Raw genomic sequence first — 91,115 nt, 5'->3', positions numbered from 1 at the left:
AGCAGATCCGATGTCGTTGATGGCGACCTGCTTGGTGGCCGGGGCGGTCGTTGCGGTAGTCATGTAGTGGGTTGTCCTTGTGAATGGAGACTCGGGCTGAGGGCTCCGGCCGCGCACGGCCGATCACGAGCTCTACAGCGATTGATGGGGTTTCGTCGCCCGGGCATGCATAGGCACGCCACGAGTGACAGTCAAGGTTATCAGATCCGGAACCGAAATGACGGACTCGATATCGCGCGCTGCGTCGCGCTGACAGACTGTGTCCCATGCCCCGCGCCGACAAGCTGCTCCTGCTCGACACCGCCAGCCTCTACTTCCGCGCCTTCTATGGCGTCCCGGACAAGGTCACGGCTCCCGACGGCTCCCCGATCAACGCGGCGAGGGGTCTGCTCGACATCATCGCCAAGCTCGTCACGCTGTACGCGCCGACGCACGTGATCGCGTGCTGGGATGACGACTGGCGCCCGCAGTGGCGCGTCGATCTGATCCCGAGCTACAAGGCGCACCGGGTCGTGGAAGTCGTTCCCGCTGGCCCGGACGTCGAGGAGGTCCCCGACCCGCTGGAGGCGCAGATCCCGCTCATCCGGCAGACACTCGCCGCCCTCGGCATCCCGATCATCGGCGTCGCCGAGCACGAGGCCGACGATGTCATCGGGACGCTCGCCACGCACGCGACCATGCCGGTCGACATCGTCACCGGCGATCGCGACCTGTTCCAGCTCGTGGACGACGAGCGCGACGTCCGCGTCATCTACACGGCCAAGGGCATGAGCAACCTGGAGATCGTGACGGATGCCGTCGTGGTCGCCAAGTACGGAGTGCTCCCCGGCCAGTACGCCGACTTCGCGACCATGCGAGGCGATGCGTCCGACGGCCTCCCCGGCGTCGCGGGCGTCGGCGAGAAGACGGCGGCGACCCTGCTGCAGGCGCACGGCGACCTCGTGGGCATCCGCGCGGCGGCCGAAGCGGGCGAGGGTATGAGTGCAGGCGTCCGCGCCAAGGTGCTCGCCGCGGCCCCCTACCTCGAGGTCGCCCCGACCGTCGTCGCGGTGGCGACCGATCTCGACATCGTCGCGCCGAGCGCCGCCCTCCGCCCGCTCGACCCGGCCGAGGTGGATGCTGCCACCGCACTGGCGGAGAAGTGGAATCTCGGAGGATCGATGACGAGGGCGATCACCGCGATCACCACGATCGACGCCTGAATCAGCTCGCCCAGGCGCGCAGGCGCTCGAGGCCCCAGGTGGTGATGATCCGCGCAGCGGGCACTCCCGCCCGTTCGGCACGCTCGGCGCCGTGGTCCAGGAGCGACAGCTGGCCCGGCGCATGCGCGTCGGAGTCGATGGAGAAGAGGCATCCGGCCTCGAGCGCGATGGCGATCAGCTCGTCCGGCGGATCCTGACGCTCCGGACGCGAGTTGATCTCGACGGCCACTCCGTTCTCGGCGCAGGCGGCGAACACCCGTGCGGCGTCGAACTGCGACTCCGGCCTCGTGCCGCGGTCGCCCTGCACCAGACGCCCGGTGCAGTGCCCGAGGACGTTGACCCGCGGGTTCGACACCGCGGCGAGCATCCGCGCGGTCATCGGCCGCGAGTCCATGCGCAGTTTGGAATGGACGGATGCCACGACGATGTCCAGCTCGCCCAGCAGCGCGTCCTCCTGGTCGAGCGAGCCGTCGTCGAGGATGTCGACCTCGATGCCGGCCAGGAGCGTGAAGCCGTCCCCCGACTCGGCGCGGACGAGCGGCATCTGCTCGCGCAGCCGCTCCGCCGACAGCCCGCGAGCCACACGGAGGCGCGGCGAGTGGTCGGTGATCGCCTGGTACTCATGCCCGAGGGCACGGGCGGCCTGGGCCATCACCGCGATCGGGGTGGTGCCGTCCGACCAGTCCGTATGGGCATGCAGATCGCCGCGGAGCTTGGCGCGGAGCTCCGACACCCGCTCCGGCTCCACGTCGCCGCGGAGCTCGATCAGGTACTCGGGCACCTCTCCCGACTGCGCCTGCCGGATCACCGCGAAGGTCGACTCGCCGATGCCCTTCGCTGCACGCAGCCGCGTGGGGTCGCTCCGGACCTCGTCCGGAAGCTGCTGCAGCGTCGCCGCCGCCTGGCGGAACGCCTTCGCCCGATACCGCGAGGCGCGCTCGCGCTCGAGGAGGGAGGCGATCTCGAGCAGCGCGGCGATCGGGTCCATCACATCTCCTATGCAGAGGCGAGCTCTCGGCTCACGCCGATCCACTCGTCGAGCTTGGCGGCGGCGCGACCGTCGTCGACGGCGGCGGCTGCGCGGTCGTATCCGGCGCGCAGCCGCTCCAGGATGGGACGCTGCACCTGGGTCGCATCCTGCGAGAGCTCGAAGGCGACGATGCCGGCCGCGGCATTGAGCAGCACGATGTCGCGCACCGCCCCCGTCTCGCCCGCGAGCGTGCGTCGAAGAACGCCCGCGTTGTGCTCGGGAGTACCGCCGAGGAGGTCGGCGAGGTCGGCGATCGGGATGTCGAGATCGCGCGGATCGAGGTCGTGCTCGTGGATGTCACCGCGGGTGACCTCCCAGATCCGGCTGTGACCGGTGGTGGTCAGCTCGTCGAGCCCGTCGTCGCCGCGGAAGACGAGAGCCGTCGCACCGCGGGTACGGAACACCCCGGTGATCAGAGGCACGCGTTCGAGCTGGGCGACGCCGACGGCGTTGGCCTCGGCGCGTGCCGGGTTGCAGAGCGGCCCCAGCATGTTGAAGACGGTCGGCACCCCGAGCTGGGAGCGTACAGCCCCTGCGTGCTTGAAGCCGGGGTGGAAGGCCCCTGCCCAGGCGAAGGTGATGCCGGTGCGGTCGAGGATGGTCGACACCGCCGCCGGGTCGAGGGTCAGCTCGAGTCCCAGCGCGCTCAACACGTCCGAGGAGCCGGATGCCGAGCTCGCCGCCCGGTTGCCGTGCTTCACGACGGGGACACCGGTCGCCCCGATGATGACCGCGGCGGTCGTCGAGACGTTCACCGTGCCGACCCGATCGCCGCCCGTGCCCACGATGTCGAGGACGTTCGGGGAGACCGGCAGCGGGACCGCCGCCTCGAGGATCGCGTCGCGGAAGCCGACGATCTCGTCGATCGTCTCGCCCTTGGCCCGCAGCGCGACGAGGAACCCGGCCAGCTGCGCTTCCGAGACGTCGCCCCGCATGATCTGACGCATCGCCCAGGTCGACTCCCAGACGCTGAGGTCGCGACGCTCCAGAAGAGTGGTGAGCAGGTCGGACCAGGTCAGGGAATCAGCCATGTGTGCGATCCTATCGGCGCAGGGAAAACGTGCAGACTCCTCAGCACCTTCGCCCCGCAGGACGGCACCCCCTGTTTCCCGCGGATTCACCGACGATTCGCAGCGTTTTCTTAGGGTCGCCTAAGTCGACTGAGAGCCATCTGAGGGCCTCGGGTGCGAGAATCACGCCCCAGGATCGGCCATAATGGAAGAGTGACGACCTCAGCGACGTATGCCCCGGCGGCAAGAACGATCAAGCGCCCCAATCCGGTAGCTGTCGGCACCATTGTGTGGCTCGGCAGTGAGGTGATGTTCTTCGCGGGACTCTTCGCGATCTACTTCACTCTCCGCAGCACCTCGCCCGACCTCTGGGCGGACCGCACCGAGCTGCTGAACGTCCCGTTCGCGTTCGTGAACACCGCGATCCTGGTCCTCTCCTCGTTCACCTGCCAGATGGGCGTGTTCGCGGCGGAGGACCTGCAGCCGTACCGCATCGCCAAGGGGCAGAAGAACGGCGCCGGTCGCCGTCGCCTGTTCGGCTGGGGCATGGTCGAGTGGTTCTTCCTCACCTTCGCCCTCGGCGCGATCTTCGTGTCCGGCCAGGTCTGGGAGTACGCCCAGCTCGTCGCAGAGGGCATGCCCATCAGCGCCGACTCGTACGCATCAGCGTTCTACCTGACGACCGGGTTCCACGCCCTGCACGTCACCGGCGGTCTCATCGCGTTCCTGCTCGTCATCGGCCGCGCATACGCCGTCAAGAACTTCCGGCACAAGGAGGCGACCTCCTCGATCGTGGTGTCCTACTACTGGCACTTCGTCGACGTCGTCTGGATCGTGCTGTTCGTCGTTATCTACTTCCTGAAATAAGAGCGGAGCTGATCCCCGAGATGGCACGAGAGAAGAAGCGCCGTTCGAACGGGCGTCGCAGTCCCCTGGCTGCGGCAGCCCTCATCGGAGCAGGCCTCATGATCACCGGCGCCGTGTACGCCGGGACGTCCGCAGCCTTCGCTGCGAGCGACACCCGGGCCGCGGCGGCCAGCACCCTCACGGTGGAGGACGGCGAGAAGCTGTTCACGGCCAACTGCGCCACCTGCCACGGCTTGAACCTGCAGGGCACCCCCAACGGCCCCAGCCTGTACGGCGTGGGCGAGCTCGCGGTGGAGTTCCAGGTCTCGACGGGCCGGATGCCGCTGCAGATGCAGGGCCCGCAGGCTCCGCAGAAGGACCCGCAGTTCACCGAGGAGCAGATCCTCGCGATGGCCGCCTACGTGCAGTCCGAGGCCCCCGGCCCGACCTTCCCCGATGAGAAGCTTCTGGACGGCGGCGGTGACGTCGCCAACGGTGCCGAGCTCTTCCGAGTCAACTGCGCGATGTGCCACAACGTTGCCGCCGCCGGCGGCGCCTTGACCGAGGGTAAGTACGCCCCAGCGCTGACCGAGACCAGCGCGTTGCACATGTATGCGGCCATGGTCACCGGCCCCCAGAACATGCCCGTCTTCGGCGACATGAACCTGTCGGACGAGGACAAGCGCGACATCATCTCGGCGCTGCTGTTCCAGCAGCAGTCCGTGCAGGTCGGCGGATTCTCGCTCGGTTCGCTCGGTCCGGTCTCCGAGGGCCTGTTCGCCTGGATCTTCGGAATCGGCGCGCTCGTCGCGATCACCGTGTGGATCACGGCGAAGTCCAACTGACGCTTAATCATCGAAGAGGAACGTACGAGGAGCACCATGGCACACGACGACGACTCGCAGGCTCTTGACAGGGCCTACCAGCCCTCTCCAGGGCTGGGTGTCGCAGTCAGCGATCCCGTGCAGAACCCGGGGCTGCCGCCGCACCGCGCGCGGATGACCGACAAGGACCCGCGCGCCGAGAAGGCCGCGGAGCGCACGGTCTACACCCTGTTCTACCTCTCGCTGGCGGGAAGCATCTGGGCGGTCGCCGCCTACATGCTGTTCCCCATCGAGAGCGGCGCGCTCATCGACATCCGTCAGAACAACCTCTTCATCGGTCTGGGCATCTCGCTCGCGCTGCTCGCCATCGGCATCGGTGCGATCCACTGGTCCAAGGCTCTGATGAGCGACAAGGAGCACATCGAGCACCGACACCCCACGCGGGGCAAGGACTCGACCCGCGAGGCGGTCATCGAGTCGTTCGCCACCGCGAACGAGGAGTCCGGCTTCGGACGGCGCACGATGATCCGCAACTCGCTGTTCGCGGCGATCGTGGCCTCGATCATCCCCGGCGTCACGCTGTTCCGCGGACTCGCACCGCACAGCACGCCGGATGACCCCTCTGCGGGTGATCCCGTCGCACTCCTCAAGCACACGATGTGGAAGAAGGGCGCTCGCCTCGTGCGCGACCCCGACGGCACGCCGATCCGCGCCGCGGATGTCACGCTCGGCTCCGCGTTCCACGTCATCCCCGAGGACCTCGCAGAACTCAGTCACCCCGATGGGTACCTCGAGGAGAAGGCCAAGGCCATCGTCCTGATGATGCGCCTGCGTCCCGAGCAGCTCGTCGAGGCTGAGGACCGCAAGGACTGGTCGTACGACGGCATCGTCGCGTACTCGAAGGTCTGCACCCACGTCGGCTGCCCCGTGGCGCTGTACGAGCAGCAGACGCACCACCTCCTCTGCCCCTGCCACCAGTCGCAGTTCGATGTGACGGATCACGCCAAGGTCATCTTCGGCCCGGCCGCGCGACCGCTGCCTCAGCTGCCCATCACCGTCGACGACGAGGGCTACCTCATCGCACGCAGTGACTTCACCGAGCCCGTCGGCCCGAGCTTCTGGGAGCGCCATTGAGCACCGCAACGCTGTCCAAAGAGGACAAGGACAACAAGGCGCCTCTCGGCGGCCGCTTCGTCGGCGCCGCATCGAACTACATCGATGAGCGCACCAGCATCTCCGGCTTCATCAAGGAGCTCGGTCGCAAGATCTTCCCCGACCACTGGTCGTTCATGCTGGGTGAGATCGCGCTGTGGAGCTTCGTGGTCGTGTTCCTCTCCGGAACCTTCCTGACGTTCTTCTTCGAGGCCTCCATGGTCGAGACCCACTACACCGGCGCGTATGCTCCGATGCGCGGTATCGAGATGTCGGCCGCCCTCGAGTCGTCGCTGAACATCTCGTTCGACCTCCGTGGCGGGCTCCTGGTGCGCCAGATCCACCACTGGGCCGCGCTGGTCTTCATCGCCGGCATCGGCGTGCACATGCTGCGCGTCTTCTTCACCGGCGCCTTCCGCAAGCCGCGTGAGCTGAACTGGGTGATCGGCTTCGTGCTGTTCATCCTCGCGATGGCCGAGGGCTTCACCGGCTACTCGCTTCCCGACGACCTCCTGTCGGGCAACGGCCTGCGCATCATCGACGGCATGATCAAGGGAATCCCCCTGATCGGAACGTGGACCTCCTTCCTGCTGTTCGGCGGCGAGTTCCCCGGCACGGCGATCGTCGGTCGCCTCTACACGCTGCACATCCTGCTGCTTCCGCTGCTGGTCATCGGTCTGATCGTCGTGCACCTGATGCTCATGATCGTCAACAAGCACACGCAGTTCGCCGGCCCCGGCCGCACGAACGACAACGTCGTGGGCTACCCGATGATGCCCGTGTACATGTCGAAGATGGGCGGCTACCTGTTCATCGTGTTCGGCGTGATCGTGCTGATCGCGACGTTCTTCCAGATCAACCCCATCTGGAACTACGGTCCCTACGACCCGTCACCCGTCTCCGCCGGTACCCAGCCCGACTGGTACATCGGATTCGCCGACGGTGCGCTGCGACTGGCCCCGTCGAACCTCGACATCGTGTTCCTCGACCGCACCTGGTCGTTCGGCATCCTGCTTCCGCTGGTCGTGCTCGGACTGTTCATCGTGCTCGTGGCGATCTACCCCTTCATCGAGGCGTGGATCACGGGCGACAAGCGCGAGCACCACATCGCGCAGCGTCCCCGCAACGCAGCGACCCGCACGGCCATCGGCGTCGCCGGAGTCATCTTCTACGCGGTGCTGTGGGCCGCAGCCTCGTCCGACCTCATCGCGACGCACTTCATGCTCACGATGGAGGGTGTGATCCACACTCTTCAGGCGCTGCTCATCATCGGCCCCGTGCTCGGCTACTTCGTGGCCAAGCGCATCGCCATCGCGCTGCAGAAGAAGGATCGCGAGATCGTGCTGCACGGTTTCGAGTCCGGTCGTATCGTCCGCCTCCCCGGCGGCGAGTTCATCGAAGTGCACCAGCCGGTCGACAAGTACGACCGCTGGAAGCTCATCGACGTCGACGAGTACGAGCCCCTCGTGGTGCGCCCGAACGCGAAGGGCCGCATCTCGTGGACCGAGAACCTGCGCTCCTCCATCTCGCGGTGGTTCTACGAGGACCGGCTCGCTCCGCTCACGCAGACGGAGATCGAGGCGGCGGATGCGCACCAGCACCACGTCACGGCTCAGAACGACGAGACCGAGGCGGCAGAGATCCAGGGCGCCCACGAGCGCGCCGGCTTCCCTGACGCTCCGCTCACGGTCAGCGAGACCCACGTCGACGAGACGCCGAACACCCCCAGCACGGTCATCGCGACCGAGCCGGTGAAGAAGCCTCGCAAGAAGAAGTCGGACGACGGCGAGTAAGCGCGCCGCTCCCCCGCAGAAGGCCCTGTCCGTTCGGACAGGGCCTTCTGCGTGTCCGGTTGGCTCTCAAGCGGACGTGGAAGGATCGAGGCATGAGCTCAGCAGTCTCCCTCATGAACGTGAACCGTCGCTGCCCCTCTCCCGTCCTCCGGCGTGCCGCCGCGGAGGAAGCCCGATGACCGCCTCGATCCGCCCCGCCACCATCGAGGACGCCGAGATCATCGGAGCCATCGAAGCGGAAGCGGATGCCCTCCTGATCGCAGGTCTCGGCGCTCCAGACTGGCCGCCCACAGAAGACGGACTGAACCGCCTCGGCGAGCCCGGTTTCGTGCTTCTGCTCGAGGACGACACCGCCGATCCCTCCCCCGTCGGTTTCGTCCACGTCCTCGATGCGGACGGCCACGCGCACCTCGAGCAGCTGTCTGTGGTGCCGTCAGCCGGTCGCCAGGGGTACGGCCGCCAGCTGGTCACTGCGGCCCTCGACGAGGCACGCCAACGCGGCTACTCTCGTGTCACACTCCGCACGTACGCGGAGATCCCCTGGAATGCCCCGTTCTACGCCTCCTGCGGGTTCCTGGAGAGCATCCCCGAGACGCCGTTCCAACGCAGCCTGGTCGAGACCGAGGCATCCCTGGGCCTCGACCGCTACGGCCGCCGCGTGCAGATGACCGCGCTCCTCTGACGAGCTGCCGAGAGTGGCGGATTCCCGTGCCTCATCGTCCGGATCGCGACAGCGGCGCATCGGGCGCGCTTCTATGCTGAGAGCATGATCGACCGCGCCGACTACTACGCCGCCAAACTCGCCTACGAGACCGATGCGAGCGACGTTCATGCCGCCCTGAAGGCCGGCGAGGACGTCGTCGTCATCGATGTGCGCTCGGACGAGGCATGGGCACAGGGCCGCGTCGCCGGCGCGGTGCACATGCACTACAGCGAGATCGCTCGTCGCGCCCCTGTCGAGATCCCTTCGACGGCCGCAGTCGTCGTGTACTGCTGGAGTCCCGGGTGCAACGCCGGCGCGAAGGGCGCCCTGGAGTTCGCCCAGCTCGGATATGACGTGCGCGAGATGATCGGCGGCTTCGAGTACTGGGTGCGCGAAGGCTACCCGGTGGAGGACGCCGACGGCGTGCACCGACGCCCCGTGGACCCGCTCACCGGCATCGCCCGCGTACGCACCCACGCGTAGCCACAGACATGCAGAAAGCCCCTGGGATGGAGATCCCAGGGGCTTTCGATGTGCAGGTCAGCGGGCGAAATTGCCGCGGTAGTACTCGTACACCCAGCCGATGATCGCGACGACGAAGATCGACAGGCCGATCGGGAGCAGGAATTGGCCGACGGCCAGACCCACCACGAAGATTCCGGCGGAGCCGGCGAGGACGATCGGCCACCACGACCACGGGCTGAACTCGCCGAGCTCGGGGTCGCCGTCGTCGATGTCGCTCGTGAGGATGTCCTCAGGCAGCTCGCCGTTCTGCGCCTTGTGCGTGCGATCGAGGTAGAACGCGATCATCGCACCCATGAAGGCCGCGAAGAACAGGGCGACCGTGCCGACCCATTCGATCCGCTCTGCGAAGTTGTCGGACGGGGTGGCCAGGATGTGCCATCCCGTATAGACGACGCCGACGAGGGCGAAGAACGCGGTCAGGACCCACCAGAGAATGACGTTGTCGCGCATGGCTCAGTGGCCCTCTCGCTCGCCGGGAGCAGCGGGTGTGAACTCGGCTGCCTCGGGGTGGTTCAGATCGAACGCGGGACGCTCGCTGCGGATCCGCGGGATCGAGGTGAAGTTGTGGCGAGGCGGCGGGCACGACGTCGCCCACTCGAGCGATGCCCCGTAGCCCCACGGGTCGTTGACCGTGACCTTGGGCGCCTTGCGTGCCGTGATCCACACGTTGAGGAAGAACGGCAGCATGGACGCTCCGAGGATGACGGCACCGATCGTCGACACCTGGTTGCCCCAGGTCCAGCCGTCGGCGGCGGAGTAGTCCGCGTAACGGCGGACCATTCCGTCGACACCCAGCCAGTGCTGGATGAGGAACGTCATGTGGAAGCCGATGAACAGCATCCAGAAGTGCACGTAGCCCAAGCGCTCGTTGAGCATCCGACCCGTCCACTTCGGCCACCAGAAGTAGAAGCCCGCGAACATCGCGAACACCACCGTACCGAACACGACGTAGTGGAAGTGCGCCACGACGAAGTAGGAGTCCGACAGTGCGAAGTCCAGCGGCGGGGCCGCGAGGATGACACCGGTCAGACCGCCGAAGACGAAGGACACGAGGAAGCCGAGTGCGAACACCATGGGCGTCTCGAACGTCACAGATCCCCGCCAGAGCGTGCCGATCCAGTTGAAGATCTTCACACCCGTCGGCACAGCGATGAGCATGGTCATCAGTGCGAAGAAGGGCAGCAGCACGGAGCCTGTGACGTACATGTGGTGCGCCCACACCGCCACAGACAGCGCCGCGATCGCGATCGTCGCGTAGACGAGGGTCTTGTAGCCGAAGATCGGCTTGCGACTGAAGACGGGGAAGATCTCCGACACGATGCCGAAGAACGGCAGCGCGATGATATACACCTCAGGGTGCCCGAAGAACCAGAACAGGTGCTGCCAGAGCAGGACACCGCCGTTCTGCGGATCGAAGATGTGAGCGCCGAGAACACGGTCCGCGGCGGCTGCGAAGATCGCGGCGGCGAGAACGGGGAAGGCCATCAGGATCAGAAGGCTCGTGATCAACGTGTTCCACGAGAAGATCGGCATCCGCCACATCGTCATGCCCGGAGCGCGCATCGTGATCACAGTGGTGATGAAGTTCACCGCACCGAGGATCGTGCCGAACCCCGAGATGCCCAGTCCGAGCATCCAGAGGTTCCCACCCGCACCCGGGGTGAACGAGGCGCTCGCCAGTGGCTGATATGCGAACCAGCCGAAGGAGGCCGCACCCTGGGGGGTGAGGAAGCCGGCGACGGCGATCGTCGAACCGAACAGGAAGAGCCAGAACGCGAAGGCGTTGAGTCGCGGGAACGCCACGTCAGGCGCACCCAGCTGCAGCGGCAGGATCGCGTTGGCGAATCCGGCGAACAGCGGCGTCGCGAACATCAGCAGCATGATCGTGCCGTGCATCGTGAACAGCTGGTTGTACTGCTCCTTCGTCGGGACGATCTGCATCCCGGGGGCGAACAGCTCCGCGCGGATGACGAGAGCCATCACACCGCCGAGCAGGAAGAACAGCACCGACGCGATGAGGTACATGTACCCGATCGTCTTGTGGTCGGTGGACGTGATCCACTTGACGACCACGTTGCCCTTCTGCTCGACACGAGACGAACTCATCAGAGCGGCCTGACGAGCGGGCAGGGTGGTGGGACGGGAGCGGCGGGCCTCGTCGGTGCGGGGTGCTTCAGTGGTCGACATGGCTTACTCCTCTCCTTCCTCGGAGTCTTTCGGGGCGGTGGTGCCCGGGTAGTTGGACAGACGGTCGTAGGCGTCCGTGATGTCTCCCGTGTTGCCTTCCTCCTCGAGCGACTGGAGGTAGGCATCGTACTCGTCCTGCTCGACGACCTTGACATTGAACAGCATCATCGAGTGGTACTCGCCGCACAGCTCGGCGCACTTGCCGGCGTACTCGCCGACACGGGTCGGGATGAAGGACCAGGAGTTGTCCTTCCCGATGTACATGTCCTTCTTGTAGAGGAAGTCGATGATCCAGAAGGAGTGGATGACGTCGCGCGACTGCAGGTTGATCGTCACCTTCTTGTCGACCGGCAGCACCAGCGTCGGCAGCTCGGCCTGGTCGATGTTGCCGGCGGCGTCGGGCTGGGCCTGGATGCCCATCGTCCACACCGCGTCGGAGTTGTCCTCCTCCTCGCCGTCGTACTGGAAGTCCCACGCCCACTGCTTGGCGATCGCCGTGATCTCGACGTCGGGGTCATCCCACTTCGCCTCGATCTCGCTCTGATCGCGAGCGGTGAAGAAGAACATGCCCAGGACGAGGATCAGCGGCACGACCGTGTAGAAGATCTCGATCGGCATGTTGTAGCGCATCTGCACGGGCAGGCCGGTCTGGCCCTTGCGACGGCGGTACGCGATCGCAGCCCAGGCCATCAGACCCCAGGTGATCACGCCGACGGCGAGCAGGACGATCCAGGAGTTGACCCAGAGGGAGGAGACCCGCTCGGTCTGGTTGGTGGCCGCAGGCTCACCCTCCACGAAGCCCGGGAGGTAACCGTTCAGCTCAGTGGCAGTACATCCCGCCAGGGCCACGGCTGCCGCTACTCCCAGGGGGAGAGCGGCCCAACGAAGGCGGCGTTTCGAGGGCACGATGCACCTTTCAGATTGCGGACAGGGCACACCCAAGTCTAGGGCAACCTCACACCTGATTCATGCCAACCATGCAGGTTGGCAGCGGGGTCCTGGTCAGTGGAAGCTGTCTCCGCAGGCGCAGCTGCCGGCGGCGTTCGGGTTGTCGATCGTGAAGCCCTGCTCCGAGATCGTGTCCTTGAAATCGATCGACGCGCCGTCGAGGTACGGCACGCTCATGTTGTCGACGATGACCTCGACGCCGTCGAAGTCGACGGTCTCGTCGCCCTCGAGGAAACGCTCGTCGAAGTACAGCTGGTAGATCAGGCCGGAGCATCCGCCGGGCTGGACGGCGACGCGAAGACGAAGGTCGTCGCGGCCCTCCTGCTCGAGGAGGTTCTTCACCTTGGTGGCCGCGGCGTCGGTCAGCTTCACGCCGTGCGCCTGAGTGGTGTCTGCTGCAGTCAGAGTGGTGTCGCTCATGTCGCTCCTTGGGACGGGCCGTGCTCGCACACGGCTGGTGCTTCGATTTTACCCTCGACCCGGTCGATCGGGGTCAGATGCGGATGTCGTTCATGCGCGAGAGCAGCAGGGCCTCGGTCGCCACGGCGTGGCGGAACGCGTCCAGGTGCAGGGATTCGTTCGGGCTGTGCGCTCGCGAGTGCGGGTCCTCGACGCCGGTGACCAGGATCTGCGCCTCCGGGAACTCGCGTACGAGGTCGGCGATGAACGGGATCGATCCGCCGACGCCGAGGTCGACGGGCGGGACGCCGTAGCCGTCGCGCATCGCGTCACGGGTCAGCGCGACCGCCCAGCCGCTCGTGTCGACGAGGAAGCCGTTGCCGAGGTCGACGTCGGAGAACGTCAGCTCGGCACCGAACGGCGCGTGCGCCCGCAGGTGCGCCTCGAGCGCCGCGTACGCCTCCTCCCCCGTCTGTCCCGGGGCCACTCGGGCGCTGATGACGACGGTGACCTCCGGAAGGAGCGTGTTCGAGGCCGCTTCGACGCTCGTCGCGTCGATGCCGATGACCGTCACCGAGGGCTTGTTCCAGATCCGTCCGAGGATCGTGCCGTCGCCGATCGGCGTGGTGCCGGGCAGGAGGCCCGCTTCGTCGCGGAGCGTCTCCTCGGAGTACTCGGGAGTCTCGGCTTCGCGGGCGGTCATGCCCTCGACCGCCACGGACCCGTCGTCGCCCCAGAGGGTCGAGAGCATCTTCACCGTCGCCATCATGGCGTCGGGGACCGCTCCCCCGAACATGCCCGAATGCGAGGCGTGATCGAGCGTGCGCACCCGCACCGTGAAACGGGCGTTGCCGCGCAGCGAGACCGTGAGCCCGGGCGTGACGGAGTCCCAGTTGCCCGAGTCCGCGACGACGATGGCGTCGGCCCGCAGCGCCTCCTTGTTGTCGGAGAGGAACTGCGCGAACGAGCGCGAGCCGTACTCCTCCTCACCCTCGATGAACATCGCGATGCCGAGGTCGAGGTCGTCTCCGAGCACTTCCGCCACCGCGCGGATCGATGCGATGTGCGCCATGATGCCGGCCTTGTCGTCGGCGGCGCCGCGCCCGTACAGACGTCCGTCCCTGACCGTCGGCTCGAACGGCGGCGTCTCCCACAGCGCGTCGTCGCCCGGAGGCTGCACGTCGTGGTGGGCGTAGAGCAGGATCGTCGGCCTGCCGTTGCGTGCGGCGCGGGTCGCGAGGACCGCGGGCTGGCCGTGCTCGTCGGTGCCAGGGATCGCCGCACGGAGGATCCGCACGTCGTCGAACACCCCCGTGTCGGTGGCCAATGCCGCCACGGCCTCCGAGCTGCGCTCCAGCTGCGTCTGGTCGAACGCGGGCCAGGCCATGCCCGGGATGCGGACGAGGCGCCCGAGGTCGCTCAGCGCGGCGGGGAACCCCGTCGACGCCGCCTCGAGGACTGCGGGCTCGCGCTCACTGGACGGTTTCTGGTCGCCGGGCTGGGCAGGAGATGTCATGCGAGTAATCTTAAGGTGATCCGCCTTCACCGAACCGAGGAACCTCGTGGCCACTACCCCGCTCTCCCCTCCGACGAACGACGATGCCCCCGAGACGCCCGCGTCCGGCAAGGGACGTGCGACGCCGACCAGGGCGGAGCAGGAGGCCGCTCGCCGGCGCCCCCTCGTCGCGAACACCAAAGAGGCCAAGGCCGCCGCTCGTGCCGAGCTGAACGAACGCCGCAACCGCGCGCAGGCCGGTCTCGCGGCCGGCGAGGAGAAGTACCTCCCCGCCCGCGACAAGGGTCCCCAGCGTCGCTGGGTCCGCGACTACGTCGACTCCGGCTGGCACCCCGCCGAGTTCGTGATGGGCGTGATGGTGCTCGTCATCCTCGTGTCGCTGCTGCCGGCGAACCTCGCGATCGGAGGGTTCGCCGTCGCCGGCTGGGCCTACCTCGTGATGATGGCGTACCTCGTGCTCGCGATCGGCGGCATGGTGCTGCTCGGCATCCGGGTCAAGGCCAAGGTCGCCGAGAAGTTCGGCAAGGACCGCATGGAGCGCGGTCTCGGATGGTACGCGGCGATGCGGTCGCTGCAGATGCGCTTCATGCGCCTGCCCAAGCCTCAGGTCAAGCGCGGCGAACGTCCGGCCTGACCCCCGCACACGAAGCGAGGCGTCTCCTGCACACGCGGGAGACGCCTCAGCTGTATCCGGCGGACGGCGTCAGCCTGCGACGAGGCCGCGGTTGATCTCCCGCCCCCAGAACGGTCCGCGATACAGGAACGCGGTGTAGCCCTGGACCAGGGTCGCTCCCGCAGCGAGACGCTCCTGGACGTCGGCCGGTGTCTCCATTCCCCCGACCGCGATCACGCAGAAGTCGGCGGGAACGGCCGCGCGCACGAGTCGCAGGACCTGCAGGGATCGCGCCTTCAGCGGCGCACCGGAGAGGCCTCCGGCACCGGCTGCCTCGACCGTGGCGGCATCCGTCGTGAGCCCGTCGCGACTGATCGTCGTGTTGTGCGCGATGATCCCCGCGAGGCCCTCCTGGACGGCGAGCTCGGCGATCGCGGTGATCTCCTCGTCGGGGAGGTCGGGGGCGATCTTGACGAGCAGCGGCGTGGCGCCGGCCGCCGCGCGTACGGCCCTGAGCAGCGGCGCGAGGGTCTCGACGGCCTGCAGTCCGCGGAGTCCCGGGGTGTTGGGCGACGAGACGTTGACGGCGAGATAGTCGGCCAGCGGCGCGAGACGGGTGGCCGAGGCGACGTAGTCCGCAGTGGCCTGCTCCACCTCGACGACGCGGCTCTTGCCGATGTTCACACCGATCACCGTGTCGGGGGCGCCGCGGCGGAGTCTCGCGAGGCGACGGGCGACAGCATCCGCCCCCTCGTTGTTGAAGCCCATCCGGTTGATGACCGCGCGGTCGGCGACGAGCCGGAAGAGCCGAGGTCGCGGGTTGCCGTCCTGCGGCACGGCCGTGACGGTGCCCACCTCGACGTGGCCGAAGCCGAGAGCGGCGAGACCGCGCACGCCGACGGCGTTCTTGTCGAACCCGGCGGCGACGCCGAAGGGAGACGGGAAACTGAGACCCAGCGCCTCGACCCGAAGCGACGGGTCGGGAGCCGTCAGCCGGCGGGTGGCCCAGGAGAACGGCGGCGCGCCGAGGACGCGGATCACCGCCATGCCGGCGTGATGGGCGAACTCGGGATCGAAGCGCGACAGGACAGCGCGGAAGAGCAGCGGATACATCCCTGCCAGATTACCGGTCGGCGGACGCGGCCTTCGCGTGGTCGGCCCGGAGGTCGGTGATCGCGCTCTCGAAGTCCTCGAGGGACTCGAACGCCTGGTAGACACTGGCGAACCGGAGGAAGGCGACCTCGTCGAGGTCGCGCAGCGGTCCGAGGATCGCGAGCCCGATCTCGTTCGTGTCGAGCTGCGAGACACCGGTCTGGCGCACCGCCTCCTCCACCCGCTGAGCGAGGATGGCGAGATCCGCTTCGGTCACCGGCCTGCCCTGGCAGGCCTTGCGCACACCGGAGATGACCTTCTCGCGACTGAACGGCTCCATGACCCCGGAGCGCTTGATGACGTTGAGGCTCGCCGTCTCGGTCGTGGTGAAGCGGCCGCCGCACTCCGGGCACTGTCGGCGCCTGCGGATCGAGAGTCCGTCGTCGCTGGTGCGGGAATCGATGACCCGGGAGTCCGAGTGACGGCAGAAGGGGCAGTGCATCTGACCGATCCTACGCGGTGAAACGCGCCTCGATCGCCTCGCCGTGCGCCGGAAGCACTTCGGTGTTCGCGAGAGCGACGACGCCGGAGCGCACCTCGGCGAGGGCGGCCCGGTCGTAGGAGATCACCTGCTGCGGTCGCAGGAAGGTGTACGCGCCGAGTCCCGGCGCATACCGCGCCTGGCCGCCGGTCGGCAGCACGTGGTTGCTGCCGGCCATGTAGTCGCCGAGGCTCACCGGGGTGTGATCGCCGACGAAGACGGCGCCCGCACTCGTGAAGGCCGCCGCCGCCTCCTCGGCATCCTGCAGGTGCAGCTCCAGGTGCTCGGGGGCATAGGCGTTGCTGAACGCCGTGGCCATCGCACGATCGTCGACCAGCACGATCGCCGACTGCGGCCCGTCGAGGGCAGCGGCGACGCGTTCGGAGTGTCGGGTCGTGGTGGCGAGGCGGGCGATGTCGACGGCCACTCGCTCGGCCAGTTCGAGCGAATCCGTGACGAGGACCGCCGAGGCCTGCTCGTCGTGCTCGGCCTGGCTGATGAGGTCGGCCGCGACGAGTCGCGGGTCTGCCGAGGAGTCGGCCACGATGAGGATCTCCGTAGCGCCCGCTTCGGAGTCGGTGCCGACGACGCCGGCCACGGCACGCTTCGCCGACGCGACGTAGTTGTTTCCGGGGCCGGACAGCACGTCGACCGGGTCGAGTCCGATCTCCGCGACCCCGTGGGCGAACGCGCCGATGGCGCCGGCGCCGCCCACGGCGTACACCTCGGTGACGCCCAGGAGGGCTGCCGCGGCGAGGATCGTCGGGTGGACGCGCCCCCCTTGGTCGTGCTGCGGCGGCGAGGCGAGGGCGATCTGCTCGACCCCCGCGATCTGAGCGGGCACGACGTTCATGATCACGCTCGAGGGATACACGGCCTTGCCGCCGGGAATGTACACCCCCACACGGTGCACGGGCTGCCAGCGCTGCGTGATCGTCGCTCCCTCGCCGATCCTGGTGACCTGCGTCGCAGGCACCTGGGCTGCCGAAGCCATGCGCACGCGCCGGATCGCCTCGTCGAGAGCCGCGCGAACCTCGGGCTCGAGCGCGGCCAGCGCGTCCTCGATGTGGTCGGCAGGCACCCGGATGTCGTGGTCGACCACGTGATCGAAGCGTTCCGCCTGCTCGCGCAGCGCCGCCTCTCCGCGCTCCCTGACGTCCTCGACGATCCGCGTCGCGGTGTCGAGGGCCTCGGCCCGTGCCTGGGCAGCCCGGGGGACGGCGGCCAGCATGTCAGCCGGCGAGAGCGAGCGCCCCCGCAGATCGATCGTGCGCACGATCAGCCCTTCGTGATGTCTGCGATGTCGTGCAGGTAGCCGATCCGGCCGTCGTCGTGTCGGACGACGTACGCGCCGCCGCGATCCTCGATGACGAGCGCCCAGGCGTTCGGCCCGATCCGGAAGATCGCCTCGCCGCGTTCGTCGTGGACATCGCGCTCGGTGGGCGCGAGGATCCAGAACGGCTGCGGGGCCGGCGCCTGCTCCCGGGGATTCGTGGCGTCGAGGTCATCGTCGATCGCGGGGAATGCCGTCGTCTCCGGCGAGGCGACATCCTGAGCGCGCGCGCCCATCAGCGATTCGATGCTGCCCGTGTCCGACACGATCTCGGGCTCCTGCCCCCATGACCGGCGCGAATAGGTCGGGGTGTACTCCTCGTCCGAGGTGACCTCGTCCGTTCCTGTGCCGCCACCCGAGGCGTGCGAGGACAGCGGCACCTGCTCGGCCAGGTCGAGTCGAGCGACCTCATCAGTCGCATGCTCTCCCGACAGCTCGACGTCGAGTCCGGCCGCGGGGGCGGTGTACACGCCGACGGGTGCACCGTACGCGGTGGTGTCACCCTCGCCGGCCGTCGCCGTGGGCAGCTCGTAAGACGAATCGGGGCGCTCGACGGCCGTGTCGGGCTCGCCGGTGGCAGCCGCAGGCGCCGGTGCTGCAGGTGCGGCCGGCTCCGGGCGCGGGCGCGCGATCACCGGGCGGACCGGGTTGGCGTTGCGGTGCGCGAGCGTGACCAGTCGACCGTGGAAGTCCTCTTTCAGGCCGGGCACGAGCGGGGCGAAGACGGTGAGGACCACGAGTGCGAGCATCGCGATCAGCTGCACCACGCCGTTCCAGTACAACCCGAACGTGCCGAACCCGATCGCGAAGGCGACCGCATCCCACAGCGCCGCAAGCCAGAAGACGGCAGCGACGGAGAAGGCGACGGAGGCGAACTGATCGATGCCGAGCGAGCCGACCCGGCGGATCCCGTCGGGCGAGAATCGCCGCAGGACCAGCAGGAACACGGCGACGGTCGGGACCCCGATCGGGAGGATCCAGTGCAGGCCGGTGCCCCAGACGGGCGTTCCCCCGGCATACGGGAAGAAGGATGCGATGAAGGCGATCGCCCACACGCCCACGATGAGGAGCTCTCGCAGCGTGAACCCGAGGATGCCGAACTCCGGCGTCACCTCGTCGTCGTACAGGACGCCGTCTTCATCGGAGAAGTCCTCGTCGACGGTCGGATCGGATGCCGCGGCAGCATCGTCTGCATCGGGGCCGTCAGCGCTCGGGAAGGGGGATTCCGTGCTCATGGGATGGTCCTTTCGTCACGGTGCGAAGGCTCGGACGCCCTGCACCCAACGCGTCCTGATCCTACCCGGTGCGCCCGGGAGGACGTCATCGGAGGTCACGGGTGGGCGAGGCGGTCAGCCGAGACAGGTCGGTCCGAGGAGCGACTTGAGGTCGCCGAACAGGTCGGCCGACACCTTGACCGGCATCGGCACGTCGAACACCTTCGCCGTGCGGCCGCGGTGCACCCGGAGGATCACCTCGGTGTCGCCGCTGTGCCGACGCAGCACGTCGGCGAGCTCGTTCATGACCCGCTCGGTGGCCCGCTGCTCGGCGAGCACGAGGGCCAGCGGCCCCGCCGCGTCGAACGATCCGACGTCGGGCGCGAACGCCGACTGCGCATGCAGGTTCATGCCGTCATCGCGTTTGGACACCCGGCCCCGCACGGCCAGGATCGAGTCCTGCTGCAGGATGTGCTGGAACTCGGTGTAGGTCTTGCCCATGAACATGACCGTCACCTCGCCGTTGAAGTCCTCGACGGTGATCATGCCGTAGGGGTTGCCGCTGGCCTTCGCGACCCGGTGCTGGACGCTGGTGACGAGGCCGGCGACGGTGACCTGGTCTCCGTCCTGCATGTCGTCGGAGTTGATGAGGTCATGGATCGAGATCGACGCGTGCTTCGCGAGCGGCACCTCGAGGCCGGCGAGCGGGTGGTCGGAGACGTAGAGTCCGAGCATCTCCCGCTCGAAGGCGAGCTTGTCCTTCTTGATCCACTCAGGACGCGGCGGGACCTTCGCCGGGGCGACCTCCTCCATCCCGTCGTACAGGCTGTCGAAGTCGAACCCGATGGCTCCCTGGGCCTCGTTGCGCTTGCGATCGACGGCCGCCTCGACGGCATCCTCGTGGACCTCCAGCAGCGCGCGACGCGAGTCGCCCATCGAGTCGAACGCGCCCGCCTTGATCAGCGACTCGACGGTGCGCTTGTTCGCGACGTGCAGCGGCACCTTGTCGAGGAAGTGGTGGAACGAGGTGAACCGCTCGTCCTTGCGCGCCTGCACGATGCCCTCGACCACGTTGCTGCCGACGTTGCGGACGGCGCCGAGACCGAAGCGGATGTCGTCGCCGACGGCGGCGAAGTAGTTGATCGACTCCGACACGTCCGGCGGGAGCACTTTGATGCCCATCCGCCGGCACTCGTTGAGGTACAGCGCCATCTTGTCCTTCGAGTCGCCGACGCTGGTGAGCAGCGCGGCCATGTACTCGGCGGGATAGTGCGCCTTGAGATAGGCGGTCCAGTAGGAGACCACGCCGTAGGCGGCGGAGTGCGCTTTGTTGAAGGCGTAGTCCGAGAACGGGAGGAGGATCTCCCAGATCGCGTTGACGGCACCGTCGGAGTACCCGTTCGCATGCATGCCGGCCTGGAAGCCCTCGAACTGCTTGTCGAGCTCGGACTTCTTCTTCTTGCCCATCGCTCGGCGGAGGATGTCGGCCTGGCCGAGCGAGAACCCGGCCACGCGCTGCGCGATGGCCATGACCTGCTCCTGGTAGATGATCAGGCCGTAGGACTCGTCGAGGATGTCGGCGAGCGACTCCGTGAACTCCGGGTGGATCGGTGTGATCGGCTGCTGGCCGTTCTTGCGCAGCGCGTAGTTGGTGTGCGAGTTCGCCCCCATGGGCCCCGGGCGGTACAGCGCGATCAGAGCCGAGATGTCGCCGAAGTTGTCGGGCCGCATGAGGCGCATGAGAGCACGCATCGGCCCGCCGTCGAGCTGGAAGACGCCGAGCGACTCTCCGCGACCGAGCAGCTCGTAGGCACCGCGGTCGTCCAGCGCGAGGTGTTCGAGGTCGAGCTCCTCACCGCGGTTGGTGCGGATGTTGTCGAGCGCGTCGGAGATGATCGTCAGGTTGCGGAGCCCGAGGAAGTCCATCTTGATCAGGCCGAGCGACTCGCACGACGGGTAGTCGAACTGCGTGACGATCTGGCCGTCCTGCTCGCGACGCATGATCGGGATGATGTCGAGCAGCGGCTCGGACGACATGATCACACCGGCGGCGTGCACGCCCCACTGGCGCTTCAGGCCCTCGAGTCCGAGGGCGCGATCGAAGACCGTCTTCGCCTCCGGGTCGGTCTCGATGAGCGCGCGGAACTCGCTCGCCTCCTTGTACCGGGGATGCGCCGAGTCGAACATGCCGTCCAGAGGCATGTCCTTGCCCATCACGGGCGGCGGCATCGCCTTGGTCAGGCGCTCCCCCATGCTGAACGGGAAGCCCAGCACGCGGCCGGCATCCTTCAGCGCCTGCTTCGACTTGATCGTGCCGTAGGTGACGATCTGCGCGACGCGCTCGGAGCCGTACTTCCTGGTCACGTAGTCGATGACCTCGCCACGACGACGGTCATCGAAGTCGACGTCGAAGTCGGGCATCGAGACACGGTCGGGGTTGAGGAAGCGCTCGAAGATCAGGCCGTGCTCGAGGGGGTCGAGGTCGGTGATCCGCATGGCGTAGGCGACCATCGAGCCGGCACCGGAGCCTCGACCGGGTCCCACCCGGATGCCGTTGTCCTTCGCCCAGTTGATGAAGTCGGCGACGACGAGGAAGTAGCCGGGGAAGCCCATCTGCAGGATGATGCCGGTCTCGTACTCGGCCTGCTTGCGCACCTTGTCGGGGATGCCGCTCGGGTAGCGGTAGTGCAGGCCCGCCTCGACCTCCTTGATGAGCCAGCTGTCTTCGGTCTCGCCGTCCGGCACGGGGAAGCGCGGCATGTAGTTCGCTGCGGTGTTGAACTCGACCTCGCACCGCTCGGCGATCAGCAGCGTGTTGTCGCAGGCCTCGGGGTGATCGCGGAACAACTGCCGCATCTCGGCGGCGGTCTTGATGTAGTAGCCGTCGCCGTCGAACTTGAAGCGGTTCGGGTCGTCGAGCGTCGAGCCCGACTGCACGCACAGCAGCGCCTCGTGCGCGTCGGCCTCGTGCTGGTGCGTATAGTGCGAGTCGTTCGTGCCGACCAGCGGGATCTTCAGATCCTTGGCCAGCCGGATGAGGTCGGTCATGACGCGCCGCTCGATCGAGAGGCCGTGGTCCATGATCTCGGCGAAGTAGTTCTCCTTGCCGAACAGGTCCTGGAACTCCGCCGCCGCCGCACGCGCGGCGTCGTACTGGCCGAGGCGCAGTCGGGTCTGGATCTCACCGGAGGGGCATCCGGTCGTCGCGATCAGCCCCTTGCCGTAGGTCTGCAGGAGCTCGCGGTCCATGCGCGGCTTGAAGTAGTAGCCCTCCATGCTCGACAGCGAGCTGAGGCGGAACAGGTTGTGCATCCCCTGGGTGCTCTCGCTCCACATCGTCATGTGGGTGTACGCCCCGGAGCCGGAGACGTCGTCGCTCTTCTGATCGGGCGAGCCCCACTGCACACGCGACTTGTCGCTGCGGTGGGTGCCGGGCGTGACATATGCCTCGAGGCCGATGATCGGCTTGACGCCAGCGGCGTTCGCCGCCTTGTAGAACTCGAACGCGGCGAAGGTGTTGCCGTGATCGGTGACGGCGATGGCCGGCATGTCGTAGTCAGCGGCCGCCTGAGTCATCGCCGCGATCTTCGCCGCCCCGTCGAGCATCGAGTACTCGCTGTGCACGTGCAGGTGGACGAAGGAGTCGGATGCCATGCCTTCGAGTCTACTTTCGGCATCCGACATCGGGACGCCGAAGGAAGGCCGCGCTCACTCCAGGGCGAGCCGCATCAAAACCCGTGGGAAGCCGTCGAGCGTGGATCCGGTATCCGCGGCCTTGACGAAGCCGGCCGTCTCGAAGAGGCGTCGCGTGCCCACGTACGCCATCGTCTGATTGACCTTCTCACCGCGGTTGTCGACCGGGTACCCCTCGATCGCCGGGGCGCCCCTCGACGTCGCAGAGGCGATCGCACCGTCGACGAGGGCGTGCGAGATTCCCTGCCCCCGATGCCCCGGACGCACGCGGATGCACCACAGCGACCACACATCGAGGTCGTCGACGTGCGGGATCAGGCGGTTGCGAGCGAAGCTCGTGTCGCGTCGAGGATGCAGCGCCGCCCACCCCACCGGCTCGTCGTCGAGATACGCGATCACGCCCGGTGGAGGGTCGTGACGGCAGAGCTCGCGCACGCGATCAGCGCGCTCCTGCCCCCGCAGGGCCACGTTCTCTTTGCTGCCGATCCGATAGCTCAGGCAGAAGCACACGTTCGACGTCGGCTTCTTCGGCCCGACGAGCGTGGCCACGTCGTCGAACTCGGTCGCCGGTCGCACCTCGATGCTCATGCGCACAGTCTCGCGCACCCCGCCGACATCACGCGGCGCCCGAGACTATTCGTCCCTCAGCACCTCGAGGGCGTGCTCGAAGTCCGCCGGATACCCGGACTCGAACTGCACCCACTCCCCCGTGGTCGGATGCGAGAACGCGAGCTTGTGCGCGTGCAGCCACTGACGCGTCAGGCCGAGCCTGGCCGAGAGGGTGGGATCCGCACCGTAGAGCGGGTCACCGACGCACGGATGCCGGAGGGCGGCCATGTGGACGCGGATCTGATGGGTACGACCGGTCTCGAGATGGATCTCCAGCAGCGAGGCGCCGGGAAACGCCTCGAGCGTCTCGTAGTGGGTCACCGAGGGCTTACCGTCGGCGACGACCGCGAACTTCCAGGAGTGGTTCGGATGCCGACCGATCGGCGCGTCGATGGTGCCGGTCAAGGGGTCGGGATGCCCCTGCACGACGGCGTGGTAGATCTTCTCGACCGTGCGCTCCTTGAAGGCGCGCTTGAGCGCGGTGTACGCGGTCTCGCTCTTCGCGACGACCATCAGCCCGCTGGTGCCGACGTCGAGACGGTGCACGACCCCCGCACGCTCGGGAGCACCGCTCGTCGAGACGCGGAAGCCGGCGGCTGCGAGAGCGCCCACCACCGTGGGCCCTTCCCATCCGACGGACGGGTGGGCCGCCACCCCGGTGGGCTTGTCGACCACGACGATGTCGTCATCGTCGTAGACGATCCCGAGCTCGGGTACTGCGATGGGAACGATGCGGGGTGCTTCCTTCGGCTGCCACTCCACTTCGAGCCAGCCGCCGCCGCGCAGGCGATCGGACTTGTCGAGCGTCACTCCGTCGAGGCGAACTCCGCCGGCCGCGGCGACATCCGCCGCGAACGTCCGCGAGAACCCGAGCATCTTGGCCAGAGCGGCGTCGACGCGCGTGCCTTCGAGCCCGTCGGGGACGGGAAGGGAGCGGAACTCCACGCTCAGCGTCCGTCCGAGGCGCCGGCCGGTGCCTCCGGTGCGGTCCGATCCTCGGCGGCCTGGGCTTCTGCCTCGGCCCGTGCCTCGGCGACAGCGGCGGCCTCGGCCTCCTCGTCGGTCTCGACGGGAGCGTGATCGCGCTCGCGCGTGCCGTCGAATCTCAGCCCGAAGACGACCAGCAGTGCCACCGAGATCATGCCGGTGACGATGAAGATGTCCGCGACGTTGAAGATCGCGGGCATCATCCACGGCATGGAAATCATGTCGACGACGTGACCCATCGGGAAGCCGGGGTCGCGGAAGAGACGATCCGTGAGGTTTCCGAGGACCCCACCGAGCAGACATCCGAGCACCACGGCCCACAGGCGCGAGCGCAGGCCGAGAGCCTTCCAGATGATCACTGCGGCGACGACCGCCAGGGCGATCGTGAAGATCCACGTGACATCGGACCCGAGCGAGAAGGCCGCGCCGGGGTTGCGCACGTAGTACAGCTGAAGGAACTCACCGAGCACCGGGACCGGCTCCTGAAGGGGCAGGTTCTCGACGGTGAGGTACTTCACAAACTGATCGGCGGCCAGCACGAGCGCTGCGAGGATCGCAACGATCGTGCCGGCCGCCGACCGACGAAGGGGCGGGCGTCCTGGCAAAGGGACGACCTACAGTCCGATCGCGGAGACCGGAGTCGAGTCCGTCGACGCCGACTTCTCGTCGAGGTCGCGGAGCTGACCCTCGATGTAGCCGCGAAGCTGCGAGCGGTAGTCGCGCTCGAAGTTGCGGAGCTCGGTGATGCGGGCCTCGAGCGTGTTGCGCTCGCGCTCGAGACGAGCCGACTCCTCACGCTGCTTGGCCTCGGCCTCGGTGCGGATGCGGTTCACCTCGCCCTCGGCGTCGGCGATGAGCTGGGCGCGCTTGGCCTCACCCTCGGCGACGTGCTCATCGTGCAGGCGCTGAGCCAGCTCGATGATGCCCGCGGTGGCGGTGGCGGAACCCGACGGGGCCGGCTCGGCCGGTGCCGGAGCCTCTGCCGCGACCGGGGCCGGAGCCTCGGCGACAGGAGCTGCCGCTGCCGGCGCGTCGCCGGACTCGTAGGCGGCCAGCTTGGCCTTGAGCTCGACGTTCTCCTCGAGGGCCTTGCGCCACTCGATGACGATCTCGTCGAGGAAGTCGTCGACCTCGTCCGGGTCGAAGCCGTCCTTGAAGCGGACGTGCTGGAACTGCTTGGTGACGACGTCATCCGGGGTAAGTGCCATGGTGGCTCCTTCGATGAGTTCGGTTGCCAGTTTCGAGAATGGCGTGGTCGAGATGTGGCGCGAACCCGGGGCGCGCACCTGGGAGCCAAGCATAGTCCCCGAGCCTGTCAGCCGCGACGCCGCGACACTCCACGACGCGGAAGTCGGACGGTGCTCAGATGAAGTTGCGGACGATGCTCATCAGGATCAGGACGATGAGGATCGTGATGGAGAACCCGAAATCGAGCGAGATCGTCCCGATCCGCAGGGGCGGGATGATCCGTCGAAAGAACCGGACCGGCGGATCGGTGATCGTGTAGACGAGTTCTGCCGCGACGAGACCGGCGCCCTTGGGACGCCACTCTCGGTTGAACAGCGGGATGTAGCTGAGGATCAGGCGCGCGAAGAGCACGATCAGATACAGCAGCAGCGCCAGATGGATGATGCTGGCGACGATGGAGACGACGATCCCCACGGTCTACGACTGGTCGAAGCCCGCGGACTCGGCGTCCGCGTGCGCGATTCCCCCGTGGCCCGACACCGCGATGTTCTCCGGCGAGAGCAGGAACACCTTAGAGGTGACCCGCTCGATGCGACCGTAGAGGCCGAGGGAGAGCCCGGAGGCGAAGTCGATCAGACGGCGTGCGTCCGCGTCGCTCATCTGGGAGAGGTTGATGATGACCGGCACACCCTCGCGGAAGCTCTCGGCGATGAGCTGGGCATCGCGGTACTGCTTCGGGTGCACGGTGAGGATCTCGTTCACTGCCCCTCCTGCGGGCTGACGCACGGCGACGGGTCGACGCAGCGGGGTGACGGGCGCGGGAGCGGGCTCTTCGCGCTCGCGGTCGCGCTCGCGATGAGCGCGGGCCGGAGCCGGCGACTGCTCCTCGTAGACCTCTTCCTCGTCGGCGAGGCCGAGATACACCATGGTCTTCTTCAGCGGGTTACCCATCGTGTCCTCCGGTTCGAACGTGTCGGGTTGGTCTGTCTAGAGGTTAACCCCGGTCGGGGCGCGGTCCTGTGATTGCGGATCCGATCCGCAGGTGTGTCGCACCGGCGGCGATCGCCTCGACGAAGTCGCCGGTCATACCCGCGGAGATCCATCGCGCCGACGGCTCGACGCCACGGACGTCATCGGACACCGTGCGCAGCCGCGCGAAAGCCGCTGCGGGCTCCTCGTCGAGGGGGGCGACCGCCATCACGCCCTGCAGGCGCAGGGACGGCAGCGCCATGATGTGCTCGGCGAGAGCACGGGCGTCGCCGGGCGCGACGCCGCCCCGCGCGGGATCGTCGGTCAGATTGACCTGCACGAGCACGTCGAGGAGGCTGTCGTCGTCAGCCGCCCTGTGCAGGGCGTCGGCGAGCCGGTCTCGATCGACCGAGTGCACCGCATCGGCGCTGCGTCGGATGGCGGAGGCCTTGTTGGTCTGCGCCTGGCCGATGAAGTGCCAGCGGATGTCCAGATCGCCGAGCTCCCCGGCCTTGGCCGTGAGCTCCTGCTGGCGATTCTCGCCCACCTCGCGCACGCCGAGGGCGTGCAGGTCGCGGACGAGGGATGCCGGGTGGAACTTCGTCACGACGATCCGGGTGATCTCCCCCGGGTCGCGACCCGCCAGGCGCGCGGCGTCGGCGATCGATTCATCGATCGTCGACAGCCGCGCAGCCAGCCCGGGTGAGCGGTCCTGCTCCGAGGTCACTTCAGGAATTCGGGGATGTCGATGTCGTCATCGGCGAACGCGGGCTCGATGCTCGTCGCGGTGACGCGCTGCGGGGTCTTCTCCGCCTCGACGGTCTCGGCCGCGGGCTTGCTCTCCTCGTCGTTCGAGAGAGCGACCTCGGGGAGCGTGGTCGTCGCCGGCCGCGAGACGACCATCGGGTCGAGTCGCAGCGAGGGCTCGCCGCCGTCGAAGCCCGCCGCGATGACCGTGACGCGCACCTCGTCGCCGAGGGTGTCGTCGATGACGGTACCGAAGATGATGTTCGCCTCGGGGTGCGCGGCCTCCTTGACGAGGTCTGCGGCGTCGTGGATCTCGAAGATGCCGAGGTTCGACCCACCCTGGATCGACAGCAGCACGCCGTGGGCGCCCTCGATGCTCGCCTCGAGCAGCGGCGACTCGACGGCGAGCTCCGCCGCCTTGATCGCGCGGTCGGCACCGCGGGCGGAGCCGATGCCCATGAGAGCGGATCCCGCACCCTGCATCACGGACTTCACGTCCGCGAAGTCGAGGTTGATGAGACCGGGGGTCGTGATGAGGTCGGTGATGCCCTGCACACCGGCGAGGAGGACCTGGTCGGCCGTGGCGAACGCCTCGATCATCGAGATGCCGCGGTCGCTGATCTCGAGGAGACGGTCGTTGGGCACCACGATGAGGGTGTCGACCTCTTCCTTCAGCTTCGCCACGCCGGCTTCGGCCTGGCTCTGACGGCGGCGACCCTCGAACGAGAAGGGCTTCGTGACGACACCGATCGTGAGGGCGCCGATCGACTTCGCGATCCGCGCGACGACGGGGGCTCCACCGGTACCGGTTCCGCCACCCTCACCTGCCGTGACGAACACCATGTCGGCACCCGTGAGGGCCTGCTCGATCTCCTCCGCGTGGTCCTCTGCGGCACGGCGACCCACCTCGGGGTCGGCGCCGGCGCCGAGGCCGCGGGTGAGTTCGCGACCCACGTCGAGCTTGACGTCGGCGTCGCTCATCAGCAGCGCCTGGGCGTCGGTGTTCACGGCGATGAACTCGACTCCGCGGAGACCGAGATCGATCATGCGGTTGACGGCGTTGACGCCGCCACCGCCGACGCCGACGACCTTGATCACGGCGAGGTAGTTCTGGTTCTGGCTCATGGCCGGCCTCCGAGTAGTCGAGCCTGTCTAAGGGTGAGAATCCGAAGGATGAACCTTAAACCTCAACTAGAGGTGTAAAGTATTTCCCGGTATTGGTTTCTCTTGTTCGAAGGTAAGCGTCACGCCCCCGCGCACTCGCAGCGACACGGGCGTGTCGCCCGTTTGGCGTCGAAACCTCAGCCCACGACGACGGCACGGGGAGATGTGACGTCGATCGTCGCCGCATCCGGCCTCTTGATCAGCGTCTTGGAGAGCACCTCGCCCTTGAGCGGCGAGTCCTCGGCGCTTCCCCACACGACGGTGAGACCGCTGCTCAGGGTGAGGGTCACATCGTCCGCGGTGGTCGCCCGCACGCCGGTCAGCGTCGCGCGCAGGTCGGCCGGCACGGAGCGCACCACGAGCCCGGCGCTCTCGAAGGCCGCCGAGTCGACGCCCCCCTCGATGTCGAGCAGCGGCTGCCCGGCAGGCTGATCCGTCGTCGTCGCCAGAGCGACGCCGGCCGCATCCACGAGCGTGTACCCGGCGTCGGAGCGGATGACGCCCACCGGCGTGCGCTCGACGATCCGAACCGTGAGGTCGTGGGGCGGACGCGCCTCGAGCGCGTAGGTCTCGATCAGGGGGAAAGCGAGCAGCGCGGCCTTGACCTCGCTCGAGTCGACCAGTGCCAGCGGCGTGCCGACCTGATCGGCCAGCGCGGCTTCGACCGTGGCCGCATCGAGCGTGCTCGCGCCCACGACGGTGATCTTCTCGACGGCGAACAGCGGGCTGTACGCCGCGGCCGCCGTGCCCCCGATCAGCAGGACGACAGCCCCGAGGGCACCGAGCCATACGATGCGCCGGCGCCGGGAACGCTGCGTGAAGCGCCTGATCTCGCTGCGGAGGGCCTTGCGTCGCGCTCTGGCCGCCCGCCACACGTCGCGGGTCGAGGTCGGGCGCGCCTCGGCATCCGGCTCTGCGGCATCCGCCGTACCGGGCCACGCGGTGTCGCGCAACGGGGCGACATCGTTCACGCCGACCGACCGCGGCGAAGGATCGCCGTGGCGTGCGTCGAAGTCATCCGCGCCCGGACGTCCGCGCACGCCGGTCCGCCGGGCGGACGCGGGCGTCTCCTCCGCGCGACCCGCTGGCGGCGTGGGGAGCGGAGGCGGACGTCTCATCGACTAGCCCTCGCTGGTGCGCAGCGACTCGAGCACCTGCGGGATGATCTGGTACACGTTGCCGCATCCGAGAGTCACCACGAAGTCCCCGTCGCGAGCGACCGAGGCCGTGTAATCGGCGGCCTGCTGCCAGTCGGCGACATAGTGCACGTGCGCGGGGTCCTGGAACGCGCCGCTGACCAGTTCGCCCGTGACGCCCGGAACCGGGTCTTCGCGAGCGCCGTAGACGTCGAGCATGACGGTGTGGTCCGCGTACGTCTCGAGCACGTCCGCGAACTCGCGGAACATGTGCTGGGTGCGGGAGTAGGTGTGCGGCTGCTGGATGGCGATGATGCGGCCGGAGCCGGCGATCGAGCGCATGGCCTCGAGAGCGGCTCGCACCTCCGTCGGGTGGTGGGAGTAGTCGTCGTACACCGTGACCCCCCGCTCGACCCCGTGCTGCTCGAGACGACGGACGGTGCCGGCGAAGCCCTCGACCGCGCGAGCGGATTCGTCCAGGCCGAAGCCGACCGAGAGGAGGACGGCGATGGCGCCTGCCGCGTTGATCGCATTGTGCACGCCCGGAACGGCGAGCTGCAGTCGAACGCTCTCCTCGCCGTGCGTGACCGTGGCCGAGACCGGACCTGCCGCGACGATGTCCGTCAGACGGACGTCCGCATCCTCGGCCTCGCCGAAGGTGATGACGTGGGGATGCGAGAGCCCCGCGCTCACACGAAGCGCCCCCGGGTCGTCGCTGGAGATGACCACGGCCTCGGTCGCGGCGTCGGCGAAGCGGACGAACGCGTCGTGGAACGCCTCCTCCGACCCGTAGTGGTCGAGGTGGTCGGGGTCGACGTTCGTGATGAGCGCCACCGAGGTGTCGTAGAGCAGGAACGTGCCGTCGGACTCGTCGGCCTCGATCACGAACAGCTCACCGGTGCCGGTGGCACTGGAGACGCCGAGCTGCTCGATCACGCCGCCGTTGACGAAGTGCGGGTCTGCGCCCAGCTCCTGCAGGGCGGTGACGATCATGCCCGTCGAGGTGGTCTTGCCGTGGGCGCCGGCCACCGAGACGAGGCGGCGGGATCCGATCAGCCAGTGCAGCGCCTGCGAGCGGTGGATGACGTGCAGTCCGCGCTCCTTGGCCGTGACGAACTCGGGGTTCTCGGGCCAGATCGCTCCGGTGTGCACCACGGTGTCGGCATCGCCGAGGTGTGCGGCGTCGTGCCCGACGTGCACCGTGGCCCCTGCGGCTGCGAGAGCCCGCAGGTTGTCGCTGTCGGCGCGGTCGCTGCCGGAGACGCGGATCCCCGCGTCGAGGAACATCTTCGCGAGGCCGCTCATGCCGGATCCGCCGATGCCGATGAAGTGCGCGGAGGAGATCGACTCGGGGATCGGGAGGGAGAGGTCAGGTCTGATCATGTCGGATTCAGTCTACTTTTCGGTGAGGACGTTTCGGCGGTGCCGCGGTGTCGACGGCGCGTTCAGGAGGCTGCGAGAGCGCGGTCGACGAGAGCGATGACGTTCTCGGTGCCGCTGCGCGTGCCGACCTTCTCCGCGGCGGCCGCCATCTCGGCGAGGCGCTGAGGATCTTTCAGGAGCGGGACCACGATCCGTCGCACGGCGTCGCCGTCGAAGGTGGCGTCGTCGAGGAGTCTGGCCGCCCCGGCGGCGACAGCAGACGCCGCGTTGAGACGCTGCTCGCCGTTGCCGACGGAGTAGGGCACGTAGAGCGCGGGGATGCCGAGAGCACTGATCTCGCTCACGGTGGCCGCTCCCGAGCGGGAGACGATGAGGTCGGCCAGCGCGAAGGCGAGGTCCATGCGGTCGACGTAGCGGCGCAGCGCGTATCCGGGGACCTCGGGGTCCGCCAGGTCGCTGCGCTCGCCCGTCACATGCAGCAGCTGCCATCCCGCGGCGAGCACGTCGCCCCAGGAGTCAGCGAGAGCCTCGTTGAGGCGCTGAGCGCCCAGCGACCCGCCGAAGACGAGCAGCACAGGGCGCGCGGCGTCGAGCCCGAAGTGCGCAGCCGCCTCGTCGCGCGCCGCAGCGCGGTCGAGGTCGATGACCTCGCGGCGGAGCGGCATGCCCACGACCTCTCCCCCACGCAGACGCGTGCCGCCGAAGGCGACGCCGGTGGCTGCGGCACGTCGCGCTCCGAGGACGTTCGCGAGCCCGGGCTTGGCATTCGCCTCGTGCACGACGAAGGGCACGCCCTCACGGCGAGCCGCCACATAGGCCGGCGCGGACGCGTAGCCGCCGAAGCCCACCACGACGTCGATGCCGTGCGTGCGGATGTGGTCGCGCACCTGGGCGATCGCGCGACGGAACCTCGTCGGGAAAGCGGCGGCCTGACGGTTGGGGCGACGGGGGAAGGGCACCTTGTCGACGATCAGGAGCTCGTAGCCCCTGGCGGGCACGAGTCGGGATTCGAGGCCCTCCGCGGTGCCGAGCACCAGGACGGTCGCCTCGGCGTCGCGGGCGCGCAGCCCGTCGGCGACGGCGAGCAGCGGATTGACATGGCCGGCGGTGCCACCGCCGGCGAGAAGGTACGAGGTCACCGTGTGACCCTACCCCGCCCTGCTGGAGCCGTCCGCTCAGCCGCACGCGTCTCCGCCGCCGGGATGGTCCGGGCGAACGACAAGAGCACACCGCAGGCGATGAGCACCGCGAGCAGCGCCGTCCCGCCCTGCGACATGAACGGCAGCGGCACACCCATGACCGGGAACAGGCCGATGACGACGCCGATGTTGAACACGGCCTGGCCGGTGATCCAGACGGTGATGCCACCGGCGGCGACGCGGATGAACGGATCCGGCGTCTTGCGGATGATGTGGAAGGCGCCGACCGTGAACAGCGTGAAGAGCGCGAGCACGACGATGCAGCCGATCAGCCCGAGTTCCTCGCCCACGATCGCGAAGATGAAGTCGTTGCCGGCGGCGGGCAACCAGCCGTACTTCTCCTGCGAGTTGCCGAGCCCGACCCCGAAGATGCCGCCGGACGCCATGCCCCAGATCCCATGGATCGACTGGTAGCAGTCACCCGTATAGGAGGAGAGATCGGAGCACGTGGCCATGATGCGGCGCATGCGGTCGGGACTCGTCACAGCGAGCGCGATCACCGCGGCGATCCCCAGCAGGACGGGGAGGATGAACAACCGCAACTTCACGCCGGAGAAGAAGAGGCAGCCGAGCAGGACGATCACGAGGACCATCGCGGTGCCGAGGTCCTTGCCGGCGAGCACGGTGCCGATCACGAGCGCACCGACCGGCACCACCGGGATGAAGACCTGATGCCAGGTGCCCAGCATCGTCTGCTTGCGCATCAGCACGTAGCCGATCCAGATGGCCAGCGCGAGCTTCAGGAACTCCGACGGCTGCAGGGTGAACCCCGCGACCATGATCCAGTTCCTGTTGCCGCCGTCGGCGACGCCGAGCGGTGTGAACACGAGCAGCTGCAGAGCGATGGCGCCGAACAGCGCGGGCCAGGCCAGGCGCTTGAGGAAGGGGATCGGCAACCGGGAGATGAGGAACATCAGCGGCACGCCGAGGACGGCGAAGATCCCCTGGCGCAGTGCGCCGTCCATCGGGTTCTTGCCCGAGGAGACGGCCGTGGCGCTGGTCGCCGAGAGCACCATGACGAGTCCGAAGATCGTCAGCATCAGCGCCGCCGACGCGATCATCAGGAACTCGGTGGAGACCGGCGTGAAACGTCGTCCGAGGGAGACCCTCGCGGCGAGACCGCCCGAAGAGCTCCCGCCGGATTCAGACCGAGGGGGGCGTGCGACCTGCGTCATCGGCGCTCCCCCGGTCTATCCAGTCCCGCACCGCCTCGGCGAAGCGGTGTCCGCGATCCGCATAGCTGGAGAACTGGTCGAAGGATGCCGCGGCGGGAGCCAGCAGTACCGTGCCCTCGCCGTCGACGATCCCCGCGGCGATCTCCACCACGCGATTCATGACGTGATCAGTCTCGCCAGCATCCACCTCGAACACCGGGACCGCCGGCGCGTGTCGCTGGAATGCCGCCACGACCGACGCTCGTTCGACGCCGATGATCACGGCCGCGCGGGCCGTGACGCCGGCCGTCGAGACCAGCTCCGCGATGTCGACGCCCTTGAGGTCGCCGCCGACGACCCACACCGCCCCCGGGTACGCGCGCAGCGAGGACGCCGCGGCATGCGGGTTGGTGGCCTTGGAGTCGTCGACCCAGGTGATCCCGTCATGCCGGGCGACGACCTGGATGCGGTGCTCATCGAGACGGAACGACTGCAGCGCCGTGTGGATGGCCGAAGCCTCGACGCCGAGCGACCGGGCGAGGGCACTGGCGGCGAGGATGTTCTGAACAATGTGAGGAGCCGCGAGGCCCACGCGCTCCAGATCGGCGACGGTCGTCAGCTCGAGCGCGCTGCGCGCCCTGTCGTCGAGGAATGCGCGATCGACGATCAGTCCCTCGACGAGACCGAGGTCGCTGGGCCCCGGCATCCCGAGGTCGAATCCGATCGCGCGAGCGCCCTCCACGACCTCGGCCTCCTCGACCATGATCCTGGTGGCCTCGTCGGCCTTGTTGTAGACGCAGGCGACGCGCGTGTTCCGGTAGACGATCGCCTTCGCATCGCGGTAGGCGGCGGCGCTCCCGTGCCACACCAGGTGATCGTCCGCGAGGTTGAGGCAGACGGAGGCGTACGGGAAGAGCTCGCCCTCGGCGCGGGACTGCCCGAGGTACCAGAGCTGGTGGCTGGAGAGCTCCACGACGAGCACGTCGAAGCCCGCCGGGTCTCGCACGGCATCGAGCACGGGAACGCCGATGTTGCCGCACGGCGCCGCGCGCAGGCCGCCCTCGACGAGGAGGGATGCCGTGAGACGAGTGGTCGTCGTCTTGCCGTTGGTGCCGGTGATGAGGATCCAGTCCGCGGGCGTGCCGTCGTCACGGACGACCTTGTCACGCACCCGCCAGGCGAGCTCGACGTCTCCCCAGATCGCGATGCCGCTCTCGTGCGCCCAGCGGATGACCGGATGCGACGGCGAGAAGCCGGGCGAGGCGATGACCACCTCGGGGGCGAAGTCGACCAGCGCCTGCGGGACCTCGGACAGCGATCCGAGCTCGAGGCGAGCGCCGATCACGGGCAGGAGCTTCGCGTATTCCTCGTCGGCCGACTCGCTGAGGACGAGGACATCGGACCCCAGCTCGGTCAGCGTGTCCGCGACGGAGAAGCCGGTCATCGACAGGCCCAGCACCGCGACGCGGAGTCCCGACCAGTCCGCGTGCCAGCTGGTCAGCGACGCGAGCCTCGACTCAGCTGACACGTGTCAGCCATTCGACGTAGAACAGTCCGACGGCGGACACCGCGAGGAGACCGGCGATGATCCACATGCGCACGACGATCGTCACCTCTGACCAACCGCGCATCTCGAGGTGGTGGTGGAAAGGGCTCATGAGGAAGAGCCGCTTGCCGCGGGTCACCTTGAAGTAGGCGCGCTGCAGGATCACGGAACCGGAGGCGAGGACGAACACGCCGGCGATCACGAAGAGCAGCAGCTCGGTGCGGGTCAGGATCGCCATGGCCGTGATCACGCCGCCGATGGCCATGGAGCCCACGTCGCCCATGAAGACCTTGGCCTTCGGCGCGTTCCACCACAGGAACCCGATCAGGCTCGCGGCGAAGGATGCGGCGATGATCGCCAGGCTGAACGGATCCCGCACCTCGTAGCATCCGCCGATCGCCGCGGAATCGACACCCTCGCCGACGCACGACTGCTTGTTCTGGAAGAACGCGATGAGGCTGTAGGCGCCGACCACGATCACGCCCGCACCCGCGGCGAGACCGTCGAGTCCGTCCGTGAGGTTCACGCTGTTGGACGTCGCGACGCCGATCACCGAGATCCACAGCAGGTACAGCGCCCAGCCGACCACGGCCGCGAAGGCGAACAGGTTGAGCCAGGGGATGTCACGGAACAGCGAGATCGACCCTGACGCGGCGGTCTGGTCATAGGAGTTCGGGAAGTTCAGCGCCACGATGCCGAACGGGATGATCACCAGGAGCTGGCCGATGATCTTGCGCCACCCGGAGAGACCGAGACTGCGCTGGCTGCGCACCTTCATGTAGTCGTCGATGAATCCGACGGCTCCGAAGCCGATCATCAGCCAGATGACGAGCAACGCGGACTGCGAAGGGACGCCGCCGCCGACGAAGGTGGCGGTGAAGTAGCCCACCATGGTGCCGACGATGAAGATCACCCCGCCCATGGTCGGGGTGCCGCGCTTGGCCTCGTGGTTCGGATTCTCGATCGCCTCGGGGGTGCGGATGACCTGACCCCATCCCCACTTGCGGAAGAGCCGGAGGAAGACGGGAGTCAGGAAGAGAGTGAAGGCGAGCGATATCGCAGCCGCCATGATGAGTGACCTCACGAGAACAATTCTCCCAGACGATCGCCGAGATGCCGCAGGCCCACGGAATTGGATGACTTCACGAGCACACGGTCGCCGTCGCGCAGCTCGGTGCGCAGGTACTCGAATGCGGCGTCCTGGTCGGCGAAGAAGACGGCCTCGCTGTCCCAGGAGCCCTCGCCGATGGCGGAGATGAACAGACGGCGGGCCTCAGGACCCACGACGACGATGCGCTGGATGTTCAGACGCACCGCGAGCAGGCCGATCCGGTCGTGCTCCTCCCCTGCGGTCTCGCCGAGCTCGCTCATCGCGCCGAGCACCGCGACCGTGCGCTCGCCCGGTCCGGTGATCTGCGCGAGGGTGCGAAGGGCTGCTGCCATCGAGTCCGGGCTGGCGTTGTAGGCGTCGTTGATGATGCGCACGCGGTCGTTGCCGAGCGGCTGCATGCGCCAGCGTTCGGCGATCTCCACCGTCTCGAGGCGCGAGATCGCGTCGGCCGTCGAGACGCCGAGCACGCGGGCGGCGGCGATGGCCGCGAGGGCGTTGCCCACGTGGTGCGCGCCGAGCACCTGCAGACGGAGCGGGAGGCGCTCTCCTGCAGCCTCGATCACGCACGTCGTGCCGGCGGCGGAGACCTCGAGGTCGTGCGCCCGCACGTCGGCCGCGTCGCTCTGTCCGAAGCCGACCACCTGCATCCCTCGGGATTCGGCGAGTTCGCGCATCGCAGCGACGCGAGAGTCGTCGACGTTGAGCACGGCGGTGCCGGAGGCGACCGCTGCGCTGACGAGCTCGGACTTCGCCTTCGCCGTCGCCTCGATGCCGCCGAATCCTCCTGCATGGGCCATGCCGACCATCAGCACGACGGCGATGTCGGGTTCCACGAGCCCTGCGAGACGGGCGATGCTGCCCGGGGCGTCCGCACCGAACTCGCTCACCAGGAAGCGCGTGCCGTGCGTGATGCGCAGCATCGTCACGGGGGCGCCGACCTCGTTGTTGTACGAGTTGATCGGCGCGATCGTCTCCCCTTCGTCCGTAAGGATGCGCGCGAGGAAGTTCTTCGTCGTCGTCTTGCCGTTCGAGCCCGTGATCCCCACGATCCTCAGGTCGCCACCGGCACGCACGCGCGCCACGACCTCCCGTGCGAGGTCCGCGAGGGCGGCGATCGCGTCGGGCACGACGATCTGCGTGATCTCGTCGTCGACGGGGTGCTCGACGATCGCCAGGACGGCGCCGGCGGCCAGGGCGGCCCCGACGAACCGGTGCCCGTCGGTCTCCGCACCGGGCTTGGCGACGAAGATCGACCCCGCCGACATGTTGCGGGAGTCGGTGTCGACCACCCCGTCGACGACGGTGTCGGCCGTCGCGGTACCGGCGAGGCGCAGATCACCTCCGAGGACGGCGGCGATCTCAGCAAGCGACAGGGCGATCATGACGTCTCCAGGCGCGGCAGGGCGCCGACTATTCGAACTTGGGAAGCAGTGCGTCCATCGGTGTGGAGGACGGCATCACGCGGTAGGTCTTCATGGTCTGGGTCATCGCCTTCTGGAAGGCCGAGGCGGTAGCAGCAGACGATGTAACTCTAGTCGGCTCGTCGAGAGTGACCACGACGACGTACTGCGGATCGTCCACCGGCGCGAAGCCGACCATGCTCGTGTAGTACACGCCGGACTTGTATCCGCCCTTGCCGTCAGGGATCTGCGCGGTACCCGTCTTGCTCGTCACCCGGTAGCCCGGGACCTGGATGCGGTCGGCGTTCCCGCCCTGGACGGCGACGTTCTCGAGCATCCGCGTCAGGTCCGCCGCGGTCTGCGGCTTGATGATCTGCTCCTTCTCGGGAGCATCCGGAGTGATCACGGTGCCGTCTGGCGCGGTGCACGACTCGACCAGCGACAGTCCGATCTTCTCGCCGCCGTTCGCGATCGCCTGATAGGCACCGGCGAGCTGCGGGGCGGTCACGGTGAAGTACTGACCGAACGTCGTCGTGTAGAGCGACTGGTTGTCCCAGTCCTTCGTCGGGTGCAGCAGACCGCTGGCCTCATCGGGGAACCGGATCGTCGACTCTCCGACGCCGAAGCGCTCGAGGTAGTCGTAGCGCACGTCCGGGCTCACCATCGTGCCGAACTTCGACAGCGCGACGTTCGAGGAGTCGATCAGGGCGCCCGCGAGGGTGTAGGTGAAGGTCGGGTGCACGAAGGCATCGTTGATCACCGCGCCGTTGGGGAACTTCTCGTGAGAGGAGGCCTGAACCGTGGGGCTCGTCATGGTCACGCCGGCGTTCTCCATGATGGCGGCGGCGGTCACCGGCTTGAACGTCGACCCCGGCTCGAACGGGTACGTGAAGAGCTTGCTCCCCCACGTGTCGGACGACGAGGCGTCGAGATCGTTGGGGTCCATGGTCGGCCACTCGGCGGCGGCGCGGATCTTGCCCGTGCCGACCTCCACGACCGTGACGGTGCCGCCCTTGGCCCCCTGCAGCTGCGCCTCCTCGGCGATCATCTGCTGCATGTACCACTGCAGGTCGCTGTTGATGGTCAGCTGCACGGCGCCGCCGTCGACGGCATCCACCTTCTTCTCGCTCCCCGGGATGATGACGCCGTTCTTCCCGGTGCGGTACGACTCCTCGCCGTCCGTGGGGGCCAGGCACTGGGCGTCCATCTTCTCGACACCCGCCTGCGCCTCGCCGGACCCGTTGAGGTAGCCGAGGAGGTTTCCCGCCACGGCGCCGTTCGGGTAGACGCGCGTCTCGCGCGGTTCGAAGTGCAGGTACAGCAGTCCCGAGCTCTTCAGCTCCTTGAGCTCGATGTACTGCGCGGTGGTCAGCCCCTTCTTCAGCTCGTACCAGCGGGCATCGGGGTCGGCGGCGTTCAGCTGCTCGACGTCGGTGCGGAGCTTCTCGGCATCCACGCCCGCGATCTCGGCGATGCGCTGCGACGCTTCGCTCCACGGCATCTTCGGCGGGTTGTCCTCGTCCGTCTCCAGCAGGTTCATCACCTGCGGGTCGATGCTCGCGTCGTAGACCATGACGCTCTCCGCCAGCACTGCGCCGTCGGCGTCGACGATCGAGCCGCGCTGGCCGGGAATCGCGGTCCCGTGCGCGATGAACTCCATCGACTGGGCCACGTGCTCGTCGGCTTTGACGACCTGGATGTCGATGAGGCGCACCACGAAGGCGGCCAGGATCGCCAGGATCACGGCCAGCGCGACGACCGTGCGTCGCCGGGGTGTCCGGGTGGCTCGTGTCGTCATGGACTCTCTCCGTCGGATCGTGGTGTCGGGGATCGGCTAGCGGGTGCTCGGGCTGGGCAGCCCGTCGGTGATGGCGGGCGGCAGCTCCTGCGTCGGATGCTCCGGCGCCGCCTCGTCCTCGCTGGAGGCGTTGACCGGGACGTCGTTGAGCAGCGCGTTGCTCACAGCGCCCGCCCCGTTCGGGTCGACGGTCGAGGCGCCGCTGGCTCCGGAGCCCGCGCCGAAGATCGCCCCGTCGCTCAGCCGGATGTAGGAGGGTGAACCGGCCACGACCATGCCGAGGTCCGCCGCGCCGCTGGCGAGCGACTGCGGCGAGCTGAGGCCGGTGAGGTCCTCCTGCAGCGCGTCCGTGCGCAGGTCCAGCTCGTGCTGCTGCGACGAGAGCCCGGCCAGTACGAACGAGTCCTGGGTGATCGCGAGCGAGAGGCCGATCTGTGCCGCACCGATCGCCATGGCCCCCGCCACGGCCATCAGCGCGTAGGCCAGCTTCGGCTTGCGTCGCGCAGGGGTGCCGGTGACGGGCTCCAGACGCCTGCGGGGCTCCCGTGCGGGAGCCTCGGGCAGCACCCGAGGTTCACGTGCGACGGCGTTGACGCTCATGCGCTCTCCCGTACCTTCTCAGCGGCGCGCAGACGCACCGGGATCGCCCGGGGGTTGCGTGCGCGCTCGTCGTCGTCGGCGAGCTCGGCTCCCCGGGTGATGATGCGGAATCGCGGAGCATGCTCCGGCAGCTCGACGGGAAGACCGCGAGGGGCTGTGGATGCCGCGCCTGCGGCGAAGGCCTGCTTCACGAGGCGGTCCTCGAGGGACTGGTATGACATCACGACGATCCGCCCGCCGACGGCGAGGGCGTCCATCGCCGAGGGGATGGCGTCGGCGAGGACGTTCAGCTCGGTGTTGACCTCGATGCGCAGCGCCTGGAACACCCGCTTGGCGGGGTGGCCGGCCCGCTGCGCGGCAGCAGGCGTGGCCGCGATGAGGATCTCCACGAGCTCCCCTGACCGGGTGATCGGCTTCTTCTCGCGAGCGGCGATGATGAATCGCGCATAACGTCCCGCGAGCTTCTCCTCGCCGTATCGCTCGAAGATCCGACGGAGGTTGCCCTCGCTGTAGGTCGCGATCACCTCGGCGGCGGTGACGCCCTTCGTCTGATCCATCCGCATGTCCAGCGGAGCATCCTTCGAATAGGCGAACCCGCGCTCGGCCTCGTCGAGCTGCAGCGACGAGACGCCCAGGTCGAAGAGGATGCCGGCCGCGCCCTGTGCGTGCAGCCCGATCTCGTCGTACACCGTATGCACCAGCGTGACGCGGTCCGTGAAGCGAGCGAGCCGCTCCCCTGCGATGCGCAGCGCATCGGTGTCGCGGTCCAGTCCCACCAGGCGGATGTTCGGGAACCGCTCGAGCAGCGCCTCGGAGTGCCCGCCCATGCCGAGGGTGGCGTCCACGAGCACCGCCCCGTCTGCCGTGAGGGCGGGGGCGAGGAGCTCGATGCAGCGCTCGAGCAGGACGGGGGTGTGGATGTCGCGGAGGTTCATGATCTTTCTCGGGTGATCTCTGTGTGTCGGAGACCAGGGCCCTGATCCCCCTCCGCTTCGCGACCCGGCACCGGGGAAGTGTGTCGGGGCGGGAGCGGCGGGGCATCACAGCCGTGGTCAGAAGAGTCCCGGAATCACCTCCTGCTCGAGATCGGCGTAGGTCTCCTCGCCGGCTGCGAGGTAGCTGTTCCAGCTCTCGGCATCCCAGATCTCGGCGTGGGCGCCGACACCGGTGACGATGAGTTCCTTCTGCAGCCCCGCGTACTGGCGAAGGTGCACGGGGATGGTGATGCGGTTCTGACTGTCGGGCATCTCCGCACTCGCACCGGAGAGGAACAGGCGCATGAAGTCACGCGCCTGCTTGTTCGCGAGCGGCGCCTGACGGATCCGCTCGTGCATCGTCTCGAACTCGGCCGTGCTGAAGACGTAGAGGCAGCGTTCCTGACCTCGGGTGACGACGATGCCGCCACCGAGGTCTTCGCGGAACTTCGCGGGAAGGATGACCCGTCCCTTGTCGTCCAACTTCGGAGAATGCGTTCCCAGCAACATCAGCCATCACCCCCTCTCCGTCCGGCCAACTCGAGGTGCGCCCCACTTTACTCCACTTTCCTCCACAAACCTACGGTCAATCCGCCCCATACCCCCTGACGAGTTCCCGGGCACGCCGAAAAACCGCGGAATCACGCGGTGGAGGAAGGTGGAGCGTCAGTGGAGGATCCGGCCGGGCGCGCGAATCGCGCACCTCGCCGGACTCCCCCTCACCGAAGAAGACCCCGGTTAACGACGAAGACCCGGATGCTCGAGGCATCCGGGTCTGAGAAGAAGTGTCTGGTCAGTGACCGTCTTGGCGACGATCCCACCGATCGTTCATCCGGTCCATGAAGGACGCGGAACTCTGCTGCTTGGGAGCACGCTCACGCGGCACGGCCGAGAGCGGCTTGCGTACCGGGGTGACGGCGAGCATCACGCCACCGAGCATGGCGGCGAAGCCGATCACGCCGACGACGACTCCCCACACGTCACCGAGCACCACGCCGACGATCAGTCCGCCCACACCCACGAGGAGCAGCAGGGCTCCGTACACGAGATTGCGGTAGCTGAGAGCGCGGTCGCCTGACGGCGCAGTGACGACGTCGGCGTCGTTGTGGAGGAGATGGCGTTCCATCTCGTCGAGCAGACGCTGCTCCTGTTCGGAGAGTGGCATTTCGTCCCCCTCGGGTATCGTCCATCCATTCTACGCGCGGGATGAGGCTCGGGGCTAGCCGTCGGACCCCTGGTTGGCTTTACGTATGCTGGGAGTCGTGCCGTCCCCCACGCTCGTCTCCGACGCCGTCGCCGATCGCCTCCGGCTGTTCCTCCACCGGATGCGGAGGGAGTCGGAGGACTACGGACCCGACGCCGCCGCCCTGGTCGACTCCGCCGCCGACACCCTGGTCGGAGGGAAGCGCCTTCGAGCGCGCTTCTGCCATGCCGGCTGGCAGGCCGTGGCCCGGTTCGACGATCGCCGCGCGGAGGAGACAACTGCGCTCTGGGATGTGTGCGCCGCTCTGGAGGTCTTCCAGTCCGCCGCCCTGGTCCACGACGACATCATCGACAACTCCGACACGCGTCGCGGTCGTCCCGCCGCCCACCGAGCACTGGAGGGCACGCATCGCGACGCCGGATGGCGCGGGGATGCCGCCGCCTTCGGCCGCTCCTCGGCCATCCTGCTCGGCGATCTGCTCGTGGCCTGGAGCGACGACCTGCTCGAGGACGCGATCGGCGACCTCCCTCATGCCGCAGCAGTGCGACGGGAGTACGGCCGGATGCGGCGCGACGTGACCGTCGGGCAGTTCCTCGACATCGCCGAGGAATCGGCATGGAGTGTGCACGCGACCGACTCCCATGTCGAGCGGGCGCTGCGGGTCGTCTCGTTCAAATCGGCTCGCTACAGCATCGAGCAGCCGCTCGTGCTGGGCGCGGCGATCGCCGACGGCGGCGAGGAGCAGTTGGACGCACTTCGGCGCTTCGGCCACCCCGTCGGCATGGCCTTCCAGCTCCGCGACGATGTCCTCGGTGTGTTCGGCGATGCTGCGGTCACCGGCAAGCCCGCAGGCGACGACCTCCGTGAAGGCAAGCGCACCGTGCTCGTGGCGCTCACGCGGCAGACGCTCGAGGCATCGGCGCGCAACCTGTTCGACGAGATGCTCGGCGACCCCGAGCTCACCGCTCAGCAGGTGTCGTTCCTGCAGGCCACCATCGCGGAGTCGGGCGCCCTCGACCGGGTCGAGCACATGATCGGCGAGTACGCCGTGGAGGCCGATCGCGCGCTCTCCGGCGCTCGGCTCGACAACGCCGCAGTCGGCGACCTGCGCGATCTCGCGCGGGCCGCGACCGTTCGATCAGCCTGAGCGATCGGAGCAGCAGAGCCTCAGGCGAGGGTGCGGGCGACGCGGCGCACCGCGCTCTTGTGACCGGCGAGCAGCGCCGCGATGGGCGATCGACCGAGCTCTTCGTCGTCGGCCAGGAGCCAGTCGATGACCTCGTCATCGGTGAAGCCCGCATCCTGCAGCACGATGATCGTGCCGCGCAGCGACGACAGCGGGTGCCCGTCGACGAGGAAGATCGACGGGACGGCGAAGACGCCGGTACGACGCGAACCCACCAGGTAGTGCTCGTCGATCAGTCGACGAACCCGACCGAGCGTCTCGTCGAGGGCATCGACGAGATCGGGCATCGTCAGCCACTCGGTGGCGGTCACACCGGAGGCGTTCCCGCCGTTCACGGCTGCCGCAGTCTCGGACTGCGGGTTTTCGGAGGGCTGGTTCTCAGACGGCACAGACACACAGCAACTATCTCACCTCCGCGCACGCGGCGCATTTCCGGCGCCGCGCATCACGCCTCTCCCCTTCTGTCACTTCCGTAACACTGGTCACTTCTGTTGACTTCCGTATACATCCGTGTCAGCGTGGGCAGACGCCGAACAAGGGGGCCCCTCCGTGAGAACGCACACCGTCGCGCGTCGAACGCGCTACCTCAGCCTCGGAGTGCCCGCTGCGGTTCTCGGCACCCTGTCCGGTGCGCTCGCGGTCGTCCCGGCATCCGCTGTCCCCACCTCGGCGGACGCCGCCACCGCTCCCGTCGAGCGTCTCCAATCGACTGCCCTGCGCGCGCCCGCCGCCCAGAGCGCGCCTGCGACGTACGTCGTGCAGCCCGGCGACACCGTCTCGTCCATCGCGAACCGGTTCGGCCTGCGCACGGTCGACGTGCTCAGCCGCAACGGCCTAAGCTGGCGCTCGGTCATCTATCCGGGACAGAAGCTCCGGCTCACGGGCGGAGCGGCGGCTGTCACGCCGAAGGCCCCCGTCGCCCCCGCCACGACCACCCACGTCGTCGCGGCCGGGGACACCGTCTTCGCGATCGCGGCGAAGCACGGCACGACCGTCGAGGCGGTTCTCGCCGCGAACGGACTCACCCGTGCGTCCGTCATCTACCCCGGCCAGAAGCTCGCGCTGTCGGGCTCTCCGGCGCCGACGGCCGTCGCGCCTGCAGCGCCCACCCCTCCCCCCGCCGCCGCCGGAGGGAAGACCCACGCCGTCGCCGCGGGCGACACGCTCTTCGCGATCGCACAGAAGTACGGGACGACGGTCGCGAAGCTGTACACCCTGAACAGCCTGTCGGCCGCGTCCATCATCTACCCCGGGCAGAAGATCACCGTCGCGGCCGCCGCCCCCGCCGCGGCGCCGGCGGCGGTGAAGACACCGCCTCCCCAACTGTTCGCCTCCCTCGACGCCGAGCAGGCGGGCAACGCCGCACTGATCATCCGGATCGGGCGCGACCTCGGCGTCTCCGACCGCGCCATCGCCATCGCGTTGGCGACCGCGATGGTCGAATCGAGCATGCGCAACCTGCCGTCCGGAGACCGGGACTCGGTCGGACTGTTCCAGCAGCGACCGAGCATGGGCTGGGGCACCGCCGCCCAGGCGTTGGACTCCACTCGCAGCACGCGGGTGTTCTTCGGCGGCGCCCACGATCCCAACGGCCAGACGACGCGTGGACTGCTCGACATCGCCGGCTGGGAGCGGATGCGGTTCGCGGACGCCGCCCAGGCCGTGCAGATCTCGGCGTACCCCGAACGGTACGGCCAGTGGGAGACGCAGGCGTACCAGTGGCTCGCCACGCACGGATGAGCGCCTTTGCGGCAAACCCGCAGGGTCGAGGGGCGAGCCGCTCCCCGAGCTTTCAGGCAGTTCTCCATAGAATCTTGACGTGACGACCAATCAGCAGGCCGACCCCCTCATCGGGCGGCTTGTCGACGGTCGGTACCGGGTCCGCGCTCGGATCGCCCGCGGAGGCATGGCCACCGTGTACGTCGCGACCGACCTTCGCCTCGAGCGGCGCATCGCGCTGAAGGTCATGCACGCGCACCTCAGCGACGACTCCGCCTTCCAGAGCCGGTTCATCCAGGAGGCCCGTGCCGCCGCCCGACTGGCGGATCCGCATGTGGTGAACGTGTTCGACCAGGGCCAGGACGGCGAGCTCGCCTACCTCGTCATGGAGTACCTCCCCGGCATCACGCTGCGCGAGCTCCTGCGCGAGCAGAAGCGGCTCACCATCCCGCAGACCATCACCATCATGGATGCCGTGCTGGCCGGCCTCGCGGCCGCGCACCGTGCCGGCATCGTGCATCGCGACGTCAAGCCCGAGAACGTGCTGCTGGCCGAGGACGGTCGCATCAAGATCGGCGACTTCGGCCTCGCCCGCGCCACGACAGCCAACACCGCGACAGGCCAGCAGCTGCTCGGGACGATCGCCTACCTGGCACCGGAGCTCGTCACGCGCGGCACCGCCGACGCGCGCAGTGACATCTACGCGCTCGGCATCATGCTGTACGAGATGCTCGTCGGCGAGCAGCCGTACAAGGGCGAGCAGCCGATGCAGATCGCATTCCAGCACGCGACCGAGTCGGTCCCCCGTCCGAGCGTCCGGAACCCCGGCGTGCCCGAGCAGCTCGACGAGCTGGTGCTGTGGGCGACCGAGAAGTCTCCGGACGAGCGACCGGACGACGCCCAGCAGATGCTCGACCGGCTGAGGGAGATCGAGCGCGGATTGGGAATCGCCCCCGCGGTCGCCGCAGCGACCGCGTCGCAGCGCTCTCAGGCCGACTCGGCCGACCTGACCAAGGTCATGCCGAGCACGATGGTCATCGCCGACCCCACCGCTCCCGCCCCCGCTGCCGTCGACAACGCCACGCTACTGCGCCGACGTTCCTCCCGCCGCCGTGCGCGCGGCGCGTTCCTGCTCACGCTGGTCCTGCTGCTGGCGACCGTCGCCGGTGGCGTGGGATGGTGGTTCGGCTCCGGTCCCGGATCGCTGGTCGCCGTGCCCGCGGTGGCCGGACTGTCGTACGACGACGCCGCAGCCGCCCTGGTCTCAGACGGATTCACCCCCGTGCGCGGGGAGGAGAACTCGGTCGAGGTGGCCGCCGGCGAGACGATCCGCTCGGATCCCGGTGAGGGCGAGCGACTCGACAAGGGCGCCGAAGTGACGGTGATCGTCTCGATCGGGCCCGCATCGCACACGGCCGAGACCCTCAACGGCAAGACCGAGCAGGAGGCCAGGGACTACCTCGCCGACATCAGGGTCAACGTCACCGAGAAGCCGCTCGTGCTGTTCTCCGACGCCGACGAGGGACGCGTCATCAACGCCTTCGTGACCCCACGCGACGGCGGAGAGGTCTACACCTGCGCCGAGGGCTGCGAGATCCTCGAAGACGACACGGTCGAGCTCTACGTCTCGGCCGGTGCCTTCCCCGACGTCACGGGACTGTCGGTGGACCAGGCGACGACCACGCTGACGGACAAGAAGCTCGAGGTCTCCGGCGACATCATCTACGACTTCAGCGAGTCCATGGACAAGGACCTCGTCCTCGGGGTCGCTGAGCGTGCGTCTGAGGGCAACTGGCGTCCTGGTGACACCGTGCAGCTCATCGTCTCGAAGGGACCGGAGCTGTTCGACGTCCCCGATGTGACCGAGAGGACCCTCGTCGAGGCGAAGCAGATCCTCGAGGAAGCCGGTTTCACCGCCGGGTACGCGGCCTGGGGCGACCTCCCCGGCTTCGGGGAGATGGCGAGGGTCACCGCTCAGGATCCCGGGTCCGACGCTCAGCTCCCCCGTGGCGGCAAGGTGCAGCTGTCCATCCAGCTCAGCGGCTGATCAGCCGTCGCGTCATCGACCGCGGGGCGACGAGGCCCCACCAGGACAGAGAAGAACCGCCCTCCCCGGATCGGGAAGGGCGGTTCTTCTGCGTTGCAGATCAGGTCAGCGCTTCTCGAGCTCCTCAGCGACGAGGAACGCCAGCTCGAGCGACTGCATGTGGTTCAGACGCGGGTCGCACAGGCTCTCGTAGCGGGTCGCGAGCGCGGCCTCGTCGATGTGCTCCGAGCCGCCGAGGCATTCCGTGACATCGTCACCGGTGAGCTCGACGTGGATGCCGCCGGGGAAGGTCCCCACGGCACGGTGCGCCTCGAAGAACCCGCGGACCTCGTCGACGACGTCGTCGAAGCGACGGGTCTTGTAGCCGGTCGGCGTGGTGATGCCGTTGCCATGCATGGGATCCGTCACCCACAGGGGCTGCGCACCCGAATCGCGGACAGCCTCGAGCAGCGGGGGCAGCGCGTCGCGGATCTTGCCCGCTCCCATGCGCGTGATGAACGTCAGGCGGCCGGGCTCGCGGTTCGGGTCGAGCTTGTCGATCAGCGCGAGCGCCGTCTCGGGTGACGTGGTCGGACCGAGCTTCACGCCGATGGGGTTGCGGATCTTCGAGAAGTAGTCGACGTGCGCGCCGTCGAGGTCGCGCGTGCGCTCGCCGATCCAGAGGAAGTGCGCCGAGGTGTTGAACGGCGTATCCGTGCGGGAGTCGATGCGCGTCATCGGACGCTCGTAGTCCATCAGCAGGCCCTCGTGGCCGGTGAAGAACTCCACGCGGGTGAGCTCGTCGAAGTCCGCTCCCGCGGCCTCCATGAACTTGATGGCGCGGTCGATCTCCGCCGCCATGCGCTCGTAGCGCTGGTTGGCAGGGTTCTGCGCGAAGCCCTTGTTCCACGAGTGCACCTCGCGGAGATCCGCGAACCCGCCCTGGGTGAAGGCCCGGATCAGATTGAGGGTCGACGCGGCGGTGTGGTAGCCCTGCAGCAGGCGGCCGGGATCCGCGCGACGCGACCCTTCCGTGAAGTCGTATCCGTTGACGATGTCGCCCCGGTACGCGGGAAGCGTGACGTCGCCGCGAGTCTCGGTGTCGCTGGATCGCGGCTTGGCGAACTGGCCGGCCATGCGACCCATCTTGACGACCGGCATCGATGCGCCATAGGTGAGCACGACAGCCATCTGCAGGACGGTCTTGATCCGGTTGCGGATCTGGTCGGCGGTGGCGCCGGCGAACGTCTCGGCGCAGTCGCCACCCTGGAGCAGGAACGCACGGCCGGATGCTGCCCGAGCCAGTCGGTCGCGGAGGTTGTCGACCTCACCCGCGAACACCAGGGGCGGGAGCGCGGCGATCTGCGTGGAGACCTCCGAGACGCGCTCGGCGTCCGGCCACTGCGGCTGCTGCTTGATCGGGAGCGAGCGCCACGCATCAAGCGCGTCGGTGTGGTGCTGGAGCATGGATCCAGCCTAGTGCTCGCGGCAGCGCGCGGATGCCTCAGGAGCGCTGTGTGACGCGGGCGGGAAGGCGGTCCTTGACGGTCGACGCGTACACGTCGTCGTACTGCTGCTCGCCCAGGCGCTGGAGGGCCACCATGATCTCGTCCGTGACGGATCTGAGGATGTAGCGGTCGTTCTCCATGCCCGCGTAGCGCGAGAAGTCCAGGGGCTCTCCAATGACGATCCCGACCCTCACGACCCGAGGAAGTCGCTGCCCGATCGGCATCGCCGTGTCGGTGTCGACCATGATCACCGGGATCACCGGGACCTTCGCCTCCATCGCCATCCGCGCGATGCCGGTGCGGCCCCGATAGAGCCGTCCGTCAGGGCTGCGGGTGCCCTCGGGATAGATGCCGAGGAGGTCGCCGCGACCGAGCACCTGGAGCCCGGTGTTCAGCGAGGCCTCCGAGGCCTTGCCCCCCGACCGGTCGATCGGGATCTGGCCGGTGGCCTTCATGAAGAATTTGGTCGCCCAGCCCTTGATCCCGCGGCCCGTGAAGTAGTCGCTCTTGGCGAGGAACGACATCGGCCGGTCGATCATCAGCGGCAGGAAGATCGAATCGGCGAACGAGAGGTGGTTGCTGGCGAGGATCGCGGCACCGTTCTTGGGGATGTTGGCGCGGCCGACCACCCATGGTCGGAAGACGGCCTTGACCACGGGGCCGATCGCGACGTACTTCATCAGCCAGTAGAACATCGAGGTGAAGTCTAGCGCCGCGACCGGCATCCGCCATCGCGTCGAGCACTTCCCGCTCCATCCGCGACTGAGTGTCACCCTTCGTGCGACCGGGTGCCATGCTCTAGACTCGGGTGCAACCAGTGCCCGACCGGTACCGAAGGAGCTGCCGTGGTCCAGTTTGAAGTCCCCGCCGTCGTCCCCGCCGACCCTGAAGCGAACATCGCCGACCTGCTGGTCAAGCGGGTCGAGGCGACTCCGGACCGCCCCCTCTTCGCCGTGCCCGATGGGGACGGATGGCGCGACATCTCGGCCGCCGACTTCCAGACGGCCGTCATCGCCCTCGCGAAGGGCTTCGTCGCCGCCGGCATCAAGCCGGGCGAGAAAGTCGGCTTCCTGGCGCGCACCACCTACGAGTGGACCCTCGTCGACTTCGCCCTCTTCTACGCCGGCGCGGTGATGGTGCCGATCTACGAGACCAGCTCCCCCTCCCAGATCCAGTGGATCCTCGAGGACTCCGGTGCGATCGCGGTCGTGGTCGAGTCCCCCGAGCACTTCGCGCGCCTCGACGAGGTGCGCGGCGACCTTCCCCTGCTGCGCGAGGTGTGGCAGCTGCACCTCGGAGCGATCGACACGCTCACGGCGCAGGGCGCCTCGGTCAGCGACGCTGAGATCGAGCGGCTCCGCAGCATCGCGGTCGGCTCCGACATCGCAACCCTCATCTACACCTCCGGATCCACAGGGCGACCGAAGGGATGCGTGCTCACGCACAGCAACTTCGTCGAGCTCTCGCGCAACTCCGCCAAGGCGCTGGATGCCGTGGTGCAGACCCCCGGCGCGTCGACGCTGCTGTTCATCACGACCGCGCACGTGTTCGCCCGCTTCATCTCCATCCTGAACATCCACGCGGGCGTCCGCACCGGACACCAGCCGGACACCCGGCAGCTGCTCCCGGCGCTCGGATCGTTCAAGCCCACCTTCCTGCTGGCCGTGCCGCGCGTGTTCGAGAAGGTCTACAACTCGGCGGAGCAGAAGGCCGAGGCCGGCGGCAAGGGCAAGATCTTCCGCGCCGCCGCCGACGTCGCGATCCAGCACTCGAAGCTCGTGGAGGAGGGCAAGAGCATCCCGTTCGGGACGAAGCTCAAATTCGCCCTCTTCAACAAGCTCGTCTACGGCAAGCTCCGCGAGGCGATGGGCGGCAGGGTCGTCTACGCCGTCTCGGGGTCGGCGCCGCTCGGCGCCCGCCTCGGACACTTCTTCCACAGCCTCGGCGTCGTGATCCTCGAGGGCTACGGCCTGACCGAGACGACCGCCCCGGCGACGGTCAACCTCGCCGACAAGTCGAAGATCGGCACCGTGGGCCCTGCGCTCCCGGGAGTCGGCGTGCGTCTGGCCGACGACGGCGAGATCGAGGTCCGGGGCATCAACGTCTTCAAGGAGTACTGGAACAATCCCGACGCGACCGCCGAGGCGTTCAGCGAGGGCGGCTGGTTCCGCACCGGCGACATCGGCAACTTCGACTCCGAGGGATTCCTCACCATCACGGGTCGCAAGAAGGAGATCATCGTCACGGCCGGCGGCAAGAACGTCGCTCCCGCCGCGCTCGAGGACCCGATCCGCGCCAACCCGATCATCGGCCAGGTCGTCGTCGTCGGAGATCAGCGTCCCTTCATCTCGGCGCTGATCACCCTCGACCCCGAGATGCTGCCGACGTGGCTCGCCAATGCCGGCCTCCCCAAGGAGATGACTCTCGCCGAGGCCTCGAAGAACGAGGCGGTGCGCGCGGAGATCCAGCGGGCGGTGGATGCGGCGAACGCCCGCGTCTCGCGCGCCGAGTCGATCCGCAAGTTCACGGTGCTGGAGAGCGAGTGGACCGAGGCATCCGGACATCTGACCCCGAAGCTGTCGATCAAGCGCAACGTGATCATGAGCGATTTCGCCGATGAGATCGCCGCGATCTACGACGAGCCCGTCACGACCACGAACGTCGCCCTCGGCGGCTGAGCGGATCCGCAGACAGGAAAGGCCCCGCCTCGGCGGGGCCTTTCCTGTCTGCGCGTCAGAACCAGGCGCTCTCGCGCACCTCGCGCATCGCACGCTTGCGGGTCTCCGCATCGAGACGCGAGAGGTAGAGCTTGCCGTCGAGATGATCGGTCTCGTGCTGGAGCGCCTGGGCGAGGAGCCCCTCCCCTTCGAGCACCACGGGCCGACCGTCGAGGTCGATACCCTCGACCCGAGCCCATGGATGCCGCAGCGCGTCGTGCCAGAGACCGGGGACCGACAGGCAGCCCTCGCCGGTCGGCACCGGATCGCCGCGCACTTCGGTGAGGACCGGGTTGAGCACGTAGCCGATGTCGCCGTCGATGTTGTAGCTGAACGCTCGCAGGGCGACGCCGATCTGCGGAGCGGCGACACCGGCCCGTCCAGGCAGCTCGACCGTGTCGACCAGGTCGGCGACCAGAGCACGCACACCGTCGTCGATGTCCTCGATCGGCGCGCAGACGGTGCGGAGCACGGGGTCTCCGAAGACCCGGATCTCGCGAACGGTCATCAGGCGCCCTTCGCCCGGAGTCCCTCGACGAGCAGCGCCGCGAGCTCGCGGGCAGCCACGCGCGTCTCGGGCTGGAGGTTCGCGAACACGATCGTGCCGCCGCCGGCGATATGAGTGTCATACGGCATCCGCACCACGTGCTTCGCCCGTGTGCGGAAATGTGACTCGAGCTCGTTGAGCCGGACCAGAGGAGCGCCGGGAGTCGACTGATTGAGCACGACCACGGCCTCCCGCGCCTGCTCGGCGTAGCCGTTGCTCTCCAGCCACGTGAGAGTCTCGGAGGCGAGGCGGGCCTCGTCGACGCTGAGCCCCGACACGATCACGATCTGATCGGCGAGGTCGAGCGTCGCCGACATGACCGAATGCACGATGCCGGTTCCCGTGTCGGTCAGTACCAATGAGTAGTAGTGCGCGGCGACACCGGCGACGTCGCGGTAGTCGTCGTCGCTGAAGGCCTCAGCGATGCGCGGATCGGAATCCGAGGCGAGGACGTCGAGGCGCGTGGCGTCCCTGGCGACGATCGCGGAGATGTCGTGGTATCCGCGCACCTGGTCGTGGATGCGCACGAGGTCGCGCACCGACTTGTTGTGGTGCGGGCGGACCACGCGCTCCGCGAGGGTTCCGCGGTCGGGATTCGCATCGACGGCGATCACACGATCGTCGCGCGCATCCGCCAGAGCCATCCCCAGCAGCGTCGTCACAGTCGTCTTGCCCACGCCACCCTTGCGGGACAGCACGGGGACGAAGCGTGCGCCGCCCACGATCGGTGCGGCGATCCTGGCGCTGAGAGCCTTCCGTTCACGTGCGCGACGCCCGTCGCCGATGTTGATCCGGCGACCGGAGATCGTGTAGAGGAAATGGCTCCACGCACCCTCCGGCTCCGGTTTCTGGAGGCGGTGCGGATCCAGAAGACGATCGGCGGTCAGCAGGTCGGCGCTCTCACGCGACGAGTCCCCGAGATCGTCGAGTCGCTTCGCCGCGAGCTGCACCTCGGTGCGGTTGGCGCGGGTCGGCCGTGCGGCGACGGCTTTGTCCTTCGATGCGTCCACTGCAGGACTCTCCTTCGGGGCGGGGGATGTCGAGGCCGACGAACGGCGGGATCCCCGGCCGGAATCGAGGTCGGCCTGCGCCTTGGCGATGAACGCCGCCGCTGCGGCCGCCTCGGCCGCGACGTCGGTGCGCGCGGAGCCGGGAACGACCGCCGGCTCGGAGTCGCGCTGTGCGACCGGGGCCGGTTCTGATGCGGGCTCAGGCTCAGGCTCCGGCTCCGGCTCCGGCTCAGGCTCCGGCTCCGGCTCCGGCTCCGGCTCAGGCTCCGGCTCAGGCTCGGGCTCAGGAAGTGGCTCCGGCTCCAACTCGGCTTCCGCTTCCGCTTCGGCTTCGGCTTCGGCTTCCGCTTCGGCTTCCGCTTCGGCTTCGGCTTCGGCTTCGGCTTCGGCTTCGATAACAGCAGGCTCCGGCTCGGCTTCCGCTTCCGCTTCGGCTTCGACTTCGGCTTCCGCTTCGGCTTCCGCTTCGGCTTCGGCTTCGACAACAGCAGGCTCGGGCTCCGGCTCCGGCTCCGGCTCGGGCTCCGGCTCCGGCTCCGGCTCCGGCTCCGGCTCCGGCTCCGGCTCCGGCTCCGGAAGAGGCTCGGACTTCGGCTCAGGGGGCAGCTCGATGATCATCGGAGCGCCGCCGAGTGCGGGTTGCGTGATCGGACGCGCGGCGTTCGTCTCGGCTGCGGCCTTCGCTGCTGCGACGGGCTCGTCCAGGATCAGGTCGGCGACGACCTCGCCGTCGACGACGCCGTCGTCATCGAGGTCGTCTTCCTCGTCGGTCGGCAGGACGACGTTCACCTGTGCGGTGTTGCCGAGGATGCCGATGCCCGAGGTGTCCAGGGAAGCGGCGTCGTCGAGCACCCCTCTGGATTCCTCGTCCGAGGGTTCGTTCACGTTCTTCGGGGTCACGTTGTCACTCCAAGCTTGCGCGGGCCTCGGGTACGCTGCATCGAGCGCGGCCTCGCCCGCACAAGATTAGTGCGCCGGGCGGATGACGACCAAAAGGTCTCCTGCCTCGACCTGCTGCGTGGCCCCGATGGCGAGCCGCTCCACGACACCGTCGAGCGGCGCGGTGATCGCCGCCTCCATCTTCATCGCCTCGATCGAGGCGACCGGCTCGCCCGCGCGGACCGCATCCCCCACCTCGGCTTTCAGCGTCACCACCCCGGAGAACGGAGCGGCCACCTGACCGGGCACCGAGGTGTCGGCCTTCTCGACCTCGTGCACGTCGACAGCGACCGACCGGTCTCTCACGAACACCGGGCGCAGCTGCCCGTTGAGAGTGGTCATGACGGTGCGCATGCCCTTGTCATCCGCGTCGCCGATGGCCTCGAGCCCCACGTAGAGCTGCACACCCCGATCGATCTCGACGAGGTGCTCCTGGCCCTGCACGAGGCCGTAGAGGTAGTCGCTGGTGTCGAGCACCGAGAGGTCGCCGAAGCTCTCGCGCATCTGCGCGAACTCCCGGGTCGGCGCGGGGAACAGCAGCGTGTTCAGGCGCGTGCGGCGCGTCACGCTGTCTCCGGCGAGGGCTGCTTCGTCGTCGGCGGAGATCTCAGTCAGCCCGGTGCGCACGGAACGTCCGGCGAGCACCTTCGTCCGGAACGGCTCGGGCCACCCCCCGGGAAGGTCCCCGAGTTCGCCCGCCATGAACCCGACCACGGAGTCGGGCACGTCGTACTTCTCGGGATTGGCCTCGAAGTCGGCGGGATCCGCCTTGACCGCGGCGAGATGGAGGGCGAGGTCGCCGACCACCTTCGAGGAGGGGGTCACCTTCGGCACACGGCCGAGGATGCGGTCAGCGGCAGCGTACATGTCCTCGATGAGCTCGAAATCGTCGGCGAGCCCCAGCGCCTTGGCCTGCTGGCGCAGGTTCGACAGCTGACCGCCGGGAATCTCGTGGTGGTAGACGCGTCCTGTCGGCCCCGGCAGCCCCGACTCGAACGGCGCGTAGACCCGGCGCACAGCCTCCCAGTACGGCTCGAGATCCGAGACGGCGGCGAGATCGATGCCGCTGTCCCGCTCGGTGTGGGCCAGTGCAGCGACGAGTGACGACAGCGACGGCTGACTCGTCGTGCCGGAGAGCGGCGCGGATGCCGCATCCACCGCGTCCACTCCGGCGGCGCTGGCCGCGAGCAGCGTCGCGAGTTGCCCGCCGGGGGTGTCGTGGGTGTGCAGATGCACCGGCAGGTCGAAGCGCTCGCGCAACGCCGTGACGAGCTTCGATGCGGCTGCGGGCCGCAGGAGTCCCGCCATGTCCTTGATCGCGATGATGTGCGCGCCGGCCGCCACGATCTGGTCGGCGAGCTGCAGGTAGTAGTCGAGGGTGTAGAGGTCCTCGGCCGGATCGAGGAGGTCTCCGGTGTAGCAGAGCGCGACCTCGGCGACGGCGGTTCCGGTGGCGCGGACCGCCTCGATCGCCGGTCGCATCTGCTCGACGTCGTTGAGCGCGTCGAAGATCCGGAAGATGTCGACGCCGCTGGTGGCCGCCTCGCGCACGAAGGCCTCGGTCACCGCCGTCGGGTACGGCGTGTAGCCCACGGTGTTGCGACCGCGGAGCAGCATCTGGATGGCGACGTTCGGCAGCGCGGCCCGCAGCTTGTCGAGTCGCTCCCAGGGATCCTCGCCGAGGAACCGGAGTGCGACATCGTACGTCGCCCCTCCCCAGGCCTCGACGGACAGCAGCTCGGGCGTCAGCCGCGCGATGTGAGGTGCCGCTGCGACGAGGTCACGGGTTCGCACCCTCGTCGCGAGCAGCGACTGGTGCGCGTCGCGGAAGGTGGTGTCGGTGATGGCGAGCGCGGTCTGTGCACGCAGACTCGCCGCGAACGCCTCGGGTCCGAGCTCGAGCAGTCGCTGACGGGATCCCGCCGGCGGCTCCGTCGACAGGTCCAGCACCGGGAGCTTCGCTCGCGGGTCGATCGAGCCGGGGTGGGCCCCGTGCGGCTTGTTGACGGTGACGTCGACCAGCCAGTTGAGGATGCGCGTGCCGCGGTCCTTCGACTCACGACCACGCAGCAGGTCGGGGCGCTCGTCGATGAACGACGTGCTCACGTCACCGGCGATGAACGCCTCGTCCTCGAGCAGCGCCTGCAGGAACGGGATGTTCGTCGACACGCCGCGGATGCGGAACTCCGCAAGAGCACGACGCGCGCGGGCCACGGCGGCCGGGTAGTCGCGACCACGGCAGGTGAGCTTGGCGAGCATCGAGTCGAAGTGCGGGCTGATCTGGGCGCCCTGATGCACCGTGCCGCCGTCGAGCCGGATGCCGGCGCCGCCGGGCGAGCGGTAGGTGGTGATCTTCCCCGTGTCGGGACGGAATCCCTGCGTGGGGTCCTCCGTCGTGATCCGGCACTGCAGCGCGGCGCCCCTGACGTGCAGGCTCTCCTGACGGAGTCCGAGCTCGGCGAGAGTCTGACCCGCGGCGATGCGCATCTGGCTCTGCACGAGGTCGACGTCGGTGACCTCCTCGGTGACCGTGTGCTCGACCTGGATGCGAGGGTTCATCTCGATGAAGACGACCTCGCCCGTGCGCTCCCCCGCGGTCTCGAGGAGGAACTCGACGGTGCCGGCGTTCTCGTACCCGATCGAGCGGGCGAACGCGACGGCGTACCCGTGCAGGGCGGTGCGGATGCCGTCGTCGAGGTTGGGGGCCGGAGCGATCTCCACCACCTTCTGGTGGCGACGCTGCACCGAGCAGTCCCGCTCGAAGAGGTGGACGGTCTCCCCCGTCTTGTCGGCGAGGATCTGGACCTCGATGTGCCGCGGCCGCAGCACCGCCTGCTCGAGGAACATCCGAGGGTCGCCGAAGGCGCTGGAGGCCTCGCGCATCGCCTCGGCCAGAGCCGGAGCGAGCTCCTCCGCAGACTCGACCCGGCGCATCCCGCGTCCGCCACCGCCGGCGACGGCCTTGGCGAACAACGGGAACCCGATCTCCTGCGCCTGTGCCACCAGGGCATCGATGTCGTCGGAGGCCTCGGTCGAGCGGAGCACAGGGACGCCCGCCTCGATCGCGTGGCGCTTGGCCTCGACCTTGTTGCCCGCCATCTCGAGGACGTTTGCGGGTGGGCCGATGAAGACGATGCCGTTCGCAGCCGCCTTCTCCGCCAGCTCCGGGTTCTCGGACAGGAAGCCGTACCCGGGGTAGATCGCGTCCGCACCGGCATCCTTCGCGACCCGGATGATCTCGTCCACGTCGAGATAGGCACGGACCGGATGTCCCCGCTCGCCGATCTCGTACGCCTCGTCGGCCTTGAGCCGATGGACCGACCCGCGGTCCTCGTGAGGGAAGACGGCGACCGTCCTCGCCCCCACCTCGAACGCCGCTCGGAAGGCGCGGATCGCGATCTCGCCGCGGTTCGCCACAAGGATCTTCTGGAACATGCACACCTCTGGAAGCTCGATGCACATCCGGATCCGGCATGCATGGGGCGGGGCTGAGTGTGCACCCAGCCTAGGGGAAGGTAACGTGGTGTTCGTGCACGTACTCAGCGTCAGCTCTCTCAAGGGAGGCGTCGGCAAGACGACCGTGACCCTCGGCTTGGCCTCAGCGGCCTTCGCCCGCGGTGTCCGGACGCTCGTCGTCGACCTCGATCCCCAGTCCGATGTGTCCACCGGCATGGACATCCAGGTGGCTGGTCGACTCAACATCGCCGATGTCCTGGCGAACCCGAAGGAGAAGGTCGTCCGTCAGGCGATCACCTCCAGCGGCTGGGCGAAGGTGCACCCCGGAACGATCGACGTGCTCATCGGCAGCCCGTCCGCCATCAACTTCGACGGCCCGCACCCGAGCGTCCGTGACGTCTGGAAGCTCGAAGAGGCGCTGGCCGCCGTCGAAGCCGACTACGACCTGGTCCTCGTCGACTGCGCCCCGTCGCTCAATGCGCTGACGCGTACGGCGTGGGCTGCCAGCGACCGCGTGATGGTCGTCACCGAGCCCGGCCTCTTCTCGGTCGCCGCGGCCGACCGCGCGCTGCGCGCCATCGAGGAGATCCGCCGCGGACTCTCTCCGCGTCTGCAGCCTCTCGGCATCGTCGTCAACCGCGTGCGCCCTCAGTCGATCGAGCACCAGTTCCGCATCAAAGAGCTGCGCGACATGTTCGGCCCCCTCGTCCTCTCCCCTCAGCTGCCGGAGCGCACGTCGCTCCAGCAGGCTCAGGGCGCGGCGAAGCCGCTGCACATCTGGCCGGGCGACTCCGCGCAGGAGCTCGCCTCGGACTTCGACCAGCTGCTCGACCGGATCATCCGCACCGGACGCATCCAGGTCGCCGAGTCCGGCGCCCAGGCCTGAGACACCGCACACATCAGAACGGCCATCCTCGTGCGAGGGTGGCCGTTTCTTCGTGGCGTCAGCGACCTCGCGGTCGCGGACCTCAGGCTGAGCGCTTCGAGCGTCGTGCGGAGAGCTCGTCGACGGGGTCGGGGGCAGTGGCGTCGAACTCGACCAGAGTCGACTCCACCTCGCGGAGCACCTTGCCGACGGCGATGCCGAACACACCCTGACCGCGGCTGACCAGGTCGATGACCTCGTCGTTCGAGGTGCAGAGATAGACCGAGGCTCCGTCGCTCATCAGAGTCGTCCCGGCGAGATCGCGGATGCCGGCGCGGCGCAGTTCGTCGACGGCCGTGCGGATCTGCTGCAGCGAGATCCCGGTGTCGAGCAGGCTCTTGACGAGCTTCAGCACGAGGATGTCGCGGAAGCCGTAGAGCCGCTGAGACCCTGAGCCGCTGGCGCCGCGCACCGTGGGCTCGACGAGCTCGGTACGAGCCCAGTAGTCGAGCTGACGGTACGTGATGCCTGCGGCACGCGCCGCGACAGCACCGCGGTAGCCGACCTCGTCGTCCATCGCGGGCAGACCGTCGGTGAAGAGGAGTTCGGTCACGAACCGCGGGTCGCCTGCACGCTCATCCGCATTCATCTGAATTCCTCCCTGGAGCTGTTACCTCCACGCTAGAGCAGCCCTCGGGCACCGGCAATGACATCCGTGCGACACCGAAGGTGTGTCGCAATCAGTTCGTTACGAAAGCAACCGGGTCAGCGCGTCCTTGACGAAGAGCGAGCGCACCTCGTCGATCTTCGCGGCGAGGGTCGGTGCCATCTCACTGGCTTTCGCCCGCGACGCGGTGTCGGTCCTGCGCAGCAGTGACGACATGGCGGATTCGATGAGCGCGACCTCGCGCTCAGCACCCTGACGCAGCGAGCGCAGGTGTCGAGGTTCGATTCCGTGCCGGTCGAGGGCGACGAGACCCCGCAGAAGCGCGACCGTCGCCTCGGAGTAGCTCTCCTGCGCCACGATGACGCCGGTGCTGATCGCGTCGTTGAGGAGCTGCGGTCCGGCGCCTGCCGCGGAGAGGAGCTCCTCACGGCGGTATCGGCGCGGGGTCGGCGTGATCGAGGGCGGAGGCGCGAGAGTCGCGGAGTCGCCGTTGGCCTCGGCCTCGTCGAGCTGCTCGCGGATGACGCTCAGGGGCAGGTAGTGGTCGCGCTGGAGCGTGAGACCGAGTCGGAGACGCTCGATGTCGGCCTGCGAGAACTTGCGGTATCCCGATTCGGTGCGAGACGGAGTGACGATCCCCTGAACCTCGAGAAAGCGGAGCTTGCTGGAGGTGAGCTCCGGGAACTCGGGCGTGAGTCGCGCGAGGACCTGACCGATGCTCAGAAGACCCGCGGACGTCGAGCGTTCGCGGGCGGGGGAAGCCGCCATCAGTCGGTCGCCGCGACGCGATCGACCGGAGAGGCGAAGAAGTTCAGGCGGAACTTGCCGACGCGGAGCTCGGTGCCGTCGACCAGCGCGCTGCGGTCGACGCGCTCGCCGTTCACGTAGGTTCCGTTGAGGGAGCGCTGGTCGATGATCTCGAAGGTCGAGCCGTTGCGGGTGACCTCCGCGTGGCGGCGCGAGACCGTCACGTCGTCGAAGAAGATGTCGGCCTCCGGGTGCCGGCCGATGGTCGTCACATCGGTGTCGAGCAGGTAGCGGGCGCCTGCGAGGGCACCCGACCGCACGAGCAGCAGGGCCGACCCCGAGGGAAGAGCTGCGATGGCGCTCTGCTCCACATCTGTCAGCTCCACGCCGAAAGGCACGAAGGAAAGGTCCGAGTCATGCCCGAACGTCTGCGTCACGTCGTGCCTCTGCTCGCCGGGACGATGGATCGCGGCGTCTCCGCCCGATCGGCTTTCGCTGTCTGTCACTATGCCCTCCTAGTCCTCCAGACTAACTGATGCGGGGCGGTCCGCGTGAGCTCGATCCACACTCAGCCATCGCATACCGGAGGTTCATAGGCTGGTCCTGTGAAAACCACAGCCCGTCGTCTCCCTGTGACCCCGATCGCCCTCGCGGCGGCACTCCTCACCGCCTTCCTCGTGCTGTTCGCGCCGCTGTCGGCGTCCGCGCACGACAGCCTGCTCGCCTCCTCCCCCGAGGCCGACGGCACGGTCGAGACGCTCCCCGCCGAGCTCACCCTGACCTTCAGCGCGAAGATCATCGACGGCGACGGGGCGACCGAGGTCGTGGTGACCGACCCCTCCGGCGCCTCCGTCACCGACGGGGCGGCCACCGTGGACGGCGCGATCGTGACGCAGCCGCTCACCGGACAGGGTCCCGCCGGCGAGTACCACGTCATCTGGAAGGTCGTCTCGAGCGACGGCCACCCCACCTCCGGCGAGTTCGACTTCGCCGTCAGCACGGCCACGGAGGCCGTGGCCACTGCCGCACCGACCCCGGCGCCAGACACCGCAGAACCCACCGCTGCGGCGACTGCCGCACCTGACGCCGGGATCACCTCGGCACCGCAGGCCGACGAATCGGCATCCGCCTCGGTCTGGATCTGGGTGATCTCGATCGCCGTCATCCTGGTCGTCATCGTCATCGTCGTCTGGCTCGCGATCCGCGGGCGCCGCGGTCCCGCCGAGACCGATTCCGACGACCCCTCGGAGCGATAGGCTTAAGGCATGCCACACTACGATGTCGTCATCCTCGGTGCAGGTCCCGGCGGATACGTCGCTGCGGTTCGCAGCGCGCAGCTCGGTCTGTCCACCGCCATCATCGAAGAGAAGTACTGGGGTGGTGTGTGCCTCAACGTCGGCTGCATCCCCTCCAAGGCTCTTCTGAAGAACGCGGAGCTCGCGCACACGCTCAACCACAAGGCCGACTTCTTCGGCATCTCGGGTGAGTTCACGATCGACTACGGCAAGGCGTTCGACCGCAGCCGCGTCGTCGCCGACGGGCGCGTCAAGGGCATCCACTTCCTCATGAAGAAGAACAAGGTGACCGAGTACGACGGCCGCGGCACCTTCACCGGCCCGAAGGCCATCTCGGTCGCCAAGTCGGACGGATCGACCGAAGAGGTCACCTTCGACAACGCCATCATCGCGACCGGCTCCAAGGTGCGCCTGCTCCCGGGCGTGCAGCTCAGCGACAACGTCGTGACGTACGAGGAGCAGATCCTCTCGCGCGAGCTCCCGAAGTCGATCGTCATCGTCGGTGCCGGTGCCATCGGCATGGAGTTCGCCTACGTGATGACGAACTACGGCGTCAAGGTCACGATCATCGAGTTCCTCGACCGCGCGCTCCCCAACGAGGACGCCGACGTGTCGAAGGAGATCACCAAGCAGTACAAGAACTACGGCGTCGACATCCTCACCTCCACCAAGGTCGAGTCCGTCGTCGACAACGGCTCCTCCGTCACCGTGTCGTACACCGGCAAGGACGGACAGCAGGCGTCCATCGAGGCCGACAAGGTCCTCATGTCGGTCGGCTTCGCGCCGAACGTCGAGGGCTTCGGCCTCGAGGCAACCGGTGTGCAGCTGACCGAGCGCGGCGCGATCGCGATCGACGACCACATGCGCACCAACGTCGACGGCATCTACGCGATCGGCGACGTCACCGCCAAGCTGCAGCTCGCCCACGTCGCCGAGGCGCAGGGCGTCGTGGCGGCCGAGACGATCGGCGGCGCCGAGACCCAGACCCTGGGCGACTACCGGATGATGCCCCGCGCGACGTTCTGCTCGCCGCAGGTCGCCTCGTTCGGCCTCACCGAGCAGCAGGCGAAGGACGAGGGACGCGAGATCAAGGTCGCGACGTTCCCGTTCATGGCCAACGGCAAGGCCCACGGCCTGGGCGAGCCGGTCGGCTTCGTGAAGCTGATCGCCGACGCCGAGCACCTCGAGCTCGTCGGCGCCCACATGATCGGCCCCGACGTCTCCGAGCTTCTGCCCGAGCTGACCCTCGCGCAGAAGTGGGACCTCACCGCGCTCGAGCTGGCTCGCAACGTGCACACCCACCCGACGCTGTCGGAGGCGCTGCAGGAGGGCTTCCACGGCCTCGCCGGCCACATGATCAACTTCTGATCGACCGCGCAGACTCGAAGGCCCGGCACGCTCACGCGTGACCGGGCCTTCGTGCGTCAGGGCCGCGGAGTGCGAGCGTCCGAGCGCAGCTCGAGCCGGGACGGCAGTCCGAACCGCACCCTCCACCCGGTCGGCGCGGCGTCGGCCAGCTCCTGCGTGGTGTACGAGCGGCGGATGCTGATCAGCCCGTCCTCGCGGATGAACGAGCCGCGGAACAGTGTGCCGCCGAGCAGCCAGGTCACCGCGCCGTAGAGCGCGTAGGCCGGCCTGCTGCGAGCGATGTCGCGATGCACGACCGCACCGCCCTCGCGCACGAGTGCAGCGGAGTCCCGGAGCAGTCCGTGCAGCTCCGGTGCTGTGAGGTGGTGCAGCACGTGGTTGGAGAACACGACGTCGTACTCCTGCCCCTCCGCCACCAGCTCCGACGCGAACGCACAGCGGTAGGTCACCCCCGCGCCCCCGTCGCGCTCGGCCGCCCAGCGGATCGCCCGCTCGTCGGCATCCAGCGCCGTGATCTCCGCCGACAGCCCGTCTCGGCGCAGCCGAGTGGCGATCATCCGGCTCACGTCGCCTCCGCCTGCGCCGATGTCGAGGATGCGGATCGGGCCGCGGCGCGCCCGCGGACGGATGTCGCGCCGATAGAGCTGCCCCGGATGCGACACCAGGGCGTTCACGAGCCGGAACCGCTCGTACGTCCGCTCGAGCATGGCGATGTCGGCATCCGGATCGTCCATCAGCTCGCGCGCATCGACCGCGCGCACCGAGAGATCGTGGGTCATGCGACGCCGGACGAGACGGTCATCAGAGCGCTCTCCGCGGTGAGGCCGGGACCGAACGCCATCGCCGCGATCCGCGATCCGTCTGTCGCGCCGTCGTCCAGGATGCGCTTGATCACGAACAGGATCGTGGCGCTCGACATGTTGCCGTACTGACGCAGCGTCTCCCGTGCCGGATGCAGCTGAGCGTCACTGAGGTGCAGTCGCTCCTGCACGCGGTCGAGGATGCTGCGGCCTCCGGGATGGATGGCCCAATGCTCCACGCGCTCGCCCACCCTTCCCTGGTCGAAGGCGGCTGCGAGCTCTCCCTCGCGGGCGTACAGCGGTCGGATCGCCCCGATGATGGTCTCGCCGATGATCTGCGGCACCGCCGTCGAGAGGATCATCTCGAAGCCGTGGTCGCCGATGGTCCAGGACATGTCCTTCTCCCCCTCGGCGGCGATCGCCGTGTGGAAGCCGTCCAGGCGCACGGCGGGCACGGGGGTGGGCAGGTCGCGTGCCGTGACGATCCCGGCGGCGGCCCCGTCGGCGAACAGCGAGTTCGCGACGATGAGGTCGGGATCCTCGGATGAGCGCAGATGCAGCGTGCACAGCTCGACGCTGACGACGAGGACGACCGCGTCAGGGTCCGCTGCGCAGAACTGGGCCGCGGCACGCAGGGCCGGCATCGAGGCGTAGCAGCCCATGAAGCCGAGGTGGTACCGCTGGACGCTGTCGGACAGGCCGAGCCCGCGGACGATCTCGTACTCGGGTCCTGGAGCGTGGAATCCCGTGCAGGACGCCGTGATGACGTGCGTCACGTCGGATGCGACGACGTCGGGGTCCGCGTCCAGAGCGCTGCGGGCGACCTCGACGAAGAGCCGCGACGCCTCGCGCACGTAGATGTCGTTGCGGGTCTTGGTCCCCGGCGAGGCCAGGACGCCGGACTCCCGGTCGTAGAAGACCGACTCGTTGGCAGATGCGGCGGAGGAGAGCTCACCGATCACGGTGTGACGTGTGTCGATCCCGGATCCGTTGAAGGAGGCCCCGATGATGCGTCGTGCCAGTCGCCCGATCTCCGGCTGCGCGGCGAAGATGTCGCGGATCTCCTCCTGCTCGAGGACGGTGTCCGGGACGATGGTGCGCAGCGAGCGGAGAACGGCAGAGCGGGTCATGTCTGTCACTCAAGCATGAGCGCGCGAGAGGAGGAAAGGGGCTTGCGCCGCGAGTCAGAAACCGAGAGCACGGGCCAGCTTGGAACCGGATGCCGCCGTACGACCGCCGGCCGTGTGAACCGCGGCCTCGACAGCGGCGAACAGCGTCTCGCGCCCTGCCGCGTCGGCGGGTGCCGCCGGACCCAGCTCGAACTCCCACTCCCGCCATTCCCGGCTGACGCCCTGCCGCAGATCGGTCGCACGGACCCGGTCGTCGACGAACTCGGCGATCACGCCGTCCCGGCCGGTGAGCAGGTACGCGGTGCGGGTGTTCTCGATGCGGGCGAGCGGCGTCAGCTCTCCCGTCGTCCACCGCGACAGGGTCTCGGTCACCTCGGTGGGGACACTGTCGTCATCGCCCAGCGGCCAGCCGATCTCGACCCGGCCGTCACCCTCACGCGGACCCTTGATGTGCCAGCCGGCATCCGGACCGCCCGTGCGGCGCCGGAGCGCGACCCCGGCACGGGAGAGCTCGGCATCCGCGGTGTCGAGGTAGCGGGCGTCGAGCTCGCGCACCTCCCCTTGGGAGACCTCGTCGACGCCCGGGAGCCCGGTCCAGTCGGGCAGCGGCGTGGCGTCGTCGACGTCGTACTTGCGCTCGACCTCGACGGTGCGGGACGGTTCGGATCCTGCCTGCGGCGCGGGGTGGTGCTCAGTCATCCGACGGGCTGATGTCCTCGAGCGATTCGTCGTACCAGTAGTCCACCTCGGTGGGGCCGTCGGCGTCACCGGTGTTCTGCGCGTCGCCGCGTCGGTTGTACACCACCTGGGTCTCGCTGTAGGGGACGATCAGCTTGTCGTCCGCGTCGCCCAGAGGAATGATCTGCCCGTCGAGCGGGCCGCCGTGAAGTCGTGCGAGTGCCATGTCCTCACCCTATCCCCGCCGCGACCGATCCGAGCTCATCGCAGGAGGATGCCGAGCACGGCACCGACGATCATCCACGGACCGAAGGCGATGCGCGTGGAGCCGTCGGCTCTGCCGAGCAGCATCAGCGTCGCCGCGTACAGGGCGGCCAGGACGAAGGCCGACGCCGCACCGACGGCGAGCGCCTGCCAGCCATGCCACCCGAGCACCAGCCCGAGGAGGGCGCCGAGCTTTACGTCTCCTCCCCCCATCCCCTCCCTGCTGACCAGGCGGAGGGCGCCGTAGAAGCCGCCGAGGATCAGCAGACCGCAGCCGGCCCTGAGGAGAGGCGCCCTGTCGCCCGTCACCAGGGCATCGACCGCGACGAGGACGAGGAGCGCGGCGAGCGTGGGGAGCACGATCCGATCCGGCAGGCGATGGGTGCGGATGTCGATGACGAGGAGCCGGCAGCCGATCGCGACGAGCACCAGATGCACGGCCACCACGAGCAGGGAGCGGGTGTCCATCACCGAAGAGTAGGAGAAGCCGGAGGTCGGGGATCGGGGTGTGTGGATAACCACCGAGCCGATGTCGGAGGTTCGAACTAGCGTCATCTTCTCCAGTTGATTTATTAGTACATATCTTCGAGGATGGATGCATGGGGATCGGGCTCGATGCGGTGACCGCGCTCTCTCCGGCTGGCGACTCCCGCGCCGGAGAGGTGCTTCGGCTGCGCCGGGAGATCAGCCGCATGCAACGGCGACGCAGTGAACATCAGCTGCTCCCCCTCGATCCGGCATTCTCCTCCCTCCTTCCCGAGCAGGGGCTGCAGACCGGTACCGCGTACACCGTCTCCCCCTCGCCGAGCCTCATCCTCGCCCTGCTCGCCGCCGCCTCTCGGCGGGGGCACTGGTGCGCCGTCGTCGGCATGCCCACCCTGGGCGTCGAGGCGGCAGCGGCGTTCGGCATCGAGCTGCCCCGACTGATCCTCGTCCCCGAACCGGGAGACCGCTGGCTCGCGGCCACCTCCGCTCTCGCCGAGGTCGTGCCCCTGATCGCCGTGCAACCGGGGAGTCGGGCGCGCGATGCCGACGTGTCCCGGTTGAGCGCCCGCTTGCGGGACAGAGGGAGCACCCTCCTCGTCGCCGAGACCACCGCCTCGGGCGCGTGGCCGCAGAGCGAGGGATCGATCCGCCTGCACGACCAGCACTGGCTCGGCGTCGGCGAAGGGTGGGGGCTGATCGAGGGATCGACGGCCACCGTGACCGCGAGGACGAGGCACAGTCCGCTGCCCTCGAGCGTGCGGGTGCGCCTCCCCGGCGCCCAGGGCGCGGTCGAGGAGCTGCCGTCCGAGAGCATCCCCGCAGAGACCGTGACGGAGCTGACCGCGCTGCCCGGCCTGCGCGGCGACGGCACCGCCGCGCGCCAGTACCCGCTGGCGGTGGCCGGATGAGCGCTCCCCTCCGCGTCGTCGCCCTGTGGTTCCCGGACTGGCCGCTGCGGGCGGCGCTCGGCGGGGCGCCGCCGCATCCGCCGACCGCTCTGGTGCACGCGAACACCGTCATCGCCTGCACGGCATCGGCGAGAGAGCACGGGGTGCGCGCCGGTCAACGGCGCCGAGTCGCACAGGGCCACATCTCGTCGCTGCGCGTGCTCCCGCACGACACCGCTCGCGATGAGCGGGCCTTCCTGCCCGTGCTGCAGCTCATCGAGAAGCACGCCCCGGGTGCTGCACTCCTGCGTCCCGGCCTCGCCGCCGTGCGCGCCCGCGGCATCTCCCGCTACCACGGCGGCGAAGCCGAGGCCGGGGCGGCGCTGATCGACATCCTCGGCGAGGCGGGCTTCCCCGAGGTGCGCGTGGGCATCGCCGACGGCCCCTTCACCGCCGAGCTCGCCGCGCGAGGTCGCACCCCCTGCACCGTCGTCCCTCCGGGGCGGGCTGAGGACTTCCTCGCCCCGCTCCCCGTGCAGGTGCTGAAGGATGACCAGCTCGCCGGCCTGCTCGTCCGGCTCGGGGTTCGAACTCTGGGCGAGTTCGCCGCCCTCGATGAGACCGATGTCCGCGATCGCTTCGGCGAGCGCGGCGCACGTCTGCACGCCCTTGCGGGCGGGTCGGATTCACGCGCCGTGGTGCCGCGCCCTCCCGACCCGGAGCTGGTGCGGTCGGTCGAGTTCGAACCGCCGCTGGCGGGAGCCGATCAGGTCGCGTTCGCGGTGCGGCAGACGGCGGATGCGGTGATGCTGGCTCTCGGAGAGGCCTCGGTGGTGTGCACGGAGGTGCGGATCGACCTGGTCGACGATGACGGCATGGTGTTCTCCCGCCCTTGGCTGCATCCCACCTGCTTCGATGCCGCCGACCTCGTCGACCGGGTGCGCTGGCAGCTCGAGGCGCTCGGCGCGGAGAACGCCAAGGAGCCGGTCGATGAGGCCCGCGCCTTCGGCGGCATCGCCCTGGTGCGGATCGTCCCCGTGGCGGTCGACGACGCCGCCCATCATCAGCCGGGACTCTTCGGGTCCGGCACGGATGAGCGGCTGCACCATGCCATCTCCCGCGTGCAGACCATGCTCGGGCACGAGGGCGTTGTCACGGCTGCGCTCTCGGGCGGACGCTGGCTCGCCGATCGCCAAGTGCTCACCCCGTGGGGAGAACGCGCCGTGGTCGCGCACGACCCCGAGCGCCCATGGCCCGGGAGCCTGCCCGACCCGCTGCCCGCCGAGGTCTTCCGTCCTCCGCGACCGATCGGGGTCCTCGCACCGGATGGGCAGACGATCCACGTCGACGACCGGGGCGCCCTCTCCGCAGCTCCGACGCGCATCGACGGCGACGAGGTCCGCGCCTGGGCCGGCCCCTGGCCCATCCATGAACGCCGGTGGGATGCCGCCGGTGGCAAGAAGGGACACCGGCTACAGATCATCGACGACCACGATCGCGCCTGGCTCGTCTTCTGCACCGGCGAGCGCTGGTGGGCCGAGGGGAGGTACCGCTGATGGGCTGGCACAACCCTCCCCTGTCCTGGAACGAGCTGGAGCGCACGCTCAGCGGCGAGGAGTCCCCGTACCCCACCGGGGGGACGCCCTCGCTCGTCCGCCCCGATCCCGGCCCTGTCAGCACGCGCCGCAAGAGGACCCCTCCGACGTCGCTGCATCGGCCGGAGGATCCCGTCCCCTACGCCGAGCTACACGCCCATTCGTCGTACTCGTTCCTCGACGGCGCGTCGTCTCCGGAAGACCTCCTGGCCGAGGCCGAGCGCCTCGGCCTCACCGCTCTCGCGCTCACCGACCACGACGGCTTCTACGGCGCCGCCCGCTTCGCCGAGGTGGCCGAGCTGATGGAGGTGGGCGTGCAGACGGTCTACGGCGCCGAGCTCTCGCTCGGCCTCGATGCACCGCAGCGGGGATCCCCCGACCCGATCGGCGACCACCTGCTCGTGATCGCCGACGGGCTCGAGGGATACCACCGGCTCTCCGGTGCCATGACGACAGCGCATCTGCGGGGAGGCGAGAAAGGACGCCCGGTCTACGACCTCGACGAGCTGGCGGCGACGGCCGAGGGGCACTGGACGATCCTCACCGGATGCCGCAAGGGCGGCGTCCGTCGCGGTCTTGAGGCGGGCGATGCTCAGACCCCCCTGCGCCGCCTGGTCGATCTCTTCGGCCAGGACCACGTGGCCGTCGAGCTCTTCGACCACGGCGATCCGCAGGACTCGCGTCGCAATGACGCCCTCGCCGACCTCGCCAGGCGGATGCGGCTGCCCGTGGTGGCGACGAACAACGTCCACTACGCAGCACCCGAGCGGGCTGCCCTCGCCGAGGCGGTCGCCGCGGTACGGGCCGTGCGGAGCATGGACGAGCTCGACGGCTGGCTCCCGGCGCACGGGGGCGCGCACCTGCGCAGCGGTGCCGAGATGGCGGCACGGTTCCGGCGTCATCCCGGTGCGATCTCCTATGGCCTCGAGCTCGCAGCGGCCTCCGCCTTCCCCCTCCGCCGCGCACGCCCGGCCCTCCCGAAGCAGGAGGTGCCCGACGGACACACGCCGATGAGCTGGCTGCGCCACCTGGTGTGGGAGGCCGTTCCGACCAAGTACCCGGACCTCGATGACGACGGTCGCCGCAGGATCGGCCGCGAGCTCGACGTCATCGCCGAGAAGGACTTCCCCGGCTACTTCCTCATCGTGCACGGCATCGTCGCCGAGGCGAAACGGCGGGGCATCCTCTGCCAGGGTCGCGGCTCTGCTGCGGCGAGCGCCGTCTGCTATCTGCTGGGGATCACCGCCGTCGACCCGATCCTCTACCGGCTCCCCTTCGAGCGCTTCCTCGCGACCACCCGCCAGGAGGAGCCGGACATCGACGTGGACTTTGACTCGGATCGCCGCGAGGAGATCATCCAGTGGGTCTATCAGCAGTATGGGCGAGAGCGCGCCGCACAGGTGGCGAACGTCATCCAGTACCGGCCGAAGAACGCGGTGCGCGACATGGCCAGGGCTCTGGGGTTCTCCCCTGGACAGCAGGATGCCTGGTCGAGGCAGGTCGACGGCTGGAGCACCGGCCTCGAGGTCGCCGACGAGCACGACATCCCCGAGAACGTCCTCGACTACGCGGGTGAGCTGTTGAAGGCGCCCCGTCACCTCGGCATCCATTCCGGCGGGATGGTGCTCACGGCCAGACCCGTGGGCGAGGTCGTGCCTGTCGAGCACGCCCGCATGGAGAACCGGACGGTCATCCAGTGGGACAAGGACGACGCGGCCTGGATGGGTCTGGTGAAGTTCGACCTGCTGGGGCTGGGCATGCTGGCCGCTCTCCAGCACTGCTTCGACCTCATCCTCGACGCCACCGGCGAGAAGTGGACGCTCGAGACGCTCCCGAAGGAGGAGCCGGCGGTCTACGACATGCTCTGCCGCGCTGACTCCATCGGCGTCTTCCAGGTCGAGTCCCGAGCCCAGATCGGCCTGCTCCCCCGACTGCAGCCGCGCGCGTTCTACGACCTCGCCATCCAGATCGCGCTCATCCGCCCCGGCCCCATCCAGGGTGGGGCCGTACATCCCTTCGTCCGCCGCAAGATGGCCAAGGACACCCTCGACGAGGAGAACCGCGCCAGGGTCGCACGGGGCGAGGACCCGGTGCTGCTCGAGATCCCCTACCCTCACGACGATCTCAAGCCGATCCTCGAGCGCACCCTCGGCATCCCCATCTTCCAGGAGCAGCTGATCCAGATGGCGACGGCGATCGGCGACTGCACCGCCGATGAGGCCGACCTGCTGCGACGTGCCATGGGGTCCAAGCGCGGCCTCGAGAAGATCGAGAAGGTCCGCGACAAGCTGTACGCGGGCATGAGCAGGCGAGGGCTGTCCGATGAGCAGTCCGATCGCATCTACGCGCAGATCCAGGCGTTCTCCAACTTCGGTTTCGCCGAGTCGCATTCCCTGTCGTTCGCCCTGCTCGTCTACGCCAGCTCGTGGCTCAAGCTGCACTACCCCGCTGCCTTCCTCGCCGGACTGCTGCGGTCCCAGCCGATGGGCTTCTACTCCGCATCCACTCTGACCGCCGACGCGCGCCGGCACGGGGTGGAGGTGCGGCGCCCCGATCTGCACGCCTCCGGGGCGACCGAGACTCTGGAGCCCCTGACAGGTGCGCCCCTGCGGAGGCCGACGGGGCGGGAGTCCTGCAGTGACCGCGAACAGCCCAGGGTGCTCCGCTTCGACAGGTCGGCGCCCGACGAGTCGGCCGCGCATCGCCGGGACGGCGGCTATGCCGTGCGCATGGGGCTCAGCGGAGTCCGCGGCATCGGTCTGCCCCTGGCCGAGCGGATCGTCGCGGCCCGCGACGCGGACGGCCCCTTCCGCGATCTGAACGACCTCGTGAGACGGACGGACGCCACCGCCGCGCAGCTCGAGGCGCTGGCGACCGCGGGCGCCTTCGAGTGTCTGGGCCTGCAGCGTCGAGAGGCCATCTGGATGTCAGGGGCGGCCGCCGAGGATCGCTCACGGTTCCTCCCCGGCACGACGGTCGCCGTGCAGCCGCCGCTGTTCACCGACCAGTCCAGCTACGAGCGTCTCTCCGCCGACCTCTGGGCCACGGGCGTCTCGACCGACGATCATCCGATGGCCCACTTCCGCGGCCCGCTCCATGAGCGGGGAGTGCTCTCCTCCGCAGACCTGCGGACCCATGAGACGGGTCGGCGCGTCGAGGTGGCGGGACTGGTGACGCACCGTCAGCGACCGGCGACCGCAGCCGGCGTGACCTTCCTCAACCTCGAGGACGAGAGCGGACTGATCAACGTCATCTGCTCGACCGGGGTGTGGAGCAGATACCACCGGGTCGCCAGGGACTCACCGGCACTCATCATCCGGGGGATCCTGGAGCGCTCGGCGGAGGGCGTCGTGAACATCCTGGCGGACGGCTTCGAAGACCTCCGCACCGGCGTCACGCATCGGTCGAGGGACTTCCGGTGAGCGTCACCAGAAGCGTTCGGGCTCCGGTTCCGGCTCGCGGTCCCCGCCACCCCACCGGTCGGCTTCCGCCTTCGCCGCCTCTGCCGCTGCATCCGCACCGTGCAAGGCCGTCCTGGCCCCCGTCCCCGCGCCTCCGTCACCATCCGCATCCACCGTGATGACGGTGCGGAGGGTCGGGGCGCCGAGCGAGATCGTGCAGTCCAGGACCCGGCCCGACCAGCGGAGGACATCGCCCCGGAGCTCCTCCGCGCGCCGGTACCGCACGCCCGTGTCGAGGTCCACCAGAGAGAAGACGGTGGTGTCGCCGGTGTGCTCGTCGACGCGTTCCGTCACCTCGATGCGGTGTCCGCGGGGGAGGGCGAGCTGGGCGTTCAGCACGAGCTTTCTGTCCATGGATCCACTCTATGAGTGGACGTTCTCACGGCAAGCCCCCATCTCGGAAGAAACATTCGTAGATTTCTTTGTCCCCCAAATGGCGGACAAGACGATTAAGCGATATTCTGCTGGAAGTAGCGGGGGCTACCGGCTGAACATCTGGGGATATCAGTCGCGAGAGCAGCGAAAGTCTTCGCCGCCTCCCCAACCGTCCGGGATGGACGGTGAGCCCTCTCGAGCGATCCAAAGTGGGGTTTGGATACTCGGGAGGGCAACCAGCCGGATGCGGCTCGTTCCGCCGGCGACGACTCGACCACCCGCCGGCTACCAAGCCGAGCGACCCGCGTCAAGCCCGGTCCGCAGGCGCTCCTGCAGCCCTAACGTCGGATCCCGATGGAGGGAGGCGGCCATGATGGTGCACGATGCGGACCGCATCTCCGAGTCGGGGACGATCAGTCGTCGCGCCGCTCGTCGTCGAGCGGGACCTCGCGCTGCTGATCGACGACGTCCGCGAGATCGGCCTCGCTCTCGTCGAAGGGCGCTCCCTCCCTGACCGGAACCTCAGGATCGAGGGTGTCCTCCTGCTCGGCGCGCTGCTGCTCCTGCACGTCGGCCTCAGGGAGGAGATCGTCGTTCGCATCGTTGCCCATGGACATGAGTTGCCTTTCGTCGATGTGGACCTCCAGGATCACCACGCCGACGACCACCGAGAAGGGGCTTGACCGCAGAGCCCCGGATGAGGAGAAGCGATGGCCGCGACACCGCAGCCGGGACGCGTCCGGATCGGCGTCTCCGGGTGGAGGTATGCCGGTTGGCGAGGAGACTTCTACCCGCGGGGGCTTCCCCAGCGCCGGGAGCTCGAGTACATCGGAACACACTTCCCCACCGTCGAGATCAACGGCTCCTTCTACTCGCTGCAGCGCCCGGACAGCTACCGGCGTTGGCGCGCAGAAGTGCCGGACGACTTCTGTTTCGCGGTCAAAGGCTCCCGCTATGTCAGCCACATGCTGCGCCTGCGAGATGTGGATCAGGCGCTGGCCAACTTCTTCGCCTCCGGCCTGCTCGCCCTCGGCTCCCAGCTCGGGCCGATCCTGTGGCAGCTCCCGGAGAGGCAGAAGTATGACCCCGTCGTCCTGGAGAGCTTCCTCCGCTCCCTCCCCCGCACCACCGGCGAGGCGCAGCAGCGTGCAGAACGTCACGACGAGCGCCTGGACGGCCGCGCCTGGACGGAGATCGAGGAGGACGTGCGACTGCAGTATGCGCTCGAACCGCGATCGGCGACCTTCGACGACCCCGAAGCTCTGCGGATGCTGCGCCAGCATGATGTCGCACTCGTCGCCGCCGACACGGCCGGCCGGTGGCCGCGTTTCGACGCCCTCACCGGCGACCACGCGTACGTCCGACTCCACGGGGCTCAGATGCTGTACCACAGCGCCTACACGGCGGCGGAGCTCGATGAATGGGCGGACCTCATCGTCTCCTGGGCCGACGGGACGGGAGCGAGCGATGGCCGCCCGCGAGACGTGTACGTGTACTTCGACAACGACGCCCGTGGCCACGCACCTCACGATGCCGAGGCTCTGATCGCGTCAGTCGCCCAGCGCACCGGCGGCTGATCAGCGCATGCCGGCGAGCTCGGCCGCCGCGCGGAGGTCGGCCACGAAGGCCCGGCGGGCGGCTCGCCGCTCCTCCGCGTCCCGCATCCGCAGCAGGCTCGACGGATGCGCGGTGACCAGAGCCCGGTCGACCGCGAGCCCCTGCAGCGCGAGGGGCATGCCGCGCTCCTCCCCGATCGTGACCGGGCGGCCGAGCACCGCCCTGGCCGCCGTGGCGCCCATGGTCACGATCAGCCGCGGTCGCACCGCCTCCACCTCGGCCCGCAGCCAGGGGTGGCAGGCGACGACGTGTGCAGTGGTCGGCTTCATGTGGATGCGCCGCGTGCCGCGCGGCTCGAACCGGAAGTGCTTCACGGCGTTGGTGAGGTAGATGTCGCGGCGACCGATGCCGGCTGCATCCAGGGCATCCTCGAGCACCTGCCCTGCCGGACCCACGAACGGCTCGCCGACGCGATCCTCGTGGTCACCCGGCTGCTCGCCGACCAGCATCAACGGTGCGCCCGGACGCCCGGCGGAGAACACCACCTGCGTCGCGTCCTGCCAGAGCTCGCACCCCCGGCACGAGTCCGACGCCGCTCGGAGCTCGTCCACGCCGGCATCCTCCGGCACCCACCGTTCGGCGCCAGGGCGCTCATCCTGTCTCGTCACGACACGGAGACTAGATCGGCGGGAGGAATCGGCCACAGCCCCTTGCGCTCTGGACGGATTCCCTTCCGGCCAGCGGATTCAGCGCCGTAGCCGCGCCCGCAGCGACTCGATCAGGAGGTCGACACCGAGCTCGAACGTGCGATCCGCTCGTGCGGTGCCTCGGTCGGCGTCCGCCAGCAGGCGCCCGAGCGTCCTGGTGTCGCTCCTGGGCTCCCAGACGTCGTCCGGCGAGGCGAGATCGAGACCGAACCCGATCGCGAACGCATCGATGACGGCGATCACCGACAGCACCTCGTCCTCGGGGAATCCGCCCTCGACGAGCACCGTCGCGAGGTCGTCGTAGGCGGCGATGACGCCGGGATGCGTGATCGTCTTGCCGATGAGGAGAGGAACGAGCTGCGGGTGGTCCGCATACATGCGCCGCTGCGCCGACAGGAGGTCGACGAGGAATCGGTCCCAGCTCTCGCCTGTCGGCTCCACCCGGTAGTCCTCGACGAGGCGCCCGCGCATCACCTCGGTGATCCCGTCCATCCCGTCGACATGGTTGTACAGCGACGACGGACGCACTCCGAGCCTTCGCGCGATCGCGTTGACCCCGAAGGGCTCACCTGCCCTCGCGAGTTCCAGCCCCGCCGCGCCGATGATCTCCGGGGACAGCAGGGGACTCGATGGCCTCGGCATGACTCGTCTCTCTTCCGTCTCGGCTTCCGTCGGAGAAGGTCTTCCCTCCGCCGCGCCTCCTGTGCATAATAGTGAACACCATTCGTTGACGAACACCATTCGTTTTACGCCGACCGCGCCACCCCCCGCAGTCACCACCCTCCTTCTGCGCACACCGTCGTGCCCCTCCCGCTTGGAGCCCCTTTGAGCACCGTCGACCTCAGCACCCGAGTACCCCTCCGACTCCCCACGGCGACGGCGACCTTCGCCATCGGCATCGCCGGCTACCTCGGCGTCAACCTGTCGCCCTACATGATCACCGCCGCGCAGTCCGGCCTCGGCATCGACGTGCTCGCGGCGAGTTGGCTCGTCACGGCGACACTGCTGCTCACCGCCGTCGCAGGACTCGCCATCGCACCGCTGTGCGCCGGGGCTCATCGGCGCACCGTCGCTCGGATCGGTCTCGCTCTCGCGGTTCTGGGCTTCGCCACCGCAGCGCTCGTGCCCCCTCTGATGATCCCCGCGCTGCTGCTCGGCGGCGCGGGTGCGGGCGGCGCAGTGGCAGCCTCCGGTGCGGCACTGGCAGCGTTCCGCAACCCGGACAGGGTCGCAGGCTTCAACGGTCTGGCCAATCGCGGCGTCATCACGGTCGTACTCGCGGTGATCCCCCTCATCGGGCTCGCACCGATCGACGTCTTCGGCGCGCTGGCGCTGTTCAGCATCCTGGGGCTCGCTGCATCCGCGTGGCTGCCGGCGGCACCGGTACAGGATCCCCGCGCTGCGGCGGCCGTGGCCGAAGCCATGCCGATCGAGGTGCCGCCGACCGGGGCCGTGCGCCTCTCCCCTGCACGCTCGCGCACCGTGACGCTGGCCGGGTTCGGGCTCCTCGTCGTGTTCGCGCTCTGGGCCGCCAGCGAGGACTCGCTCTGGGCGATGGCCGGCATCATGGGCGCCGAGCAGACCGGCCTGACGCCTGAGGGCCTGGGCATCGCACTGAGCGGAGCGACCGCGGGAGGCCTCGTCGGCTCGATCCTGCTCATGATCGTCGGATCGCGCCTGGGGCGGGCGGTGCCGCTCGGCATCCTGCTCGTCACCGGAGGCGTGCTCAAGATCGTCGAGGGATTCACCACGGATCCGACGGCCTTCATCGTCGTCTTCGTGGCGTGGAACACGATCTACGCGATCGCGTTCATGTACTTCGTCTCGACCTCCGCAGCACTGGATGCAGATGGGCGCTGGTCCGGCCCGCTGCTCGCGGTCTACCTCGTCGGCTCCGCCCTCACCCCCGTGATCGGCGCTGCCCTCGTCGGCCTGCTCGGCTTCCAGGGATTCGCGATCGCCCTCGGCATCGCGAGCTTCGTGCTCGCCGTGCCGGCGAGTGCCATCGCCCTGCTCTCGACGCGCCTCGAACGCGCGGCCCCCGCCACCACCCCGGAGATGTCCCGATGACCCGCACGCTGTACCGCAACGCCCGCTTCTTCACCGCCGGTGACGACACCTGGGCCGAGGCCGTCGTCGTCGACGGCGAGACGTTCGCCTACGTCGGTCCGGAGTCGGGTGCCCCGCACGCGGAGCACGTCGTCGACCTCGACGGACGGACCGTTCTCCCAGGTTTCACGGACGCCCACACGCATCTGCTCATGATGGGCGAGGCGCTCGGTCAGGTCGGCCTCACCGATGCGCGGTCACTCGCCGAGATCCAGGATCGGCTCCGGACAGCCCGCGGCTCGGCGGAGAGCGTTCTGCGAGGACGCGGCTGGCTGTTCGACGCCGTGCCGGACGGCGCGCCGACCGCGGCGATGATCGACGCCGTCGTCCCGGACATCCCCGTCTATCTCGATGCGAACGACTACCACTCCTGCTGGGTCAACTCCGCGGCTCTCGCGGAGCTCGGGATCAACCGCGAGACCCCCGATCCGATCGGCGGGCGCATCGAACGGGACGAGACCGGCGAGCCGACCGGAATGCTGTACGAGACCGCCGCCCAGCAGTACGCATGGGCGCATCGCGACGCATCCACCACGGATGCACAGCGGGATGCCGCGGTGGCACGGGTCGTCGAGGCCTACCTCGCCTCGGGCGTGACCGGCGCCGTCGACATGGCGTTCGACGAGCTCGCCCTGGCGGCACTGGATCGGGCCCAGGACTGCGGCGCGCTGCCATTGCGGATCGCCGCGCACTGGTTCGTCGCCAACACCGGCGACGACGAGTCGAATCTCGCGCAGGTGGCCGAGGCCGCGGATCGAGCGGCTGCCGACCCTCGAGGGGTTCGCGTGATCGGGATCAAGCTCGTGCTCGACGGCACGATCGACGCCTGCACGGCGGCGATGCGCGCCCCCTACGTCGACGGCACGAACGCGGCGCCGATCTGGCCGGCCGAGCGCCTCTTTCCGGTGGTCGCGGCGGCGGATGCTGCCGGGTTGCAGATCGCGATGCATGCGATCGGCGACGGGGCGAGCACTCTGGCGTTGGATGCGATCGAGCACGCGATCGCGGTGAACGGCGGCCAGCCGCGCCGGCACCGGATCGAGCACCTCGAGTACGCGGCACCGGGGACCGCGGAGCGCATGGCCCGCCTCGGCGTGACGGCGTCGATGCAGCCGGTGCACGCCGACCCGGCAATCTTCGCCAACTGGGCGGCCCGCCTCGGCGACGACCGCGTCGATCGCGCGTTCGCCTGGCCGGAGTTCGAGGACGCCGGTGCGCTGCTCGCGTTCTCGACGGATGCGCCCACGGCTCCACACGAGGCACTGGCGAACATGTACGTCGCGGCGACGCGAGCATCCGCCCTGGACCCGGCGATGCCGGCCGTGCATCCGCAGTTCGCCCTGCCGCTGGAACGGGCCATCGCGCACGCCACGAGGGATGCCGCCGCATCGATCGGAGACGGCGACTGGCGCGGACGGATCGCGGTCGGCCAGGCCGCGGACTTCGCCGTGCTAGACACCGACCCGTTCGCAGCCGGAGACGAAGCCCTCCTCACCGCGCGTGTGACGCGGACGGTGATCGGCGGACGCACCGTGTTCGAGCTCTGACCCTTCGACGACTTGAACCGATATACCGGTTTTCCTATAATTCTGGTGAACTCTGGCGGGCAGAGGACGCCCGTCGACCGGACGGTGACGTCATCCCGTCAGGACGCGGTGCTTCCTCTGTCAGTCGATGTGGGTCCTGACTGATTGGAGTGTTGAGATGTCCGCGATGCCCGATCCCCGATTCGAGCTCCGCAAGGTCACGGAGACCGAGTGGCTGATCCTCGACCGCCGATACGAGGCGCACGATGCGCGTCAGACGGTGGCGTGCATCTACCAGGTCGACGCCGTCGAGGTCGACGTGCTGTGGCTGCGGAACCTGCCACTGGCGAACTCGTACATGTCGGCCGACGACGTGCTGAGCGATCTGCAGCGGTTCCACAATCCGCCCAGCCGCTCGACCGCGCCGATCCGGATCCCGCACCTGCCGCCGATCACGGCCGCTGCCAGTGCGCCTGCCGGTGCCGGTGCCAGTGCTCCTGCGGTCGGCAGTGCTCCTGCAGTTGCCAGTTGAGGCAGATCCGGAGCGGGGAGGATGCCGCGCCATGGCCGCGACCTAGGCTGGGATCATGCTCTACGCCCTGATCCGCCCTGTCGAGTCCAGCACCGCCGAGGTCATCGGCACCACCCTCGCGGAGGTGCTCGTCGAGCTCGACCAGCACAAGCAGCCGGGCTTCGATCTCGTGTCGGCCCCCGTGCGGATGCTCAAGGGCGAAGCCAAGATGGAGGCCACCGGCACCTTCAAGCGCGTCGACGGGGTCCGCGAGATCGAGGCGGACGACATGGCGTCTCTCGAGGCGCAGGTGCCGGACGGCTGGCGAATGCTCACCGTGCGGCACGCGTAGGTCACGATCTGGACCTCGTTCTGCAGAACGGCCCCTGACCGACGCGTTCGTCGGTCAGGGGCCGTTCCGTTCAGGATTGCGAGGCGGAATCAGCCGCCCGAGGGGTTCTCGAGGGGCTTGCCGTCTTCGTCGGTCGTCTCGTCCTCGATGATCTCGTCCGTGCTCTTCGACGACGAGTCATCGGGTGCGCCACCCGAGGCCGTGTCGGCCTCTTCGTCTGCACCCGGGGTTCCCTGCGTGTTCTGCGGATCGCTCATCTGCATCTCCTCTGCCGGTCGGTCGTTCGGTCGATACGACGCTAGGCCTGCAGAGCGATCTCGAGGCAGGGGGTTGACGGGCGCGCCGTGCAGGGTACGGCGCGATCGTATTCTTGCGCCGGCATCCGCAGCGGTGGGGGCGCCTTCCGACGAGCGAGACCCCAGATCGCTCGACGGAAGGCTCAGAGCAGTGTGCCGATCTCCCCAGGCCAGCACAGCGACGCTCTGAAAGAGCAGACTAGGTCGGCATTTCGCTGGGGTCCACCTCTTGACAAGGGGCGGAGGAGAAGTGCGGTGGCGTCGTGGTCATGGATGACGTGCGGACGTTGACTCGCGTCCAGTGGCTTCACCGGGACATGGGGAAGGCCCGGAGACTCTTGCGAGTTTCCGGGCCTTATCTGGTCGGGCTGACAGGATTTGAACCTGCGACCTCTTGGAGGATCCGGTCGATTTCCGGTCTCCGTCGATCGTCTCGGGAACTCGCGGATTCCCCTGTGCTTACAGGGAACCAGGCGGTTCGCTTGGTCCGCGTGTACCCGGTTGGTGGCGGGTCGTGGCGGGTGATTTAGGTGGGTTCCTGCTGGATCGAGCGCACCACCCGAACCAAGAACATTTGAGTGCTCGTTGCCGATGGCGTCTGAACGCCGATCGGGCGAGAAACCGTGCTTTCCGTGTTTCTCGTAACAACGACACTACCGAGGATCATCGGGTGATGCCGAACAATCTGCAGGATTCTGGTCATGACTCTGATCACCAGTTCTCGGCATCGCCGAACCGACTGACGGGGACGAATCCAGGTCTCTCGCGGTCTGAGCGATGGCCTCGCTGCCTTCACCAAGTGCAGCAAGGAGCTGCGACACCGTGAGCACCTCGTATGGGCGCGAGACCCAGTAGCCGGCCGGCGTTAGATGGCGAGTAACGAATCGTGTCTGAAGAACGTAGGCGCCCTGATCCGGCAATGGCTCCAGACCGAGCTTCTTCGCTATGTCTTCAAGATTCGGCTTCAGCTCTGCCTCCTTCCGGGCGAGCTGAGTGGCATAGCAAGGCTTAACCCTGCCCTTGTTCTCCGAGTCGCTGTAGAAGGTCCGCAGCTGGCGCGCTGTCTCCGCAAAGCCATAAACGGATGCGGGGTCTTTCGCCTCGATCAACCAGATGTTCGGATCGCCGCTACGTCCACAAACAAGGTCGACTTCTGTCGTCAGCTCCGGGACGCCCAGACGAGCGTGGTCGCCAGGCTTCACGCGCGCGATGGTCTTGAACCCAACTTCTTGAAGCTGCCGCTCAAGTGTTCGCTCGAACGCCTTGTTCCTCCCCGATCGTCTCTCAGCAAGAGCCTTGGACACCTTGTCAGGCACCTCGCCCGTCCAGGGAAGAACGCCCTGCGTCAGGTGATTGTTGTAGACGCTCAGGGTTGTCAGGAGATACTGCGGAGCGATCAGGATGGCGCCATCCGCACGTCTTACAAGCGGTTGAACGAGTAGACGATGCCTGCGGGTCCGTGTCTGCCACGGCTCCCAACTACTGGATCGCAGAACATCTGAAGACGCTGTGAGCATTTGCAATGCGTGCCTGAGACGCAACTGCTGTTCTTCACCGGGATCACCGGCTGCTTCAAAGACCCAGCCGAGAGCCTCGTCCTCTGAGGCGAATGTGATGCTTCTGCCATCGTCGAACGAATCCCACTGCGCAAGCGCCATCAAGACCATGAAGAGATCGGAAGTGGACGCACCGAAGGATTCCAGCATCGCCGGGTCAACGGCGTCCTCAACTCCTCCTGCGCCTGCCTCGTCGTCATCGAGTACCGGGCCGAGGCGGATAGTGGCTGCCGCCGTGTTGAGAGATCCCCTTTCCAGCACCCATGAATCATCAGTCACGTGATCGTCGTCTTTGAAGGTGAGCTCGTATGCAGAACTGATCTCGATGATCGCGGGAGCAACCCGGTGGTGCAGCCGCTCGCTCAACGTCGTCATTGTGCGATATGCATCTGCGGCAGCTAGGAGCGCACTCCAGCTCTGAGCCGTAACAGGCTGTTGCCCATCAACATTTGGGTCCAGTCTCAATGCGGCTTCGACGATGATCTCGTTGCACTGCCGTAGTTCGAGCGTTTCGCTGGCAAGCTCGGCCATGCGCGCCACTGGATCCCACTCCGTGCTCAGATTCTGGGCGACGCGGGTCAGGTTTCCTTGTTCTTCCTGGAGGTGGTCATAGACACGATTGAGTTGCTCCATCCCCATGGCGACGATCACATCGGTGTTGTGCAACGCAATTCGATCGTTGAGCTGTTCCAGAGCTGCGGGCGCGAGATGGGTTCTGACTAGCGCATTAGCTTCGATCCCACGGTACGCGCCGGGTTGTATGTCCGTCGCGTGCAAGCGACGGGCGAAAGATGCAGTTGCCGCTGATTCGTCAGACGAGCTCAGCTGCCAGGGCCTCGGCAGATGGTTGAGTTTGGTTCGCGCGGTCTTCGTCTCGAGTATCAGGAATGGTCGGCAGGTGAGCCATTCGCGTCCGATCTCTTGCGCAACACTGTCACCGACGCCGCCGTACGCAAGAAGCTGTTCGAGGGCGTTGGCTGTGAGCGCATTGGCTGCGAAGGGCTTGCCGTCCGCCTGCGGCACGAACTCCTCCAGGTCGAAACTCCAGAGCGCCACGCGCGGAGCACCCTCCGTTCGAGTCCGCGAAGATGAGAACTCAACCACCTCATCGCCTCGTTCAACCGCCCGAAGCCAGAGCCGGTATCCGCGGGTTCCGAGGTCTTCGTGCGCACGTCGCCACGACTCACCGATTGCGTCGAAGGCGAAGATGAGGCCCCCACAGACGTCGAACAGGAACCGATACTCCTGGCTGTCCGTCCAGTCCGGGTCGGACCTGACGATTGCGATCGGAGGTGTGATGAGAGGCAGGGACCAGCCGATGCGATTAGGTGCATGGTGGGTTCCCCGTCGATAGTCGTATTCGCTCTCGGGGCCAAGGAACGATACGGACGCGACGTTGCCGGATGAGATTTCGGCCATCTCCGCGTGCCGTAGCGGCGGTAGCCCTGTTCCGTGAAGCGCGACTTCTAAGCGCGAGAGAGCGACCGCACGCTCCCACTCGGCTTCTCCTGCGTGCGCCTCGAAGTACATGTGTGTTGGGCTGATCCCGCCTTTGAAGAAGGTCTTGTCGTTTGTCCTCCATGGTTCCCAGTAGTTGATTGCTTCCCAGCCGAAGCTGGATGGGAATTCTGGTGAGCTCAAGTCACGGACGAATCGATACAGGTCGTCGTCAGCTGTTGCTGTCTCCGCAATCCAGGTGAGGTCTTCCAGTGCGAGGGTTGCTTGGCCAGGAGCCTGAGGTGCCATCAGATGGGATGTGCCTGCGACGATGACAAGCGGAACAACGCTTGCGCCGGGGAGCAATTTGATGGTGCCGCCACCAGCGATCTGTGCCGAGATCGGGCCGTCGGACGGGTCATGGTCCCGGACGCGGTCTGCCAGCGTTACGCACGCTGGCGACGACGGCCCTGTTCTAGAAAGGTCTTCTGTGAAGAGGATCGATACCGCGATGAAGTTTGGCCCGTCGACCGGAACGAGCCACTGGATTTCGTTCCCTGTCAGTGGAGGCGTCTCATCGGGTGCTTTGGGCGGCGCCTCGATCAAGGTATTCGAGAACCGCCAAAGTGCGCCGCGGATCGCATCGATGCAGGAAGCCCGGAGCGCTCGCCTAGCGCGGTTATCACGTTCAAGGTCATCGACAAGTTCCGTGACCGCGTGAGCAAGCACTTCGGGGACATAGGTCGGTGGCAGCCATCGATAATGCGGGTCAGCGGTTGAGAGGCGATAACGCAGAGTCCGCCCGAAGGGACTCGTCGGACTTTCGTGGTTGTACTTTGCCGAGACCGCCGGCGAGGTCATCCATTCAAGCGCAAGCAGATCCGCTTGGTCTAGTTGGAGCGACTCGAGCGGGTCAGCGGAAACGAGCTTGCCTGCGGCGTCCAGTTCGTTGACTGGAAGTTCGATTTCGTCGCCGAGTTCGATGTCCGGAGCCGGTTGCCACTCCGGCAGCAGAGTGTTCAGGCAGTAGTCCACGTACCTGAGCGCTACTCGGACAACGTTGGCGATGCCAAACTTGTGCCGCCGCACAAGTCGATCGTCTACCGCGTCGGCAAGTCGCAGAGCCCGGGAGAGGTCGGCTATCGGTCTCTCGATCAAACCTGGCACATAGCGCAGCAGTTCGTCATCAACTCGGACTGTCGCGACATTGGTGGGGTCGGTCGAGATGTAGTCCTCGTGCATGACACCGATGCCCTTGGACTCAGCCGCCGTGTCAACCAACTCCTGTACGTCAGGGAGAGGCTCTCTTGAACGCTCGTTGGAAACGGAACTCGCGCGGAGGCTGGCGGCGAGCGCCACACCGATTGATACGGCCCGGTGACGCGCGGACGGGGACGAAGCTGCCGCAAAAAATGTGGCCCACAGCTGGTCGGGGTCGAACCGACAATAGATTCGAGCAAGTTCGTCGGGTTCGGGTGCCGCCGGCTTTGCTTGAGCGCGCTTCGGTTTTCTCGTCTTACTCCGGCCCATGCCAGCCTCCGAGTTCACGTGGAAGATACGACCTCATGTGTCGTGTTCGACAGTCGATGTCGACGCAACGCCCAGCACCTGAACCGGCACCGGATGCTGCGAGCCTATAGCTGGCCCGACATGTCCTACGGCGATGCCGCGCGGGGGGCGGCTGCGAGCTGACCGTCGCGGCCGGTCTAGCTGGACGCATCAGCCGCGATGACAGGCCAGGTCCGCCCGGCAGAAAGGCTTTAACTGTATAGACCTAGCCTGAGGTCGACGGATCTTCGGCCGCCGTGCCGCCCTGCTCATCTTCTGGACGGCGAGACGCTTGCCTATCGTCAACCACGGTCACGCCAACGGCTGCGATCTGCATGACGATCGAGTCGTCATTGCAGAGGACTCGTCGTGCGAGCTTGGCAGCGTGCGAAAGATCGGGGTGCTCATCCACAGCGTTTCGGAGCCGATCCTGCGGCACACCCAATTCGTGAAGCAGGTTCAGGATCACCAAGCTTGCGGTGACCTCAGCGACAGCATGAAGGTGGTTCAGATCGTTATCGCCGGTTCCGACGTGCGCGAGATTGTTGCGCGCATCTTTCGCCGCTTTGGCCCACACCTCAGGTTCATGCACGAGGCGGAGGCCAGCTTCGCCGACTCGGCCCACAAGATCGAGGAGCCGCTGCTTGAGAGTGGGGACATTTGAATGCTCCGTGAGACGGTCCGAGAGCCACGCCTTGCGGTCACCTGGCGCCGCTTCCAGGAGAGCTTTGCGCAGTGACTTGAACTCTTCCGGAGGAATCGGCGGGGCCGGGTCAAGCGCACGATGGAACGACTCCGCGGCGGCAACAGCCGTAACAACTCTCGTCTCGATGTAGCCGCTCCGCACATACCGCAAACCGAGAATCATGCTGCGCGCGGCAGCGAACCTGTCGCGGACATCTAGCCAACGAGGAAGGAGCTCCTCGAAGGGAAGGTCATCAAGCGTTAGGACGTAGTTGCGCAGATCGAGGGCCTTCGCATCCGGCTTGGGCTTGACTACCCGCACCTGATACACGGTGATCTCATGCGGCTGGTCCCGCATCGGATGATCGACGGGCCAATCGTCAGGAGTCGGCGGCAGGAACACGCGCATACTGATGATCCCGCACGCACGGAGCGTTGAGAGGGACAACAGGTCTGCCATGCCTCCGAGCAGATCGAGCCAGTACTCGAAGGACTGCGGCTCCTCGCGCTCGAATCTGATGACCTGATGTTCGCGCACGCGCGTCAGGGTTTGGGACCGGGTCTGCTCAGAATACGGATGCCACGCATAGTGGCTAAGCTTGACTGTCAGCGGGCCCGATTCGGCCGTGAGAGCTTCCAGGTGCCCCAACTCGATCGCGCCGCTGAGGTCGCGTTCTGGCCCGAAATAATGTGTCTCCTGGATGCCAGTTCTGCGCGACCAGACGGTCATGTCCTCCACGTGTGCGGAAGCAGCCGTAAACGCTGGTTCGTCCGGATCGTCCATATGCGCGCCCACCAGCGCGGTGTGTGCCCTCAACTCCAGCTTGTCAGGCGTCCCGAACATCCCGCCAAGGCTGAACGAACGCGCAGTTGTGACGTGGACGCTCAACAAGGTGATGAACTTGCCGTCACCGATGCCGACGACCACTGGCCAGTGCTGAAGCTCGTCGGTGACGATCGTGGAGCCGTTCTCACCCGGGCGCGTTACGTTGTATTGCCAGCCGCCGATGAGCCGAAGCCGTAGACCCTTGTCCGGCGAGTAGGTCAGCACCCCAGGCACCTTGTTGTCGGGATCCTCGGGTCGCCACCACTGGCCCGTCCAGTCCTGATGCTCGTCTAGCAGAGTTTCGGTCACGCCTTCATAATGCACCTACGCTACGACATCGAACCGTGTCGGGATGCCGTCGCCGCAAGCGCGAACCGGCGCGTGAAGCTCGCAAGAGTGAATGCGCCGGGAGCGCCCACTCGAGGGTTCCTGTGTTCGATGTCCATACCGAACAGGTGCGTCCTGCTCCCACCCACGAATCGGGAGCAACTGGCACGGTCGCTCCGCTACCGGAGCGCGGCGGACCGAGAGAGCAGTGAGGGCGTCAAAGTGATGGGTTTCGATGACCGGATCACATCTCACCAACTAGAAAGTCCCGGAAACCCTTGAGTTTCCGGGACCTCTCGGTCGGGCTGACAGGATTTGAACCTGCGACCCCTTGACCCCCAGGTGGCAGGATGATCGGTCTTAGCCTGCTTGACCAGGGGTTTTGCTTTTCAGGAGTGTGCTCTGGACGTCACGTTTTGCAGGGTTTGCAGGCTGTTGGTCACCTGATTGGTCCACTTCGCCAGCAGCATCTAGCAGAGACACCCACGGCCCATCAGGCCGCTACGGCACTCCCCCTGGCGTAGGACAGTGCGTCTGTCGACCAGGCGCGAACGTACTCCTCATGCTCCTGGTACTCGTGTTCGTCGTATCTTCCATTCACCTTCGAGAGCGCCATAAGTTCTGTGAGCCGGAGCCGATCGATAACCACCCCGTAGTCGTTCTCCCGAAAGCGTGCCTTCTCCGTCGCAACCGTTCGGAAGTCAACCTTCTTCTCTTCTGACTGCTCGTGATGCTGGGGGAAGGGAACGAAGAGCATCTCGATGTGCTTGTGTGAGGGCATCTTCACGAACCAAGGAAGGAAGTGACCTTCAATGAACGACTTGATGGGTTTGGCGGTCCAGTTGCTCCCAGACGCGACTTGCCCGTAAGCGACGATCGAAGCGGCCTCGCCGTCAAGAAAAGGTCGCCAGGCGACGATGTCGACAGTTCCATCAGCCGCATGTGGTGAGAGTCCGGTCGGTCGGTCGTCCGGCGCTACAGCGGTGCCCATAGAGGAAGCAAGGTCTTGGATCGCTTTGAGCATCCCCGATCCGTCGGGACGCGGAAAGCCGAACCAGTACGCACGCCCGCCCAGCACTTCTGCGGCCGTCAGATACGACTCAACTTGGAGAGCTCTCGCGCTCGACTTGAACACCTCATGGTCGCTCTTCGTCGGCAAGAGCTCGGAGTGGATAGCGGAGATCAGAAGGCAGCAGACATAGCAGTCGTGTGCGGCCTGATCAGCTTCGCTCAGCGCCGCTCGACGCCTAAGCGCCCATTTGCCGAACTCCGATACGAGCTCGAAGGGGTACAGAGCGCCAAGCACGCGCTCACGGTAGGCAAGCTCCTCGTAGACGCGCTCAGAAAGCTGATCGTTCTCAGGTTCCAGGATCTCCTCATCGACAAGCTCGGCGTCGAGATCGGTCAGCAGGCTTCCATGGTCAGGCTCCCTCTGAACGGTCTGGCTTCGAATCAGGCTCTGCTCATTGGCTCCCGACTCGTCAACAAGCGCATGCAGTTCTACCCAGTCGGCCGCCACGCTCCGCGTCGAGCGTTCCAGTGGCGCGTTAATTCTCATCGGCGGAGTTGCCTCGAAGGTGCGCCTCTTTCATCGCGTTGACCACGATGGTCACCACACGGAGGGTCGATTCGGCATCATCAACCAAGTCAGACTTGGGGTCGTAGCGAGCAATGATGCGCGAGACGTCCTCGGCCGAACTGGCGAGTTGATAGAACGCCTTTTCAAAGGCCTTGGCCTTGTCCTCCACGACGTCGAAAGCCCGGTCGAGGTCACGGTTGGACTCAAGTACCCGGACTGCGCGATCGCTGCCGAGTACGTTTACGAGTCGTCCGAGGTCGGGATTCTGACTCCGAATGAGCGCCGGCTCGTCCTCCTGTCCGTAGAGCCATGACAGGAAGTTACGAAGCTGCGGTCGGTGTGACGCGGGCACGGGGTTTGCTGGCAGCACTGAGTTGTCGCTCTCGGGCAGTCCGAGGAACTGGCGAACGTTCACCGTGGACAACGCAGTGTAGAGGTGCGAGAAGTAGAAGGACTTCTTGGACCGGAGTTCACGGTCGAAAAGCTTGGCTTCCTCCGCTTGTTCCAGGACGACGACACCGTTGACGAGTCTGCTGACGGTGTTGTGGCCATCTCCCAGCCTACGGCTCACTTCATCGATATCGTCCCCGTCTTGGAGCCACGAGTGCGCGAATCTCGCCTTCGCGTAGGAATCCCACTTAAACGCGCCATTGACGTGCTTGAACCCGATGAAGTCGCGCGCTTCTTTGCGACTACCGACGTAGTTCACCTGGATTTCAGTCGGTACAGCGTTGGCGTGTAGTGGCTGCGGGAGGGACACCTTGAACTGCTGCTGGAGGCGAGGACTCGCAATGATGCGCAGAGCTGCGAGGCGCCGATTGCCTTCGACGACGGTTCGCGTCGACTCTTCGACGATGAGAGGCTCAAAGTCCAGCCATCCCGAGTTCCCGATCGACTGGATCAGCTCGCCCAAATCTGCCTGAACGTAGAGGTAGGCGATCGCCTCATCCTCGTCGGTGAACTTCGCGTCCGGCATCCGCGGGTTCGACAGATCGAGGGATAGCGTGTCGGGTGCCGCCTTTTCGAGCCGCGCCATCAGGACGCTCCTTCTATAGTGCCGCCCACACGCTGCACCAGATCAGCGTGGGCGGATTCGAGTTCTTCCGGGATCGCGAGGTGGGGTGAGAACACCATGACTTCGTTAGCCTTCATAACGCGGTGTGCGGAGTAGTTCAGGGCAAAGAGTCGTCGTCGGAGAGTTGAGTAGAGCTCTGCGACCTGGGGGACGTTGTCGTAGGTAAGAATCCACTTCGCTCGCTCGACACTCTTCAAACGTTCAGCAAGCGCCTTGTGGTCGGCTTCTTGGAACGCGTTGAGGTACAAGGAGCCAGCCTTCTCGAAGTAGGGCGGGTCTGCGTAGATGAAGGCGTCCTCGCTGTCGGAGTAGCGTGAGATCACGTCTAGACCGTCTTCGTTGGTCACGGCGATACGGTCCGCGTGCAGCGCGATCAACCTGATCCGCTCCGCCAGACCCTCCCGATTGAAGCGAGCGTCGATCTTATAGTTTCCCGTCTGGTCCTTCCCGCCGATCGGCCCGCCGTTCAGCACACCGGAACGGTTAGTCCTGTTGAGGTAGAAGGTGGCGAACCCAAGGGGAAGGTGGTCCTCTCTCGGCGATGTCAGGTAGACCTCTCGCTGTCGCTCCCACTCATCCACGGTGAGTTCAACGTTGTTGACGAGCCGCGTGAACTCGCCAGGCTGCGTAACGACTGCGTTCCAGAACGCGAACACCGCCGGGTCGAGATCGTTGATTGCGATTCGCTCGACCTGACCGGATACCAGTAGCGCAAGAGCGGCCCCGGCTCCCCCGGCGTAGGGTTCGACGTAGACGCTTGAAGTGAGGTCGTTCTCGCGGATGATGGTCCGCAGTCGCGAGTAGAGCAGTCCCTTGCCACCGGGGTACCGAAGAGGTGAAATGGTCACTCTCTTCCTGGCAGATGTCGCTGTTCGCGTCATGGTTTGAGTACCGCTTTCATGACTCCTTCGATGGTCGCCCAGCATTCGCGAACGTCATCGGGTGTGGCAAAGATGTGATGGTTGTGGTTGGTTGCGTCGAGGTGGGCCTTCGACCCGACGAAGCCGTAGCGTCCACCGCGAATCTTCTGTACGGGCTGGATAAAGGCGGTCTGTCCGGTCGTCTTGAAGTGCTCTTCGAGCCAGACGAGGCAGTTCGAGAGATACACGAATCCCTGCTCATTGGAGCCCTTCTTGATGTCCTCCCCGAGCACCTCGGCATGGGCCTTGATCGTCTTCTCCAGGAAGGTGCGCAGTAGGTCGAGGGTCGCGTTTGGAAATCGCTGGATGTTGATTGCGGAGAGTTCCTTGACGATCTCGTGAATCGACGCGGGGAAAGTGGTCGGAACCGTGAGATTGTCTGTGTTGAGGTAGTTCCGCTTCCTCGGGAACGGCTTTGCCTTGTCACTACCTGCATCCGATTCCGTGTCAGATGACGTCTGGTCACCATCGCGGTGCTCGCCATTCGGTCCGCCCTCTTTGTGGTTGGACCCTGCCGAGCCTGCATTCGATGACGAGGATTCATGAGATGCGCTGTGGTCGGCAGTCGAGTCCTCGTACTCGTTGAGCAAGTCGCGCAGTTCGTCCATGTAGGCGACGTACCGTTCGCCGGAGGTTCTGTTCAGGACACGCGTGTTGATAGCCCCGTCACGAATATCGGAGACGATCTTGGTCGCCAGACGTTCGAAGAGAACTCGCGACGAACGAAGTTCTACATTCCCTGTGCCGCTATCGATTTCGATACCGGCGAGCTGCAGGAACTTGTCGTTCTCGTAGAGCCGTGCGAGAGTCGACACGGGAAAGCGGCGACGATTGACGTAGTCGCGGAGCGACGGGTCAGCGAAGCTGACGCCGCGAAAGAGTCCGAGAATCTTGCTTCGAGTGATGAACTTTCGGACATCGATGGTCGGGTACTGCGCGACGAGCTGCTCGGCGGTCTTGCCACCGTCAAGCTGTGCTTGGAAGAACGCCGCTTGCCGAGCCGGGCTCCAGGCAACACGCTGGTTTCCGGTGTGGAGCGCCGCGATCAGTTGGTCGGCATCGTCTTGCGTGGGCGCCTTCTTCACGGTGATTTGCCGGAGTTCATCACGGCTCTCGATGCTCTGCGCGAGCTTGCTGATTCGTGCTTGGTGGTCCGGCGCGAGATACGGGTTTTGAATCGCTTTGAGCGCCGCCACTCGACGGTTTCCTTCGACGACAACGAGAGTGCCGTCACGCTCAACGACGATGGGGACCTCGTGAGTCAGAAGACCGACTTTCGTGATGCCTTCAACAAGGTTTAGAGCCTTCTCGTTCGTGAAGAGGTCCTGAACAATGTCGGACTCAGGGACTCCGTCGGGGATGTCCAACCGGACGTTTCGGGGGTCGAGTCTGACACCGTTGACGATGTCAACGGTCAGCTCTTCCCATGTCGCCATGTTGATCACAGCCGCCTACCTCGCCATGCAGCGGGCATCCCGATCTCGGTCGTGTCGAAGCTCTGCACCTTACTCATCCACGATCCCCGCCTTAGGTTCGCTCGACCCTCGGACATAGTCCAGGACGTCGCGCTTCGGGAAGCGCCAAGCTCGTCCAACCTTCTCGCCTGGCAACTTGCCGGAACGCACAAGGGAGAGAACCGTCTTGGTGCTGACGCGAAGGAGCGCGGCAGCTTCCTCCGTAGTCAGGACTTCGTGATCTTCCGCCATCTTCCGGCTCTCTCCTCTTTTGGGACGTAAGTTCACGCTACCAGCGGTGCACCGCGCATGACCAGGCACACGCCGCTCCTCGATGCCGTACCGCGTGATCTGGACTCAAGGACGCCGTCTCGATCACGACCCCGCCCGAACGCCGCGCCACTCCTTTACCCTCGCGTGCAGCAGCCGGAGGACGCTGGCGGGTCCGTTCAGGGTCAACTTGACCGAGTTCCACGCGCACAGCAGCACTACGAGGTTGAGCCATCGGGGGCCGCCGGCTTCGATGGTCGTGACGCACCAGTAGGCGGCGAGCAGGTACGGGATCGCGAGGAGCATCGCGGGGATACCCCAGCGCAGGCCGCGGCGGGTGCGGGTGGCGGCGATGAGGAGGTTCGTGGGCGCGTAGCTGAGGATGTCGCGGGTGCGGACGCTGGCCGCCCAGATGAGCCGGAACACGGGCATAGTCCTTCCAGGGGTTCGGCGACAAGAACCTGAAAGGACCGCCCAGCGTGCGGGGTGGTCATACCGTCGCGGGGAGCGACAGCGCCAATATAGAGGCCGCCTCGTCCTCCACTGTAGAACGGTGGCCTGACATCGGGAAGGGCACCGGGCTCACAGCGCGCGGCGGACCGGCTCTCGTTCCGGCCTACGCTGCGGCTCCTCCCCTGCTCCCCGTGCGAGGCTGCGTGCCCGGTCGAGGGCGGCCTTGGCCCGGGCGGCGTCGATCTTCTCCGCGTCGTTCTCGGACGGGGTTCCGAGCGGAGTGGGATCGGTGATGCCGTAGCGGTCGCGGTAGGCGACGACGGTGCGGGCAAGTCGCCGCCAGGTCGCTTCGGTCTTGGCATCCTTCGGCGGGGCGCCAAGCGCATTCGTCCAGGTCTGCTTCTCGGTGAGC

83 protein-coding genes (1 of these 83 only partly in view) are annotated in these 91,115 nt (G+C 67.6%); 23 read left to right on the top strand and 60 right to left on the bottom strand.

The genetic code is table 11. The features are described 5' to 3' along the window. Positions 1-266 precede the first annotated feature (266 nt). Positions 267-1,202, top strand: a complete 936-nt coding sequence (locus ACESK8_RS02375; RefSeq protein WP_372967081.1) for a 5'-3' exonuclease H3TH domain-containing protein — start codon at positions 267-269, stop codon at positions 1,200-1,202. Between the two features lies 1 nt (position 1,203). Here the strand turns inward: ACESK8_RS02375 and ACESK8_RS02370 are convergent, their stop codons facing one another. Further along, positions 1,204-2,190 (bottom strand): PHP domain-containing protein, encoded by a 987-nt coding sequence (locus ACESK8_RS02370; protein WP_372967080.1) that lies wholly within the window; start codon positions 2,188-2,190, stop codon positions 1,204-1,206. Positions 2,191-2,198: 8 nt separating this feature from the next. Then, positions 2,199-3,263: an anthranilate phosphoribosyltransferase gene (gene trpD / locus ACESK8_RS02365; protein ID WP_372967079.1), complete on the bottom strand. Its 1,065-nt coding sequence runs from the start codon at positions 3,261-3,263 to the stop codon at positions 2,199-2,201. Positions 3,264-3,455: 192 nt separating this feature from the next. Between trpD and ACESK8_RS02360 the strand changes: the two genes are divergently transcribed. The 6 genes from ACESK8_RS02360 (at position 3,456) to ACESK8_RS02335 (ending at position 9,043) form a co-directional block, all read left to right on the top strand. Then, the gene (locus ACESK8_RS02360; protein ID WP_372967078.1) at positions 3,456-4,109 is read left to right on the top strand and encodes a heme-copper oxidase subunit III; all 654 of its coding nucleotides are present in this window, start codon (positions 3,456-3,458) and stop codon (positions 4,107-4,109) included. A 20-nt stretch (positions 4,110-4,129) separates the two neighbouring features. Beyond that, on the top strand, positions 4,130-4,933 hold the full coding sequence (locus ACESK8_RS02355) for a c-type cytochrome (RefSeq protein ID WP_372967077.1): 804 nt from the start codon (positions 4,130-4,132) through the stop codon (positions 4,931-4,933). 36 nt (positions 4,934-4,969) lie between these two features. Then, positions 4,970-6,046 carry a Rieske 2Fe-2S domain-containing protein gene (locus ACESK8_RS02350; protein WP_372967076.1) on the top strand — a complete coding sequence of 359 codons (1,077 nt, stop codon included), beginning with the start codon at positions 4,970-4,972 and terminating at the stop codon, positions 6,044-6,046. Then, positions 6,043-7,857, top strand: a complete 1,815-nt coding sequence (locus ACESK8_RS02345; RefSeq protein ID WP_372967075.1) for a cytochrome bc complex cytochrome b subunit — start codon at positions 6,043-6,045, stop codon at positions 7,855-7,857. Before ACESK8_RS02350 ends, ACESK8_RS02345 begins: the two co-directional genes overlap by 4 nt. 175 nt (positions 7,858-8,032) lie before the next feature. Next, positions 8,033-8,539: a GNAT family N-acetyltransferase gene (locus ACESK8_RS02340; protein ID WP_372967074.1), complete on the top strand. Its 507-nt coding sequence runs from the start codon at positions 8,033-8,035 to the stop codon at positions 8,537-8,539. An 84-nt stretch (positions 8,540-8,623) separates the two neighbouring features. Continuing rightward, positions 8,624-9,043 carry a rhodanese-like domain-containing protein gene (locus ACESK8_RS02335; RefSeq protein ID WP_372967073.1) on the top strand — a complete coding sequence of 140 codons (420 nt, stop codon included), beginning with the start codon at positions 8,624-8,626 and terminating at the stop codon, positions 9,041-9,043. A gap of 57 nt (positions 9,044-9,100) precedes the next feature. On the opposite strand, the gene ACESK8_RS02330 is transcribed toward ACESK8_RS02335, so the two are convergent. From ACESK8_RS02330 to ACESK8_RS02310, 5 genes are all read right to left on the bottom strand, one after another. Continuing rightward, on the bottom strand, positions 9,101-9,535 hold the full coding sequence (locus ACESK8_RS02330) for a cytochrome c oxidase subunit 4 (RefSeq protein ID WP_060926492.1): 435 nt from the start codon (positions 9,533-9,535) through the stop codon (positions 9,101-9,103). A gap of 3 nt (positions 9,536-9,538) precedes the next feature. After that, positions 9,539-11,272, bottom strand: coding sequence for a cytochrome c oxidase subunit I (gene ctaD / locus ACESK8_RS02325; protein WP_372967072.1), 1,734 nt, complete (start codon positions 11,270-11,272; stop codon positions 9,539-9,541). A gap of 3 nt (positions 11,273-11,275) precedes the next feature. After that, the gene (gene coxB, locus ACESK8_RS02320; RefSeq protein ID WP_372967071.1) at positions 11,276-12,178 is read right to left on the bottom strand and encodes a cytochrome c oxidase subunit II; all 903 of its coding nucleotides are present in this window, start codon (positions 12,176-12,178) and stop codon (positions 11,276-11,278) included. A gap of 96 nt (positions 12,179-12,274) precedes the next feature. Continuing rightward, positions 12,275-12,640 carry an iron-sulfur cluster insertion protein ErpA gene (gene erpA, locus ACESK8_RS02315; protein WP_060926495.1) on the bottom strand — a complete coding sequence of 122 codons (366 nt, stop codon included), beginning with the start codon at positions 12,638-12,640 and terminating at the stop codon, positions 12,275-12,277. 73 nt (positions 12,641-12,713) lie between these two features. Then, a complete protein-coding gene (locus ACESK8_RS02310; RefSeq protein ID WP_372967070.1) occupies positions 12,714-14,135 on the bottom strand; it encodes a dipeptidase in 1,422 nt (473 codons plus the stop codon). Positions 14,136-14,181: 46 nt separating this feature from the next. Here ACESK8_RS02310 and ACESK8_RS02305 point away from each other — a divergent pair, with 46 nt between their 5' ends. Then, positions 14,182-14,769: a DUF3043 domain-containing protein gene (locus tag ACESK8_RS02305; protein ID WP_060926497.1), complete on the top strand. Its 588-nt coding sequence runs from the start codon at positions 14,182-14,184 to the stop codon at positions 14,767-14,769. 69 nt (positions 14,770-14,838) lie between these two features. Here ACESK8_RS02305 and ACESK8_RS02300 read toward each other — a convergent pair whose 3' ends face one another. From ACESK8_RS02300 to ACESK8_RS02180, 25 genes are all read right to left on the bottom strand, one after another. Then, on the bottom strand, positions 14,839-15,861 hold the full coding sequence (locus ACESK8_RS02300; RefSeq protein ID WP_372967069.1) for a quinone-dependent dihydroorotate dehydrogenase: 1,023 nt from the start codon (positions 15,859-15,861) through the stop codon (positions 14,839-14,841). 10 nt (positions 15,862-15,871) lie between these two features. Then, a complete protein-coding gene (gene nrdR / locus ACESK8_RS02295) occupies positions 15,872-16,342 on the bottom strand; it encodes a transcriptional regulator NrdR (protein WP_060926499.1) in 471 nt (156 codons plus the stop codon). A 10-nt stretch (positions 16,343-16,352) separates the two neighbouring features. Continuing rightward, entirely contained in the window at positions 16,353-17,660 is a 1,308-nt protein-coding gene (gene hisD, locus ACESK8_RS02290; RefSeq protein ID WP_372967103.1) for a histidinol dehydrogenase, read from the bottom strand. After that, positions 17,660-18,949: a hypothetical protein gene (locus ACESK8_RS02285; RefSeq protein ID WP_372967068.1), complete on the bottom strand. Its 1,290-nt coding sequence runs from the start codon at positions 18,947-18,949 to the stop codon at positions 17,660-17,662. Before ACESK8_RS02285 ends, hisD begins: the two co-directional genes overlap by 1 nt. 114 nt (positions 18,950-19,063) lie before the next feature. Then, positions 19,064-22,582, bottom strand: coding sequence for a DNA polymerase III subunit alpha (gene dnaE, locus ACESK8_RS02280; protein ID WP_372967067.1), 3,519 nt, complete (start codon positions 22,580-22,582; stop codon positions 19,064-19,066). Positions 22,583-22,636: 54 nt separating this feature from the next. Beyond that, on the bottom strand, positions 22,637-23,209 hold the full coding sequence (locus tag ACESK8_RS02275) for a GNAT family N-acetyltransferase (RefSeq protein ID WP_372967066.1): 573 nt from the start codon (positions 23,207-23,209) through the stop codon (positions 22,637-22,639). Positions 23,210-23,254: 45 nt separating this feature from the next. After that, positions 23,255-24,175, bottom strand: a complete 921-nt coding sequence (locus ACESK8_RS02270; RefSeq protein WP_372967065.1) for an RluA family pseudouridine synthase — start codon at positions 24,173-24,175, stop codon at positions 23,255-23,257. Between the two features lie 2 nt (positions 24,176-24,177). Next, the gene (lspA, locus tag ACESK8_RS02265) at positions 24,178-24,735 is read right to left on the bottom strand and encodes a signal peptidase II (protein WP_372967064.1); all 558 of its coding nucleotides are present in this window, start codon (positions 24,733-24,735) and stop codon (positions 24,178-24,180) included. A gap of 96 nt (positions 24,736-24,831) precedes the next feature. Next, positions 24,832-25,425, bottom strand: a complete 594-nt coding sequence (locus tag ACESK8_RS02260; RefSeq protein ID WP_372967063.1) for a DivIVA domain-containing protein — start codon at positions 25,423-25,425, stop codon at positions 24,832-24,834. A gap of 154 nt (positions 25,426-25,579) precedes the next feature. Further along, on the bottom strand, positions 25,580-25,879 hold the full coding sequence (locus ACESK8_RS02255) for a YggT family protein (protein WP_245647433.1): 300 nt from the start codon (positions 25,877-25,879) through the stop codon (positions 25,580-25,582). Between the two features lie 3 nt (positions 25,880-25,882). Next, positions 25,883-26,356: a cell division protein SepF gene (locus ACESK8_RS02250; RefSeq protein ID WP_060927435.1), complete on the bottom strand. Its 474-nt coding sequence runs from the start codon at positions 26,354-26,356 to the stop codon at positions 25,883-25,885. A gap of 43 nt (positions 26,357-26,399) precedes the next feature. Continuing rightward, positions 26,400-27,101, bottom strand: a complete 702-nt coding sequence (locus tag ACESK8_RS02245) for a YggS family pyridoxal phosphate-dependent enzyme (RefSeq protein ID WP_372967062.1) — start codon at positions 27,099-27,101, stop codon at positions 26,400-26,402. After that, entirely contained in the window at positions 27,098-28,246 is a 1,149-nt protein-coding gene (ftsZ, locus tag ACESK8_RS02240; RefSeq protein WP_372967061.1) for a cell division protein FtsZ, read from the bottom strand. Before ftsZ ends, ACESK8_RS02245 begins: the two co-directional genes overlap by 4 nt. 176 nt (positions 28,247-28,422) lie before the next feature. Continuing rightward, a complete protein-coding gene (locus ACESK8_RS02235) occupies positions 28,423-29,403 on the bottom strand; it encodes an FtsQ-type POTRA domain-containing protein (protein ID WP_372967060.1) in 981 nt (326 codons plus the stop codon). Between the two features lie 3 nt (positions 29,404-29,406). Continuing rightward, on the bottom strand, positions 29,407-30,804 hold the full coding sequence (murC, locus tag ACESK8_RS02230; RefSeq protein WP_372967059.1) for a UDP-N-acetylmuramate--L-alanine ligase: 1,398 nt from the start codon (positions 30,802-30,804) through the stop codon (positions 29,407-29,409). A gap of 62 nt (positions 30,805-30,866) precedes the next feature. Further along, positions 30,867-31,943 (bottom strand): glycosyltransferase, encoded by a 1,077-nt coding sequence (locus ACESK8_RS02225; protein ID WP_372967058.1) that lies wholly within the window; start codon positions 31,941-31,943, stop codon positions 30,867-30,869. Continuing rightward, positions 31,940-33,178 (bottom strand): putative lipid II flippase FtsW, encoded by a 1,239-nt coding sequence (gene ftsW / locus ACESK8_RS02220; protein WP_372967057.1) that lies wholly within the window; start codon positions 33,176-33,178, stop codon positions 31,940-31,942. Before ftsW ends, ACESK8_RS02225 begins: the two co-directional genes overlap by 4 nt. Next, positions 33,147-34,685 (bottom strand): UDP-N-acetylmuramoyl-L-alanine--D-glutamate ligase, encoded by a 1,539-nt coding sequence (gene murD / locus ACESK8_RS02215; RefSeq protein ID WP_372967056.1) that lies wholly within the window; start codon positions 34,683-34,685, stop codon positions 33,147-33,149. Before murD ends, ftsW begins: the two co-directional genes overlap by 32 nt. After that, complete coding sequence (gene mraY / locus ACESK8_RS02210; protein ID WP_060927442.1) at positions 34,675-35,787, bottom strand: phospho-N-acetylmuramoyl-pentapeptide-transferase; 1,113 nt, start codon at positions 35,785-35,787, stop codon at positions 34,675-34,677. Before mraY ends, murD begins: the two co-directional genes overlap by 11 nt. Then, on the bottom strand, positions 35,784-37,196 hold the full coding sequence (gene murF, locus ACESK8_RS02205) for a UDP-N-acetylmuramoyl-tripeptide--D-alanyl-D-alanine ligase (protein WP_372967055.1): 1,413 nt from the start codon (positions 37,194-37,196) through the stop codon (positions 35,784-35,786). Before murF ends, mraY begins: the two co-directional genes overlap by 4 nt. A 28-nt stretch (positions 37,197-37,224) precedes the next feature. Further along, on the bottom strand, positions 37,225-39,012 hold the full coding sequence (locus tag ACESK8_RS02200) for a peptidoglycan D,D-transpeptidase FtsI family protein (protein WP_372967054.1): 1,788 nt from the start codon (positions 39,010-39,012) through the stop codon (positions 37,225-37,227). Positions 39,013-39,048: 36 nt separating this feature from the next. Further along, positions 39,049-39,612, bottom strand: coding sequence for a hypothetical protein (locus tag ACESK8_RS02195; RefSeq protein ID WP_372967053.1), 564 nt, complete (start codon positions 39,610-39,612; stop codon positions 39,049-39,051). Then, on the bottom strand, positions 39,609-40,547 hold the full coding sequence (gene rsmH / locus ACESK8_RS02190; RefSeq protein WP_372967052.1) for a 16S rRNA (cytosine(1402)-N(4))-methyltransferase RsmH: 939 nt from the start codon (positions 40,545-40,547) through the stop codon (positions 39,609-39,611). Before rsmH ends, ACESK8_RS02195 begins: the two co-directional genes overlap by 4 nt. A 117-nt stretch (positions 40,548-40,664) precedes the next feature. Then, positions 40,665-41,096: a division/cell wall cluster transcriptional repressor MraZ gene (gene mraZ / locus ACESK8_RS02185; protein ID WP_060927447.1), complete on the bottom strand. Its 432-nt coding sequence runs from the start codon at positions 41,094-41,096 to the stop codon at positions 40,665-40,667. 283 nt (positions 41,097-41,379) lie between these two features. Further along, a complete protein-coding gene (locus ACESK8_RS02180; protein ID WP_060927448.1) occupies positions 41,380-41,751 on the bottom strand; it encodes a DUF3040 domain-containing protein in 372 nt (123 codons plus the stop codon). Positions 41,752-41,836: 85 nt separating this feature from the next. On the opposite strand from ACESK8_RS02180, the gene ACESK8_RS02175 reads away from it, so the two are divergent. Next, entirely contained in the window at positions 41,837-42,937 is a 1,101-nt protein-coding gene (locus ACESK8_RS02175) for a polyprenyl synthetase family protein (RefSeq protein ID WP_372967051.1), read from the top strand. Between the two features lie 20 nt (positions 42,938-42,957). Here the strand turns inward: ACESK8_RS02175 and ACESK8_RS02170 are convergent, their stop codons facing one another. After that, entirely contained in the window at positions 42,958-43,371 is a 414-nt protein-coding gene (locus ACESK8_RS02170; RefSeq protein ID WP_372967050.1) for an Rv2175c family DNA-binding protein, read from the bottom strand. Positions 43,372-43,525: 154 nt separating this feature from the next. On the opposite strand from ACESK8_RS02170, the gene ACESK8_RS02165 reads away from it, so the two are divergent. Beyond that, complete coding sequence (locus ACESK8_RS02165; protein WP_372967049.1) at positions 43,526-44,716, top strand: LysM peptidoglycan-binding domain-containing protein; 1,191 nt, start codon at positions 43,526-43,528, stop codon at positions 44,714-44,716. A 79-nt stretch (positions 44,717-44,795) separates the two neighbouring features. Then, the gene (gene pknB, locus ACESK8_RS02160; protein ID WP_372967048.1) at positions 44,796-46,742 is read left to right on the top strand and encodes a Stk1 family PASTA domain-containing Ser/Thr kinase; all 1,947 of its coding nucleotides are present in this window, start codon (positions 44,796-44,798) and stop codon (positions 46,740-46,742) included. Between the two features lie 105 nt (positions 46,743-46,847). Here the strand turns inward: pknB and ACESK8_RS02155 are convergent, their stop codons facing one another. Both ACESK8_RS02155 and ACESK8_RS02150 read right to left on the bottom strand, forming a co-directional pair. Then, positions 46,848-48,188, bottom strand: coding sequence for a class II 3-deoxy-7-phosphoheptulonate synthase (locus ACESK8_RS02155; protein WP_372967047.1), 1,341 nt, complete (start codon positions 48,186-48,188; stop codon positions 46,848-46,850). Positions 48,189-48,225: 37 nt separating this feature from the next. Next, positions 48,226-48,924, bottom strand: coding sequence for a 1-acyl-sn-glycerol-3-phosphate acyltransferase (locus tag ACESK8_RS02150; RefSeq protein WP_060927475.1), 699 nt, complete (start codon positions 48,922-48,924; stop codon positions 48,226-48,228). Positions 48,925-49,074: 150 nt separating this feature from the next. Here ACESK8_RS02150 and ACESK8_RS02145 point away from each other — a divergent pair, with 150 nt between their 5' ends. Then, complete coding sequence (locus ACESK8_RS02145) at positions 49,075-50,907, top strand: long-chain fatty acid--CoA ligase (protein WP_372967046.1); 1,833 nt, start codon at positions 49,075-49,077, stop codon at positions 50,905-50,907. Positions 50,908-50,962: 55 nt separating this feature from the next. On the opposite strand, the gene def is transcribed toward ACESK8_RS02145, so the two are convergent. From def to ACESK8_RS02130, 3 genes are all read right to left on the bottom strand, one after another. Next, entirely contained in the window at positions 50,963-51,454 is a 492-nt protein-coding gene (gene def, locus ACESK8_RS02140; protein WP_372967045.1) for a peptide deformylase, read from the bottom strand. Further along, positions 51,454-53,403 carry a MinD/ParA family protein gene (locus ACESK8_RS02135; protein WP_372967044.1) on the bottom strand — a complete coding sequence of 650 codons (1,950 nt, stop codon included), beginning with the start codon at positions 53,401-53,403 and terminating at the stop codon, positions 51,454-51,456. The genes def and ACESK8_RS02135 overlap by 1 nt, the downstream gene beginning before the upstream one ends. Positions 53,404-53,469: 66 nt before the next feature. Next, positions 53,470-56,877 carry a pyruvate carboxylase gene (locus ACESK8_RS02130; RefSeq protein WP_372967043.1) on the bottom strand — a complete coding sequence of 1,136 codons (3,408 nt, stop codon included), beginning with the start codon at positions 56,875-56,877 and terminating at the stop codon, positions 53,470-53,472. A 94-nt stretch (positions 56,878-56,971) separates the two neighbouring features. Here ACESK8_RS02130 and ACESK8_RS02125 point away from each other — a divergent pair, with 94 nt between their 5' ends. Beyond that, entirely contained in the window at positions 56,972-57,784 is an 813-nt protein-coding gene (locus tag ACESK8_RS02125; RefSeq protein ID WP_056311560.1) for a ParA family protein, read from the top strand. Between the two features lie 82 nt (positions 57,785-57,866). On the opposite strand, the gene ACESK8_RS02120 is transcribed toward ACESK8_RS02125, so the two are convergent. The 3 genes from ACESK8_RS02120 to ACESK8_RS02110 all read right to left on the bottom strand — a co-directional run bounded on the left by ACESK8_RS02120 (position 57,867) and on the right by ACESK8_RS02110 (position 59,683). Next, on the bottom strand, positions 57,867-58,412 hold the full coding sequence (locus ACESK8_RS02120) for a MerR family transcriptional regulator (RefSeq protein WP_060927456.1): 546 nt from the start codon (positions 58,410-58,412) through the stop codon (positions 57,867-57,869). Between the two features lie 99 nt (positions 58,413-58,511). After that, positions 58,512-59,198 (bottom strand): MerR family transcriptional regulator, encoded by a 687-nt coding sequence (locus tag ACESK8_RS02115; protein ID WP_372967042.1) that lies wholly within the window; start codon positions 59,196-59,198, stop codon positions 58,512-58,514. After that, positions 59,198-59,683 (bottom strand): FHA domain-containing protein, encoded by a 486-nt coding sequence (locus tag ACESK8_RS02110; RefSeq protein ID WP_139305252.1) that lies wholly within the window; start codon positions 59,681-59,683, stop codon positions 59,198-59,200. Before ACESK8_RS02110 ends, ACESK8_RS02115 begins: the two co-directional genes overlap by 1 nt. Positions 59,684-59,782: 99 nt before the next feature. Here ACESK8_RS02110 and ACESK8_RS02105 point away from each other — a divergent pair, with 99 nt between their 5' ends. Both ACESK8_RS02105 and lpdA read left to right on the top strand, forming a co-directional pair. Then, positions 59,783-60,433 carry a copper resistance protein CopC gene (locus tag ACESK8_RS02105; RefSeq protein WP_372967041.1) on the top strand — a complete coding sequence of 217 codons (651 nt, stop codon included), beginning with the start codon at positions 59,783-59,785 and terminating at the stop codon, positions 60,431-60,433. A gap of 9 nt (positions 60,434-60,442) precedes the next feature. Beyond that, positions 60,443-61,840 carry a dihydrolipoyl dehydrogenase gene (gene lpdA / locus ACESK8_RS02100; RefSeq protein ID WP_372967040.1) on the top strand — a complete coding sequence of 466 codons (1,398 nt, stop codon included), beginning with the start codon at positions 60,443-60,445 and terminating at the stop codon, positions 61,838-61,840. 56 nt (positions 61,841-61,896) lie between these two features. On the opposite strand, the gene ACESK8_RS02095 is transcribed toward lpdA, so the two are convergent. From ACESK8_RS02095 to ACESK8_RS02075, 5 genes are read right to left on the bottom strand one after another with little or no spacing between them, the layout of a single operon-like run. Further along, positions 61,897-62,619 carry a methyltransferase domain-containing protein gene (locus ACESK8_RS02095; RefSeq protein ID WP_372967039.1) on the bottom strand — a complete coding sequence of 241 codons (723 nt, stop codon included), beginning with the start codon at positions 62,617-62,619 and terminating at the stop codon, positions 61,897-61,899. Next, complete coding sequence (locus ACESK8_RS02090) at positions 62,616-63,770, bottom strand: type III polyketide synthase (protein ID WP_372967038.1); 1,155 nt, start codon at positions 63,768-63,770, stop codon at positions 62,616-62,618. Before ACESK8_RS02090 ends, ACESK8_RS02095 begins: the two co-directional genes overlap by 4 nt. 54 nt (positions 63,771-63,824) lie before the next feature. Further along, the gene (locus ACESK8_RS02085; protein WP_372967037.1) at positions 63,825-64,469 is read right to left on the bottom strand and encodes a CYTH domain-containing protein; all 645 of its coding nucleotides are present in this window, start codon (positions 64,467-64,469) and stop codon (positions 63,825-63,827) included. After that, the gene (locus ACESK8_RS02080) at positions 64,462-64,674 is read right to left on the bottom strand and encodes a hypothetical protein (protein WP_060927463.1); all 213 of its coding nucleotides are present in this window, start codon (positions 64,672-64,674) and stop codon (positions 64,462-64,464) included. The genes ACESK8_RS02085 and ACESK8_RS02080 overlap by 8 nt, the downstream gene beginning before the upstream one ends. 35 nt (positions 64,675-64,709) lie before the next feature. After that, entirely contained in the window at positions 64,710-65,180 is a 471-nt protein-coding gene (locus ACESK8_RS02075; protein WP_372967036.1) for a prepilin peptidase, read from the bottom strand. Between the two features lie 131 nt (positions 65,181-65,311). Between ACESK8_RS02075 and ACESK8_RS02070 the strand changes: the two genes are divergently transcribed. The 3 genes from ACESK8_RS02070 to ACESK8_RS02060 are packed head-to-tail and all read left to right on the top strand — an operon-like array spanning position 65,312 to position 71,102. Then, the gene (locus ACESK8_RS02070; RefSeq protein WP_372967035.1) at positions 65,312-66,106 is read left to right on the top strand and encodes a hypothetical protein; all 795 of its coding nucleotides are present in this window, start codon (positions 65,312-65,314) and stop codon (positions 66,104-66,106) included. After that, positions 66,103-67,641: a DNA polymerase Y family protein gene (locus ACESK8_RS02065; protein WP_372967034.1), complete on the top strand. Its 1,539-nt coding sequence runs from the start codon at positions 66,103-66,105 to the stop codon at positions 67,639-67,641. The genes ACESK8_RS02070 and ACESK8_RS02065 overlap by 4 nt, the downstream gene beginning before the upstream one ends. Next, on the top strand, positions 67,641-71,102 hold the full coding sequence (locus ACESK8_RS02060; RefSeq protein ID WP_372967033.1) for an error-prone DNA polymerase: 3,462 nt from the start codon (positions 67,641-67,643) through the stop codon (positions 71,100-71,102). Before ACESK8_RS02065 ends, ACESK8_RS02060 begins: the two co-directional genes overlap by 1 nt. Before the next feature lie 3 nt (positions 71,103-71,105). Here the strand turns inward: ACESK8_RS02060 and ACESK8_RS02055 are convergent, their stop codons facing one another. Then, positions 71,106-71,495 carry a hypothetical protein gene (locus tag ACESK8_RS02055; protein WP_372967032.1) on the bottom strand — a complete coding sequence of 130 codons (390 nt, stop codon included), beginning with the start codon at positions 71,493-71,495 and terminating at the stop codon, positions 71,106-71,108. A 434-nt stretch (positions 71,496-71,929) separates the two neighbouring features. Further along, a complete protein-coding gene (locus tag ACESK8_RS02050) occupies positions 71,930-72,133 on the bottom strand; it encodes a hypothetical protein (protein WP_372967031.1) in 204 nt (67 codons plus the stop codon). 93 nt (positions 72,134-72,226) lie between these two features. On the opposite strand from ACESK8_RS02050, the gene ACESK8_RS02045 reads away from it, so the two are divergent. Next, positions 72,227-73,093 carry a DUF72 domain-containing protein gene (locus ACESK8_RS02045; protein WP_372967030.1) on the top strand — a complete coding sequence of 289 codons (867 nt, stop codon included), beginning with the start codon at positions 72,227-72,229 and terminating at the stop codon, positions 73,091-73,093. On the opposite strand, the gene ACESK8_RS02040 is transcribed toward ACESK8_RS02045, so the two are convergent. Together ACESK8_RS02040 and ACESK8_RS02035 are read right to left on the bottom strand one after the other, a co-directional pair. Beyond that, complete coding sequence (locus tag ACESK8_RS02040; protein ID WP_372967029.1) at positions 73,094-73,777, bottom strand: UdgX family uracil-DNA binding protein; 684 nt, start codon at positions 73,775-73,777, stop codon at positions 73,094-73,096. It abuts the gene before it with no gap. A 42-nt stretch (positions 73,778-73,819) separates the two neighbouring features. After that, the gene (locus ACESK8_RS02035) at positions 73,820-74,422 is read right to left on the bottom strand and encodes a TetR/AcrR family transcriptional regulator C-terminal domain-containing protein (protein ID WP_372967028.1); all 603 of its coding nucleotides are present in this window, start codon (positions 74,420-74,422) and stop codon (positions 73,820-73,822) included. A gap of 183 nt (positions 74,423-74,605) precedes the next feature. Here ACESK8_RS02035 and ACESK8_RS02030 point away from each other — a divergent pair, with 183 nt between their 5' ends. From ACESK8_RS02030 to ACESK8_RS02015, 4 genes are all read left to right on the top strand, one after another. Next, the gene (locus ACESK8_RS02030) at positions 74,606-75,850 is read left to right on the top strand and encodes an MFS transporter (RefSeq protein WP_372967027.1); all 1,245 of its coding nucleotides are present in this window, start codon (positions 74,606-74,608) and stop codon (positions 75,848-75,850) included. Then, on the top strand, positions 75,847-77,436 hold the full coding sequence (locus ACESK8_RS02025) for an amidohydrolase (protein WP_372967026.1): 1,590 nt from the start codon (positions 75,847-75,849) through the stop codon (positions 77,434-77,436). Before ACESK8_RS02030 ends, ACESK8_RS02025 begins: the two co-directional genes overlap by 4 nt. Before the next feature lie 166 nt (positions 77,437-77,602). Then, a complete protein-coding gene (locus tag ACESK8_RS02020) occupies positions 77,603-77,947 on the top strand; it encodes a hypothetical protein (protein ID WP_372967025.1) in 345 nt (114 codons plus the stop codon). 55 nt (positions 77,948-78,002) lie between these two features. Beyond that, positions 78,003-78,278 (top strand): hypothetical protein, encoded by a 276-nt coding sequence (locus ACESK8_RS02015; RefSeq protein WP_372967024.1) that lies wholly within the window; start codon positions 78,003-78,005, stop codon positions 78,276-78,278. Positions 78,279-78,367: 89 nt separating this feature from the next. Here the strand turns inward: ACESK8_RS02015 and ACESK8_RS02010 are convergent, their stop codons facing one another. The 10 genes from ACESK8_RS02010 to mobF all read right to left on the bottom strand — a co-directional run. Beyond that, positions 78,368-78,535: a hypothetical protein gene (locus tag ACESK8_RS02010; RefSeq protein WP_372967023.1), complete on the bottom strand. Its 168-nt coding sequence runs from the start codon at positions 78,533-78,535 to the stop codon at positions 78,368-78,370. Positions 78,536-79,227: 692 nt separating this feature from the next. Beyond that, a complete protein-coding gene (locus tag ACESK8_RS02005) occupies positions 79,228-83,115 on the bottom strand; it encodes a hypothetical protein (RefSeq protein ID WP_372967022.1) in 3,888 nt (1,295 codons plus the stop codon). A 226-nt stretch (positions 83,116-83,341) separates the two neighbouring features. Further along, on the bottom strand, positions 83,342-84,934 hold the full coding sequence (locus ACESK8_RS02000) for a HEPN domain-containing protein (RefSeq protein ID WP_372967021.1): 1,593 nt from the start codon (positions 84,932-84,934) through the stop codon (positions 83,342-83,344). 511 nt (positions 84,935-85,445) lie between these two features. Then, positions 85,446-86,510 (bottom strand): hypothetical protein, encoded by a 1,065-nt coding sequence (locus ACESK8_RS01995; RefSeq protein ID WP_347125512.1) that lies wholly within the window; start codon positions 86,508-86,510, stop codon positions 85,446-85,448. Then, on the bottom strand, positions 86,500-87,567 hold the full coding sequence (locus tag ACESK8_RS01990; RefSeq protein WP_347125510.1) for a hypothetical protein: 1,068 nt from the start codon (positions 87,565-87,567) through the stop codon (positions 86,500-86,502). The genes ACESK8_RS01995 and ACESK8_RS01990 overlap by 11 nt, the downstream gene beginning before the upstream one ends. After that, positions 87,567-88,487, bottom strand: coding sequence for a DNA adenine methylase (locus ACESK8_RS01985; protein ID WP_347125508.1), 921 nt, complete (start codon positions 88,485-88,487; stop codon positions 87,567-87,569). Before ACESK8_RS01985 ends, ACESK8_RS01990 begins: the two co-directional genes overlap by 1 nt. Beyond that, on the bottom strand, positions 88,484-89,962 hold the full coding sequence (locus ACESK8_RS01980; protein WP_347125959.1) for a hypothetical protein: 1,479 nt from the start codon (positions 89,960-89,962) through the stop codon (positions 88,484-88,486). The genes ACESK8_RS01985 and ACESK8_RS01980 overlap by 4 nt, the downstream gene beginning before the upstream one ends. 69 nt (positions 89,963-90,031) lie before the next feature. Further along, positions 90,032-90,232: a helix-turn-helix domain-containing protein gene (locus ACESK8_RS01975; RefSeq protein WP_347125506.1), complete on the bottom strand. Its 201-nt coding sequence runs from the start codon at positions 90,230-90,232 to the stop codon at positions 90,032-90,034. Positions 90,233-90,355: 123 nt separating this feature from the next. Then, a complete protein-coding gene (locus ACESK8_RS01970) occupies positions 90,356-90,676 on the bottom strand; it encodes a hypothetical protein (RefSeq protein ID WP_347125504.1) in 321 nt (106 codons plus the stop codon). Between the two features lie 156 nt (positions 90,677-90,832). Continuing rightward, positions 90,833-91,115, bottom strand: the 3' end of a protein-coding gene (gene mobF / locus ACESK8_RS01965; protein WP_372967102.1) for a MobF family relaxase. Its footprint extends 3,266 nt past the window's final position; the window shows 283 of its 3,549 coding nt (coding positions 3,267-3,549); the start codon falls outside the window, past its right edge; the stop codon is at positions 90,833-90,835.

It is taken from the genome of Microbacterium sp. (assembly GCF_041641055.1).
Taxonomy (GTDB): domain Bacteria; phylum Actinomycetota; class Actinomycetes; order Actinomycetales; family Microbacteriaceae; genus Microbacterium.
This window is presented reverse-complemented; position numbering and strand designations above follow the sequence as displayed.

Coding starts and splice junctions, on each gene's coding strand:
- ACESK8_RS02175 (WP_372967051.1), top strand. CDS start 41,837: ATGCTGGGAGTCGTGCCGTCCCCCACGCTCGTCTCCGACGCCGTCGCC.
- murF (WP_372967055.1), bottom strand. CDS start 37,196: ATGATCGCCCTGTCGCTTGCTGAGATCGCCGCCGTCCTCGGAGGTGAT.
- ftsZ (WP_372967061.1), bottom strand. CDS start 28,246: ATGAGCCAGAACCAGAACTACCTCGCCGTGATCAAGGTCGTCGGCGTC.
- ACESK8_RS02075 (WP_372967036.1), bottom strand. CDS start 65,180: ATGGACACCCGCTCCCTGCTCGTGGTGGCCGTGCATCTGGTGCTCGTC.
- ACESK8_RS02285 (WP_372967068.1), bottom strand. CDS start 18,949: ATGAGCACGGAATCCCCCTTCCCGAGCGCTGACGGCCCCGATGCAGAC.
- ACESK8_RS02300 (WP_372967069.1), bottom strand. CDS start 15,861: ATGTATCCGCTGCTCTTCCGCGCTGTCCTGTCGCGCTTCGATCCCGAG.
- ACESK8_RS02250 (WP_060927435.1), bottom strand. CDS start 26,356: ATGGGTAACCCGCTGAAGAAGACCATGGTGTATCTCGGCCTCGCCGAC.
- trpD (WP_372967079.1), bottom strand. CDS start 3,263: ATGGCTGATTCCCTGACCTGGTCCGACCTGCTCACCACTCTTCTGGAG.
- ACESK8_RS02155 (WP_372967047.1), bottom strand. CDS start 48,188: ATGCTCCAGCACCACACCGACGCGCTTGATGCGTGGCGCTCGCTCCCG.
- ACESK8_RS02235 (WP_372967060.1), bottom strand. CDS start 29,403: ATGAGACGTCCGCCTCCGCTCCCCACGCCGCCAGCGGGTCGCGCGGAG.
- ACESK8_RS02350 (WP_372967076.1), top strand. CDS start 4,970: ATGGCACACGACGACGACTCGCAGGCTCTTGACAGGGCCTACCAGCCC.
- ACESK8_RS02115 (WP_372967042.1), bottom strand. CDS start 59,198: ATGGCGGCTTCCCCCGCCCGCGAACGCTCGACGTCCGCGGGTCTTCTG.
- ACESK8_RS02060 (WP_372967033.1), top strand. CDS start 67,641: ATGGGCTGGCACAACCCTCCCCTGTCCTGGAACGAGCTGGAGCGCACG.
- ACESK8_RS02090 (WP_372967038.1), bottom strand. CDS start 63,770: ATGACCCGCTCTGCCGTTCTCCGCTCGCTGCGCACCATCGTCCCGGAC.
- ACESK8_RS02025 (WP_372967026.1), top strand. CDS start 75,847: ATGACCCGCACGCTGTACCGCAACGCCCGCTTCTTCACCGCCGGTGAC.
- ACESK8_RS02065 (WP_372967034.1), top strand. CDS start 66,103: ATGAGCGCTCCCCTCCGCGTCGTCGCCCTGTGGTTCCCGGACTGGCCG.
- ACESK8_RS02195 (WP_372967053.1), bottom strand. CDS start 39,612: ATGAGCGTCAACGCCGTCGCACGTGAACCTCGGGTGCTGCCCGAGGCT.
- rsmH (WP_372967052.1), bottom strand. CDS start 40,547: ATGAACCTCCGCGACATCCACACCCCCGTCCTGCTCGAGCGCTGCATC.
- ACESK8_RS02130 (WP_372967043.1), bottom strand. CDS start 56,877: ATGTTCCAGAAGATCCTTGTGGCGAACCGCGGCGAGATCGCGATCCGC.
- ACESK8_RS02085 (WP_372967037.1), bottom strand. CDS start 64,469: ATGACTGAGCACCACCCCGCGCCGCAGGCAGGATCCGAACCGTCCCGC.
- dnaE (WP_372967067.1), bottom strand. CDS start 22,582: ATGGCATCCGACTCCTTCGTCCACCTGCACGTGCACAGCGAGTACTCG.
- ACESK8_RS02370 (WP_372967080.1), bottom strand. CDS start 2,190: ATGGACCCGATCGCCGCGCTGCTCGAGATCGCCTCCCTCCTCGAGCGC.
- ACESK8_RS02015 (WP_372967024.1), top strand. CDS start 78,003: ATGCTCTACGCCCTGATCCGCCCTGTCGAGTCCAGCACCGCCGAGGTC.
- ACESK8_RS02150 (WP_060927475.1), bottom strand. CDS start 48,924: ATGTTCTACTGGCTGATGAAGTACGTCGCGATCGGCCCCGTGGTCAAG.
- ACESK8_RS02200 (WP_372967054.1), bottom strand. CDS start 39,012: ATGACGACACGAGCCACCCGGACACCCCGGCGACGCACGGTCGTCGCG.
- ACESK8_RS02335 (WP_372967073.1), top strand. CDS start 8,624: ATGATCGACCGCGCCGACTACTACGCCGCCAAACTCGCCTACGAGACC.
- erpA (WP_060926495.1), bottom strand. CDS start 12,640: ATGAGCGACACCACTCTGACTGCAGCAGACACCACTCAGGCGCACGGC.
- ACESK8_RS02330 (WP_060926492.1), bottom strand. CDS start 9,535: ATGCGCGACAACGTCATTCTCTGGTGGGTCCTGACCGCGTTCTTCGCC.
- ACESK8_RS02010 (WP_372967023.1), bottom strand. CDS start 78,535: ATGAGCGATCCGCAGAACACGCAGGGAACCCCGGGTGCAGACGAAGAG.
- ACESK8_RS01995 (WP_347125512.1), bottom strand. CDS start 86,510: ATGAGAATTAACGCGCCACTGGAACGCTCGACGCGGAGCGTGGCGGCC.
- ACESK8_RS02050 (WP_372967031.1), bottom strand. CDS start 72,133: ATGTCCATGGGCAACGATGCGAACGACGATCTCCTCCCTGAGGCCGAC.
- ACESK8_RS02055 (WP_372967032.1), bottom strand. CDS start 71,495: ATGGACAGAAAGCTCGTGCTGAACGCCCAGCTCGCCCTCCCCCGCGGA.
- mraZ (WP_060927447.1), bottom strand. CDS start 41,096: ATGTTGCTGGGAACGCATTCTCCGAAGTTGGACGACAAGGGACGGGTC.
- ACESK8_RS02310 (WP_372967070.1), bottom strand. CDS start 14,135: ATGACATCTCCTGCCCAGCCCGGCGACCAGAAACCGTCCAGTGAGCGC.
- ACESK8_RS02045 (WP_372967030.1), top strand. CDS start 72,227: ATGGCCGCGACACCGCAGCCGGGACGCGTCCGGATCGGCGTCTCCGGG.
- ACESK8_RS01985 (WP_347125508.1), bottom strand. CDS start 88,487: ATGACGCGAACAGCGACATCTGCCAGGAAGAGAGTGACCATTTCACCT.
- ACESK8_RS02180 (WP_060927448.1), bottom strand. CDS start 41,751: ATGCCACTCTCCGAACAGGAGCAGCGTCTGCTCGACGAGATGGAACGC.
- def (WP_372967045.1), bottom strand. CDS start 51,454: ATGACCGTTCGCGAGATCCGGGTCTTCGGAGACCCCGTGCTCCGCACC.
- murC (WP_372967059.1), bottom strand. CDS start 30,804: ATGATCAGACCTGACCTCTCCCTCCCGATCCCCGAGTCGATCTCCTCC.
- ACESK8_RS02375 (WP_372967081.1), top strand. CDS start 267: ATGCCCCGCGCCGACAAGCTGCTCCTGCTCGACACCGCCAGCCTCTAC.
- ACESK8_RS02260 (WP_372967063.1), bottom strand. CDS start 25,425: ATGGCACTTACCCCGGATGACGTCGTCACCAAGCAGTTCCAGCACGTC.
- ACESK8_RS02080 (WP_060927463.1), bottom strand. CDS start 64,674: ATGGCACTCGCACGACTTCACGGCGGCCCGCTCGACGGGCAGATCATT.
- ACESK8_RS02340 (WP_372967074.1), top strand. CDS start 8,033: ATGACCGCCTCGATCCGCCCCGCCACCATCGAGGACGCCGAGATCATC.
- ACESK8_RS02275 (WP_372967066.1), bottom strand. CDS start 23,209: ATGAGCATCGAGGTGCGACCGGCGACCGAGTTCGACGACGTGGCCACG.
- ACESK8_RS02355 (WP_372967077.1), top strand. CDS start 4,130: ATGGCACGAGAGAAGAAGCGCCGTTCGAACGGGCGTCGCAGTCCCCTG.
- ACESK8_RS02120 (WP_060927456.1), bottom strand. CDS start 58,412: ATGAATGCGGATGAGCGTGCAGGCGACCCGCGGTTCGTGACCGAACTC.
- ctaD (WP_372967072.1), bottom strand. CDS start 11,272: ATGTCGACCACTGAAGCACCCCGCACCGACGAGGCCCGCCGCTCCCGT.
- ACESK8_RS01975 (WP_347125506.1), bottom strand. CDS start 90,232: ATGGCGGAAGATCACGAAGTCCTGACTACGGAGGAAGCTGCCGCGCTC.
- ftsW (WP_372967057.1), bottom strand. CDS start 33,178: ATGACGCAGGTCGCACGCCCCCCTCGGTCTGAATCCGGCGGGAGCTCT.
- ACESK8_RS02020 (WP_372967025.1), top strand. CDS start 77,603: ATGCCCGATCCCCGATTCGAGCTCCGCAAGGTCACGGAGACCGAGTGG.
- ACESK8_RS02035 (WP_372967028.1), bottom strand. CDS start 74,422: ATGCCGAGGCCATCGAGTCCCCTGCTGTCCCCGGAGATCATCGGCGCG.
- ACESK8_RS01980 (WP_347125959.1), bottom strand. CDS start 89,962: ATGGCGACATGGGAAGAGCTGACCGTTGACATCGTCAACGGTGTCAGA.
- nrdR (WP_060926499.1), bottom strand. CDS start 16,342: ATGCACTGCCCCTTCTGCCGTCACTCGGACTCCCGGGTCATCGATTCC.
- lpdA (WP_372967040.1), top strand. CDS start 60,443: ATGCCACACTACGATGTCGTCATCCTCGGTGCAGGTCCCGGCGGATAC.
- ACESK8_RS02095 (WP_372967039.1), bottom strand. CDS start 62,619: ATGACCCACGATCTCTCGGTGCGCGCGGTCGATGCGCGCGAGCTGATG.
- ACESK8_RS02070 (WP_372967035.1), top strand. CDS start 65,312: ATGGGGATCGGGCTCGATGCGGTGACCGCGCTCTCTCCGGCTGGCGAC.
- ACESK8_RS01990 (WP_347125510.1), bottom strand. CDS start 87,567: ATGGCGCGGCTCGAAAAGGCGGCACCCGACACGCTATCCCTCGATCTG.